The sequence below is a fragment of the Methylophilus flavus genome (assembly GCF_042678905.1).
In the GTDB taxonomy this organism is placed as follows: domain Bacteria; phylum Pseudomonadota; class Gammaproteobacteria; order Burkholderiales; family Methylophilaceae; genus Methylophilus; species Methylophilus flavus.
Genome location: NZ_JBHTLN010000001.1, coordinates 230,360 through 345,702, shown reverse-complemented (window position 1 = coordinate 345,702; position 115,343 = coordinate 230,360). Strand labels below are relative to the sequence as shown.

108 protein-coding genes and 1 other RNA gene (2 of these 109 running past the window's edge) are annotated in these 115,343 nt (G+C 49.9%); 32 read left to right on the top strand and 77 right to left on the bottom strand.

Annotated features, from left to right (window positions below):
- The 3 genes from hxlB to tal form a co-directional block, all read right to left on the bottom strand.
- Positions 1–127: the beginning of a 6-phospho-3-hexuloisomerase gene (gene hxlB / locus ACFQ2T_RS01625; protein ID WP_019882223.1), read on the bottom strand. It extends 410 nt beyond the left edge of the window; 127 of the gene's 537 nt are visible here — the first part of the coding sequence; its start codon is at positions 125–127; the stop codon falls past the left edge of the window.
- 101 nt (positions 128–228) lie between these two features.
- A complete protein-coding gene (hxlA, locus tag ACFQ2T_RS01620) occupies positions 229–861 on the bottom strand; it encodes a 3-hexulose-6-phosphate synthase (RefSeq protein ID WP_379029588.1) in 633 nt (210 codons plus the stop codon).
- A 180-nt stretch (positions 862–1,041) separates the two neighbouring features.
- Entirely contained in the window at positions 1,042–1,995 is a 954-nt protein-coding gene (gene tal, locus ACFQ2T_RS01615) for a transaldolase (protein WP_379029585.1), read from the bottom strand.
- A 261-nt stretch (positions 1,996–2,256) separates the two neighbouring features.
- Between tal and ACFQ2T_RS01610 the strand changes: the two genes are divergently transcribed.
- A complete protein-coding gene (locus ACFQ2T_RS01610; RefSeq protein WP_379029582.1) occupies positions 2,257–3,408 on the top strand; it encodes an aromatic ring-hydroxylating oxygenase subunit alpha in 1,152 nt (383 codons plus the stop codon).
- 19 nt (positions 3,409–3,427) lie between these two features.
- Positions 3,428–4,354: a DMT family transporter gene (locus tag ACFQ2T_RS01605; RefSeq protein WP_379029579.1), complete on the top strand. Its 927-nt coding sequence runs from the start codon at positions 3,428–3,430 to the stop codon at positions 4,352–4,354.
- On the opposite strand, the gene ACFQ2T_RS01600 is transcribed toward ACFQ2T_RS01605, so the two are convergent.
- The 4 genes from ACFQ2T_RS01600 to typA all read right to left on the bottom strand — a co-directional run bounded on the left by ACFQ2T_RS01600 (position 4,351) and on the right by typA (position 9,266).
- Entirely contained in the window at positions 4,351–4,992 is a 642-nt protein-coding gene (locus ACFQ2T_RS01600; RefSeq protein ID WP_379029576.1) for a response regulator, read from the bottom strand. The genes ACFQ2T_RS01605 and ACFQ2T_RS01600 overlap by 4 nt on opposite strands.
- Positions 4,993–5,016: 24 nt before the next feature.
- Positions 5,017–6,318 carry a HAMP domain-containing sensor histidine kinase gene (locus ACFQ2T_RS01595; protein WP_379033865.1) on the bottom strand — a complete coding sequence of 434 codons (1,302 nt, stop codon included), beginning with the start codon at positions 6,316–6,318 and terminating at the stop codon, positions 5,017–5,019.
- 139 nt (positions 6,319–6,457) lie between these two features.
- Positions 6,458–7,276: a polyphosphate kinase 2 family protein gene (locus tag ACFQ2T_RS01590; RefSeq protein WP_379029573.1), complete on the bottom strand. Its 819-nt coding sequence runs from the start codon at positions 7,274–7,276 to the stop codon at positions 6,458–6,460.
- Positions 7,277–7,460: 184 nt separating this feature from the next.
- Positions 7,461–9,266, bottom strand: coding sequence for a translational GTPase TypA (gene typA, locus ACFQ2T_RS01585; RefSeq protein ID WP_379029570.1), 1,806 nt, complete (start codon positions 9,264–9,266; stop codon positions 7,461–7,463).
- 404 nt (positions 9,267–9,670) lie between these two features.
- Between typA and ACFQ2T_RS01580 the strand changes: the two genes are divergently transcribed.
- Both ACFQ2T_RS01580 and ACFQ2T_RS01575 read left to right on the top strand, forming a co-directional pair.
- On the top strand, positions 9,671–11,332 hold the full coding sequence (locus ACFQ2T_RS01580) for a DEAD/DEAH box helicase (protein ID WP_379029568.1): 1,662 nt from the start codon (positions 9,671–9,673) through the stop codon (positions 11,330–11,332).
- A gap of 9 nt (positions 11,333–11,341) precedes the next feature.
- Positions 11,342–12,835 (top strand): DEAD/DEAH box helicase, encoded by a 1,494-nt coding sequence (locus ACFQ2T_RS01575; RefSeq protein WP_379029565.1) that lies wholly within the window; start codon positions 11,342–11,344, stop codon positions 12,833–12,835.
- 82 nt (positions 12,836–12,917) lie between these two features.
- Here the strand turns inward: ACFQ2T_RS01575 and ACFQ2T_RS01570 are convergent, their stop codons facing one another.
- The 7 genes from ACFQ2T_RS01570 to dnaE form a co-directional block, all read right to left on the bottom strand.
- Positions 12,918–13,346 carry a group II truncated hemoglobin gene (locus tag ACFQ2T_RS01570; RefSeq protein WP_379029562.1) on the bottom strand — a complete coding sequence of 143 codons (429 nt, stop codon included), beginning with the start codon at positions 13,344–13,346 and terminating at the stop codon, positions 12,918–12,920.
- Between the two features lie 7 nt (positions 13,347–13,353).
- Positions 13,354–14,550 carry a formate-dependent phosphoribosylglycinamide formyltransferase gene (gene purT, locus ACFQ2T_RS01565; RefSeq protein WP_379029560.1) on the bottom strand — a complete coding sequence of 399 codons (1,197 nt, stop codon included), beginning with the start codon at positions 14,548–14,550 and terminating at the stop codon, positions 13,354–13,356.
- Between the two features lie 213 nt (positions 14,551–14,763).
- Positions 14,764–16,182: a sigma-54-dependent transcriptional regulator gene (locus ACFQ2T_RS01560; RefSeq protein ID WP_379029557.1), complete on the bottom strand. Its 1,419-nt coding sequence runs from the start codon at positions 16,180–16,182 to the stop codon at positions 14,764–14,766.
- 22 nt (positions 16,183–16,204) lie between these two features.
- A complete protein-coding gene (locus ACFQ2T_RS01555) occupies positions 16,205–18,670 on the bottom strand; it encodes a TonB-dependent receptor (protein WP_379029555.1) in 2,466 nt (821 codons plus the stop codon).
- Positions 18,671–18,869: 199 nt separating this feature from the next.
- On the bottom strand, positions 18,870–20,339 hold the full coding sequence (tilS, locus tag ACFQ2T_RS01550) for a tRNA lysidine(34) synthetase TilS (protein ID WP_379029553.1): 1,470 nt from the start codon (positions 20,337–20,339) through the stop codon (positions 18,870–18,872).
- Entirely contained in the window at positions 20,329–21,324 is a 996-nt protein-coding gene (locus ACFQ2T_RS01545) for an acetyl-CoA carboxylase carboxyltransferase subunit alpha (protein WP_379029550.1), read from the bottom strand. Before ACFQ2T_RS01545 ends, tilS begins: the two co-directional genes overlap by 11 nt.
- Positions 21,325–21,347: 23 nt before the next feature.
- The gene (gene dnaE, locus ACFQ2T_RS01540; protein WP_379029547.1) at positions 21,348–24,827 is read right to left on the bottom strand and encodes a DNA polymerase III subunit alpha; all 3,480 of its coding nucleotides are present in this window, start codon (positions 24,825–24,827) and stop codon (positions 21,348–21,350) included.
- A 186-nt stretch (positions 24,828–25,013) separates the two neighbouring features.
- On the opposite strand from dnaE, the gene tpx (ACFQ2T_RS01535) reads away from it, so the two are divergent.
- Positions 25,014–25,523, top strand: a complete 510-nt coding sequence (gene tpx / locus ACFQ2T_RS01535; RefSeq protein WP_379029544.1) for a thiol peroxidase — start codon at positions 25,014–25,016, stop codon at positions 25,521–25,523.
- Positions 25,524–25,628: 105 nt separating this feature from the next.
- The gene (gene tpx / locus ACFQ2T_RS01530; protein WP_379029541.1) at positions 25,629–26,129 is read left to right on the top strand and encodes a thiol peroxidase; all 501 of its coding nucleotides are present in this window, start codon (positions 25,629–25,631) and stop codon (positions 26,127–26,129) included.
- Between the two features lie 111 nt (positions 26,130–26,240).
- Here the strand turns inward: tpx (ACFQ2T_RS01530) and fabF are convergent, their stop codons facing one another.
- The 8 genes from fabF to ACFQ2T_RS01490 all read right to left on the bottom strand — a co-directional run bounded on the left by fabF (position 26,241) and on the right by ACFQ2T_RS01490 (position 32,730).
- A complete protein-coding gene (gene fabF / locus ACFQ2T_RS01525) occupies positions 26,241–27,473 on the bottom strand; it encodes a beta-ketoacyl-ACP synthase II (RefSeq protein ID WP_379029539.1) in 1,233 nt (410 codons plus the stop codon).
- A 51-nt stretch (positions 27,474–27,524) separates the two neighbouring features.
- Positions 27,525–27,761 carry an acyl carrier protein gene (gene acpP, locus ACFQ2T_RS01520; RefSeq protein ID WP_055825178.1) on the bottom strand — a complete coding sequence of 79 codons (237 nt, stop codon included), beginning with the start codon at positions 27,759–27,761 and terminating at the stop codon, positions 27,525–27,527.
- Between the two features lie 118 nt (positions 27,762–27,879).
- On the bottom strand, positions 27,880–28,620 hold the full coding sequence (fabG, locus tag ACFQ2T_RS01515) for a 3-oxoacyl-ACP reductase FabG (protein WP_379029535.1): 741 nt from the start codon (positions 28,618–28,620) through the stop codon (positions 27,880–27,882).
- Between the two features lie 30 nt (positions 28,621–28,650).
- Positions 28,651–29,574 (bottom strand): ACP S-malonyltransferase, encoded by a 924-nt coding sequence (gene fabD, locus ACFQ2T_RS01510; protein ID WP_379029533.1) that lies wholly within the window; start codon positions 29,572–29,574, stop codon positions 28,651–28,653.
- An 88-nt stretch (positions 29,575–29,662) separates the two neighbouring features.
- Positions 29,663–30,604, bottom strand: coding sequence for a beta-ketoacyl-ACP synthase III (locus tag ACFQ2T_RS01505; RefSeq protein ID WP_379029531.1), 942 nt, complete (start codon positions 30,602–30,604; stop codon positions 29,663–29,665).
- Between the two features lie 59 nt (positions 30,605–30,663).
- Positions 30,664–31,716, bottom strand: coding sequence for a phosphate acyltransferase PlsX (gene plsX, locus ACFQ2T_RS01500; protein WP_379029528.1), 1,053 nt, complete (start codon positions 31,714–31,716; stop codon positions 30,664–30,666).
- 115 nt (positions 31,717–31,831) lie between these two features.
- On the bottom strand, positions 31,832–32,011 hold the full coding sequence (gene rpmF / locus ACFQ2T_RS01495; RefSeq protein ID WP_018985326.1) for a 50S ribosomal protein L32: 180 nt from the start codon (positions 32,009–32,011) through the stop codon (positions 31,832–31,834).
- A 206-nt stretch (positions 32,012–32,217) separates the two neighbouring features.
- Positions 32,218–32,730 carry a YceD family protein gene (locus ACFQ2T_RS01490; protein WP_379029525.1) on the bottom strand — a complete coding sequence of 171 codons (513 nt, stop codon included), beginning with the start codon at positions 32,728–32,730 and terminating at the stop codon, positions 32,218–32,220.
- Between the two features lie 325 nt (positions 32,731–33,055).
- On the opposite strand from ACFQ2T_RS01490, the gene ACFQ2T_RS01485 reads away from it, so the two are divergent.
- The 5 genes from ACFQ2T_RS01485 (at position 33,056) to ACFQ2T_RS01465 (ending at position 39,397) form a co-directional block, all read left to right on the top strand.
- Positions 33,056–34,474, top strand: coding sequence for an acetyl-CoA carboxylase biotin carboxylase subunit (locus ACFQ2T_RS01485; RefSeq protein WP_379029522.1), 1,419 nt, complete (start codon positions 33,056–33,058; stop codon positions 34,472–34,474).
- Positions 34,475–34,508: 34 nt separating this feature from the next.
- Positions 34,509–36,359 carry a sodium-extruding oxaloacetate decarboxylase subunit alpha gene (gene oadA / locus ACFQ2T_RS01480; protein WP_379029519.1) on the top strand — a complete coding sequence of 617 codons (1,851 nt, stop codon included), beginning with the start codon at positions 34,509–34,511 and terminating at the stop codon, positions 36,357–36,359.
- Positions 36,360–36,431: 72 nt separating this feature from the next.
- On the top strand, positions 36,432–37,031 hold the full coding sequence (locus tag ACFQ2T_RS01475; RefSeq protein WP_379029517.1) for a Maf family nucleotide pyrophosphatase: 600 nt from the start codon (positions 36,432–36,434) through the stop codon (positions 37,029–37,031).
- A gap of 99 nt (positions 37,032–37,130) precedes the next feature.
- A complete protein-coding gene (locus ACFQ2T_RS01470; protein ID WP_379029515.1) occupies positions 37,131–38,558 on the top strand; it encodes a DUF4139 domain-containing protein in 1,428 nt (475 codons plus the stop codon).
- A 125-nt stretch (positions 38,559–38,683) separates the two neighbouring features.
- A complete protein-coding gene (locus ACFQ2T_RS01465) occupies positions 38,684–39,397 on the top strand; it encodes an SAM-dependent methyltransferase (protein WP_379029513.1) in 714 nt (237 codons plus the stop codon).
- Between the two features lie 21 nt (positions 39,398–39,418).
- On the opposite strand, the gene ACFQ2T_RS01460 is transcribed toward ACFQ2T_RS01465, so the two are convergent.
- Positions 39,419–39,859 carry a winged helix-turn-helix transcriptional regulator gene (locus tag ACFQ2T_RS01460; RefSeq protein WP_379029510.1) on the bottom strand — a complete coding sequence of 147 codons (441 nt, stop codon included), beginning with the start codon at positions 39,857–39,859 and terminating at the stop codon, positions 39,419–39,421.
- A gap of 167 nt (positions 39,860–40,026) precedes the next feature.
- On the opposite strand from ACFQ2T_RS01460, the gene ACFQ2T_RS01455 reads away from it, so the two are divergent.
- Positions 40,027–40,443 (top strand): ester cyclase, encoded by a 417-nt coding sequence (locus ACFQ2T_RS01455; RefSeq protein WP_379029507.1) that lies wholly within the window; start codon positions 40,027–40,029, stop codon positions 40,441–40,443.
- Positions 40,444–40,524: 81 nt separating this feature from the next.
- Here ACFQ2T_RS01455 and ACFQ2T_RS01450 read toward each other — a convergent pair whose 3' ends face one another.
- The 3 genes from ACFQ2T_RS01450 to mutL all read right to left on the bottom strand — a co-directional run bounded on the left by ACFQ2T_RS01450 (position 40,525) and on the right by mutL (position 44,228).
- Positions 40,525–41,289, bottom strand: a complete 765-nt coding sequence (locus tag ACFQ2T_RS01450) for a class I SAM-dependent methyltransferase (protein ID WP_379029504.1) — start codon at positions 41,287–41,289, stop codon at positions 40,525–40,527.
- Positions 41,290–41,364: 75 nt separating this feature from the next.
- The gene (locus ACFQ2T_RS01445; protein ID WP_379029501.1) at positions 41,365–42,300 is read right to left on the bottom strand and encodes a 5'-nucleotidase; all 936 of its coding nucleotides are present in this window, start codon (positions 42,298–42,300) and stop codon (positions 41,365–41,367) included.
- A gap of 41 nt (positions 42,301–42,341) precedes the next feature.
- Positions 42,342–44,228 carry a DNA mismatch repair endonuclease MutL gene (mutL, locus tag ACFQ2T_RS01440; RefSeq protein WP_379029499.1) on the bottom strand — a complete coding sequence of 629 codons (1,887 nt, stop codon included), beginning with the start codon at positions 44,226–44,228 and terminating at the stop codon, positions 42,342–42,344.
- A gap of 184 nt (positions 44,229–44,412) precedes the next feature.
- Here mutL and ACFQ2T_RS01435 point away from each other — a divergent pair, with 184 nt between their 5' ends.
- Positions 44,413–45,936 carry a helicase-related protein gene (locus ACFQ2T_RS01435; RefSeq protein WP_379029496.1) on the top strand — a complete coding sequence of 508 codons (1,524 nt, stop codon included), beginning with the start codon at positions 44,413–44,415 and terminating at the stop codon, positions 45,934–45,936.
- A 937-nt stretch (positions 45,937–46,873) separates the two neighbouring features.
- On the opposite strand, the gene ACFQ2T_RS01430 is transcribed toward ACFQ2T_RS01435, so the two are convergent.
- Both ACFQ2T_RS01430 and tsaE read right to left on the bottom strand, forming a co-directional pair.
- On the bottom strand, positions 46,874–48,211 hold the full coding sequence (locus tag ACFQ2T_RS01430) for an N-acetylmuramoyl-L-alanine amidase (RefSeq protein WP_379029493.1): 1,338 nt from the start codon (positions 48,209–48,211) through the stop codon (positions 46,874–46,876).
- On the bottom strand, positions 48,202–48,660 hold the full coding sequence (gene tsaE, locus ACFQ2T_RS01425; protein ID WP_379029491.1) for a tRNA (adenosine(37)-N6)-threonylcarbamoyltransferase complex ATPase subunit type 1 TsaE: 459 nt from the start codon (positions 48,658–48,660) through the stop codon (positions 48,202–48,204). The genes ACFQ2T_RS01430 and tsaE overlap by 10 nt, the downstream gene beginning before the upstream one ends.
- Between tsaE and queG the strand changes: the two genes are divergently transcribed.
- Positions 48,659–49,750: a tRNA epoxyqueuosine(34) reductase QueG gene (gene queG / locus ACFQ2T_RS01420; RefSeq protein WP_379029488.1), complete on the top strand. Its 1,092-nt coding sequence runs from the start codon at positions 48,659–48,661 to the stop codon at positions 49,748–49,750. The genes tsaE and queG overlap by 2 nt on opposite strands.
- A gap of 69 nt (positions 49,751–49,819) precedes the next feature.
- Here the strand turns inward: queG and ACFQ2T_RS01415 are convergent, their stop codons facing one another.
- From ACFQ2T_RS01415 to glgC, 4 genes are all read right to left on the bottom strand, one after another.
- The gene (locus tag ACFQ2T_RS01415) at positions 49,820–50,758 is read right to left on the bottom strand and encodes an ROK family protein (protein ID WP_379029486.1); all 939 of its coding nucleotides are present in this window, start codon (positions 50,756–50,758) and stop codon (positions 49,820–49,822) included.
- Positions 50,751–52,208 carry a 4-alpha-glucanotransferase gene (gene malQ / locus ACFQ2T_RS01410; protein ID WP_379029485.1) on the bottom strand — a complete coding sequence of 486 codons (1,458 nt, stop codon included), beginning with the start codon at positions 52,206–52,208 and terminating at the stop codon, positions 50,751–50,753. Before malQ ends, ACFQ2T_RS01415 begins: the two co-directional genes overlap by 8 nt.
- 75 nt (positions 52,209–52,283) lie before the next feature.
- Positions 52,284–53,993, bottom strand: a complete 1,710-nt coding sequence (locus ACFQ2T_RS01405) for a glycoside hydrolase (RefSeq protein ID WP_379029483.1) — start codon at positions 53,991–53,993, stop codon at positions 52,284–52,286.
- Positions 53,994–54,034: 41 nt separating this feature from the next.
- The gene (gene glgC, locus ACFQ2T_RS01400) at positions 54,035–55,357 is read right to left on the bottom strand and encodes a glucose-1-phosphate adenylyltransferase (RefSeq protein ID WP_379029480.1); all 1,323 of its coding nucleotides are present in this window, start codon (positions 55,355–55,357) and stop codon (positions 54,035–54,037) included.
- Between the two features lie 214 nt (positions 55,358–55,571).
- Between glgC and glgB the strand changes: the two genes are divergently transcribed.
- Both glgB and pgi read left to right on the top strand, forming a co-directional pair.
- Entirely contained in the window at positions 55,572–57,788 is a 2,217-nt protein-coding gene (glgB, locus tag ACFQ2T_RS01395) for a 1,4-alpha-glucan branching protein GlgB (protein ID WP_379029477.1), read from the top strand.
- 123 nt (positions 57,789–57,911) lie between these two features.
- On the top strand, positions 57,912–59,564 hold the full coding sequence (gene pgi, locus ACFQ2T_RS01390; RefSeq protein WP_379029474.1) for a glucose-6-phosphate isomerase: 1,653 nt from the start codon (positions 57,912–57,914) through the stop codon (positions 59,562–59,564).
- A 59-nt stretch (positions 59,565–59,623) separates the two neighbouring features.
- Here the strand turns inward: pgi and ACFQ2T_RS01385 are convergent, their stop codons facing one another.
- From ACFQ2T_RS01385 to ACFQ2T_RS01375, 3 genes are all read right to left on the bottom strand, one after another.
- Positions 59,624–60,268, bottom strand: coding sequence for a response regulator (locus ACFQ2T_RS01385; RefSeq protein WP_379029471.1), 645 nt, complete (start codon positions 60,266–60,268; stop codon positions 59,624–59,626).
- Positions 60,269–60,286: 18 nt separating this feature from the next.
- Entirely contained in the window at positions 60,287–61,405 is a 1,119-nt protein-coding gene (locus tag ACFQ2T_RS01380; protein ID WP_379029469.1) for a sensor histidine kinase, read from the bottom strand.
- Positions 61,406–61,534: 129 nt separating this feature from the next.
- Positions 61,535–63,337, bottom strand: coding sequence for a GGDEF domain-containing protein (locus tag ACFQ2T_RS01375; protein ID WP_379029466.1), 1,803 nt, complete (start codon positions 63,335–63,337; stop codon positions 61,535–61,537).
- 206 nt (positions 63,338–63,543) lie between these two features.
- Between ACFQ2T_RS01375 and ffs the strand changes: the two genes are divergently transcribed.
- From ffs to ACFQ2T_RS01350, 5 genes are all read left to right on the top strand, one after another.
- Positions 63,544–63,640, top strand: an RNA gene (gene ffs, locus ACFQ2T_RS01370) — signal recognition particle sRNA small type.
- Between the two features lie 132 nt (positions 63,641–63,772).
- Complete coding sequence (gene dnaX / locus ACFQ2T_RS01365; protein ID WP_379029463.1) at positions 63,773–65,563, top strand: DNA polymerase III subunit gamma/tau; 1,791 nt, start codon at positions 63,773–63,775, stop codon at positions 65,561–65,563.
- Positions 65,564–65,587: 24 nt separating this feature from the next.
- A complete protein-coding gene (locus ACFQ2T_RS01360) occupies positions 65,588–65,896 on the top strand; it encodes a YbaB/EbfC family nucleoid-associated protein (protein WP_055825253.1) in 309 nt (102 codons plus the stop codon).
- Between the two features lie 15 nt (positions 65,897–65,911).
- Positions 65,912–66,511, top strand: coding sequence for a recombination mediator RecR (gene recR, locus ACFQ2T_RS01355; RefSeq protein WP_379029460.1), 600 nt, complete (start codon positions 65,912–65,914; stop codon positions 66,509–66,511).
- Between the two features lie 233 nt (positions 66,512–66,744).
- Positions 66,745–67,278, top strand: coding sequence for a hypothetical protein (locus ACFQ2T_RS01350; RefSeq protein ID WP_379029457.1), 534 nt, complete (start codon positions 66,745–66,747; stop codon positions 67,276–67,278).
- A 101-nt stretch (positions 67,279–67,379) separates the two neighbouring features.
- Here ACFQ2T_RS01350 and ACFQ2T_RS01345 read toward each other — a convergent pair whose 3' ends face one another.
- Positions 67,380–67,574 carry a CsbD family protein gene (locus tag ACFQ2T_RS01345; RefSeq protein WP_379029454.1) on the bottom strand — a complete coding sequence of 65 codons (195 nt, stop codon included), beginning with the start codon at positions 67,572–67,574 and terminating at the stop codon, positions 67,380–67,382.
- Between the two features lie 325 nt (positions 67,575–67,899).
- Here ACFQ2T_RS01345 and ACFQ2T_RS01340 point away from each other — a divergent pair, with 325 nt between their 5' ends.
- Positions 67,900–70,281, top strand: a complete 2,382-nt coding sequence (locus tag ACFQ2T_RS01340; protein ID WP_379029452.1) for an EAL domain-containing protein — start codon at positions 67,900–67,902, stop codon at positions 70,279–70,281.
- A 33-nt stretch (positions 70,282–70,314) separates the two neighbouring features.
- Here the strand turns inward: ACFQ2T_RS01340 and ACFQ2T_RS01335 are convergent, their stop codons facing one another.
- The 16 genes from ACFQ2T_RS01335 to gltX form a co-directional block, all read right to left on the bottom strand.
- The gene (locus ACFQ2T_RS01335) at positions 70,315–70,959 is read right to left on the bottom strand and encodes an HAD family hydrolase (protein WP_379029449.1); all 645 of its coding nucleotides are present in this window, start codon (positions 70,957–70,959) and stop codon (positions 70,315–70,317) included.
- The gene (ubiG, locus tag ACFQ2T_RS01330) at positions 70,959–71,657 is read right to left on the bottom strand and encodes a bifunctional 2-polyprenyl-6-hydroxyphenol methylase/3-demethylubiquinol 3-O-methyltransferase UbiG (RefSeq protein ID WP_379029446.1); all 699 of its coding nucleotides are present in this window, start codon (positions 71,655–71,657) and stop codon (positions 70,959–70,961) included. Before ubiG ends, ACFQ2T_RS01335 begins: the two co-directional genes overlap by 1 nt.
- Positions 71,658–71,676: 19 nt before the next feature.
- Entirely contained in the window at positions 71,677–73,014 is a 1,338-nt protein-coding gene (locus tag ACFQ2T_RS01325; RefSeq protein WP_379029443.1) for a TRZ/ATZ family hydrolase, read from the bottom strand.
- A 103-nt stretch (positions 73,015–73,117) separates the two neighbouring features.
- Positions 73,118–74,215: an OmpA family protein gene (locus ACFQ2T_RS01320; RefSeq protein WP_379029440.1), complete on the bottom strand. Its 1,098-nt coding sequence runs from the start codon at positions 74,213–74,215 to the stop codon at positions 73,118–73,120.
- Between the two features lie 138 nt (positions 74,216–74,353).
- Positions 74,354–75,064, bottom strand: a complete 711-nt coding sequence (locus ACFQ2T_RS01315; protein WP_379029437.1) for a (5-formylfuran-3-yl)methyl phosphate synthase — start codon at positions 75,062–75,064, stop codon at positions 74,354–74,356.
- Positions 75,065–75,066: 2 nt separating this feature from the next.
- Positions 75,067–75,639, bottom strand: a complete 573-nt coding sequence (locus tag ACFQ2T_RS01310; protein ID WP_379029434.1) for a DUF447 domain-containing protein — start codon at positions 75,637–75,639, stop codon at positions 75,067–75,069.
- Between the two features lie 5 nt (positions 75,640–75,644).
- Entirely contained in the window at positions 75,645–77,087 is a 1,443-nt protein-coding gene (locus tag ACFQ2T_RS01305) for a DUF6513 domain-containing protein (RefSeq protein WP_379029431.1), read from the bottom strand.
- A 5-nt stretch (positions 77,088–77,092) separates the two neighbouring features.
- Positions 77,093–77,680 carry a flavoprotein gene (locus tag ACFQ2T_RS01300; RefSeq protein WP_379033863.1) on the bottom strand — a complete coding sequence of 196 codons (588 nt, stop codon included), beginning with the start codon at positions 77,678–77,680 and terminating at the stop codon, positions 77,093–77,095.
- Between the two features lie 16 nt (positions 77,681–77,696).
- The gene (locus ACFQ2T_RS01295; RefSeq protein ID WP_379029428.1) at positions 77,697–79,031 is read right to left on the bottom strand and encodes an adenylosuccinate synthase; all 1,335 of its coding nucleotides are present in this window, start codon (positions 79,029–79,031) and stop codon (positions 77,697–77,699) included.
- Positions 79,032–79,084: 53 nt separating this feature from the next.
- Positions 79,085–80,239: an ATP phosphoribosyltransferase regulatory subunit gene (locus tag ACFQ2T_RS01290; RefSeq protein WP_379029425.1), complete on the bottom strand. Its 1,155-nt coding sequence runs from the start codon at positions 80,237–80,239 to the stop codon at positions 79,085–79,087.
- Between the two features lie 129 nt (positions 80,240–80,368).
- Positions 80,369–80,548 (bottom strand): DUF2065 domain-containing protein, encoded by a 180-nt coding sequence (locus tag ACFQ2T_RS01285; RefSeq protein ID WP_379029422.1) that lies wholly within the window; start codon positions 80,546–80,548, stop codon positions 80,369–80,371.
- Positions 80,549–80,573: 25 nt separating this feature from the next.
- A complete protein-coding gene (gene hflC / locus ACFQ2T_RS01280) occupies positions 80,574–81,443 on the bottom strand; it encodes a protease modulator HflC (protein WP_379029419.1) in 870 nt (289 codons plus the stop codon).
- A gap of 23 nt (positions 81,444–81,466) precedes the next feature.
- Positions 81,467–82,657, bottom strand: coding sequence for an FtsH protease activity modulator HflK (gene hflK / locus ACFQ2T_RS01275; RefSeq protein ID WP_379029416.1), 1,191 nt, complete (start codon positions 82,655–82,657; stop codon positions 81,467–81,469).
- Positions 82,658–82,685: 28 nt separating this feature from the next.
- Positions 82,686–83,813, bottom strand: coding sequence for a GTPase HflX (gene hflX / locus ACFQ2T_RS01270; RefSeq protein ID WP_379029413.1), 1,128 nt, complete (start codon positions 83,811–83,813; stop codon positions 82,686–82,688).
- A gap of 3 nt (positions 83,814–83,816) precedes the next feature.
- Entirely contained in the window at positions 83,817–84,059 is a 243-nt protein-coding gene (hfq, locus tag ACFQ2T_RS01265; protein ID WP_306390195.1) for an RNA chaperone Hfq, read from the bottom strand.
- A 113-nt stretch (positions 84,060–84,172) separates the two neighbouring features.
- Positions 84,173–85,579, bottom strand: coding sequence for a glutamate--tRNA ligase (gene gltX / locus ACFQ2T_RS01260; protein WP_379029409.1), 1,407 nt, complete (start codon positions 85,577–85,579; stop codon positions 84,173–84,175).
- Between the two features lie 118 nt (positions 85,580–85,697).
- Between gltX and ACFQ2T_RS01255 the strand changes: the two genes are divergently transcribed.
- Entirely contained in the window at positions 85,698–86,039 is a 342-nt protein-coding gene (locus ACFQ2T_RS01255) for a hypothetical protein (protein WP_379029406.1), read from the top strand.
- 70 nt (positions 86,040–86,109) lie between these two features.
- Here the strand turns inward: ACFQ2T_RS01255 and rimO are convergent, their stop codons facing one another.
- From rimO to rluD, 6 genes are all read right to left on the bottom strand, one after another.
- A complete protein-coding gene (gene rimO, locus ACFQ2T_RS01250) occupies positions 86,110–87,444 on the bottom strand; it encodes a 30S ribosomal protein S12 methylthiotransferase RimO (protein ID WP_379029403.1) in 1,335 nt (444 codons plus the stop codon).
- A 10-nt stretch (positions 87,445–87,454) separates the two neighbouring features.
- The gene (locus ACFQ2T_RS01245) at positions 87,455–88,345 is read right to left on the bottom strand and encodes a ZIP family metal transporter (protein ID WP_379033861.1); all 891 of its coding nucleotides are present in this window, start codon (positions 88,343–88,345) and stop codon (positions 87,455–87,457) included.
- Positions 88,346–88,478: 133 nt separating this feature from the next.
- Positions 88,479–88,898: a hypothetical protein gene (locus ACFQ2T_RS01240; RefSeq protein WP_379029401.1), complete on the bottom strand. Its 420-nt coding sequence runs from the start codon at positions 88,896–88,898 to the stop codon at positions 88,479–88,481.
- Between the two features lie 3 nt (positions 88,899–88,901).
- The gene (locus tag ACFQ2T_RS01235; protein ID WP_379029398.1) at positions 88,902–89,555 is read right to left on the bottom strand and encodes an HAD family hydrolase; all 654 of its coding nucleotides are present in this window, start codon (positions 89,553–89,555) and stop codon (positions 88,902–88,904) included.
- A 75-nt stretch (positions 89,556–89,630) separates the two neighbouring features.
- A complete protein-coding gene (pgeF, locus tag ACFQ2T_RS01230) occupies positions 89,631–90,362 on the bottom strand; it encodes a peptidoglycan editing factor PgeF (protein ID WP_379029395.1) in 732 nt (243 codons plus the stop codon).
- Positions 90,352–91,482: a 23S rRNA pseudouridine(1911/1915/1917) synthase RluD gene (gene rluD / locus ACFQ2T_RS01225; RefSeq protein WP_379029393.1), complete on the bottom strand. Its 1,131-nt coding sequence runs from the start codon at positions 91,480–91,482 to the stop codon at positions 90,352–90,354. Before rluD ends, pgeF begins: the two co-directional genes overlap by 11 nt.
- Before the next feature lie 47 nt (positions 91,483–91,529).
- Here rluD and ACFQ2T_RS01220 point away from each other — a divergent pair, with 47 nt between their 5' ends.
- Complete coding sequence (locus ACFQ2T_RS01220; protein WP_379029390.1) at positions 91,530–92,366, top strand: outer membrane protein assembly factor BamD; 837 nt, start codon at positions 91,530–91,532, stop codon at positions 92,364–92,366.
- Between the two features lie 65 nt (positions 92,367–92,431).
- On the opposite strand, the gene ACFQ2T_RS01215 is transcribed toward ACFQ2T_RS01220, so the two are convergent.
- The 13 genes from ACFQ2T_RS01215 to ACFQ2T_RS01155 all read right to left on the bottom strand — a co-directional run bounded on the left by ACFQ2T_RS01215 (position 92,432) and on the right by ACFQ2T_RS01155 (position 98,873).
- Positions 92,432–92,839, bottom strand: coding sequence for a hypothetical protein (locus ACFQ2T_RS01215; RefSeq protein WP_379029387.1), 408 nt, complete (start codon positions 92,837–92,839; stop codon positions 92,432–92,434).
- A 37-nt stretch (positions 92,840–92,876) separates the two neighbouring features.
- Positions 92,877–93,203 (bottom strand): YnfA family protein, encoded by a 327-nt coding sequence (locus ACFQ2T_RS01210; RefSeq protein ID WP_379029384.1) that lies wholly within the window; start codon positions 93,201–93,203, stop codon positions 92,877–92,879.
- Positions 93,203–93,640 carry a thioesterase family protein gene (locus ACFQ2T_RS01205; protein ID WP_379029382.1) on the bottom strand — a complete coding sequence of 146 codons (438 nt, stop codon included), beginning with the start codon at positions 93,638–93,640 and terminating at the stop codon, positions 93,203–93,205. The genes ACFQ2T_RS01210 and ACFQ2T_RS01205 overlap by 1 nt, the downstream gene beginning before the upstream one ends.
- Positions 93,641–93,697: 57 nt before the next feature.
- The gene (locus ACFQ2T_RS01200) at positions 93,698–94,003 is read right to left on the bottom strand and encodes a hypothetical protein (RefSeq protein WP_379029381.1); all 306 of its coding nucleotides are present in this window, start codon (positions 94,001–94,003) and stop codon (positions 93,698–93,700) included.
- Between the two features lie 100 nt (positions 94,004–94,103).
- Complete coding sequence (locus ACFQ2T_RS01195; protein ID WP_379029379.1) at positions 94,104–95,306, bottom strand: PQQ-dependent sugar dehydrogenase; 1,203 nt, start codon at positions 95,304–95,306, stop codon at positions 94,104–94,106.
- A 192-nt stretch (positions 95,307–95,498) separates the two neighbouring features.
- Entirely contained in the window at positions 95,499–95,723 is a 225-nt protein-coding gene (locus ACFQ2T_RS01190; protein WP_379029376.1) for a hypothetical protein, read from the bottom strand.
- Between the two features lie 27 nt (positions 95,724–95,750).
- On the bottom strand, positions 95,751–96,209 hold the full coding sequence (locus ACFQ2T_RS01185) for an SRPBCC family protein (protein ID WP_379029375.1): 459 nt from the start codon (positions 96,207–96,209) through the stop codon (positions 95,751–95,753).
- 26 nt (positions 96,210–96,235) lie between these two features.
- Positions 96,236–96,667 carry an EamA family transporter gene (locus tag ACFQ2T_RS01180; protein WP_379029372.1) on the bottom strand — a complete coding sequence of 144 codons (432 nt, stop codon included), beginning with the start codon at positions 96,665–96,667 and terminating at the stop codon, positions 96,236–96,238.
- A 15-nt stretch (positions 96,668–96,682) separates the two neighbouring features.
- Positions 96,683–97,051, bottom strand: a complete 369-nt coding sequence (locus ACFQ2T_RS01175) for a VOC family protein (RefSeq protein ID WP_379029370.1) — start codon at positions 97,049–97,051, stop codon at positions 96,683–96,685.
- A gap of 53 nt (positions 97,052–97,104) precedes the next feature.
- Positions 97,105–97,467, bottom strand: a complete 363-nt coding sequence (locus tag ACFQ2T_RS01170) for an iron chaperone (RefSeq protein WP_379029368.1) — start codon at positions 97,465–97,467, stop codon at positions 97,105–97,107.
- A 17-nt stretch (positions 97,468–97,484) separates the two neighbouring features.
- Entirely contained in the window at positions 97,485–97,907 is a 423-nt protein-coding gene (locus ACFQ2T_RS01165; protein WP_379029365.1) for a VOC family protein, read from the bottom strand.
- Positions 97,908–97,915: 8 nt separating this feature from the next.
- Positions 97,916–98,251 carry a hypothetical protein gene (locus ACFQ2T_RS01160; RefSeq protein ID WP_379029362.1) on the bottom strand — a complete coding sequence of 112 codons (336 nt, stop codon included), beginning with the start codon at positions 98,249–98,251 and terminating at the stop codon, positions 97,916–97,918.
- 142 nt (positions 98,252–98,393) lie between these two features.
- The gene (locus tag ACFQ2T_RS01155) at positions 98,394–98,873 is read right to left on the bottom strand and encodes a VOC family protein (protein ID WP_379029359.1); all 480 of its coding nucleotides are present in this window, start codon (positions 98,871–98,873) and stop codon (positions 98,394–98,396) included.
- Between the two features lie 225 nt (positions 98,874–99,098).
- Here ACFQ2T_RS01155 and ACFQ2T_RS01150 point away from each other — a divergent pair, with 225 nt between their 5' ends.
- Entirely contained in the window at positions 99,099–100,082 is a 984-nt protein-coding gene (locus ACFQ2T_RS01150) for an integron integrase (protein ID WP_379029356.1), read from the top strand.
- A 23-nt stretch (positions 100,083–100,105) separates the two neighbouring features.
- On the opposite strand, the gene ACFQ2T_RS01145 is transcribed toward ACFQ2T_RS01150, so the two are convergent.
- The 6 genes from ACFQ2T_RS01145 to ACFQ2T_RS01120 all read right to left on the bottom strand — a co-directional run bounded on the left by ACFQ2T_RS01145 (position 100,106) and on the right by ACFQ2T_RS01120 (position 108,018).
- Positions 100,106–102,289 (bottom strand): putative bifunctional diguanylate cyclase/phosphodiesterase, encoded by a 2,184-nt coding sequence (locus tag ACFQ2T_RS01145; RefSeq protein WP_379029353.1) that lies wholly within the window; start codon positions 102,287–102,289, stop codon positions 100,106–100,108.
- 212 nt (positions 102,290–102,501) lie between these two features.
- On the bottom strand, positions 102,502–103,422 hold the full coding sequence (gene trhO / locus ACFQ2T_RS01140) for an oxygen-dependent tRNA uridine(34) hydroxylase TrhO (RefSeq protein WP_379029351.1): 921 nt from the start codon (positions 103,420–103,422) through the stop codon (positions 102,502–102,504).
- A 126-nt stretch (positions 103,423–103,548) separates the two neighbouring features.
- Positions 103,549–104,217 (bottom strand): GltB/FmdC/FwdC-like GXGXG domain-containing protein, encoded by a 669-nt coding sequence (locus ACFQ2T_RS01135; protein ID WP_379029348.1) that lies wholly within the window; start codon positions 104,215–104,217, stop codon positions 103,549–103,551.
- Positions 104,214–105,137, bottom strand: coding sequence for a formylmethanofuran--tetrahydromethanopterin N-formyltransferase (gene fhcD / locus ACFQ2T_RS01130; protein ID WP_379033859.1), 924 nt, complete (start codon positions 105,135–105,137; stop codon positions 104,214–104,216). The genes ACFQ2T_RS01135 and fhcD overlap by 4 nt, the downstream gene beginning before the upstream one ends.
- Positions 105,137–106,804 (bottom strand): formylmethanofuran dehydrogenase subunit A, encoded by a 1,668-nt coding sequence (locus ACFQ2T_RS01125; protein ID WP_379029345.1) that lies wholly within the window; start codon positions 106,802–106,804, stop codon positions 105,137–105,139. Before ACFQ2T_RS01125 ends, fhcD begins: the two co-directional genes overlap by 1 nt.
- Positions 106,801–108,018: a formylmethanofuran dehydrogenase gene (locus tag ACFQ2T_RS01120; protein ID WP_379029342.1), complete on the bottom strand. Its 1,218-nt coding sequence runs from the start codon at positions 108,016–108,018 to the stop codon at positions 106,801–106,803. The genes ACFQ2T_RS01125 and ACFQ2T_RS01120 overlap by 4 nt, the downstream gene beginning before the upstream one ends.
- 271 nt (positions 108,019–108,289) lie before the next feature.
- Here ACFQ2T_RS01120 and ndk point away from each other — a divergent pair, with 271 nt between their 5' ends.
- From ndk to ACFQ2T_RS01085, 7 genes are all read left to right on the top strand, one after another.
- Positions 108,290–108,694, top strand: a complete 405-nt coding sequence (ndk, locus tag ACFQ2T_RS01115) for a nucleoside-diphosphate kinase (RefSeq protein WP_379029339.1) — start codon at positions 108,290–108,292, stop codon at positions 108,692–108,694.
- Between the two features lie 143 nt (positions 108,695–108,837).
- On the top strand, positions 108,838–109,971 hold the full coding sequence (gene rlmN, locus ACFQ2T_RS01110) for a 23S rRNA (adenine(2503)-C(2))-methyltransferase RlmN (RefSeq protein WP_379033857.1): 1,134 nt from the start codon (positions 108,838–108,840) through the stop codon (positions 109,969–109,971).
- A 3-nt stretch (positions 109,972–109,974) separates the two neighbouring features.
- Positions 109,975–110,769 carry a type IV pilus biogenesis/stability protein PilW gene (gene pilW / locus ACFQ2T_RS01105; protein ID WP_379029336.1) on the top strand — a complete coding sequence of 265 codons (795 nt, stop codon included), beginning with the start codon at positions 109,975–109,977 and terminating at the stop codon, positions 110,767–110,769.
- Positions 110,770–111,984 (top strand): helix-turn-helix domain-containing protein, encoded by a 1,215-nt coding sequence (locus tag ACFQ2T_RS01100; protein ID WP_379029333.1) that lies wholly within the window; start codon positions 110,770–110,772, stop codon positions 111,982–111,984.
- A gap of 2 nt (positions 111,985–111,986) precedes the next feature.
- Complete coding sequence (gene ispG, locus ACFQ2T_RS01095; RefSeq protein ID WP_379029330.1) at positions 111,987–113,273, top strand: flavodoxin-dependent (E)-4-hydroxy-3-methylbut-2-enyl-diphosphate synthase; 1,287 nt, start codon at positions 111,987–111,989, stop codon at positions 113,271–113,273.
- A 22-nt stretch (positions 113,274–113,295) separates the two neighbouring features.
- Positions 113,296–114,555, top strand: coding sequence for a histidine--tRNA ligase (gene hisS, locus ACFQ2T_RS01090; RefSeq protein ID WP_379029328.1), 1,260 nt, complete (start codon positions 113,296–113,298; stop codon positions 114,553–114,555).
- A gap of 109 nt (positions 114,556–114,664) precedes the next feature.
- Positions 114,665–115,343, top strand: the 5' portion of a protein-coding gene (locus ACFQ2T_RS01085; RefSeq protein ID WP_379029325.1) for an ATP-binding cassette domain-containing protein. Its footprint extends 146 nt past the window's final position; the window shows 679 of its 825 coding nt (coding positions 1–679); its start codon is at positions 114,665–114,667; its stop codon lies beyond the right edge, outside the window.

The window sequence follows — 115,343 nt, the reverse complement described above, 5'->3', positions numbered from 1 at the left end:
GACCTGCGCCACCAATAAATGTTGAGCCTGCTTCTTCAACCAATTTCAGTAATTCAGCCGCTTTTGACTTGTCAGTCACGTCCAAAATACGTTTTAAATTGTCCAAAATAAACTGTTGATGATCCATGTTTTTGTCCTGTGTATTCAAAATATCAAATAAAAAACCCGACACATTACTGAGTCGGGTTTTATTATCGCTGATCAATAATTACTTATTGATAGTTAAAATTAACCGTGAGCGATAGCAGTGATTTCAGCAGCAGAAGCAGCTGGATCAGCAGCGCCGTAGATAGCAGCACCAGCAACGATGATAGTCGCGCCAGCGTCACGTACTTGAGCAGCTGTAGCAGCTTTTACGCCACCAGCAACAGAGATGTCAACACCCAGGTTCAAAGCAGCGATAGCAGCCAAGTCAGCGAAAGGAGTGTGACCAGCAGCTTGTTGGTCCAAACCAGTGTGGATACCGATGATGTGAGCACCAGCAGCAACAACTTCTTTAGTTTTAGCAACTTTGTCTTCAACGCTGATCAGGTCAACTTGTGCTTTTTTGCCGTATTTGTTTGCAGCTTTGATTACGCCTTTGATTGTACCGATGTCAGATACGCCCAAAACAACAGCGATGTCAGCACCAGCTTTGTAGAATGGCTCAGACTCGTACTCACCAGCATCCATAGTTTTCAAGTCAACCAGGATTTTGTTGTTTGGGAATTTAGCGCGCAGAGTTTCCAGCAATTTGATACCGTTGTGCTTGATGCATGGTGTACCGATTTCCAGGATGTCTACGTGCGGAGCAACTTTTTCTGCCAAAGCGATAGTTGCGTCAAAATCCAATGAGTCTAATGCCATTTGAGTTAATGCCATGTTTTTCTCCAAATATTAATAAGTTTCTAAATGCTATTTCTAGCGTACTACCAATTCAAGCTGGTCGCTAATAGTAAGCTGGCAGCCAAAATAAGTCAATGTAACAGGCCAAATTATGCCTGAGTGTAAAATCAAAAAACGGGCAGGTCCTGCCCGTTCTCTTATGATGTCACAAAGATATTACAGTTTTGCGGCTAATGCTGTTTCCAGTTTGTTCTGGTCAGCAACGAAACCACGGATACCTTCAGCCAGCTTCTCAGTCGCCATTGGATCCTGGTTCAGTTCAAAGCGGAACTGCTCTTCTGTCAGTTTTGCAGGAGCTTCTTTGGTTTTGCCGCCATCTTTCAGTACTTGTACCAAAGTACCTTCAGTGGCTGCCAGATCTTGCAACAGATTAGGGGAAACAGTCAGGCGGTCACAACCAGCCAGGGCGATCAGCTCGCCAGTGTTACGGAAAGAAGCACCCATCACAACAGTTTTGTAACCGTGTTCTTTGTAGTACTGGTAGATAGCACGTACTGAAACCACACCTGGGTCAGTTTCCTGTGTGTACTCTGTTGTTGGATTTTTAGCTTTGTACCAGTCAAGAATACGGCCTACGAATGGGGAGATCAGGAATACGCCTGCTTCAGCACAAGCACGTGCCTGGCCAAAACCGAACAGCAATGTCAGGTTACACTGGATGCCTTCTTTTTCCAGTTGCTCACCGGCTTTGATGCCTTCCCAGGTAGACGCCAGTTTGATCAGAACGCGCTCTTTGGAAATGCCTGAGTCCTCGTACAATTTGATCAGTTTGCGGCCTTTGGCAATCATCGCATCGATGTTGAAAGACAGACGTGCATCCACTTCTGTAGAAATACGGCCTGGAACCACTTTAGTGATTTCAGCACCAATCAACACAGCCAGTTTGTCAGCTGCATTTTCAATTTGCTGGTCTTTTGAACCGCCCTGTGCTTTTGCATAGGCAATTGCTGTCTCGATCAGAGGTGCGTACTCAGGAATCTGACTCGCTTTTAATACCAGGGATGGGTTGGTAGTTGCGTCTACCGGTTTAACGCTTTTAATCGCTTCAACATCACCTGTGTCAGCCACAATAGTGGTGATTGCTTTCAACTGATCTAATAAATTTGCCATTCGCTTGCTCCTAAAATGCAATTATCGTTACGTATAGTTATACATAGAAACCTCTAATATTATAACTGAATTTAATTGAGTTAGTTAAGGGCTGTTTCAATAAGCGACTGAATGTGTAACGCTCAAACAAAGCCTATTTCTTTGATTCAGGTCATGAAACGCCAGCTGTAACCTACTGGCGTGATTACCATTTCGGCTTTTCATAGAGGCTGTTTTCGGGCACAATTATTCTTTTACGCAAGTGTTCAATCAGTTTGGAATATGGGTTCTGTCACCTCTTTAAATAAAGAACAAAACAAGACTCGCTTCGCACAATTACCTGTTGACTGGTACCTCAATCCGGAAATTTATGCATTAGAGCAAGCACACTTGTTCTCGCTACATCCTCAATACGTTGGTCATGCCTGCATGACACCAAAAGCTGGTGACTACCGCACGCTAGACTGGATGCATCACGCGATAGCACTGGTGAACAACCAGGGCGAGCAGCAATTAGTAAGCAATATCTGCCGTCATCGCCAGGCAGTTATGCTTTCTGGCCAAGGCAACACGCAGCATATCGTATGCCCGCTTCATCGCTGGACCTATGACTTGAATGGCCAGTTATTGGGCGCACCCCACTTTGAGAAAAATCCTTGCCTGCACTTGGATAACCAGCCTCTGAGCGACTGGCAGGGTTTGTTATTTAAAGGCTCTCAACCTTACTCCAAAAACCAACCATTGCAGATTGGCGACACGCTTAAACAATTAGGATGCAAGCAGGACTTTGATTTTTCCGGTTACTATTTTGACCAGGCGATTATTGATCACTACGACTTCAACTGGAAAACGTTTATTGAAGTCTATCTTGAAGACTACCACGTCGGCCCGTTCCACCCCGGTTTGAATCAGTTTGTCGATTGTGGCGAGCTGAACTGGGAATTTGGCGAACACTACAGCGTACAAACCGTTGGCTACAAACCACTGCCTGAGTACAGTTTGTCACCAACATACAAAGCCTGGCAACAAGCCGTCACTGATTACCAGGACGGCAAAGAGCCAAAAAATGGCGCAATCTGGTTTGTGCTTTACCCTTTCCTGATGATCGAGTGGTACCCCAACGTGTTAGTCGTCTCGCATATCATCCCTACCGGGGTTGAATCCTGCAAAAATGTAGTGGAATTTTACTACCCGGAAGATATCGCCCTGTTTGAGCGCGAATATATCAAAGCGCAACAGGCTGCCTATTTTGAGACAGCACTTGAGGACAACGAAATCTGCCAGCGTATGCAAAAAGGCCGTAAAGCACTTTACCTGACCGGCAAAGATGAACGTGGCCCTTATCAGCACCCGATGGAAACCGGCCTGGAGCACTTCCATCGCTGGTATCGCTCACAAATTGAACCCCACATTCCAGCGCATTCAGTGCGCTAGCGCCGACTGACACTCGATTTTGTTTAGCTTCATTCACCCAAAGCGCTGGTCTCACCCCAGACACTGGCAACTAGGCAGCCTGTGGATGCTGGTCGCCGGACTGGGGTTTGCAGTGATGGGCGCCTTTGTAAAAACAGGTGCCGAACGTTTTAGCAGCACAGAACTGGTGTTTTACCGCTCTATATTCGGTTTTATCACCATTGCCGCCATGGTCTACTGGCAGGGTAAACCTCTGAAAAGCCCCATGCTGGGCAAACAAATGGGCCGTGCATTTACCGGCTTTATCGCCCTGCTGCTGTTCTTTTATGCCATTGCACACCTGCCATTGGCAACCGCGATCACGCTTAACTACACCTCACCCATGTTTCTTGCTTTACTGTCACCCTGGCTACTCACAGCTGAAAAACCTTTATCGCGCTGGCAACAAAGCACCTTGAATAAATGCGTGATTGCTGGATTTATTGGCGTGACTTTATTACTGCAACCAAGATGGGAGCCAGACTTGTGGATCACTGCGGGTGTAGGCTTGCTTTCAGGACTGGGTGCCGCGCTGGCATATGTGCATGTAAAACAGCTAGGTGTTAGTGGCGAGCCGGACTGGCGCACTGTCTTTTATTTCACCTTGGTATGTAGTGTCGCCAGCGGCGGCCTGATGCTGAACACCGACATTACGCTATTGCGCTGGCAGGATCTACCGTTTTTGCTGGGACTGGGCATCTCTGCCACCATCAGCCAGCTTGCCATGACACGTGCTTACCGCACCGGCCGCACATTGACCGTGGCCAGCCTGGCTTACAGCACCGTGGTGTTTGCTACCTTGATTGGGGTGTTCTGGTGGGGAGAACACCTCTCATGGATGGAGTACTCAGGCATGCTATTGATCATGCTGAGCGGGATTGTCAGTTCCCGCGCCAGCAGCCCTCGCACTGCCAATCCAGGCAATTAAGGTTCGAGCAGGCCACAGCGCATGGCGATCAGTGCAATTTCTGCCGAGTTTTGCGCGTTGAGTTTCTGCTTGATATTGTATAAATGGGTACCGACTGTGCGAGGGCTTAAAAACAGGGTCTCGGCGATTTCATTAGTTGATTTGCCGCGAGCCAGTGACATAAACACCTCAAACTCGCGCTCACTCAAGACATCAACCGGATTCTGCTCACCCGACAATTGCTGGATGGCCATTTGCTGCGCTACGCTGGCTTCTATATATTTTTTGCCATTTGCCACACTGCGGATTGCCTTGATCAGCTCTTCTGCCGCACTGCGCTTGGTGACATAGCCCATTGCGCCTGCGTTAAGCACGCGTTTGGGGTGTACTGAATCCTCGTGCGCTGACAGTACCAGGATACGCGCGTGATTGTCTTTGGCGAGGATACGTTCTATGGCTTCCATCCCGCCTATACCAGGCATGGTGATATCCATCACCACCACTTGCGGATGATGCTCAACATAAGCACGAATGGCCGCTTCCCCACTTTCAGCTTCCGCAATGACCTTGATATCCTGATCGGACTCAAGCAGCATTTTAAACCCCATTCTGACGACGGCATGGTCATCTACCAGCATCACGCTAATCATACTTTTCATTCCTTTTATTTTAGGCTACTTTGTTTAAGCCGCTTGTACAGGTAATCGAATGTCCAAAGTCGTTCCATGACCGGCTTTTGGCTCTGAAACGACTTTGAATTGACCATGCAAGGCTTGCACGCGTTCGCGCATGCCCAACAAACCAAAATGCCGGGTCTGGTCCACCGCCTCTACCTGCATACCAATCCCGTCATCACTTATAGTTAATTGCAAGCCATTATCTGCTGACACAATATGCACTTGGATAGATTGGGCATGTGCATGCTTGATGGCATTATTGATCGCCTCTTGTACTATACGGTACAAGTTGATATTCACGTTTTCACCCATAGGCTCAAAGTGGCCGGACACTTGTAGCTGGATATTTAAATCGGCATGCTGTGCCTGGTAACCTGCCACCATATCGCGCAAGGTTTCCACCAGGCCCATATTATCCATAGCGGCAGGCCGTAACTGACGGATGATATTATGCATGCCGTCATAGATATGGTTAGCTGCAGCCACAATGGTTTGTGCATTGGCTGCAATATCAGGTGTTTTCCCTTTGGTTTTATTGACGATGGCCACAGCAAACGTCTTAATCGCAGTGACATACTGGCCCAGCTCATCGTGTAACTCGCGTGCCAGGCTGCGACGCTCATCTTCAATGTGCTGCTGTATCAGCTGTGTCAGCTGCCGGTTTTGCTCCAGTTGCCGCTCAGCATCGAGAGAAAGTGCCATCTGGTTAAGGCTGGCGCCGATACGGTCAAATTCCGGCAACGGAAATTTCGGCAAGCGCGTGGTCAGGTCGCCCTGCTCAATCTTATTAATGGCGCGCAAAATATGATGCACCGGACGTAAAGCATGGCTTAAAATCCCATATACCAGCAAATTCAGTAACAGGAAAAAACCGGTTCCCATCACAATCAGTTGCAGGAAACCTGACCATGCCTCCCGCACAGAGCCTTCTGCACTTGAACTGATAATTAAAATGCCATAGCGCACGCGGCGCGTCACTGTTTCTTCTTTAGGGGAAACCAGTTTCACAAACCATTTCGGCGGCTCAATTTCTGATTTAAAAGTCGACTGGGGCGAAATATATAAAGGTGTATTTGAGTAATCGTAAAGCTCAATGCGGCTGCTACGCACATAGCCTAAAGATTTGAGGAAATCCTGCAATACATAGTGTGTTGGTCCTAAGCTGGGGTTCATGGCCGAGCTGACAATCACGGTATCCAGCAATTGCACCGTGACCCGCATGGCGGCCTCCACGCGTTCGCGTATGCTATCCCGCGTATCCCGCACCAGCACGATGCCTGCCGCCAGCAAAAAAGCCAGCGAAAGCATGGTCACCAGAAGGTTTAATCGAAAGCGTAAACTCATATTTTTAACGCAGCCACATTTTCCAACCCAAGCATAAGTGGCGCTATTTAACCGTGATCGCCTGTTTTTTGACAGCGTAAAATCATTAAATTAATTTTTAACATTAATCCTTGATGACCAGCTTGTTCCAGGCTTTCGGTTTCCCGGGGTATGTCAATGGCAAATCTTCCAGTGCCTGCAATAAAATGCGGGAAATCAGCAGGTTACGGTTGGTTTTTGAATCTGCGGGGATCACATACCAGGGTGCATAGTCGGTGGATGTTTCCTGAAAAGCACGCTCGTATGCCTGCATGTATTTGTCCCACAAAGCGCGTTCATCCAGATCCTTGGGGTTAAACTTCCAGTGCTTGGCAGGCTCATCCAGGCGTTCCTGCAAGCGCTCTTGCTGTTCCTCTTTGGAAATATGCAGGAAGCATTTGATGATGGTCGTTCCCGACTCACTCAGCATGCGCTCAAAATCGTTGATCTGCTGGTAACGGCGTTCGGCCTCGGCTTCGTCAATCCAGTCATGCACTTTGACGATCAGCACATCTTCGTAATGGCTGCGGTTGAAAATAACCAGCTCGCCTTTGCGAGGCACCTGCGCATGTACACGCCATAAGTAGTCATGTGCCAGCTCATCTTCACTCGGTGCCTTAAAGCTTGCCAGCCGGATACCTAAGGGATCGCAGGCACTAAACACCTGCTTGACGGTACCGTCCTTGCCGCTGGTATCCATGCCTTGCAGAATCAACAGCACTTTATGCTCAGCCTTTGCATGCAGGACGTCTTGCCGCTCATTGATGGCTTCAGTCAGTTGCGCCAGTATCGCCAAATCTTCCGTTTTATCGCCAGTCCTGGCTGACTTATCATCGGGTTTAATCTGCTTGAGGGAAAACTTCTTGGGGTTGACGCGATAACTGCTTAAACTGAACTTATCCATGCAATACACCAACCTCATTATCAGAAAATATAAATCAGTGTATATCAGTTTATTGAGCCAGGCACTACCCTTTCAGTAAAAGGATATCTTCCCAAATAGAAAGGTAGCCTAAGCACCCAGGGCTCACAGCTAAAAATGACAGATATAAAAAAAACCCTCAATTTATGAGGGCTTCATTTTAGAATTACTTGGAAGACCGTTTACGCTCGTGCTCTAACAAGAAGCGCTTGCGCAGACGGATTGTTTTTGGCGTGATCTCTACCAGCTCGTCGTCATCAATAAACTCTACAGCGCTTTCCAGGCTGATAGAGATTGGTGGCACCAAGCGAACAGCTTCGTCAGTACCGGAAGCGCGTACGTTTGTGAGTTGCTTGCCCTTAATCGGGTTCACTACCAGATCATTTTCACGGCTATGGATACCGATAATCATACCTTCGTACAAACGGTCACCCGGGCTTGAGAACATTTTGCCGCGATCTTGCAGCTTCCATAAGGCATAAGCAACCGCTTCGCCTTGTTCGGCTGAAATCAGCACACCATTACGGCGGCCTGGCATATCTGCTTTCACAGGTGCGTAGTCATCAAAAATATGTGCCATCAAACCAGTACCACGGGTCAATGTTAAAAATTCACCCTGGAAGCCGATCAGGCCACGGGCTGGAATGCGATACTCCAGGCGGGTACGGCCATTGCCGTCAGATTCCATATTTGACATTTCACCACGGCGGCGACCCAACTCTTCCATGACTGCGCCCTGGTTTTCGTCCTCCAGATCCACGGTCAGGATTTCGTATGGCTCACATTTTTCACCATCGATTTCTTTGTAAACCACGCGTGGTTTACCCACTGCGATTTCAAAGCCTTCACGGCGCATGTTTTCCAGCAAAATGGTCAGGTGCAATTCACCACGGCCAGACACGCGGAACACATCGGTATCTTCAGTATCTTCTACACGCAAAGCCACGTTGACCAGCAACTCTTTAGTCAAACGGTCACGGATCTGGCGTGAGGTAATGAATTTACCTTCGGTACCCGCTAATGGTGAGGTATTCACCATAAAGTCCATGGTCAATGTCGGTTCATCCACACCCAGGTGCGGCAAACCAACTGGCTTCTCACGGTCACAGATGGTAAAGCCAATACCGATTTCGTCAATACCTGAAATAATGACAATGTCACCCGCTTCAGCTTCTTCAACCGGCACGCGCTCAAGGCCTTTAAAGCCGAGCACCTGATTGATACGGCCTTGTGCCACTTGTTCGTCTTCGCGCATGACGGCGACTACTTGACCCGGTTTAATGCGGCCATTGGTAACACGGCCTACGCCTAAACGACCAGTATAAGTAGAGTAATCTAACGCTGAAACTTGTAATTGCAATGGCGCGTTGCTGTCGCCTTTTGGCGGCTCAACATGACTTAAAATGGTATCAAACAACGCTTTCATGTTGTCTGAAGGTGCATTCATGTCTAACGTTGCAAAGCCATTTAATGCAGACGCGTATACCACCGGGAAATCCAATTGCTCATCAGTCGCTCCCAGGTTGGCAAATAAATCAAAGGTATGGTTAATCACCCAGTCAGGACGCGCACTCGGACGGTCAACCTTGTTAATGACTACAATTGGTTTCAAGCCAAGCGCCAGGGCTTTCTTGGTCACAAAGCGTGTTTGCGGCATAGGGCCGTCTACGGCATCTACCAGCAACAATACGCCATCCACCATACCTAATACACGCTCGACCTCACCGCCAAAGTCAGCGTGGCCCGGTGTATCGACGATGTTAATGTGTGTGCCTTCATAAGTTAAGGCCGTATTTTTGGCCAGAATGGTAATGCCACGCTCTTTTTCAATATCATTACTATCCATCACACGCTCAGTGACCGCCTGGTGGGTGGCGAAAGTACCTGATTGTTGAAGTAACTTATCAACCATGGTGGTTTTACCGTGGTCAACGTGGGCGATAATTGCGATATTTCTGAGGTTGCGTGCCATGTGAACTGCCATCTGTTTGGAAAGGGCGCGATTTTAGCATAAATCACGTTAAATATTTGACTTTTAAAATAAAATGGCTATACTGCGCTCAACTTAAAACGCACTGGGTTGAAATTAATGCCCGACTGTTTTAAATTCATCGCCCTGACCCATCGATAACTCGTGAACTTTTGAGGCTATCATCTTTAGAAGTTGTTTTTATGACAACCTCTTCTTTTATCGGTTAGTGGCTATGCCTAGCGCCGGTAAAAGCGATTCATCTCCATATTTGCTTTGGCTTACTTTAATGAGTTAGCACACTTATACATTATTCTGTGTGTTGTCATTGGTTAGCCTTGCTTCTTTGCTTTGCTTTAATTTGCTTTACTTGCGCCCTTTTTAATTGTTATACGAAAGGGACATCCTTGTCTTTTGCAGATTTAAATCTAGACCCATCCATTTTGCGTGCATTAACCGATGCAGGCTATGAGAACCCTACCCCTATCCAGGCTCAATCTATTCCTGAAGCCTTGCAAGGCCGTGACATCATGGCCTCAGCCCAAACCGGCACCGGTAAAACAGCAGCTTTTACATTACCAGCATTAAACTTGCTGGCAACACAACATCCGGTACGTAGCCGTGGCCCACGTATCCTGGTATTGACCCCTACACGCGAACTGGCAGCCCAGGTGAACGAAGCTGCCCGTAAATACGGCAAATTCCTGCGCGCACGTTGTGTGAGCATTGTTGGTGGTATGCCTTACCCATTGCAAAACAAACTGTTGTCACAGCCACTGGATATCCTGGTTGCGACGCCTGGCCGTTTCATTGATCACCTTGAGCGTGGTCGTATTGATTTGAGCCGTTTGCAAATGCTGGTACTGGACGAAGCCGACCGCATGCTGGACATGGGCTTTATGCCTGATGTTGAGAAAATTTGTGCCGCACTGCCTGCCGAGCGTCAAACTTTACTGTTCTCTGCGACCTTAGATGGTATCAAGGATATCGGCAAACGCTTCCTGAACAACCCACTGACGATCCAAGTGGCTGGTCAAAAAGAACAACATGCCAATATCGAACAGCGTCTGCATTTTGTCGACGACATGAATCACAAAAACAAACTGCTGGAGCATCTGCTGATTGCACCGGACGTGAACCAGGCCATTATTTTCACCAGCACCAAACGTCACGCCGATTTACTGGCTGAAGACTTGTATGCAGCTGGTCACAGCACTGCTGCCCTGCACGGTGACATGACACAAGGCGCACGTAACCGCACACTGACTAAACTGCGTCATGGCGATGTCAAGGTACTGGTTGCGACCGACGTGGCAGCACGTGGTATTGATGTGCATGGCATTACGCATGTAATCAACTATGACCTGCCAAAATTCGCTGAAGATTATGTACACCGTATTGGTCGTACCGGCCGTGCCAATAACTCAGGCATCGCGATTTCTTTTGCCTCTAACACTGATCGTCACCTGTTGCGCAAAATCGAGCAATACACCGGCCATAAATTCCAGCCAGCAGTGATTGCCGGTTTTGAACCAAAACGCGCCATCCGCATGGATGATGGCGGTGGTGACAAACGCGGCAATGGCGGTAAACGTCCTGGCAGCAGCAATGGCCGTCCACAAAACAAAGGTGGCTTCCGTGGTAACAGTCGCGATGGTCGCAGCGATAACCAGGGTGGTCGTGAGAACCGCGAGTTCCGCGGCAACCGTGAAAACAGTTCTTTTGGTGACCGCGTGATGCGTGATGGCCAGCCGAACAAACCACGTGAGCCACGCGCAGCTACCGGCGTTAGCGAACCACGCAATGCTGAACAAAGAACAGACCGCGAAGTCAACGGCAATAGCAAAAGCTACACCAAAGATACTGACTTCCAGTTTGCACGCGCATTGACGGAAGAGTTTGGTCAACGCCGCCCGCGTTCAACCACCGGCAATCCATCAGCAAAACCGCAGGAGCGCTTCGGTAATCCTAATGGCGGCAATGGCAACCGTGGCGCGAACAAACCGCGCACTGGTGGCAAGTCATTCGGCGAGACCGGTGGTATCAAACGCCCTCGTTCATTTGCATAAGCCAACACTATGTCAGAGCAAATTACTGTAGATTTTCGTTCGCTGGGCCTGGCCGAGCCGTTGTTGAAAGCCATTGAAGAATCCGGCTATACAACGCCAACGCCCATCCAGGCCAAAGCCATCCCGCTAGCGCTGGAGCGCAAAGACTTGATGGCAGGCGCACAAACTGGCACAGGAAAAACGGCAGCATTTTCGCTACCGATTCTGCATACCCTGCTCCCGCACGCAAGTACCAGTACCTCTCCGGCAAAACACCCGATCCGGGCGCTGGTACTGGCACCTACGCGCGAGCTGGCAATACAGGTGTATGACAACATTAAAACTTACGCCAAACACACCTCCTTGCGTAGCCTGGTGGTGTACGGCGGCGTAGATATCAAAACGCAGACGCCGATACTGAAAACCGGTGTCGAAATTCTGGTTGCCACGCCTGGTCGCCTGCTGGACCATGTCGAGCAAAAAACACTGTCTTTGAGTCAAGTGCAATTCCTGGTACTGGATGAGGCCGACCGTATGCTGGATATGGGTTTTATGCCTGATCTCAAGCGTATACTGGCTTTGTTACCCAAGCAGCGCCAGAACCTGATGTTCTCAGCCACGTTTTCGGATGAGATTAAAAAACTGGCCGATGCCTTTTTGAACCAGCCAACATTGATAGAAGTGGCGCGTAGCAATGCCACCAATGACAATGTGGAACAAAAAGCCTACTTGGTGAACACGGATAAAAAAGAACGATTCCTGGTGCAGCTACTGAAACAATATGCCAGCCAGCAAGTGATCATTTTTACCAAAACCAAATTGTCTGCCAGCAAACTGGCACGTGCACTGGAGCGCGCTGAAGTCCCGTGTAGCGCGATTCATGGTGATAAATCACAGAAAGAGCGTATCGAAGCGCTGGATGCCTTCAAAGCCGGTAGCATCCATGCCCTGGTAGCCACCGATGTGGCTGCTCGTGGCCTGGATATCAGCGACTTGCCTTTGGTCATCAATTACGAGATCTCTACAGCGCCTGAAGATTATGTGCACCGGATTGGCCGTACTGGCCGCGCTGGTGCCAAAGGCATTGCGATTTCATTGATTGATGAAGAAGAAACCAAGTATTTTGATGAAATCGAAAAGCTGATCAAAAAACAGATTCCTAAAGAGAAAGCGGCAACTACAAGCGCGCCAAGCCAGCATTCAGATAGCCAACATACCGCTAGCAAGCGCACGCCTGGTCATCGTTCATCCAGATCGAAAAGTTCAGATGATGCCTGGTTCTATCAGCCTTACCAGTCGACCGGTTTCGTTGAACCAGCTCAGTCTGTAGTAGCACCTGTCAGCAAACCATCCGCAGCCAAACGTAAAGTCGTGGCTGCCTTGCTTGGAGGCTTTGGCTTCAAGGCAACGACCAAAGCCAAAGGGCGTCCTGCCGAGAGTAAACGGCAGAATGCAGGCAAAACCCGTCAGAAAGAGGGTTTAGAGCAGCCAGCAGAAACAGAAGTCGAAAGCTCGCAGTCATAAAAAAGCCCCGTGAAAACGGGGCTTTTTATTACCTGTTGCAAACTTTAACGGTTAAAAATAGATCTTTTAAAAATATAAGTTCCTAACCTTCACGGTTTCGCATAAAGTCAGCCACACCATACAATTGATTCGCCATATGCCGTATCAGGCTTTCCTCAAACTGGCACTGGTGCATAGCCTTGATCATGCAGTACATCCATTGGTCGCGCTCTGATTCACCGATCTTGAACGGCATATGACGTGCACGCAAGCGTGGATGACCATAGCGCTCAATATACAGCTGCGGCCCACCTGTCCAGCCCATAAAAAACATAAACAGCTTTTCGCGTGTTTCGGTTAAATCCGGCTGATGTATGGCACGCAATCCTGCCGCTTTCGGGTCGCTATCCATAATGTCATAAAAGGTCTCCACCAGCAGGCGGATATTTTCAGTGCCCTTCTCCGCGCCGCCCAGCCATTCAAACAATGATTGTTTAGGCGAATTCGGCTCTTGGATTTCAGTCAATCCCATGATTCACTCAGCCTGCAATTTTTGGCGTCACCAGCGATGCTGCCTGCTTGGCACGATCACGTGCCAGCTCAGTGTTTTTGGCAGTAGCCAGCGCTACCCCCATACGACGGCGGATGAAAGATTCCGGTTTTCCAAATAGCCTGATTTCACTTTCAGTCACTGACATGGCCGCTTCCAGTCCGTGGTATTCCAGCCCGGTCGCATCGGCACCTCCATAAATCACGGCACTCGCCCCGGCTTCACGTTGCGTAACATCTACCGGCAAGCCAAGAATAGCGCGTGCGTGCAGCTCAAACTCATTCAGCCGCTGGGTACACATGGTCACCATGCCGGTATCATGCGGACGCGGGCTGACTTCAGAGAACCACACGTGCTCGCCCTTTACAAACAATTCAACACCAAACAAACCAAGGCCACCCAAGGCATCTGTCACTTTTCCGGCAACTTCCTGCGCGTTTTCAAGCGCTTTGGGATGCATGGCTTGTGGCTGCCAGCTTTCTACATAATCGCCCTGCTTTTGCACATGCCCGATAGGTGCACAGAAGTAGGTTTCTACCTGCCCGTTTGCATTTTTTGCACGCACGGTCAGCAAAGTAATTTCATAATCGAAATCAATCTGGCCTTCAACAATTACAACGCCCTGATTCACACGTCCGCCAGTGGCGGCATAGTCCCAGGCAGCTTTTACTTCTGACGCTTGTGTGATGCGTGATTGACCTTTACCGGAAGATGACATGGTAGGCTTGATAAAACAGGGATAGCCAATGCCGGCATCAATTGCGGCCTGCAATTCGGCTTCGGAACGCGCGAATGCATAGGGAGATGTCGGCAAACCCAACTCTTCAGCGGCCAGGCGGCGTATGCCTTCGCGGTTCATGGTGAGTTGCACTGCACGCACCGTGGGTACCACGGTCACGCCAGAGGCTTCAATTTCAGCCAGTGCCTCGGTATTTAGTGCTTCGATCTCGGGCACGATAAAATGCGGTTTGACTTGGTTGACCAATGCTTTCAGGGCACTCGCATCCGTCATATCGATCACATGCGCATGATGTGCCACCTGATGGCCTGGCGCGTTTTCATAGCGGTCAACCGCAATCACTTCAACCCCTAAACGCTGCAAGGCAATGATCACCTCTTTACCGAGCTCACCGCTGCCTAACAGCATGACTTTGGTCGCGTTTGCGCTTAATGGGGTCCCTATCATTGCTGCACTCCGATGTAAAAGTGCAATTCTACCATGTGGCATTTATATGACGGTTGGTCGAAATTGATTTAAATCATTCGCAAGGGAATTGATAAGCGTTGGCTCTTGAGGAACAAAAAAACCTCGCAGGTGCGAGGTTTCTTATATCTTTTTTAATCAACTTTTTTAGTTAAGTAAATAAAACGTCTAACTTTAATTGTTGAGATGACTCCATCAAACAGCAATGCCGTGTTTATCCATCCTGTAACGCATGGTCATACGGGTAATGCCCAGAATACGCGCTGCTTTGGACACATTATTACGAGCCTGTTCCAGCGCGCTCAGTAACATGGCCTTTTCAGCTCCGTCCAGTGTCAACTGGGCTTCACTCGTGGCTGAGACTGGGCTGGCGGGTAAATGGCCAACCTGGGGTAAGCCAAGGTCATGCTCTGAAATCACCGGCTGCGTACACATGAGAACCGCACGGCTGATTTGATGACGCATTTCACGAACATTTCCCGGCCAGCGGTATTGCTGTATGGCAATCAGCGCGGTGGGACTGAACTCATGGTGGGGTAAGGCATAGCGTTTTTCAGTCATTTGCCGGAAATAGTTGGCCAGCAACATCACATCCTGGCCACGGTCACGCAGCGGCGGCATCTGCATGGTGATGACATTCAGGCGATAGTACAGATCTGAACGAAAACGGCCTTCGTTGGACATCTGGTATAAATCACGGTTGGTGGCAGCAATAATGCGTGCATGTACCGGCCTTTCCTTGGTAGAGCCGAGGCGGCGAACCATGCGTCTTTCAAGCACATTCAGCAGCTTGGCTTGCAGGCCCAATGGCAACTCGCCAATCTCATCCAGAAACAGCGTGCCATCTTCGGCAGATTCGATCAGGCCCGGACGCGAAGTCACGGCATTGGTGAAGGCGCCCTTTTCATTACCGAACAGCTCGCTTTCTATCAGTTCTGCAGGGAATGAAGCGCAATCTACATGAACAAAAGGTTTATCGTGATTCACACAACTGGCGTGCAAATAACGTGCAACCACATCTTTACCGGTTCCTGTTTCGCCTGTAATCAATACGGTGGGTTGTACCGCATCGCTGAGTGCGCTCAGTTGCGCAATACGTGTGATCTGCTGGCGCACGCTTTGCATGGCCGCACTTTCACCGATCAGCTGTACCGACTCATTCGCCAGCGTATCCCGCTGCCTTGAGTAGTCCAGGCTGGTCTGCAAATCAGTGGTCTTCTCATTCTTCTGAATGATCAACAACAGCTCTTCCAGATCAATCGGCTTTTTCAGGTAGTCGATGGCGCCTAGCTTGATGGCATTCACAGCATCAGTCACGTCGCCGTAAGCAGTCATCACAATAGTATTGATATTTTTGGTGACAAATTCAGGCAATAAATCTATGCCGTTGCCATCTGGCAAACGCATATCGAGCAAGACGATATCCGGCTCAAACTGCTTGACCAGTGATCTGGCATCATGCAGGGATTCTGCGTGCTCACACTCAAAACCGGCTTTTTGCAAGCGCTTGACTACCGCCCTGGCAAAAAGCACCTCATCCTCCACTAGCAAAATCTTCTTTTTGAAGGGGATCAAGATCGATTTATCCGTAGATGTTGAAATGTGTGAAAGCACGCATCCTCCTTATAGTTATAGTTTAGTCTTTGTCGTAGCTAGCTAAAGATTGTTTAGGTTTGAACTCATAGCGCAAGCCAATCCAGCCGGCACGTGGCGCGCCTGGTAACAGGCTCAGCACTTTGCTTTCTTCGCCAAAATTACCACTGGCGTCAAACAAACTTTCAGCTAAACGACCAGCGATGTTATATTCTTTATCAAAAATATTATTCGCTTTTGCAAATAGCTTCCAGCCGTTGCCGAAGTTGTATTGGCTATCCAAGTTGACGATAAAATAACCACCGATTTTGCCGCGTCCGGTTGCGCAATCGTCGCCCCCGTTACAGTCGGCAGCATTGGTCTGGTGGCTGTTATTCTCGTTACCCAGCACATATTGGTTAGAGTAACCAATAATGTTGGTACCGATATTCCAGCTTGGCGTTACAGCATATTGACCGCGCAGTTTCAACTGATGCTGCGGAATCGCAGGGATCCTGTCGCCGGAACGTGCAGTGTAAACGCCATCAGTAGTCACACCGGTAGAATTGGAACCGTTCACGAATTCAACATCGGTATCATAAGTAGCATCCACGAAGCTGTATGAAGCGCTCCATTTAAACTTTTCGATAAAACCATTCACACCCAGATCAACACCCTGGCGCTTGGTTCTGCCTACGTTCTTGAAATAGCCAGCACCAGTTTGCGTGTTAGCTGCCGTGAACTGAATGTCATCATGATTGATGGCATGATAGACACCGGCATTCCAGAACACGTTATCAGTCAATTGACCGCGGCCACCGAATTCATACGTCTTGGCTACCACCTGGTTCAATGGTGGGTCATCTGCCAGTGCGGCTGGCAGCAAGCAAGGAGAAGCCGGGTTTGAACAACCCACTTCAATCGCAGTCGGTGCACGGCTGGATTCACTATAAGAGGTATAAACCGTCAGTGCCTTGGTTGGTGTATAGGTCAGGCCTACGGTTGGATTCAGGCGTGTATAACTGTCTTTCGCTGTCAGGCTGTTGAAGTTATTAGCGGCTGATGCCGGACCACGCAAAGTATCGGTATTGTCGATACGCGTGAAGTTCCAGCTGGCACCGGCATTCAAATGCCAGAATTCATTTAAAGACAAAGTATCCGTTGCAAACAGGCGTGCGGTGTATTGCTTGCCGGTCAAACCTACAGTTTGACGCTGACCCAAAGCACCAGCACCGTCTAATATCGGCGCTCTTGTCGGATCGAAAACGTCACTGCTGCCTGGCGTTCCTGTTATATCCCCATTTACAATCGATTCACTATCATCAGAAACATTGATTTGTTCAGACTGCCTGAAGCGGATCAGGCTGTAATCATAGCCAGCACCTACAACAAACTGGTTTTCCTTGCCCATGAAATCTTGGTTGAATGTTGCCTGCCCTGTTGCGCCATAGGTATTCTGGCTTGTGTGTGTGTTGTTCAACACAGAGCCTATCAACTCACACTCAGCGCCAGGTGCAGCATTACAAGTGATGCCTGGATAACCTTCAAGTGTATCGCCACCTTCAATTTCACCCTCGTAACCATCGCCATTCTTTGTCCTGCGGTTAGATTTCTTGTAATAGACGTTCCCTGACAGCAGGGTGTCATTACTCAGCCAATGGCTGGCATTCAAAGCCAGGAAGTGTGAGTAATTATTGGTCGCATCCGGACGTGTATGAATCTGGTCGCGGTCACCGCTCAACAGGTACTCGGGTGTCAAACCATTACCAATCAGTTTGTTATCCGCGCCAATGTAGGTCAAGTCCAACTTGGTCGTTTCACTTTGCCAGCCTGTTTTGGCGAATAACTGGTTTACATGTGACGGAGAGTATTTTCTCCAGCCATCTTCAGTCGTATGCTGGAAGCCGATCATGTAATCAACTGAACCATCCTGGGAAACACCGCCGTATTCAGCCAGTGCACGTTGACGACCCCATGAGCCTGCTTCATATTCAAGAGCAGCCCCCTGGTTATTGCGTCCGCTCTTGGTCTGGATGGCAATCGCGCCCCCTAAAGTATTCAAACCATATAAAGGGTTAGAGCCTGGAATCAGCTGCATATCACCAATGGCAAAGCTGGGAATCTTGTCCCAGGAAGTCACATCTCCAAACGGCTCGTTGATGCGTACACCATCAATGTAAGTTGAAAGTCCTTGTGGATTTCCCAATAACGAAGAAGCAGAATAACCCCGGAAATTGATTTCCGGTTGCCAGGGGTTACCACCTAGCTCCGTCACAGTCACGCCTTGCATATTATTATTCATATAATCAGCAATCGAGACACCAGTCTGGTTGTTGATAGCAGCAGGATTCGCCATCTGGATATTGGCTGGCACTTTGTGCAAAGGCAAACCAATGCCTTTCAGCGGTGTTGTACTGAACACTTCAACTTTTTGAAGATTCAATGATTCATCCGCTTTCACGATGGCGGTTTGTGCTGCATAAGCAGACACTATGGCAAGCAATAGCGGCTTGACAGTTGTTTTATTCATAAATGTATCCTTTTCCCGAGAATATTGATTTTTAACTTTTTATAAAAGCATATTCATGCAATGCAATTTTTGTTCCGCAATTGCAGCCAAGAAAAAGGTATTTAAAATCAAAGCAGTGAAAATTTAATGGTGTATAACAGCCAAATTATTGGTTGTTATACACCAATTTTATGGTTGTTATTGGTTGTATGCAACCAATTTATAGTGCTGTAGTGAGTGGCTGCAGCGAGATTTCCAGACCGTAAGCATTACGGCCGGGGCGCCAGGCGGCGTCTATCGCGAGAGAAGCAAGGGAAACCAGGGTTTGGCTATGTGAAGGTTGTGAGGAAACAACATTGACCAATGGATAGAAGGCGCGCTGCCACGGCGGGATGGCCAGCATCTGGAAAATGACTTTTAATTCGCGTCGCGGGCGTTTCCCATCCGGCTGCAGGCTTTCACCACCGGAGCGCGCTAATAACAGGAGTTCCAGCCCATCGGATAAAACAACGCCTTGCCCGTAGCGCTTATGCAAGGTAATGGCGGCAGGATTCACGCCCAGGCGAGCCAGGGCAATGCCACGGCCTTTGCTGACTTTAAATTGCACTTGCCAGTCGCCCCAGATCTGGCTTTTACCGCCCTGCCAGACCAATGGTGTTTTTGGCAATGCTGAGGGCTTGCCTACACAGTAAAGCCGCTGCTGGTAATGATGCAGATAAGCCTGGCGCTGCACTGCCTGCCCTTGCAATGGCAGGTGCAGATAGCGGTGCGGCTTCACTGTCGCTAACTGTTGCCAGTAGTTTTGCAATTGCTCGGTATTGGGCATGCGCAGATCAAGCTGCTGAAACCAGTAGCGCAACATATTTTTCGCACGCGCATCACCCAATTGGCGCAAACGCTGGATATCTACCGACTGCCCCAGCCACTCTTCTCGCACATCGCAGGCTAAAACATCCTGACTTGCAAGACTATCAAGCAGGGATTGCGCTTCAGCCATATGACTGGCGCTGCGTGCCAGGGCGTTATCTAATTGCGGGTAGCGCTCGCGTAACACGGGCATCGCCGTCTGCCGCATAAAATTGCGGTCAAAGCTGATATCAGTGTTGCTTTCGTCTTCCACCCACTGGTGTTGCAGATCGTGTGCCTGCTGCAGGATATCCGCTTTGCTGAACTGCAATAACGGCCTGAACAGGCGGCGTTCGGCATCCCATACACTCATGGCAGATAGCCCTTTAACACCTGCGCCGCGCATAAGCTGTAGCAGCAAGGTTTCGCTTTGGTCCTGCATATGATGCGCGGTCACTATCGCCTGCGCACCCAGTTGCTGACGCATGTGTTCCAGCGCCTGATAGCGTGCTTCCCGTGCGGTAGCTTCAACGCCTTGACCACTGCGCAGATTGACATGCACTTTATCCGAATAAAACGGGATACCCTTTTCAATGCACACACGCTCGCACAGAGATAACCAATCATCCGCATGCGGACTCAGCCCATGATGGATATGCATGGCAGATAAAGTGAATGGCAAGCGCGCTGAAAGCTGTGACAATGCATGCAACAGCACAATGGAATCCACACCGCCACTCAGGGCCAGTAGCAGATGTATCGGGGAAGTTTGAGGAGGTTGCGCAGCCAGAAAAGAGGCAATGCTCCCTTCTAACTGCGTCGAAAATACAGAATTATTTGTCACTAGTGGCTTTAAATTTACCGTAACTCATCAGGCGTTGATAACGCGTTTCCAGCAATTGCGGTATTTTTTTGGATTGCAATGTTTTCAGTTGCAGGGCAATGGTCTGGCCAATGCGCTCCATGATATCTTCGTAATTACGATGCGCGCCGCCCAATGGCTCGCTGACAATGGTGTCGATCAGCCCCAGCGACTTCAGGCGGTCTGCCGTGATGCCAAGTGTTTCTGCGGCATCCGACGCCTTGCTGGCACTCTTCCACAAAATAGAAGCACAGCCTTCGGGCGAGATCACTGAGTAGGTTGAATATTGCAGCATATTCAGGTGATCAACCACGCCTAATGCCAGCGCACCACCTGAACCACCCTCGCCAATAACGATACCGATAATCGGGGTTTTCAATTCCGCCATCACATACAGGTTACGGGCAATCGCCTCAGACTGGCCACGCTCTTCAGCACCAATACCCGGGTAAGCGCCTGGGGTATCGATCAGTGTGATGATAGGCATATTAAATTTCTCTGCCAGGCGGAACAGGCGCAAGGCCTTGCGATAGCCTTCCGGGCGTGGCATACCGAAGTTACGGTATTGACGTTCTTTGATATCACGGCCTTTTTGGTGACCCATGACCATCACCGGGATGCCGTTGAAACGGGCAATGCCGCCAACGATGGCCGGGTCATCGGCAAAAGCCCTGTCGCCATGCAGTTCCTGAAAGTCAGTAAACAGGGCGTTAATGTAATCCATGGTGTAAGGCCGCTGTGGATGGCGGGCGACCTGTGAGATTTGCCAGGCAGTTAAATTCTGGTAGGTGTCTTGCAGCAGCTTGTTATTCTTCTTTTGTAATAAATCCAGCTCTTTGGAGATATCCAGTGAATCATGCTCGTCATGAGATGATTGCAGAGCCTCAATACGCTTTTCCAGACCGGCAATAGGTTGCTCGAAATCAAGATAAGTCAGTTTACTAGGCGTTAAACGTTTGGCACTCATTATGAATTCTTTAGTTAAAAAGTTCAGGCATTATAAAGGATTTTGACATTTTCTTTTGATAACCAGCCCTGTAAATTCAGCAGCAGGTCATCGTGCAACACCACTTGCCAGTCTTCGCCCAGCATTAAACTGACTTGCGCAGCCTGGTTGTGATAATCGACCTTGATCGGGCAACGCTTCTGTTCTTCACTGGCATAGCGATAAGGCGTTAACACCGTCATTAACCGCTGCAGGTCAGATTGCCCATTGCAGCTCAGGGTCAGCATTTGTGCAAACCGGTTACGCACTGCGGCAAGGTCATAAAGCTTTCGTGCACTGACACGTATACCGCCGGAAAACTCGTCATTTGAAATGCGTCCTTCCACAATCAACAGCTGGTCTTCCTTGATCCAAGGGGCGTGTTGCAACAATAATTCAGAACCAATCACCACATCAGCCCGCCCTACCGCATCATCCAGCGTGACAATAGCCATTTTGCCACGCTGCGTCATGCGCACGCGCACGCCCATCACTACGCCTGCCAGCAGCTTAGGTTCGTTCTGTGGCGCCAGATCGCTCAGGTTACCTTTAATAAACGGGCCTAACTGTGCCTTGTAACTCAAATAAGGATGGCCGCTCAGGTAAAAACCAAGCGCTGCCTTCTCTTCCTGCAAGGCCTGTTCCGGGCTCCATGCAATCACCGCAGGTAATTGATGCTCAGTCTCTACCACCCCGCCAAACAGGCAATCCTGCCCGGCATGTGCAGCACGCTGCTCAGCGGCGCTGATCGCACCATCCAACCCGGCCAGTAGTGCCGCACGGTTCTGTTCCAGCTTGTCAAATGCACCGGCACGTATCAACGATTCCATCACGCGCCGGTTCACCTTGCGTAGATCCAGGCGCTGGCAAAAATCAAAGATATCCTTGAACGGACCTTCAGCCTCGCGCGAGGCGACAATCAGGTCAATCGCCGCACCGCCTGTACCCTTGATTGCACCCAGGCCATACAAGATTTGCTGCGCACTCATAGGCTTGAACTGGTAAATGCTGGCGTTTACATCCGGTGGTAATACATCTACATGGTTGCCGCTGCAATCATCAAAAAACGTATGCACGTTATCCGTATTGTTCATGTCGGCAGACATGGTGGCTGCCAGGAAAGCGGCCGGATAATGCGCTTTCAGGTAAGCGGTATGGTAAGCCACCAGGGCATAAGCGGCGGCGTGCGACTTGTTAAAGCCGTAGCCGGCAAATTTTTCCAGCAAGTCAAACAGTTCATTCGATTGCTGCAAAGTCAGGCCATTCTTCAGCGCACCCTCGTTAAATATTTCACGCTGTATCACCATCTCTTCGGGCTTTTTCTTACCCATGGCGCGTCGCAGCAAGTCTGCACCACCCAGGCTGAACCCGGCCACCACCTGTGCAATCTGCATCACCTGTTCCTGGTAGACGGCAATCCCGTAAGTTTCTTTCAGGATAGACTCGGTGGAGGCATGCGGATACTCCACGCGCTGGGTCCCGTGTTTGCGTCGGCAGAAATCCGGAATCAAATCCATTGGGCCAGGCCGGTACAGCGCTACGAGGGCGATAATATCTTCAAACAGGTCAGGCTTGGCCTGTTTAAGCATGTCCTTCATGCCGCGCGATTCCAGCTGGAATACCGCGGTGGTATTGGCGGTTTTCAGCAGGTGGTAGCTGCGTTTATCATCCAGCGGGATAGTCTCGAAACTGAGTGGTGGGAGCTCCTCTTGCGCACGTTGCGCATTGGCGTTTTCCAATGCCATATTGAGGATGGTCAGGGTACGCAGGCCCAAAAAGTCAAACTTGACCAGGCCAACGGCTTCCACGTCATCCTTGTCATACTGGCTGACCAGGCTGTCACCATTGGGCTGGCAATAGATAGGTGAAAAATCCGAAATCTTGCCCGGGGCGATCAATACGCCACCGGCGTGCATACCGATGTTACGCACCAGGCCTTCCAGGCGTAATGCCAGGGAAAGTAATTCCGAAACCTCTTCCTCTTTTTCACGGCGCTCCTGCAGTTGCGGTTCTTTCTCCAGCGCAGACTCCAGCGTGATGCCAAGCTCTAAAGGAATCAACTTGGCGATGCCATCCACAAAGTTGAATGGCAGGTCGAGTACGCGGCCAACATCGCGGATCACCGCTTTGGCCGCCATGGTACCGAAGGTGGCGATTTGGGATACCGATGCCAGGCCATATTTGTTCTTCACGTAATCGATGACGCGGTCACGGCCTTCCTGGCAGAAGTCGATATCGAAGTCGGGCATGGATACCCGCTCAGGGTTGAGAAATCGCTCAAACAGCAAGTTGTATTTGAGCGGGTCCAGGTCAGTAATGCCCAGGCTGTAAGCGACCAGTGACCCGGCACCGGAACCCCGGCCCGGCCCTACCGGCACGCCATTATTTTTGGCCCAGTTGATAAAGTCGGCCACGATCAGGAAGTAGCCAGGGAAACCCATCTGGATAATGATGCCGCATTCAAATTGCAGCCGTTCTTCGTATTCAGTGCGCTTTTGCTCTCGTTTAGCCTCATCCGGGTAGAGGTAGGCAAGCCGCTTTTCCAGTCCCTGTTTGGACTGGTCGATCAGGAAAGCGTCCAGGCTTTCTCCGTTCGGCGTAGGGAAATCCGGCAGGTAGTTTTTACCCAGTGTAAGGGCCAGGTTGCAGCGCTTGGCGATTTCTACCGCATTCTGCAAAGCAATCGGCATATCGGCAAACAATACCTGCATTTCTGCCTGTGTTTTCACATACTGTGACGCCAAAAAGCGTTTGGGTCGTCTCTTGTCTGCCAGCACATAGCCTTCAGCGATACAGGTACGCGCTTCATGCGCCATGAAATCATCAGGCGTCTGAAACTGGATAGGATGCGTGGCAACCAGAGGTAAATCCAGTTGCTGCGCAATCAGTACGGTTTGCTGTATGCATTGTTCCTGGGCACGCGACTCCTGGCTGCCGGGCTCATGCACACGCTGCACTTCCAGATAGTAACGTCCCTGAAAAATCTGCGCCCATTGCCTGGCTGATTGCAGCGCCTGGGCCTGGTTACCGGCTTGCAAGGCCTGGCCAATATCACCCGCCAGGAAGCCCGACAGCATCAGCAAGCCTGCATTTTTCTCCTGCAGCCATTCGGTCTTGATTTCTGCCCGTTCACGGTACTGGTTTTCCAGGTAAGCGCGGCTCAGCAACTCGCATAAATGGCGATAGCCTTGCGGGTTTTGCACCAATAACAACATGCGTTGCGGCTGGTCACGCTGCAACGCATTTTCTACCCAAACATCACAACCGAGCAGAGGCTTCAGGCCTTTGCTGCGTGCAGCATTATAGAATTTCACTGCACCAAACAGGTTGGCAAGGTCAGTCAGTGCCAGAGCTGGCATGCCATCTTGCTTGACTGCTTTGACATAATCGCCGATGCGCACAGTGCCATCCACAATGGAATATTCACTGTGGCAACGCAGGTGGACAAATGCGGGCGATAGAGTTGGAGTGAGGGGCGCTTCCATAGGGTTATTTTACCCGCCATCCCCTTTTTTGTGACGGATGCTGATGCAAATAATCTGATTGACAGGGTCAAAATGACCGCCTGATCAAGTAATAAACTACGGTCTTAACAGTTGCAAAAAGCACTTAAGGGCAGTGGCAATATGCACTATGATGTCAGGCTTACTGATAATTGAATGTTACTGATCATGTCTCACGCTATTTCACAGCTTGATGAACCTATTCTTGTGGAAGACAACTTACTGCGCGTGGGCGAAGTACTGCCTTTTTTCCAGCTGGTGAATCATGCTCTGGAAGATATCACGCTTGAATCATTTCAGGGCAAGCGCAAGATACTGCATTTTTTCCCTGGTATCGATACGCCGGCCAGCGCGGATAGCGTACGCAGACTGGATGCACTGGGCAAAACACTTCCTAACACCATTATCCTGAATATCTCCCCGGACCTGCCTTTTACCATGACACGCTTCGCTGAAGCAGAACATCTGGTGAATAGCATTAACCTTTCCTCCTTGCGTGGTCGCGATATGTTCAAGAATTATGGCGTGCTGATCATGTCGAGCAAGCTGGCAGGTTTACCTGCGCGCGCCCTGATGGTGGCCGATGAAAATGATATGGTATTACATGTGGAACTGGTTGATGACCTGACCAGGGAACCTGACTTTGAGGCCGCGCTTAAGTCACTGATGGCTCACTAACAGTTCACCTGCAGCCTGATTACCTTATTTTTTATAAGGTTGATTGCCAACTCGCGAAGCGCTACAGTAGCTACTTTTACCACTTAACCCGTTTTGGAGAACACTATGGCAAGCGTAACGCTTAAAGGTAACCCGGTCGCTGTTGGCGGAAAATTTCTGGCAGTTGGTGATACAGCACCTGATTTTCAGCTGGCAGATGCCAAACGCACATTGGTAGGTCTGGACGCCTACGCTGGCAAACGTAAAGTGCTCAACATTTTCCCTAGCATTGATACACCTACTTGCGCCACTTCTGTGCGCACTTTCAACAAAGAAGCCAGCAAGGCCAGCAACACCGCTGTGCTGTGCATTTCTGCAGATTTGCCATTTGCGCAAAGCCGTTTCTGTGGTGCTGAAGGCCTGGAAAACGTAGTGACTTTGTCTACTTTCCGTGACACTGCAAAATTTGCCAATGACTACGGTGTATTCATCACTGACAGCAGCCTGGCTGGTTTAACTGCCCGCGCAGTGGTTGTACTGGATGAAAACAACAAAGTATTGCATAGCGAGCTGGTAGGCGAGATTGCGAACGAGCCTAACTACGACGCGGCCCTGGCTGTTTTGTAATAGCTCAAGAACGGGCGATTGCTAAAATCGCCTGTACGAGCCAGAATCAACCCCTGATTCACCCAATAAAAAAGCCAGCTTGCGCTGGCTTTTTTATTGGGTGATAGAAACTTAAACGCGCTTGAACAACAAGCTGCCGTTAGTACCACCGAAACCGAAGTTGTTTTTCAAGGCATATTCAATCTTCAAATCACGTGCTGTGTTGGCACAATAGTCCAGGTCACATTCGGGATCCTGATTGAATATGTTGATGGTTGGTGGCGATACCTGATGGTAGATCGACAACACGGTAAACACTGATTCCAGACCACCGGCACCACCTAACAAGTGACCAGTCATTGATTTCGTAGAGTTAACTACCAAATTATAAGCATGATCACCAAAGGTAGCCTTAATGGCATTGGTTTCATTAGCATCACCCAAAGGTGTTGAAGTGCCATGCGCATTCATAAACTGCACCTGGTCAGGGCTGACGCCTGCGTTTTTCAATGCATTGACCATAGAACGGCGTGGACCGTCCATATTGGGTGCAGTCATATGGTAAGCATCTGCACTCAACCCATAACCTGAGACTTCGGCATAGATTCTTGCGCCACGTGCCTTGGCATGCTCGTATTCTTCCAGCACCAATACACCGGCACCTTCACCAATGACGAAACCATCACGGTCTTTATCCCAGGGACGACTTGCCGTGGTCGGATCATCATTGCGGCCAGATAAGGCGCGCGCAGAGGCGAAGCCGCCTACGCTCAATTCTGTAATGGCTGCTTCTGCACCGCCAGCGACCATCACATCGGCATCACCGTATTCAATCATACGCGCCGCTTCACCAATGCTATGCGTGCCGGTAGTACAGGCAGTCACAATAGCAATGTTTGGCCCTTTCAGGCCCAGCATGATAGACAGGTTACCGGAAATCATATTAATGATAGTGCCAGGGATGAAGAATGGCGATATTTTGCGCGGGCCACCGTCATCGTAACTGTCGTTGGTGGATTCAATCAAACCAAGGCCACCAATACCTGAACCAATCGTGACACCGATACGTTCGGCATTGGTTTCTGTCACTTCCAGACCGGAATCCTTGAAGGCTTCCAGGCCAGCTGCCAGGCCATACTGGATAAACGTATCCATTCGGCGGGCATCCTTGGCGGGGATATAGTCTTCGGCATTAAAGCCTTTGACCTCACCAGCAATTTGCGATGCAAATGGCGTCGGATCAAATTTGGTGATGCGGGTAATGCCTGATTGACCAGCGATAAGATTGTTCCAGGCGTTCTGGTAGCCAATCCCTACTGGAGACACCACGCCTAAGCCGGTTACTACTACTCTGCGTTTGGTCATAATAGAAATCAGCCCTCTTGCGAGGGCTGATTAAAAGAATAAGTCAATGAATTACTTGAGATTAGCGCTGACGTAGTCAATCGCTTGCTGAACGGTTGTAATTTTTTCGGCTTCTTCGTCAGGGATTTCGCAATCGAATTCTTCTTCCAAAGCCATTACCAATTCTACCGTGTCCAGAGAATCTGCACCCAGATCATCCACGAAGGATGAAGTGTTTTTTACGTCAGCTTCGTTTGCACCTAATTGTTCACAAACGATTTTCTTTACGCGTTGTTCGATGTCGGACATCTAAAATACCCCTTATTGATAAGTGTCGTGTTCAGTAAACCGGTATTCTAGCAAATCTTGCCCAGAATACCAAAAAACTATTATTAAAATGAGATAGCAAATACTCCTGGCATTTCAACTATGCGCTATACATGCCACCATTCACGTGAATGGTCTCGCCTGTAATGTACGCTGCTGCTGGCGATGCCAGGAAAGCCACCGTCGCTGCAACTTCATATACCTGCCCCAGGCGGCCGGCCGCGATGCGTTCAAGCATTTTGGTTTTAATGTCTTCCGGCAATTCAGCGGTCATATCGGTTTCAATAAAGCCAGGCGCGACACAGTTGACGGTAATGTTACGGCTACCGACCTCTTGTGCCAGTGACTTGGTAAAGCCGGTCATGCCGGCCTTGGCGGCAGCATAATTGGTTTGACCGCCATTGCCCATGTGGCCGACCACGCTGGAAATATTAATGATGCGGCCATTTCGCGCTTTCATCATCGGCCGTAATACGGCCTGGCTCATGCGGAATACGGATTTCAGGTTGGTGTTTAATACGGCATCCCAATCTTCATCTTTCATGCGCATCAGCAAGGTATCTTTGGTAATACCGGCATTATTGACCAGGATAGTCACATCGCCGTACTGGTCGGCAATTTTCTTCAGCACTGCATCAATCTGCTCCGGCTCTGTGACATCCAGCGCCATGCCTACACCATTGACGCCTGCGGCTTTCAGTGAAGTGGTAATCGCATCAGCGCCACTGGCTGAAGTGGCTGTACCGACCACGATGGCGCCCTGCTTGCCCAGTTCCAGAGCAATGGCAGCACCAATGCCGCGACTGGCGCCGGTGACCAGCACTACTTGTTGATTCAGCATAATCTCTCCTTTTTCACAGCGTACTTTTTATTATTGGTTGACAAAAGTTTGGATGGCTTCTTCGTTGACCAGCGCCACACAGCTTACTTCTGCCACGATACGCTTGGCCAAACCAGCCAATACTTTACCCGGCCCGCACTCTGCGCTGATCAGTACCTGCTGGGAAGCTAATAATTGCACCGTTTCAACCCAGCGTACCGGATGATAGAGTTGGCGTATCAAAGCATCCTTGATCTGGGCTGCATCACTGTAAGCGGCGACATCCGCGTTGTGCAACACAGGAACTAGCGGCGTTTGCACAGCTACATTCTTTAAATAATCACGTAACTTTTCGGCGGCAGGCTTCATTAAATCGCAATGCGAAGGCACGCTGACCGGCAACGGCAGTGCACGTTTGGCACCTTTGGCTTTTGCCAGTTCCATGCCGCGCTCAACCGCCGCTTTTTCACCGGCGATCACCACCTGTCCTGGAGAATTAAAGTTAACCGCCTGCACTACCTGGCCTTGTGCCGCTTCGCTGCAGATTGCACGTACAGTGTCATCATCCAACCCTAAAATCGCAGCCATGGCACCCTGACCTTCAGGTACAGCCTGTTGCATGACTTCGGCGCGGAATTTTACCAATGGCAATGCGTCAGCAAAACTCAGCGCGCCAGCAGCCACCAGTGCAGTGTATTCACCCAGGCTATGGCCAGCCATTGCTGCAGGCTGTTTACCGCCAAGGCTTTGATAGACTCGCCAGGTGGCGATGCCAGCAGTCAACATGATCGGCTGTGTATTCTCGGTCAGGTTGATCGCATCATTAGGCTCTGTGGCCATCTTCCAGAAATCCACACCCAACACACTTGAAGCTTCTTCAAATGTTTGTTTAACAATGGCGTGAGACGCCAGGGCCTGCATCATGCCCACAGATTGTGAACCCTGACCAGGAAAGAAAAAAGCAAATGTAGACATAGGCATTTAAAATCAGTAATTAATTAAGTAATAAGCAGGAATCAGGGCTTTTATAAATGCGCATTGCGCAACTCACTCAACGGTGAAATTAAAACCTTACCAGCGCAGAGCCCCAGGTAAACCCGCCACCAAATGCTTCCATCAGTAAAATATGCCCGCGCTGGATGCGGCCATCCCTGATCGCCGTATCCAAGGCTAAAGGAATGGAAGCGGCTGAGGTATTACCGTGCTTATCTACGGTGACAATCACCTTATCCATGGGCATATCCAGTTTTTTGGCGGTTGCCTGCAGAATACGGATATTGGCCTGGTGCGGTACCAGCCAGTCGATATCGGTTTTTTGCATCTGGTTGGCTTCCAGCGTTTCGTCGACAATCTGGTCCAGCGTATTCACGGCAATCTTAAACACCGTATTACCTTCCATCACTACGGTGTCTGGTCCATCCGGGTTACGTGGCACATGCAAATGATTTTCGTAATTGCCGTCAGCATGGATATGGGTAGACAGCACACCAGGCTCATCACTGGTTTGGAGAATGACGGCGCCAGCGCCATCACCCCACAAAATACAGTTACTGCGGTCGGTGTAATCACAAATGCGGGTAAAGGTATCGGCGCCTATGACCAGCACGTTTTTATGCTCGCCTGAGCGCATAAAATGCGTGGCAGTCGCCAAGGCATAGATAAATCCGCTACAGACGGCCTGTACATCAAAGGCAGGACAGCCGGAGATGCCAAGTTTGCGCTGCACCATGGTGGCGACACTAGGGAAGATTTTATCAGGGGTGGTGGTGGCGACGATAATCAGATCAATGTCCTGCGCCTGAATGCCTGCCGCCTCAATCGCATTGAGTGCAGCCTTGGTAGCCAGGTCACTGGTCAGTTCATCGGTGACACGATGGCGCTGTTTGATACCGGTGCGGGAAAATATCCACTCGTCAGTGGTATCGACCAATTTTTCCAAATCAAGATTGGTCAATAAAGTGGGCGGCAGATAGCTGCCAGTCCCTGCAATACGTGTGTGAATCATGGGTGCGATTATGCCTTAAATGGAAAAAAACGCCTAACAGAACAATGGCTGCGAGCGCATCAGGACTCTTCTGCAGTCGCCAGATGTTCGATTTCGAGTTGCGCCTGAATACGCTTTAAAACGCCGCTTTGTGCTTCTTCCATCGCCACGTGAATCGCATGGTAAAAGCCGACGCTATCTGCTCCGCCATGACTTTTTACGACAATGCCACGCAGTCCGAGAAAGCTGGCGCCATTATAAAGACGCGGATCTACCCGCTTTTTGAAAGCTTTTAAGACAGGAAAAGCACCGAGCGCCATCAACTTGGTCAGCCAGTTACGTTTGAACTCCTGGGTGAGGAATTTACCCATCATGTGCGCCAGGCCTTCCGTCGTTTTTAGCGAAACATTGCCGACAAAGCCATCACAGACCACCACATCTGTGGTGCCCTTGAAAATATCGTCACCTTCAACGTTGCCGTAAAAATTGAGATGGCTGCCACGCAGCAATTCAGCCGCCTGCTTGGCCACTTCATTGCCTTTGATATCTTCAGAACCAATATTGAGCAAGCCTATGGTCGGGTTAGGCTTGTTATTGACACAACTCACCACCATGGCACCCATGATGGCAAACTGGTACAGATGTTCAGGCGTACAATCCGCATTCGCACCCAAATCGAGCATAAAGGTACTGCCTTTTTCAGAAGGCAAAGTAGAAGCAATCGCCGGACGATCAATGCCTGGCAATGTTTTAAGAACGAAACGTGCGGTTGCCATCAGTGCGCCGGTATTGCCTGCGCTGACGCAAGCCTGTGCTTCACCGGTTTTCACCATGTTGATCGCCACCCGCATGGAAGAATCTTTTTTGTTCTTCATCGCGCTTTGCGGAGATTCACTCATCAACACCACTTCCGTTGAATGATGCACGCGCAACCGCGGGCTGGGCGAAACATGCAATACTTTCAGTTCTGCCTCTATGGCATCCTGCAAACCGACCAGAACAATATTAAGATTAGGATTCTCGTTCAGGATGCGCACTGCCGCAGGCACGGTCACATGCGGACCGTGATCGCCTCCCATGGCGTCTATCGCAATCACAACTTCCTGTGATTGACCGTGTTGACCAGTAGTCATGTTATTTCCCATGTTCACTGCGCTGCGCCGAAACGCAGGCATACGCCAGATACACAAACGCCGCGCATTTTGTGCGCGGCGCAGTTTGAAACGTTGTTACTTTTTTACCAGCGAATTACTCGCCTTTTGCTGGCATCACTTTACGGCCACGGTAAAAACCGTTTGGGCTCACGTGATGACGCAAATGTACTTCACCAGTTGTTGGCTCGATTGCCAAAGGTGGGTTTGTCAAGAAGTCGTGTGAACGGTGCATACCACGCTTGGACGGTGTCTTTTTGTTTTGCTGAACTGCCATTTTAAATTACTCCAAAATTAACCGCCGCAATTTGTAAATGGGCAGTTTAAAAAACCAGAATTGCTACCTAATCCAGCATTATAAAATATTCCAGAGACAACTGCAAACAAATCCTGCAACTGTCGCTTTTCATTACCTTTATTAGCTGAATGCAGACTCAGATACGCCATTCATTAACTTAATTAACCGGCTTTTTACGGCAAGCTTTATTTATCCAGCTTCAAATTTTTAAGTGCAGCAAAAGGATTGGGCTTTTCACCGGCAGTCTTCTGCAAAGGTGCACATGTCTCTTCGTGCATCACCGCAATTGGCAAGGCCATCAGCAGCTCATCCTCAACCAACGATTCAAATGCAGACTCGGCGCTCGATTCCAGCCAATCCACATCCTCGTCCTCGAGCAAGGCCTCAGGCGGTTCATCACACACTGCAAATTCAAACTGCACATCCAGAAATTGCGGCATGGGCGCAAAACATCGCTGGCAAATAAGCGGCAAATTTGTTTGCACCGCCAAACCAAGCATAGGTAATTGTGCGTCACCAAAATAACGTGGCGGCAAACCCTGCAATTGATAAACAACCGACACCTTGGCCAACGCCTGGTCGTCAGTGACTCCCAGTTCGCTTAAAGCTTCTTGCAGACGCGGCAGCGATGCTATCGTCAGCACCCCTTCGCTCTTCTTTTGCTGCCTGGCCAACTCCTGATAACGTGCGTTCGACAAAAAACTCTCCTTCTATACATTACTCTTTAATATAGCAAACTATGCAGTGATTGACGAATCCTTATATACAGCGCCATAGCCCGTGATTACTTGATACTGGATAAGCTGCAGTTTTTTGTTATAATAACGTCGCTTCACGCAGTGCTCTTTTCGAGAGTACAACCATGGTGCGGTGAGTATTATCGACCATCCTATCCGACGGTCTAGAGAGTACTTAACCACAACCAAACTAGCCAAAACATTGTTGACTGAGACGTTAAAATCCCTTATGAAACAATGTGCTTAACAAAAACTCTGTCCTTTTTTCTTGCTTTAAGGGTAATGTGTGTTTAAGAAAATTTTAGTCGCGAATCGCGGTGAAATTGCGGTGCGCATTGTGCGCGCATGTTCGGAAATGGGCATTAAATCCGTGGCCATCTATTCCGACGCCGATCGCCATGCATTGCATGTCAAAAAAGCTGATGAGGCTTACAACATCGGTTCCGACCCGGTTGCGGGTTACCTGAATGCACATAATATTGTGAATATTGCCGTCGCCGCTGGCTGTGACGCGCTGCACCCTGGTTATGGCTTTCTATCCGAAAATCCGGAACTGGCAGAAGTCTGTGACCGCCGGGGTATCAAGTTTATTGGCCCGGAAGCACATGTGATCCGTCAGATGGGCGACAAGATTCAAGCACGTAATGCCATGATAGATGCAGGCATTCCATGCGTGCCGGGTAGCGATGGCAACCTGGAATCACTCGACGCTGCGATTGCATTAGCAAAAAAAATTGGTTACCCGATCATGCTGAAAGCCACTAACGGTGGCGGTGGCCGCGGTATTCGCCGTTGTGACAGTGAAAAAGACTTACTGAGCAATTATGATCGTGTGATTTCAGAAGCCAGCAAGGCTTTCGGCAAGCCGGAAGTGTTCCTGGAAAAATGCGTAGTGCATCCGCGCCATATTGAAGTACAAATACTGGCTGACTCCCAGGGCAACGTGATTCACCTGTTTGAGCGCGATTGCTCTATTCAGCGCCGTAACCAGAAGCTGATTGAAATCGCACCCTCTCCTCAGTTATCACAAGCTCAACGCGATTATATCGGTGGCCTGGGCGTGAAAGCGGCTAAAGCCGTCGGCTATGAAAATGCCGGTACCGTCGAATTCCTGCTGGATTCAGACAACAATTTCTACTTCATGGAAATGAACACACGCTTGCAGGTGGAACATACCGTGACTGAAACCATCACCGGTGTGGATATCGTTCAGCAACAGATTCGCGTTGCTGCCGGTTTGCCGTTGCAATATAAGCAAAGCGAAATTGCTTTCCGTGGTTTCGCCATGGAATACCGTGTCAATGCGGAGGATCCGCAAAAAGACTTCCTGCCCAGCTTTGGCAAAATCACCCGTTACTATGCACCTGGCGGTCCGGGCGTACGTATGGATGCCGCGATTTACAGTGGCTATGTGATTCCGCCCTACTATGACTCCATGTGCGCCAAGCTGACTGTCTGGGCACTGGACTGGGAAGGCGTGATTGAACGCGGTCGCCGTGCATTGAATGACATGGTGGTCTACGGCGTTAAAACCACGATTCCATACTACCAGCAGATCATGTTGCACCCGGATTTCCGTGCGGCCAATTTCAATACCAGCTTTGTGGAACAACACCCTGAACTGACTGAATATGACGTTGGATTACCGAAAGAATTGATGGCCGCAGCGATTGCAGCTGCAATTGCCGCCCACGAAGGCATTTAATTAACGTATCGCAGATTATTAGATCGACAAGATTATGAGCAAAATACATATCACCGAACTCGTTTTAAGAGATGGTCACCAATCCTTGATCGCGACGCGCATGCGTACCGAAGATATGCTGCCTATCGCCAGCAAGCTGGATGATGTTGGTTTCTGGTCTCTTGAAGCCTGGGGCGGGGCCACTTTTGACGCCTGCGTGCGTTTTCTGAAAGAAGACCCATGGGAGCGCCTGAGCAAGCTGCGCAAGGCTTTGCCTAACACGCCTATCAATATGTTGCTGCGTGGGCAGAACCTGCTGGGCTATCGTCATTACTCAGATGATGTCGTGCATGCCTTCGTCAAACAGGCTGCCGATACCGGTGTTGATGTGTTCCGTATCTTTGATGCGATGAACGATATCCGCAACCTGAAAACAGCGATTGAAGCGGTTAAATCGGTTAAAAAACACGCAATCGGTACATTGTCCTTCACCACCAGCCCGGTGCATGACGTGGCTTACTTCGTCAGCATGGCGAAAGAGCTGGAAGCTTTGGGCTGCGACAGCATAGGCGTGAAAGACATGGCTGGCCTGCTGACACCAACCCTGGCTGGCGAACTGGTCAGGGAACTGAAAGCAGCTGTAAGCCTGCCTATCCATATGCATAGTCATGCCACTTCTGGCCTGGCCAGTATGGTGATGCTGAAGAGCGTTGAAAACGGTGTCGATATTATCGATACCTGTAACTCCTCTTTCTCCGAAGGTGCAAGTCACCCTACCACTGAGAGCCTGGTCGCTGCCTTGCGCGGGACTGAATACGATACCGGCCTCGACCTGGGTAAATTGCAGGAAATCACAGCCTACTTTAAAGATGTTCGTAAGAAATACTGGCAATTCGAAAGCGAATTCACTGGCGTGGATACCCGTGTACTGGTTAACCAGGTGCCGGGCGGTATGATCTCCAACCTGTCCAACCAGCTGAAAGAGCAAGGCGCGCTCAACCGTATGGATGAAGTGCTGGCCGAAATCCCGCGTGTGCGTGAAGATCTGGGCTTTCCTCCATTGGTAACCCCAACCTCACAAATCGTGGGTACCCAGGCAGTATTGAACGTACTTACCGGTGGCCGCTACAAATCCATCACCAACGAAGTAAAGAATTACCTGCTAGGCCAGTATGGTAAATCGCCAGCGCCGGTAAATGCGGAAATACGCCAGAAAGCGGTTGGCAATGCGGAAGTCATCACTTGCCGTCCGGCGGATTTGCTGCAACCGGAAATGACCAAGTTGCAGGGTGAAGCAGAACGCTTTGCTAACAATGAAAAAGACGTGCTGACCTATGCCATGTTCCCGGATATCGGCCAGACTTTCCTGCAAGAGCGTAATGCCGGTTCACTGCAGCCTGAACAGTTACTGAGCAAGGAAGCCGTGACGCAGCAAACCGCTGCTGCACGCTACGCTCCAAATGAATTTAATATCACGCTGCACGGTGAAACCTACCATATCAAACTGACTGGTAGCGGCCATGCCGGTGAAGAGCGCCGTCCTTACTACGTCAAAGTAGATGGTATCTCTGAAGAAGTCTTCGTTGAAACCTTGGACGAAATGGAAATCAGTGATGGTGGCAATTCCAACGGTGGCAAGAAAAAAGCGGCTGCCGTGACTTCCAGTGGCCGTCCTCGCCCTACCCATCCAGGCTGCGTGACTACTGCCATGCCAGGCACTATCGTGACTGTTAAAGTAAACGTTGGTGACAAAGTGAATGCCGGTGATGGCGTACTGGTGATCGAAGCCATGAAAATGGAAAACGAAATCCAGTCCAGCAAAGCAGGTACTGTGGTTGCTATTCACGTAGCCAAAGGCGATAGCGTAACGCCTGACGAAACGTTGATTGAAATTCAACCTGATTAATCACCAGAGTAATCAACCGGTTTGATCAAATGCTAAAATCCCCGAATATCCTTCGGGGATTTTTTTATCCTAATGACTAACCAAACCTTAATTCTTGCCTCTTCCTCCCGCTACCGCCGCGAAGTACTGGAAAAACTGCATCTGCCGTTTAAATGCGTGTCGCCAGACATTGATGAAACACCATTAGCCAGCGAAAGCCCTGAGCGAACTTCTTTAAGGCTGGCCGAAAGCAAAGCACGCAAAGTCGCAGAGAGTCACCCGAATGCTCTGATTATCGGCTGCGACCAGGTAGCCACGATGGATGGCCTGCAGATAGGCAAACCGGGAAATCACGAAAACGCAGTCAAACAACTCACCATGCTCAGTGGCAGAGAAGTGGTTTTTCATAGCGCTTTATCTTTGTATGACAGCGCCAGCCAGCATATGCAAGCCACTATCGTGCCCTATTACGTGAAATTCAAAACACTGACACCGCTGCAAATCGAAACCTATCTGCAACTGGAACAACCCTATGACTGCGCTGGCAGCGCTAAATCAGAAGGCATGGGCATCGCGCTGCTCGACTATATGCGTGGTGATGACCCCAACGCACTCATTGGCCTGCCTGTGATTGCACTGGTCAACATGCTGCGGCAAGCTGGCATTGATGTCTTATCCCTGCCACGTACCTAGCTTATATTAGATATCAAACGGACGCTGTTAACTTTTGAACGGCTGCCGCGTTTACAGAGTCACAAGCATACAAGCACACACAACAACGAGAGGATATTCATGCGACTCAGCTCCCTGCTACTTTTATCACTGGGTAGTTTTTCACTCGCTCACGCGGAAACCGCCATCATCAGCCCACAATCAGATCAAAACGGTGTCGCCGTCACGATCTACAACGAAGATCTGGCCCTGGTCAAAGATAGCCGCAAACTCAAATTGAATAATGGCTTATCCGCTTTGTCATTCCGTGATGTCAGCGCGCAGATCAAGCCGGAAACCGCCCTCTTGCGCAGCCTGTTGCCCAATACCAGCCTGCAAGTGCTGGAGCAAAACTTTGATTTTGACTTGCTCAGCCCGCAAACATTACTAGAGAAATTTGTTGGACAGCAAGTCAGTGTAATCAAAACCAACCCGACTACCGGCGCCGAAACTGAAGAAACCGCCACCGTACTCTCCGCACAAAATGGCATCGTGCTTAAAATCGGCAATCGTATCGAAACAGGGTTTCCAGGCCGCATCGCCTATCCGAATGTGCCAGGCCAACTGCGTGACCGCCCAACGCTGACCACGCAGGTGCAATATAAAGGTGCTGAACAAGCCAGTGTGGAATTAAGCTACCTGACCGGTGGCCTGAACTGGAAAGCCGATTACGTCGCTGAATTGAGCAGCAAGGAAGACACCATAGACCTCTCAGGCTGGGTGACCCTGAACAACACCAGCGGCACGTCTTACCCTAACGCCAAGGTGCAGTTAGTGGCAGGAGATGTAAACCGTGTGCGTGAAGCCATCCGCCCAAAAACCATGATGATGCGCTCAGAAGCTATGGCCGCCGATGCGCCTATACCAACTGAGCAAGGCTTGCTGGAATACCATCTCTATACGTTGCCACGCGCAACCAGTATTGCCGAAAATCAGACCAAGCAGGTGGCACTGCTCACCGCCCATCAGATTCCTGCACGTAAAGAGCTGGTGTTAACCGGCGCTGATTACTACTATCAAGGCCAATACCGTGACGTAGAGAAAAAGCAGAAGGTGCAGGTCTACGTCGAGTTTGAAAACAAGGAGAGCAGCAAACTGGGCATTCCATTACCCAAAGGCACCATGCGCGTTTACAAAAAGGATAGCGATGGCACTGCGCAGTTTGTTGGTGAGGACCAGATCGATCACACTGCTAAAAACGATACTGTCCGCCTGAAGCTGGGCAATGCGTTTGATGTCACCGCAGACCGCGTGCAAACCGATTTTAAAAACCTGAGCAAGAGCAACAACCAGGTGCCGCTGTATGAAAGCGCCTATGCCATCACCTTGCACAATGCCAAAAAAGAAGCGGTGACGGTCAATGTGCAGGAGCCTATTAACGGTGACTGGAAAATCCTCAATGAATCGCAGCCGCACAAAAAAACCAGCGCCCATCAAGCAACCTGGAAAATCAACGTTCCTGCTGAAAGCGATGTGACTTTGAAATACCGTGTACAAGTGAAGTATTAAATCATTCGCCATTTCCATCTAACTGGAAACGGTGATCTATCAAGCTAAAAAGCATCCTTTCACAAGGGTGCTTTTTTTATGTCGGCCGTGGGATAATTCAGCTTATTCAATCAAACAGCAAACCTATGACAACCGGCACGCTTTATTTCATTCCCGTCCCCCTGGCAGAAGATACTTCGCCGCAACAAGTCGTGCCGCCAGAAGTGATCAGCCGCATGCATAGCTTGCAGCACTTTATCGTCGAGAATGAGAAAACCGCCCGCCAGTTTTTAGCCGCCAGCGGACATCCGGTGCCGATCCGTGAACTGACGTTTGCCCTGCTGACCAAAGACACGCAGCCTAAAGACCTGCCAGCACTGCTTCAACCATTACAAAAAGGGATGGATGTTGGCCTGATGAGTGAAGCCGGATGCCCTGGCATTGCTGACCCCGGTGCGGCGCTCGCTGCGGTAGCGCATCAGAAAAACATTCGTGTCGCACCGCTCATCGGCCCCAGCAGTTTGCTATTAGGCTTAATGGCAAGCGGCTTGAATGGTCAGCGCTTCACGTTTCTGGGCTATTTACCTAGCGAGAAATCTGAACGCATCAAAGCTATTAAAGGGATCGAGTTTGATTCTAAAAAACAGCAGGCGACACAGCTTTTTATAGAAACTCCCTACCGCAATCAGCATATGCTGGAAGACCTGGTTGCCAACCTGCAGCCACAAACACGTTTGTGCGTAGCCTGCAATATCACAGCTGAGGATGAATTGATTGTGACCAGGACTGCGGCTGAATGGAAGAAAGCGTCATTGCCGGATGTGCACAAAAAACCCACAGTCTTTTTATTGCTGGCTTAATCGAGCTTTGAGATTCACACATTAAAAGCGAACAGTCCTGACGCCATTTACCGTTTCTGCGTTAAATGTCTGTTCAGTCTTGTCATAATTGCTTTGGGCTTGCTGCACTTCTTCAATATGTGTTTCTGACCATACCCGTAATGCTGCCAACAGACCCACCAGGGTTTTACCCAATGGCGTAATGGTGTATTCGACTTTTGGGGGCACAGTTGGATAAATAGTCCGCGCAATCAAACCATCCCGCTCTAACCCACGCAGCGTTTGCGTGAGCATCTTTTGTGAGATTCCGCCAATCTCGCGCTGCAAAGCACTAAAACGCTTGGTTTCAGATTCGAGCAACCCAAGTACCAGCACGGCCCATTTATCAGCGATCCTGTTTAACACTAGTCGCGTCGGGCACTCAGTTTGATATGCATCCCAGCTGCTGGATATTTGCAAAACGTTATCAGTATCCTTGCTCATCATCCCACCCTTTGTTTGCTTCAGGTTATTAAGTTACTTTTAGGTGCCTACTTACTAATAGTGACTAAGGAAATTATGATCTGCAACACCATAACTCACAAGTGGTATGCAACTGTATTAAGGAATGCATTGATTTGACAACACTGTTAACGAAAGGAATCACCGCCATGGCACAAGATGACACCCAACAAAACAAACAATTACTGGCAGATTTTGCCGCTGCTGTCTTTGTTAAAAAAGACTTCGCTCAATTACCGCAGTTCATGCAGCAGGAATATATTCAACATAACCCGCTGGTGCCACAAGGATTAAGCGGATTTCAAGTATTTTTTGCGGATTGGTTTAAAGCAGCCCCAGACTGGCACTATCAGCTGGAAAAACTGGTCGCAGAAGGTGATATGGTATGGGCGTATGGTACTTATTCAGGAACGCACCAAGGTGACTGGTTAGGCATCCCTGCTACCGGCAAGCATTACAGCATCCATGCAGTGGATATTTTCAGAATCCAGAATGGCAAACTGGCAGAGCACTGGGATGTGCTGGATACTTATGGGCTATTTAAACAACTAGGCGAGATTAAATAATCGCTATTTCACGTTATAAATGCAAAGCCTGCTAACGCAGGCTTCTTTACTTAAATCGGCTATTGAGCTTCATTCCCTCTATTAATCGTTATTACCTTTATTTACCTTGCGGCATACCAGCAGCACCTCATCCACCCCTGTGGTATCTATCATTCCCGTGACAAGGTCGAGCTTCTTCTGGAAACGTACACCAATCGGCATGAATACGTTGTTATACCACCACAATGCGCGTTTACGTCTATGGGTGAGAAACCACATGCCTAGATCAAGCAGGCGTGACGATTTCGGCTGCATACCGTAAACAGCACTTTGCTCGATTTCAAAACCATATTTGGCAAGCTTGGCAATTAGGGATTCTGGTTCATAGCGGCGACAGTGCCCGACAAAGTCGTCAAACGGTGTCCACTGCGATGGATGCAGCGGCACCGAGAGCAGCAATGTCGCACCGGGTGCAGCCACACGCGAGAGTTCGGATAAAGCGCCATCGTCGTCATCGACATGCTCGACAATATCGAAAGCGCATACCAGGCCGAATATACCATCCTCAAACGGCAGCGCCGAAACCAGGCCCTGCATCGCATTTGCACCATGCGCCTGTAACTTAGTAACTGCGGGTGCGCTGATGTCTACGAAATGCGTGCCCTTGATAGGTAATCGCGGTCTTAAGCCCGGAGCGATTTCAAGTCGAGTTTGAGATTGCGAGATTAAAGATGAAACTAGCGGCCAGGTATTGAAGCGATCAGGGCTAACTAGCCGCGCATCCGTCCATAGCGGGTCGTAGAATTGCCGGTTTGCTTCAATGAGTTCGAGGTCTTTACTGACAGTGGATAGCGCTGGATTTTTCATGCAGGCATACTAACAGCAGATTTGAAATAGCAGGAAAAAACATGCATCACCAACAGCTGCCATCCCACCAAGCATTTACTTAGCTCCTTTATTAGCCACTCCAAACGGAATATGCACCATCGGGATATCTCCAGCAGAAGATTTCAAATGGCTTCTTTGATCATCAAAGAACATATGTGGCTTTAACACCGAGAGAATTCTGGCTTTTTCCATGCCACCAAGGAAAAACGACTCATCTGCTGAAACGCCCCATTCTTTTAGGGTTGTGACGACACGTTCGTGAGCTGGCGCACTTCTGGCTGTAACAATGGCGATTTTCAGTATTTTTTTATAATCGGGATTTTCGCTCAGCAGTTTGTCTTCCAGCTTTTGCATTAAAGATAGCTTTTTAAACAAGTCAGCCAAAGGCCCGGCCTGGTGTGGGATAGATTGCTTGGCAACCTCATGCGCTTCAAATTCGGTTAGATCATTATTCGTTTTAAAAACGGCTTCAGCTTCGTCATCGGCAATCACCCCATCAAAGTCAAAGGCAATCCTCAATTCTGTATCAGTTTCATCGTCATAGACTTTGGATGGCAAAACCACGCCTGCGGGATAATCTAAATCTATGGCGCTTTGCACATCCGCTTCATTCGCACTCAGGAATAGCGAGGTATTGAATGCGGGAATATATTCATGCGGAGACCTGCCTGTCATAAAACTGGCGCGTGAGATGTCCAGGCCGTAATGTTGAATTGATCTGAACACTCTCAACCCTGTTTCTGGTGAGTTTCTTGATAACAGCACAACTTCTACCGGTAACTCTTTGGGAAAGGCTTTGTTAATTGCCAGGAACCTGCGAATAAAGGGGAACGCAACGCCTTTAGCAAACGGAACATCAATGTTCTTTTCCTGATGCTGGCGATACTCCTCTACGCCCTGAGTTTTATAAACCTCATGAGATTCAGTTAAATCAAACAAAGCGCTTGAAGCAACACTGATGACTAACTTTTGTTCAATTGGATAAGCCATAACCTATTATTTTTATTTAGTTTTCTTATATAGGCTAAATATTATTGCCCGCGCATAAACATCTTATCCAGGTCATTCAAACTCACCTGGAACCAGGTTGGCCTGCCGTGATTACACTGCCCGCTTCTTTCAGTGATTTCCATATCCCTTAGCAAGGCATTCATTTCAGTGATGGTGAGCTGCCTGTTGGCTCTGACAGCGGCATGGCAAGCCATAGTGCCTAATATCTCATTTTGACGCTCTTGTAACACGCGGCTGGCACCATACTCATTCAAGTCACGCAAAACAGCGCGTGCGAGGGCAACTACGTCAGCCTCTTGCAGCATGGTAGGCACGGCACGGATAGCAATCGTCGTCGGGGATAAGGTCGCCAGGTCGAAACCTAGTTTATGCAAGGTATCGCTGCCATTCAGGCTTTGCAGGGTGGCGACTTCTACCTTTTCGGCATAGAAGCTGATCGGGATTAATAAAGGCTGTGTAGCAATTGCCTGTTCACTCAGGGCATTTTTCAGGCGTTCGTACATGATGCGCTCGTGCGCGGCGTGCATATCGACGACGACCATGCCTTGCGCGTTTTGAGCCAAGATATAAATGCCATGCAGTTGCCCCAGCGCAAAGCCTAATGGATATTGTTGTGGCTCTTGCGCGGCTTCTGGAATCAGCACTGCTTCAGACAGCGAAATGGGATTCAGAAAATCTTCAGCAGAATAACTTTGTTGCCCGCTACCAATCGCGCTGGCTTCTGTTCGTTTTAAATCGCCGTAAAGCTGACCATAAAACTGCTGGGCCAGCGCGGCGCCATTGCTGACATGATTCGATTGATAACCACCATCAAACACCGAACGGTTTTGCAGTGGTATTTCAACTTGCTGGCGTGGCATGGACACGCCAGGCGTAAACGGATTAAATGGCGCTTGCACCGGCTGGCTGGCTTGAATCTCGGCGGATGTTTTGCCCAAGGCTTTGTGCAGGCTGTGGAAAATAAAGCGATGCACGGCTTGTGATTCACGGAAACGCACTTCAGTTTTGGCCGGGTGTACGTTGACATCGACTAATGACGGATCCAGTTCGAGGAATAGCACAAATGCCGGATGCTTATCGCCATGTAGTACGTCCTGATAAGCCTGTTTGATCGCGTGCGCAATCAGCTTGTCGCGTACAAAACGGCCATTCACAAACACATATTGGGTATCGCGACTATGGCGCTGGTAAGTTGGCGAAGCAGTCATGCCCCACAAGCGCAGACCACCATTGCCTTCATCCAACCACACGCTTTGTGAGGCAAACTCGCTACCTAAGACATCAGCAATACGTTGTTGTGGCGTATTTGCAGCAAGCCGCATAATAGCCTTGCCGTTATGTTGCAGCAAAAAGCCAATTTGCGAGCGCGACAAGGCGATGCGGGTAAAAGCATCTTCACAGTGGCCGAACTCGGTATTCTCGGTTTTAAGAAATTTTCGCCGCGCCGGGGTATTGAAGTACAAGTCATGCACCTCAACGATGGTACCCTCATCAAGCGCTGCAGGGCTGATTGGCTGGCCTTGCGTGCCTTCAGCACTGATCTGCCAGGCATGGCTTGAAGCCTGCTGGCGGCTCGTCAGTACGGTGCGTGAAATTGAAGCAATACTTGCCAGCGCTTCACCACGGAAGCCGAGACTGCCAACCTGCTCCAGGTCTTCCAGGCTTTGAATTTTGCTGGTGGCATGCCGCGTTAGGGCTAGCTCCAGTTCATCTTTGGCAATGCCGTAGCCGTTATCAGTGACTTTTAATAATTTTGTACCGCCTTGAATTAATGCCACTTGAATCTGGGTGCTACCGGCATCAACACTGTTTTCGAGCAGCTCTTTCAGCGCTGAGGCCGGGCGCTCAACAACTTCACCGGCGGCAATTTGACTGATGAGTTGATCGGGAAGTAGTTTGATTTGCATCTCGCTATTCTAAAGGAAACTCCGAAATAAATGGCTACACGGGCAAATTTATGCGTTTCGCGGTACTCGAAATCCTCATGTACTGAAATGTACACTCCGGTTTCTGCGTTCCGTGCGCCTTGAACTTTATTCTGCTCGCTCACTTATTTCGAAGCTTCCATCCCGTTTTGCTAGAATGGAGGCCATGTCGCTTTCCGATTTTCAGGCCTACCTCAACCGTTTTGCCCTCGCCCGCCAGTTGAAACGCCAGCATCACTTTTATGTCGGTCCGACCAATTCAGGCAAAACCTACCAGGCTTTGGAAACCTTGCGTAAAGCGCAGTCTGGCGTTTACCTGGCGCCACTACGCTTACTGGCGATGGAAGTGCGTGACCGGCTGATGCAGGCAGACGTGCCATGCAACCTGGTGACGGGTGAAGAGCGTGTAATCGTTCCTGGCGCAAAGCATACTGCGTCCACGATTGAAATGCTGCGCCCTGATATGGCAATTGATGTTGCCGTGATCGATGAAATCCAGATGCTGATGGACCCGGACCGTGGCAGTGCATGGACAGCCGCATTAGTCGGCGTACCAGCCAAACAGGTATTTATCTGCGGCGCCAACAGCGTGACGGAAAGCTGTACACGAGTGCTGGACGCGCTGAATGAGCCTTATACCCTCACCCACTTGCAGCGCATGACGCCATTGGTGATCGAAGACGCCAGTATTTGCGGTGAGCGTTACCATGCGGCCAAATTGCGCAAAGTATTACAGGCCGGGGACGCCATTATCGCGTTCAGCCGCAAAGATGTGCTGACGCTTGCAGCACGTATTCGCCAATGGGGATTTCAGGTTGCCACCATTTACGGCGCGCTGTCGCCGGAAGTGCGTCGAGGCGAATCTGCGCGCTTTGCCTGCGGTGAGGCGCAAATACTGGTTGCCACAGATGCAATTGGCATGGGGCTTAATCTGCCTATCCGCAGGGTGATTTTTGCCAATATCCATAAATTCGATGGTGTGGCGCCCCGCATGCTGAATGCCACCGAAATGCGGCAAATCGCCGGGCGTGCCGGGCGGCATGGCTTGTATGAAACCGGTTTTGTCACCGTGCTGGAAGATGACGAGCAATGGCATCTGAATGAAATGCTGGGCTGCGATGATACCGTAGCACCCTTCGCCCTGCCCATGGCAGTCAGCGGTGGTGACATTGAAGCCTTAAGCCAACAAATAACCACCTGGCGGCTGGCTGAATGTTTGGAGTATTTGCACACGCAATATCAACGACAAGCTGGCGTGCAGGCCATGCAATGGCAAATCACTTCTTTGCAGCATCAGCAGGCGCTATTGATTGATGAAACCGCCCCGCAGATGGCTATGCGTGATAAATACCGCCTGCTGTGCGCCCCACTGGCGATACAAGTGCCGATTGCACGGGATTACTTTGTGCAATGCATACAAGCCATTTATCACCAGCAGCCACGGCCCTTGCCCGTATTGCCGGAGTGGCTAAAAGGCCAGCAGGCGCAATATCTCGAACAAGCGGAACTGATTTGCCAGCATTTGAGTTTGTATAGCTGGTTAAGTTATCAATACCCGCGGGTTTTTCCGGATGGGGAGTTGGTGAGTGAGGCGCGGAAGCAACTGAATGGGTTTATTAGCCGGGCGTTGCGGGTGCAGGCGGGGTATGGGCAGACACAGAGAGAAGCGGAATTGGCGCAACAGCGCTAAAAACCCAATCAGCAAAAGCTGTCATTCCGGCGTCGGCCGGAATCCAGGCAAGGTTAATGTTGAACTCATTCACATGTAGAGCTAGTGCTGCACTTTCTGTGAGGTGTAATTAGGTATTTTTGAGATGGTTTAAACATTCTTTTTCGCCACTAGGCGACCCTCTTTCTTATGCTTGTCCATAAGAAAGAAGGCAAAGAAGAAGACACCTTAGCCTCCGCTTATTTCCTGCGTTGCTCGTCCTAGGACTTTCGTCCGTAACCGGACTCTATGTGGGCGTCCAACGAAACTCGCCCTAATGGCTTGCAAAGAACGCAAGCCACCGCGGAACTCGAACAGATGCTGGCCGACAACCCCCACGCTGATTGCGCTACTCAGCGCGTCAGATAGGGGCCCGGGGAAACCACACGCTTTCAATTTGAGTGTAATTCTTTGCATTGCATCACGCCCGAATCTCGTTGGCAAAGATCAGAAAAATAGTTTTGGGAATTTAGGTTTTAAATCTTGAATTCACTCAGCGCTCATTATTCTATGCATTAAACAAAGGTAGCATCGTGGTGGTGTTAAATGGGTCCCCTATCTGACGCGCCGAGTAGCGGAGGCAAAACAAGATGAAGGGAGCGTTTGTTTGAGTCCCGCAGTAGCTCACGTCTTGTGTGAGCTACCAGGTCGAGTTTCGCGACCGCTGGTTTTGACGAGCAACGCAGGATACAAGCGGATGCTAGGGTGCATTTCTTTTGGTTACTTATTCTTTGGGCAAGCAAAGAAAAGTAACTCGCTGAGAAAGCGAAAAAGAATGCTAAGTATTAAAGAAATATCTATTAAAACCTACCGAAAGGATTATGCCTTATCAATTAAAGTGACCAAGCTGAAAATTAACCTGGCCTGGATTCTGGCCCATGCCAGAATGACAAACACCAAATGTCAGGAGAGCTTACGCTTATTTCTTAGAAAACGAAGGGTTAGTCGCGACATACGACTTCACCCCTGACAAAATCGCATTCACCAACTTATCCTGGTAACCATCATCATTCAACCTGGCCTCTTCATCCGGGTTACTGATAAACGCCGTCTCAACCAGAATCGAAGGAATATCCGGAGATTTCAGCACCGCAAACGCCGCCTGTTCCACATACTTTGAATGCAAAGTATTAATTTTTGCGATTCTGCCAAGTACGCCTTTACCCAGGCGGATACTGTCGTGAATCGTCGCGGTTTGCGATAGATCCAGCAAAGTACGCGCCAGGTCCATATCTCGCGTATCGATTGCCACGCCACCAATCAAATCCACCGCATTTTCTTTCTTCGCCAGGTAACGCGCACCGGCACTGGTAGCGCCGCGCTCGGATAAGGCAAATACGGAAGAACCACGCGCGGTGCTGTTAATAAACGAATCTGCATGGATAGATATAAACAGGTCAGCTTTCGCTGCTCGTGCTTTTTTGACACGGTCACCCAATGGCACAAAATAATCGCCATCACGGATCAGGATCGCCTGCATATTATCTTCAGCATCAATCTGTTGTTTGAGTTTGCGCGCTATTGCCAACGTAATATTCTTTTCGTGGCTACCCTTGGCACCTCTGGCACCGGGATCCTCGCCACCGTGGCCAGCATCAATTGCAATGGTGATGATTTTCTGGCCCGGTTTGGCTTGTTTAACCGGTTTTTCAACGGGCTTGTCTGCTGGTTTTTCTGCTAATGGTTTTTCCACTGGCTTTTCTACAGCAGGATTGGTGCTTGCAGGCTCTGCCACAGGCTCGCTGGTAGTGCCTGGTTTTTCCTCAGTGTTGCCAGCTTCTAATTCCTGCAGTTTTTTTGTATGGGCCAAGGCCGGGGAACCTAAAGGCGGTTCAGAGGTAGCGGTTGCCGGGGCAATGCTGATCGCCAGGCGCTGTTGCGAGTTACCGGCATTCATATCAGTCACTAAAGGCTTTATATCCGATTTGATATCAAATACCAGCCGCGTGGTGGTTTCGCTAAATGGCGCAATACGGATTTTAGAAAGATAAGGATGCTGCGGGTCCAGCTGCGGCGGTAGCGCCTTTAAGGTCGGGCTGATGGCGACGGTATCCATATCGATCACCACACGAAACGGGTTATCCAGCGTGAATATCCGGTATTTGATCTGCTGGTCCAGCAATAGCTCCAAATGCACCTGACTGCCCTGCTGCTGCAGATTGGCGAGTATCACTTCCGCGGCTTGTGCCGACATGCTGAATGCAAATAACAAGGCGATCAACCATCGTTGCAGGGTGTTAAAACGACTCACTGGCATAAACCTTCCAATGATAACGGCTGCTTGCTTGTGATATGCAGCACCCGCCCATGTGGCAAAATATCAAATCGAATCTCAATATCGGCAATTGGTAATAAAGAACCAGCATTCTCCGGCCACTCGACCAGACAAATACTCGTAGCATTGAAGTAATCCCTGAATCCGGCGGCTTCCCACTCTTCAGGGTCTTGAAAGCGGTACAAGTCAAAATGGTAACATGAACCGATGGCGAGATTGTAAGGTTCTACGATGGTATAGGTGGGACTTTTGACTTTGCCGATATGGCCCAGCGAATGCAGCACGCCACGTACCAGGGTGGTCTTGCCGGCACCCAGGTCACCGTGCAGATAAATCACCTGCCCAGGCTGTAACTGCTTTGCCAGCAAACCTGCCGCATGTGTGGTCGCTGCTTCGTCTTTTAAAATCTGTGTAGAATACGTTTCTGTCATGTCACACCATTCACATCCCGCTCCCATTCACTTACCTGATCAGCATGCTGCCCTGAAAATGGCGGCCACGATCAAGGACTGGGCGCGCGAATTGGGCTTTGGCAATATCGGGATTACCGATACTGACCTGTCCGCCGCAGAGCCAGGGTTTATGCGCTGGCTGGAAAAAAAATACCATGGCGACATGGATTATATGGCAAAACACGGCTCCAAGCGCAGCCGGCCGGCAGAATTGGTGCCGGGTACCTTGCGGGTGATCTCGGTGAGCCTCAATTACATGCCGGACGATGTACAGGACGGCTGGAAGATTCTTGAAGACACGAATAAAGCATATGTCGCCCGCTATGCCATGGGGCGTGATTACCACAAAGTCATGCGGCAAAAACTGCAACAACTCTGCACGCGTATTGAAGAAACTTATGGCAGCTTTGAGTACCGCGTATTTGCCGATAGCGCACCGGTGCTGGAAGTCGCGCTGGCGACCAAAGCCGGCGTGGGCTGGCGCGGCAAACACACATTGCTGCTCAACCGCCAGCAAGGCTCCTGGTTTTTCCTGGGCGAAATTTATACCAACCTGGCGTTGCCGATTGACCCGCCTACCAGTTCTCATTGCGGCAGTTGCAGCGCGTGTATCGATATCTGCCCTACCCAGGCCATAGTGGCGCCTTATGAACTGGATGCCCGGCGTTGTATTTCATATTTAACCATCGAGCACAAAGGCAGTATCCCGCCGGAGCTACGGCCTTTAATCGGCAATCGCGTGTATGGTTGTGATGACTGTCAGCTGATTTGTCCCTGGAACAAGTTTTCTGTCTCCAGCGAAGAAAGTGATTTTGCTGTCCGCAATGGCCTGGACAGCACGGACCTGGTGACCTGCTTTACCTGGACAGAAGCGGAGTTTCAGCAGCGCATGGCAGGCAGTGCGATTTACCGCATAGGCTATGTTCAATGGTTGCGGAATGTGGCGGTAGGATTAGGCAACGCACCGACTTCGCCAGAAGTTATCGCTGCATTGGAAGTTAGACTACAGGATGATAACGAGATGCTACGAGAACATGTAGCGTGGGCTTTAGAACAACATAATTTATAAAAATAATAATAAATAACATGCACTTAATTATTAATATTAAAGTTATTTATTCAGTAATTCTGGTGAAATTCAGACAGATATATCTGCAAGTAATGCTGCTCCCAGCATCCCCGCATTGTCTCCTGACGATGATAAACTTACTTTGACTTTATCCCGTAACACACGAATCAAATCAGTCTGCAATCGATAAATAAATGACGCTTCCATTAATGCCCAGGAAGACACTACACCCCCGCCAATTACCACATTTTCCACATCCACAATATTTAGCGTCAACGCTATCGCCTGAGCCAGTTTTTCCCCTGCCAGGGCAAATACTGACTGCGCTTGTTTATCGCCTTGTGAGGCTAACGTTGAAACTTCATGCGCGGACAATTGCTTGCCGGTTTGCCTGGCGTAGTTTTTACCAATGGCTGTGGCTGATGCATATTGTTCTACGCATCCGCGGTTGCCACAGCCACATTCCGGACCGTCATGCTCGACAATCAAATGACCTAATTCCAGTGCGTACCCATGTGCCCCTGCCCAGACTTTACCGTTGGCAACCAATCCACCACCAATCCCGGTACCAAGACCTGCATATAGCAAACCACCTGCTGGCAGTTCGAGCGAGCAGTATTCGCCATAGGCCGCTGCATTGCCATCGTTAAATACGAGTACTTTCCTTCCGAGCAGTTGTGATAAATCCCTGCCTAAATTGACGTTAAGCAACCCGGGAAGATTCGGTGATTGGGCAAGCAAACCAGACTTTGGATTGATAAAGCCCGGGAAACCTATGCCTATGCTCTGTATCTCAGGATGCTTATCCAGCATGGCCTGAATTGCTTTAGCCGTTACCTGCAATATTTGCTGCCAGGCTTCTCCTGGCGGATATTGCTTGCAAATATTTGAGTAGTTGGCCTGGAAGCGGGTTTCTTCTAACAATGTAAGATTTGAGAAGACACCCAATCTTAAATTAGTGCCGCCGACATCCAGACCCAGGCGCAAGGCTGTACTGGATTCAGGCATAGGCACGCCCACTTTCTTTTACCAGTTGTTTGAATACGGATACCTTTTCATCCGTAAGCTGGTCCCAGTGCATACGCCAGGCCCAATTATTGATGCTGGTGCCTGGTGTGTTCATCCGCGCACTGCCATCCAGCCCCAAAATATCCTGCATGGGGACAACAGCAAGGAAAGCAATACTATTTAATGCCAACCGCATTAATGCTAATGGCATTTCAGGTGAGTCTTGTTGCAGGTAGTCCTGTAAATGCAACCGGGCGCCCTCTTCTGCTTCCTGGTACCAGCCAAGCGTTGTATCGTTGTCGTGCGTGCCGGTATACATCACGCTGTTTTCATCGATATTTTCCGGCAGGTAGGGATTATCGTAACCGCTGCCAAAGGCAAATTGCAGGATTTTCATGCCTGGCAGGTCAAAAGCTTGCCGCAAGGCATCCACATCCTCGGTGATAATGCCCAGATCTTCAGCCACTAAGCTGAGCTGGGGGAAGGTTTGTATGATGGTTTGCAATAAGGCATGACCCGGGGCTGGCTGCCAGTACCCATTGATGGCAGTCGGTTCACTGGCTGGAATCTCCCATGCTGCCTGCAATCCGCGAAAATGATCTACCCGCACAATATCAAACAGCTTGGATTGTGTCTGGATACGACCCAGCCACCAGGAAAAACCATCTTCTTGCATGAGGTCCCAGTTGTAGTGCGGGTTACCCCAGCGCTGGCCGGTGATGGAGAAATAATCTGGTGGCACACCTGCCACCACAGTCATATTCGACTCGGCATCCAGCTTGAACCAATGCGGGTGCGCCCATACATCGGCACTGTCATAGGCCACAAAAATAGGGATATCGCCAAATAACTTGATGCCACGCTGGTTGGCGTATATTTTAAGCTGCGCCCATTGCTGGAAAAATATGTATTGCGTGAATTTAATCAGGGTCAGCTTTTCCTGATGCGTTTCGGTAAACGCCTGTAGCGCCTGCAAATCATGTCTGCGGTATGCCTCAGGCCATTCATTCCAGCTTTTGTAGCCATGTTGCTCACGCAGGCTCATGAAGAGAGTAAAGTCTTCCAGCCAGTATTGCTGCGCCTGGCAAAAGCGCGCGAAGCCTGACCAGCTCAGGCCATGTCCATCCACTTTGGAAATGGCACCATTCGACTGCACGCGCAGCATGACTTTTGCGAACAATTCAGGTTGAGACAGGTTCACCTCATCCGGCAGGCACCAGCCTTCGTTCAACAACTGTTTTACGCTGATCATGCCCGTGTGCCCGGCATGCGCCGACACACTTTGGTAGGGTGACTGGTCCTCATGCGGCAAACTGACCGGCAAGGTCTGCCAGATATCCACCTCCATATCCACCAGGTGATTCACAAAACGATAAGCATCAGGACCAACGTTACCTTCTGGTAACGAGGTGATATGCATCAATACACCAACTTGTCTGGCTTGCGTCATATTGTTCTTATTGAATAATGGTGAATGATGAGTGAAGTAAATCGGGATAGTTAATCAGGCTGTTTTCGATGCCGATCAAGACGTTCCTCGACGCATGGTGCCTGCATTTTCTGAATTACCGCCGCCATGGCTGATAGACTGCGACAGGTTGTCAGGCGGCACTAAGCCTAGCAGATGGTAGAGGTTACTCAGGTTGCGGCGGTAAAGTTTGTCAAAACTGGTGACGCTTTGCGCATTGTTGTAATCGCCGAACCACCAGAACCAGTCTGAGCTTTCGCAGACAGAGAGTTGCTGCTGGCATTTTTCCCTGGCTGACACTGAAAGCTTGTGCACGTGCTGGTCATACTGTCGCTTGGCTTCACACAACAGGTCCCAGGCGCGGTTTTTGGCAGGCTCGCCTATCCAGGTACTGAACGTGCCGTGCACCCAGCTACCGGCACAAATATCTTCCAGCAGTTTGGGCTGTGGTAACGCTTGCGATTGTTGCAGAGCAACAATATCGCTAAAAGTCGTCATCTGGATCAGCGGGTGACGTGATAACGCCTGGTACAGCTCGTGCAGGAAGTAATAGCCGTTGTAAGGATAGTATTCCCAGGCATTTTCACCATCCAGAATGACACTGACAACGGGTGTAGTGTCTTCATCACTATTGGCATGAATCGCTTCCAGCGACTGAATAAAATCATGCACTGCTTCGCTGGCGTATTGCTTGGAATATTCAAAACCGATTTTGTCTGATAACTGGTCATCGCGGAAAAAACACACAATATCCTGTTGACCATTCGTCACACGGTAAGGCTGGTATAAATAGTCTTTCGCAAGCTCATGCTCCAGCCCTAACTCTTTCAGGCTATTGGCTAATACGCCCTGCCCGGTGGCTGCCCAGGCGACATCTTGCTCCGCCAGCAATGATAAGGCCGCATGGGAGACCGCACCTTCGGCTGGCCACATGCCGATGGATTTCTGCCCAAACACTTTCTCATGAAACACTTTGGCGGCTTCCACGTGGGCGATTGCACGCGCGTGACCATCCGGGTAATTGGGGGATTTAGGCAATGGTGCATCCGGCATTGCATCTTGCGTACTATTGAGATCAATCAGCAAAGGCAGGATAGGATGATAGTAAGGTGTGGTGGTGAGTTCGATTTGCCCTTTAGCCGCTAACGCCTTATAGCGCGGCAAAATGTTCTGCAGTGTCTCACTCAGCACATCCACAAGTGCTACCCGGTCTTCCAGGGTAAACAGCAAGCCTTTTTTCATCAGGCGCTGGATGACTTTGCTTTTGCGGCGTAAGCCTTCACCAGTCCAGGCAAGGTGATACCAGACCAGCAAGTCAGCTTTGAATTGCGCGGACAAGTAGTGGAACTGCCCGGACTTCATGATAGGTTCGACCAGTTCGTAAAGATGCAACAGACGCTGGTAATGCGGAAACGGACTCAGCATTTTCTCGTGGTGCGCCTTGAAGCAGCTGTCCACGATTAACTGGCAATCTGCATCCGTAATATGGTCAAGATCAGGGCTGGAAAGCAAGCGTAACAAGGGATCACGCCACTGCCCGATACGCGATTGCTCGGCGTAATCCTGTAATTGCTCCACCAGGATAGGCACAAAATTGAAAGTGACTCTGGCGTTGGGATTCTGCTCCAGATGAAAGGCCATATCGCTGTAGTCTTTCAGCGCATGCAAATATGTCCACGGCAACACATATTCACCACTGACCTGATCCCGGTAATCGGGTTGATGCATGTGCCAATACAGATTTAACAATAGCTTTTTATCGGACATACATGCACCTCTTTCACATTCGACCTACATTATTTTTTGAGTTACTTCACACGATACAAATCCTGGCCCAGCATATCGGGCGTCACCAGTACAATGCCTTTTTCCGACACGTAAAAGCGCTTGCTGTCCCGCACAAGATCAGTGCCTATGTGCATGCCAGCCGGGATATCACAACCGCGGTCAATCACCACGTTTTTCAGTATCACGCCTTCATTGATTTTTACTTTAGGCAAAATCACTGCGCCATCCAGGTCACAGTAATCGGCCACATGTACACCTGAAAACAGTACTGAATTTGAGACACTTGAACCGCTGATCAGACAACCGCCAGAAACCAGCGAGTCCGTTGCCTTACCGGTGCGGCCTTCATCCTTGAAGACAAATTTGGCTGGTGGTAATTGTTCCTGGTAAGTCCATATAGGCCACTCGCTGTCATACAAGTTCAATTCAGGAATGACTTTTGTCAGTTCCATATTGGCTTCCCAATAAGCATCTATGGTTCCGACATCGCGCCAGTAAAAACTATTGTCCAGAGCGCCAACGCAGCTATCGGTGAAGCGATGTGCCTGCACCCTGTACTTGTTAATGATGTAAGGGATAATGTCCTGGCCAAAATCGTGGTGGGAATTACGGTCGTAGGCATCGCGTATAAGTTGTTCGTACAGGAATTTGGCATTGAAAATATAAATGCCCATGCTTGCAAATGCCTGGGTAGGGTCATCAACCATCGGTTTGGGATTGGCCGGCTTCTCGTCGAATGCAACCACACGGTCGGTAGCATCGACTTCCAGCACGCCGAAGCCCTTGGCATCTTCCAGCGGCACGTTGATGCAGGCAATCGTCATGTCTGCATTACTGCGCGCATGCGTGGCCAGCATTTTGCCGTAGTCCATTTTATAGATGTGATCGCCCGCCAGCACAAGAATATACTCGCCCCCGTTCTCACGTAACAGGTCGATATTCTGATACACCGCATCCGCTGTGCCCTTGTACCATTCCTCTCCCAGGCGCTGCTGGGCCGGGATAATATTCACATACTCATTAAACTCACCACGCAAGAAGCCCCAGCCACGCTGCACGTGCTGGATCAGGCTTTGCGCCTTGTATTGTGTGGCGACATTAATGCGGCGAATACCGGAGTTAATGCAATTGGAAAGCGGGAAATCAATGATGCGGAATTTACCACCGAACTGTACAGCCGGCTTAGCGCGCCAGTCGGTAAGGTTTTTTAATCGGCTGCCGCGACCACCGGCAAGGATGATGGCGACGGTATTTTTAGTTAGCGTACTGATAAACCGGTCGGATTGACGATCCTGTCGCCGGCTGTATCTTCTGCGTTCAACAAATTCGACTACTTCAGACATGATGCCTTTCCTGTTTTTCTGATCCTGAAAAATCAGCCTGTAGCCATGCATAGCGATACATTGTAAAGACGACAAAAACGCTTGTAAACCGCAGGTCCGACATCCACAGTCTGCATGATAATTCAGGCAATGACAACGATATTTCCGCCGTAAACGGCGTAAAACCTCACTTTTTTTGTTAGGATGGGTGGTTAGTCAAACGGACCCGGCCAGCATGACAGTCAAATTAGCTTCACCGAATCACACGCACACCCTGCACCTGCAACGCATACTTGATGCGACTCACCACGATCCATTCCAGTTCCTTGGCGTACACCAGGATGAAGCGAAAGGGCCCTGGTTTGTGCGTGTATTTCAGCCAAACGCCGAGAAACTCTGGGTCAATATCGAGGGCGAATGGCAAGCGATGGCATTGAATGATAGCCACGGTTTATTCGAATTGGCATCCAGGGTAGCCGTGCCAGCCCCGGTGCAGTTACGCATACAGCCACGCGGGCAGGACACATTTTACGAAACCAATGATACCTACAGCTTTGAGAGCACCATATCGCTGGAAGAACTGTACCTGTTTGGCGAAGGCAGGCTGCTGGAGGCTTATAACACGTTAGGCGCTGTGCCGATGACGGTACAAGGCGTAGAAGGCGTCAGGTTTGCAGTGTGGGCGCCGAGTGCCGAACGAGTCAGTGTGATAGGCAGCTTTAACCAGTGGGATGGCCGCGTGAATGCCATGCGTGTGCTGGGTGGTAGCGGCGTGTGGGAGCTGTTTATCCCGCACCTGACTGAACATGATTTATACAAATTCGAGATCCGTAACCGCGAACATGGCTTTGTTGTAACCAAGGCGGACCCTTACGGAAAAGCATTTGAGGCCAGGCCAGGTTCGGCAAACCGTATCTGCCAAAGCTGTTATATATGGCAGGACGACGATTGGCTACAGGATCGCCAGCGGCATGACTGGCTACATGCCCCGTTTAACTGTTATGAAGTGCATCTGGGTAGCTGGCAACGTGATAAAAACGGTCATTTCATGACCTATCGCCATCTGGCTGATACTTTAATTCCACATGTGAGCAGCATGGGTTATACGCATATTGAGTTGTTGCCTGTTGCAGAGCATCCACTCAATGAGTCCTGGGGATACCAGGTCACTGGATACTTTGCGCCTACCCAGCGCTTTGGCAGCCCGGATGACCTGAAATACTTTATTGATCAATGCCATGCCGCCAACATCGGCGTAATTCTTGATTGGGTACCGGGACATTTCCCCAAAGATGACTGGGCGCTGGCACGTTTTGACGGCACGGCACTCTATGAGCATGCTGACCCCCGACTAGGAGAACATACTGACTGGGGCACCTATATCTTTAATTATGGCCGCAATGAAGTCCGCAACTTTTTGCTAAGCAATGCTTATTACTGGATCAAAGAATTCCATATTGATGGCTTGCGGGTCGATGCTGTGGCTTCAATGTTATATCTGGACTATTCACGAAATGCAGGTGAATGGGTGCCGAATATGTATGGCGGACGTGAAAACCTTGAAGTGATTGAATTCCTCAAGCAGCTGAATACCATGGTTGGCGAGCGTTTCCCTGGCGCACTTGTGATCGCTGAAGAATCAACCTCATGGCCAGCGGTTTCCCGCCCGGTCTACACCGGTGGCCTGGGTTTCAATATGAAATGGAACATGGGCTGGATGAATGATGTGCTCGGTTATATGGAAGTCGATCCACTCTACCGCCAATACCAACATAATCGCCTGACCTTCGGGCAAATGTATGCGTACTCAGAAAACTTCGTGTTGCCTTTTTCGCACGATGAAGTAGTGCATGGCAAAAAATCCCTGCTGGGCAAAATGCCTGGCGATTCATGGCAGAAATTTGCCAATTTAAGATTGCTGCTGACTTTCCAGATGACCATCCCTGGCAAAAAACTGAATTTCATGGGTAATGAATTTGCGCAATGGCGTGAGTGGAATGTCAACCAGAGCCTGGACTGGCACTTGCTGGAAGATAGTTATCCCGAACATCATATGCATAGAGGCGTGCAATCGCTGGCACGTGATCTGAATATGCTTTACAAGCAAAGCCCTGCCCTGCATGTGCATGACTTTGACCAGCAGGGTTTCCAATGGATAGATTGCCAGGATGGCGGCCAATCCCTGTTGAGTTATATTCGCCGCGGCAATGACCATAGTTTTGTTATAATAGTGCTTAACTTTACACCGGTGCCGCGTCATCAATATCGCCTGGGCGTGCCACAATCAGGTGTATACAAAGAAGTATTTAACAGTGATGCAGCTATTTATGGCGGTAGCAACGTAGGCAATAGCAATGACTGTCACACTGACCCCGTTCCGTGGATGGATCATCCTGACTCAATCAGTATAAACTTACCTCCACTAGCGGGTGTCATACTTCGGTTACAATGAATTGATACACTATAACGATTATATGATGGCTCGCAAAAGGCGTTGATGATTGCCATTTGCGGGCCTGATAGATTTATCTGACTTAAAATTTAATTGACTTGAAAACTTAAGCAACAACATAACATGGCTAAATTAACGACGCACCCCAGCTGGCACGCGCTGAACCAGCACCAAAGTGATATCCGTAATGTTCAAATGCGTGATCTGTTCAAACAAGACGCAAAACGATTCGAAGAATTCAGTTTAAATGTAGATGGCATTCTGCTGGACTACTCCAAGCATCGCATCACCAAACAAACCTTATCCCTGCTGTTTCAACTGGCGCGTGACTCTCACATTGAGACCTGGCGTGACCGCATGTTTTCCGGTGAAAAAATTAACATCACCGAAAACCGTGCCGTCTTGCATACCGCCCTGCGTAACCGTAGCAACACGCCGGTAGAAGTAGATGGCAAGGACGTCATGCCTGAAGTCAATGCCGTGCTGTCGCATATGCGTACATTCACTGAGCAGGTACGTAGCGGCAAATGGACCGGTTACACCGGCAAACGCATTACCGATATTGTGAATATCGGTATTGGCGGTTCCGACCTCGGCCCGGTGATGGCCTGCGATGCACTTAAGCCTTATGCCAGCCCTGATTTAAAAGCACACTTTGTTTCAAACATTGATGGCGCCCACCTGGTGCGTGCGCTGGAACAATGCGACCCTGAAACCACGCTGTTTATCGTGGCTTCCAAAACCTTCACTACCCAGGAAACCATGACCAATGCGCACTCTGCACGCCGCTGGTTCCTGGATGCAGCCAAAGATGAGCATCACGTCGCCAAACACTTTGTCGCCTTGTCGACGAATGCCAAAGCCGTGGAAGCTTTCGGTATCAATACCGACAACATGTTTGCCTTCTGGGATTGGGTAGGCGGACGTTATTCGCTGTGGTCTGCGATTGGTTTATCGATTGCCCTGTACGTAGGCATGGACAACTTTGAGCAGTTGCTGGCCGGCGGTCACGCCATGGACCACCACTTCAAGGATGCGCCTCTGGAACAGAACATGCCGGTGATCATGGCATTGCTGGGCATCTGGTATAACAACTTCTTCCATGTCGATACGCATGCGATCCTGCCTTACGACCAGGGCATGTCACGCTTTGCCGCCTACCTGCAACAGGCCGATATGGAAAGTAACGGTAAATTTATCTGCCGTGACGGCAGCCGCGTCAGCTATAAAACCGGCCCGGTCATCTGGGGCGAAGCAGGCACCAATGGCCAGCACGCGTTTTACCAGCTGATTCACCAGGGGACACAAATGGTCCCTGCTGACTTTTTGATGCCGGTGAAAAGCCATTACAAAGTCGGTAGCCCGGATGACCAGCATCATAAAATTCTGCTGGCTAACTTCCTGGCGCAGACCCAAGCATTAATGTTGGGTAAAACCCGTGAAGAAGCCCGTGCAGAACTTGATAAGCAAGGTTTGTCAGGAAAAGCACTGGATGACTTGTTACCGCACAAAGTGTTTGAAGGTAACCGCCCGACGACTTCCATCATGTTTGAGCAATTGACGCCTTTCACACTGGGCAAACTGATTGCCTTGTATGAACACAAGATTTTTGTGCAAGGCATTATCTGGGACATCAACAGCTATGACCAATGGGGTGTGGAATACGGCAAACAGATTGCCAGCCAGATTCTGCCACTATTGACAAGTAATGATGCGGTGACCAGCTTTGACAGCTCGACCAACGGCTTAATCAATTACTCTAAGAAAAACGCTTAATTAACTGATTTAAAAAATAAAAGGCCTTTATAAGGCCTTTTTTTTATTGCTGTAGAACCTTATTCAACAAGCTGGTTTTTAATTGCGTAATGCGTAATATCCGCATTGTGTTTTAAATTCATTTTCTCCAGTAAACGGGTGCGATACATACTCACGGTTTTCACCGACAATGCCAGTTTGTCGGCAATTTCACTGACCGATAAACCGGAAGCAATCATGCGCATCACCTGAAACTCACGATCAGACAAAGACTCATGTAGCGCGGCCGCGTGTTCATTGCCAACCTGTTCGGCCAAGATTTCCGCCACATTGGCCGTGATATATTTCCTGCCTTTGGCCAGGGTATGAATGGCAGTCAGCAACTCTTCAGAAGCCGTATGCTTGCACAAGTAACCAGAAGCCCCTGAGCGGATGGAACGTACCGCATACTGGTCTTCCATGTACATGGATAGCATCAGCACATTCAAGGCTGCATTTTCACGCTTGATCAGCTTGAGCGCCTCAATACCGGTTTTATCCGGCAGCGAAATATCCAGCAACATGACATCAGCCGGTATTTCACGCACACATTTCAGCGCCTGTGCCACATTCTCCGCCTCACCAACCACCTCAATATCACCGCTGGCAACCAGTATCTGTTTAATGCCAGAGCGTAGAATCGCGTGGTCATCAACGATGATGACTCTAATTTTTTTAGTATCCAAGCTGTTGCCTCACATTTTTCATGTTGCTGCTGTCCGCACAGGGGCTTGTACCCGTATCAGCGTCCCGGGACCTTGCGCAGGGGATTCGATATAGCATTCGCCGCCAAATGCCGCCGCCCGCTCCTGCATGCCACGCAGGCCAAAAGAATTCGGTTTTATTTTATCTGCAGGGGCAATGCCTATGCCATTATCGGCAATGATCATGCATAACTCTTCCGCTTCCTGGTTCAACTCTACCCGCACCTCGTCTGCCTGCGCGTATTTGGCGATATTGGACAAGGCTTCCTGGCAAATGCGGAACAAGGCCATGGATTTGTCATGGTCACAGTCCAACTCATCGCAATTGGTGATAAACCTGGCCTTTAAGCCCAATTGTTTCTTGAATTGATTCACCTGCCACTCCAGAGCATCGACCAGGCCTAGATCCAGGATATTCGGCCGTAAGTTACCGGAAATACGGTGCACCGAATCAAACGTCTGGTTCACAATCGATTGCAACATGGTCGCCTGTTCGATATCGACGGGCGCGCCCTGCTGGATTTTCTGGATAATAGTGGAAAGGCCCAGCTTCATCGCCGTCATATTGCCGCCCAGATCATCATGGATCTCGCGTGCGATGCTGACGCGTTCCTGTTCTTTCACCTGGTTCAAATGGGCTGTCAGCGCCTGCAAATCATGCTTAGCCTGCTCGATCTCCTGCTTTTCGTGCTTGCTCTGGCTGATATTGAGCATGATGCCATCCCACTGCACCGCGCCCTGCCCCAGGGCTTGTATGGTGGCGCGGATATTCACCCACTTCATGTCCTGCCAGTCGGCGATCCAGATTTTGCCTTCCCAATCCAGCCGCCTGTGCTGCCGGGCGGATTGTTGCAGCTTGTGCTTGAACTGGCTGGCAGACTTTTCTTCCATCGCATTGAATAAAGCCTGTGCATCTTTAAGCAATGCCGCAGTGGGAATGCCTAACAAGGCTTCACAGCCTTCACTCAGGTAGGTGAATACGACTTGCGCATCGGCAGTCATATGCATTTGAAATACCAGGCCGGGAATGCTGGAAACAATGGCTGAAAATCTGCGCTCGCTTTCATGCAAGGCATCTTTGACGCTATCGACAGGAGAGTCAGTTGCAGGGCTGGTCACAGGGCACCTCTTGTTAGATGCCAATTAGCATACCATGACACCCCGTGCGTTGGGTATGCTTTATCAGCCCATCATGACTGATGGGCATCACCGAGGGATAATGAAGCAGGGACTATGTTAAGTACTTGATCAGGACTGGCTTTCGCGCAAATCAATTTCAGTCATGACGCGGTTTTTACCGCTCTTCTTCGCCAGGTACATGGCCTGGTCGGCGCGCAACAGGATAGAGCTGACATCATCCTCGTTCTGAAACAGCGCCACGCCAGCACTGAATGTAATCAGTAATTTCTGGTTATTACCCAGGAAATACTCTTTGGTCAGTGCACGTTGTAAGCGGCTCATGGTGGTGACCGCTTCATCAAGATTGGTATTGGGCAGAATAACAACGAACTCTTCCCCGCCCATGCGGGTCACGATATCGGTCGGGCGCACGGTGCGTTTGACAACGCCCGCCAGATGCTTCAGGGCAGAATCACCGGCCGCGTGTCCGTGCTGGTCATTCAGAGATTTAAAGTTATCAATATCCAGCAATGCCACACTCAGCAATTCGCCACTACGGCGATAGCGGGCGATTTCGGTACTGAATGCATCATCCATCCCGCGCCGGTTCAATACACCGGTCAGCTGGTCGATGCGCACCACTTCGCTAAGTTGACTCAGTTCATCCTGCAATTTCAGGATGCGCGCCTGGGTATCGCTCGCAACACGCTGCTGATTCAGTAAATCGTCGCGTGAACGCAGGATATCGGTCTGCATCACCGAAGTATCACGCATCAGGTGATTCACCAGTTCATTGATTTTAATCAGGTCATCCGTTTGCGAGAGTTCCTGGGCATAGGTCTCAATCTTGCCGCTGTAAAGCTCGCTGGCCTCGCCCATGTATTTCAGCTTGTCAATAAACGAGCTGATCAGGGTTTTGAATGAACTCCTGGCCTCTATCAGGCTGTGTTTCAGCAAACCCTGTTTGTAGATGACTTCTTTCAGGCTCTTTTCCGCCTGCTTGAGTTTGGCACGATCCAGCGGACCGCTGATAATCGATTGCACGGCATAAACCTGGCCGCTTAGCCAGCTATCATCTGCCACCAGTTCGCCAATGTTGGACAATAGCAGATGCAGCAAATCGATAATGTCGCCACGTACATCGTCCTCTTTGGCGCCTATCACTTCCACGCGCATCAATAACGCCTTCAGTGATTTGGCTAGTGCTTCCCATTCCTTGACCTTTTTGGCCCGCTCGGTGCTCTCTTGTACGGCGACAGCTTCCACTTGCAAGTCAGGGTAACCTTCCAGACGTGGAATCAGACCCAACTGTAGTGTTTGCTTGAGCAGGGTTTGCAAAATAGTGAATGCGCCATGAAATTGCTGCACCTCACCGGGCAACTCTTCTTTAGTCAAAGGCTCTATCGCTGCAGGTACGGCAGCTGCACCGGGCACCTCTTTTAACTCGTCAGGTACGGGGATTCCCTCAACCCTGGCATCTGCCGGTAACCAGTTATTGGCCATGCCCAGCAATTTATCAGACAGCGTATCGTCGTTACCGAAATTAATCAGCACCCGCTCCAGCATCTCACGTTTCCTTGCGAGCTCCATGCCGGTACGTTTGTCATCCCAGCCCTGCATCAGCGTACGTATCGCTTTAGGCCACTTGGTGGAGTGACTGAGCTGTTGCAGCATGGCTTCTTTCAGTAAATCTGCCAACCCCTGCCAGTTATCCTGTTTGAGTACTTTTTCCCAACGGTTCACCCAGTTTGTTTGCTCCATGGAATCATGTGGCAACTGCTTTAACGCTTTGCGCAAGGCGGATGCAGCATCTTCTTTGGCTGGTTTGCCGGAAACTTCCAGATAAATCTGCGTGTAATTTTCCGGCGTAGGTTCCACGCGGCGTACCGTGATCTGTTTGATGGTCTCGCGTGCAATTTCCGATGCAGTCATGGATGTTCCGTGGGTTGCCATAGTATTTTATACCGCATATGGTTGCTGAAAAATAAGGCATATTGTGCAATGAAAAATACCGGTTTAATGTGGCCATAAGAAGGCAGATTGCCTGTTATTTTTTGAATTGTGGCGCGGGTGTTTTTATAAGCTGGTCTGCAAAAAAACAAAGCCCTGCTGGTATTGTTTTGCGTTACAATAGCGCCGGCGGGCCTCCCCGCATTGTAAGATAGCCAACCTGGTCAGATGCGGAAGCAAGCAGCCACAACTGTCAAGCAAGTGCCGGGGGTTGGGCTCGCCCCCTTCTGCCTTGCCATCCAGCCAAATTTCCAACCCTTTCCCTGAATCATTTAGTTGTCCGGACATGCGCATAATCAGGCAATTTAGGCTAAAGTATTGGTTTGGCTTTATGACATTTAATCAATAGAGACCGCAATGTCTTACCAAGTACTGGCGCGTAAATGGCGCCCAAAATCCTTTAGTAGTCTGGTCGGGCAAGACCATGTGGTGCAAGCATTAAGTAATGCGCTGAGCCAGCAACGCTTACACCATGCTTACCTGTTTACCGGCACCCGGGGTGTTGGTAAAACCACGCTGTCACGCATTCTGGCCAAGTCACTTAACTGTGCCACCGGCATTACTGCCACGCCTTGCGGTGAGTGCGATGCCTGCCGCGCGATCGATATTGGCCGCTATGTGGATTACGTAGAAATGGATGCCGCCTCTAACCGCGGTATCGCTGACATGGTCAGTCTGCTGGAGCAGGCGATTTACGCGCCCTCTTCTGGCCGCTTCAAGGTGTATATGATCGATGAAGTGCATATGCTGACCAAAGAAGCCTTCAATGCCATGCTGAAAACGCTGGAAGAGCCGCCAGCACATGTCAAATTCATCCTGGCGACCACTGACCCGCAAAAAGTGCCGGTGACCATACTGTCCCGCTGCCTGCAGTTTAATTTACGCCAAATGGCGAGTAGCACCATTACCGCCCACCTGCAGGATATTCTTGGGCAGGAACAGATCACGTTTGAAGCGCCAGCCCTGCAATTGATTGCGCGCGCAGCCAATGGCAGCATGCGTGACGCCTTATCACTGACCGACCAGGCGATTGCCTATGGCAACCAGTCCGTGCGTGAAACCGATGTGCGCAGCATGCTGGGCGCCATTGATCAAAGTTATCTGTATGAGTTATTACGCGCCCTGATCAACAATGACGCTCTGGCCTTGCTCAATATTGCGCAGCAGATGGATTCACGCAGTATTGGTTTTGAAAGTGCACTGAAAGACCTGGCTGCCTTACTGCACCTGCTGGCGATTGCCCAGCACAGCCCGCAGGCGATTGCGGATGACCATCCAGAACGGCAAACCCTGTTGGACCTGTCATCGCAACTGACTGCCGAGATGCTGCAACTGTATTACCAGATTTCTATTCTGGGTCACCGCGACATCGGCCTGGCACCTGATGCCTATGCCGGTTTCACCATGACTCTATTGCGCATGCTGGCATTTAAAACAGATGCAATGGCGCCTGCTTCATCGGCCCCGGCCGGGAATGCCGGATCAACTGAAAGTAACACGCGTTCAGCTGCCGCCAGTGGTGGTGCTCGCGCCGCCCTGGCACAAAGCCGTCAACCAGCTGCGACTAATGTCCCTCATGTGGCACAAGCACCAGTTATAGAGGCACCGGTTATAGTGGCTCCGGCTATCCCAGTCGAAACCACCATTTCAGTGACTCAGGCTGTGGCGGTCAGCCCGCCGGTCATTGAGAGCGTGCAAGTGACTGAACAGGCATTTGTTCAAGCAGTCGAACAGAATGCTGCATCATCAGAAACCCTGCCTTTTCAATGGGATGGCAACTGGCGAACCCTGGTGGAGAACCACTTAAGCAAGCTGGGCCTGGTGCGTGCATTGGCACAGAACTGTGAGCTGGTTTCTTATGATGCAGACAATATGGTGCTGCGTATTGGTGACGCGCATAAGCATCTCGCCAGCGCGAATTACCTGGATAAATTGAACACTGCCCTGAATACTCACTTTGGCCGCCGCATTAAACTGACGATACAGGTCGGGCAAGAAGCCAATACGCCTGCCAGGCAAATGGCAGTCGAAAGAGCAGAATTACAGGATCAAGCCAAAGACGCCATATTGAGCGACCACTTTGTACAAGGCCTGATGCAGGAAATGGGCGCAACCATTGTGCCCAACTCGATTAAACCTCTACATTAACCACATCAAACTTAGGAGCATACGATGATGAAAGGTGGCATGGGCAATATGATGAAACAGGCCCAGATGATGCAAGCCAATATGCAAAAGGCGCAAGCCGAACTAGCATTGACTGAAGTAGAAGGCATTGCCAGCAATGGGTTGGTCAAAGTGACCATGACCTGTAGCAACGATGTCAAACGCATCCAGATAGATGACTCAGTCATGGATGACAAGGAAACACTGGAAGACCTGATCCTGATTGCCTTAAAAGATGGCAAAGCCAAAGCTGAAGCTACCTCATCTGCCAAGATGAGTGGCATGATGCCTGCCGGTTTTAAACTTCCGTTTTAAGCCGAAAGTCAGCGTTTGAACTCACCCGCAGTCCTAGAACAACTGATCAACGCCCTCCGCTGCCTGCCTGGCGTTGGTCCTAAATCCTCCACCCGCATGGCTTACCACCTGTTGCAGCGTGACCGCGAAGGCGCACAGCGCCTGGCCGCCAGTTTACAACAGGCACTGGATAAACTCGCGCATTGCGACTACTGCAATAATTTCAGCGAGCATGCGGTGTGCAGCTTATGTCTGGATAGCCACAGAGACAAATCTTCGCTATGCGTGGTGGAGATGCCGACCGACCTGATGATGCTGGAAAACACCCGTAGTTACCAGGGCCAGTATTTTGTACTAATGGGCAAGCTCTCGCCCATGGATGGCATAGGCCCTAAAGATATACACCTGGATAAACTGCTGAAACGTGCGCAGGACAACCTGGTGGAGGAAGTCATACTGGCAACAAACTTTACTTCTGAAGGCGAAGCCACCGCGCATTACATCGGTCAGATGCTGAAATCCAGAGGGATTAAAGTCAGCCGCATCGCACGTGGCCTGCCTATGGGCGGCGAGATCGAGTACGTAGATAGTGGGACACTCTCCACGGCACTGCTTGAACGTAAAATCGTCACCTAAACACCCTTATCTGCATTCTCACTACCGAGGACAGGCTTTATGTGTACACGCATGCGGTCGACCAATTCCTACAATGTTTTAAGCAATAGCCGATAACTGCCATGGCTTTAACTCCTTATATTAAACACTATCTTCTTAACTAAATATTTATCTGCTTGTTTTACTTGGATTATACCCAGCGTAAAGCAATTGCCTTTTAGTGAAGATCAATCATAAATAAACAAGGAGCGGTGATGAAACTAACAAAATTATCTTTACCTTTCGTGAGCGTATTGTTGCTGGGGTCATTGCAGCTATCAACGGCTTGGGCCGGTGGCGTGGCGGGTGCTGGTGGTGCGGCTGGAGTAGGTGCAGGTGCTGGCGGTAATTCCGGTGCGGCTGGCGTTGGAGTTAGTGCTGGCGGTAACGCTGGTGCTAATGGTGTAGGCGCTGGCGTTAATGGTGCAGCAGGTGCGGGCATGGGTGGAAACGCAGGCGCTAACGGTGTTGCAGTGCCTAACGGCGCAACGGGCGGCGCAGCAGTTCCGGCAAACAGGCCAACTGTCGATCCTAACCGCCCAGCTGCACCTGCAGGACAAGACCAGAACAGGCCTGCCCCATTGCGCAAAGACATGAAACAGGTGGATCCGGTTAACAGAGATACCAGAGCGGGAACTAACAACACAACAACTGTATCTCCAGCCTCAAATAACACCTGTACTACCATAGATGGTCAAGCGGTATCGGGTAACCAGTGTGCTTCATCTGCAACGCCTAATACCCGCTAGACACTTTAAAAAAAGAACCGCCAGAAATCTATCATCTGGCGGTATTTTTGCATCTCTCAAATGACAAATCAGTCAATCATTAATTTCAAGCGAATGATTTATCAGGGGTAACCAATATCACGTAGGTTTTCTTCGACCTGCTCTCTTGCTAAACCATATCTTTCCTGCAATTTACCCACTAAATATTCATTATTGCCTTCGGACTGTTGGATTTCGTCATCGGTCAGCCTGCCCCACTTGGCCTTGATCCTGCCGGCTAACTGTTTCCACTCACCTTTTACAATATCTTCATTCATGCAATTCTCCTTTTGAGCGCAGTCAAAAATATTATTGTTTTAATTCATCTACGCTTTTATAGGTTTTTACTTATTCACATGTAGGATTTTCTAGCTGAAAGATGAGTTAACTTGAGAGCATTGCGCTCTAAAAGCAATGAGTGTTTTTGATTTAACTCGTACTTAACCATTCACGCACCGGTTAGGCAAACCAATATAGGCAAAGTTTACTTAGACTATACTCTTAATAAAAAGCTGGCAGTGTCGTTATAAAATTAAGACGCCACATTCTAATCAAAAGGCGCCATACAGTCTGCCACACTTATAAAAAGCAAGGTCGTATTAAATGGAATTATTTCTGCATACTTTTGACGCCAACAACCACGCCAATTCAGATAATCCACTTTTTTCAGGAATTAACACCGCATCATTTAGCTACGGTTCAGAAACCGAACTGCTGCATATTTTGGACCAGGTGATTGCGACCGAGTCTGCACGCACACTACGTGATACCTGGGCGCTTGTTACCCCAGATAATAAGGCCATGAATCCAATGGAGGCGCTGCAGGCAACGATGCCCTTCAATACCTTTTATGCGCGTCACAAATATCCATGGCTGCTTTCTGACCTTACGCCCCATATTCAGATGCATTATCAGCCGATTGTGGATTTTGGCCAGGGCGGTAAAGTATTTGGCTTTGAGGCTTTATGCAGGCTGAAAACGCCCGAGGGCAAATGGCTTAACGGTATGGAGGCCTTTGCGCTTGCGGCAGAAGTAAAACGTACCCACGAACTGGATCTCGCTTGCCAGCAACTTGCTTTGATAGGTAAATCACAATCGATTTCAGCCGAGAAACCGATCTTTATCAACGTGTTACCGCAAACTATTATGAGCCCTGGCTGGCTAGACTTTATCCTAAAGATATTGAATCAGCAGGAAATTGATAAACGTGACGTGGTGATTGAAATTGTAGAAAGCGAAAAAACAGATCCCGAAGTACTGGCCCGCTACTGCGACGAAATTCGCATGCATGGTTTGAGAATCGCGTTAGACGACATGGGTTCTGGCTTTAATGGCCTGCGCATTCTGGCTGAAGTACGTGCAGATTTCATCAAAATAGATAGAGCGATTGTGCATGAGGCACAAGGCAGCCGTGTGCGGACAGTGTTACTCGAAGCCATTATTTCTATGGCCCAGCGCCTGGGATGTACCATCATTGCAGAAGGACTGGAGCGCGTAGAAGACATCACCTATTGCCAGGATTTAGGCTTGCATTATGCGCAGGGCTATTATTTTGCCTATCCGCAAAGCACACCTAGTGACCAGGTGACCCCGCTGCCAGCAAGGGATGAATCACATCGCTCGCATGTGCCTGATGACTTCCATATTGGTGAGTACATCAGCCACGGCCTGACGATTGATGTGAGCTGCTCACTGGCCGAGGCAAGACATTTATTCAATGCCCATGCCGATATTGCCAACGCTGTGGTACTTGATGGACAAAAACCTCTGGGAGTATTGAGGCGCGGCAAGGTTTTTTCCAAGAAACAAACTGGTTTGGGGGCATGCTGTGATCCGCTACCCAAGGTCATTAACCATATGTGGCCATCTTCAGTGCTAGCGCGCATCTTTTACCTGGAGCGTGGCAATATAGACATCTGGATTACCGTGAATGATGAAGGCGGCTATATGGGCGTCTTGCAACCGATGGAAATCATGGCCCAATTAATCAGCCGCAAGGCATCAAGCGGCAATCTGCATCCACTCAGTCATTTGACTACGGGTCCTACGCTTAGACAAACGCTGGATAACAGCCTGCGTAATAACACCAATACACAACTGATCTATATTGATCTGGATCACTTTAAGGCATACAACGACCGCTATGGCTTTATTCGTGGCGATGCAATGATCCGCTTGCTATCCGAAATCATCCGCCAGGAATACCAGGATAAATCTGGCGTCATGGTGGGGCATATCGGTGGCGATGACTTCGTGCTGATCTATGATCACAATGCCCCTGCCCTCAATGACACATTGCTACATATTATTAGCCAGTTTCAGGCTTTGGCGGTGCATCTTTACGATGCAAGCGATCTTGAGCGGGGATTCTTTACTACCGAAGATGGTAAAGATCACCCGGTGGCGAGCGTGTCTATTGCTGTCGTCAATGGTAAACAAGGGAGTCTGGAAAACAGCGTGGTAGCGGCGGAACGGGCAGCGCATCTCAAAAAAATAGGTAAAGCTAATATTGGCAGTATTGTGGTGGTCGAAGATACGCCACCTCAAACCATTTTGCCTACAAAAGAGTTTTATTCAGGATGGCAACAGAAAGCACTGTCGGCACTGCAATCACTGTTGAATACGCAACGCTCAACCGGTTCGCATGATCTGGATAGTTGCTTCGCCGAGTTCCCTTACTTTGAAGTGATCTTTGAACTAGAGGCTAACGGCATCCAGCGCTATGCCAACTGGATAAATCCGAACATGTATGGAAAAATCAAGGCAGGCGGTGCAGGCATAGACCGTAGTCAGCAAGCCTATTATCAACGCGTGGCAGAAACAAATGCACCTTATATTTCAAGTATTTACCTGTCTACCGCCACAGAGGATTTCTGCCTGACCGTCTCTTTGCCTATCCTGGGTAACGACGGCCAGCTAGTCAGTATATTAGTGGCAGATATTAATATTGCAGCGATGGCAGTACTTAGCAGTACAAGAAATTAAACCCCAGGCTAGATCACCATGTGCTGATGCTGACTACAAATAGGAAAGCAAGTCTTGCGGTTGCCTGATATAGCCATCAGCGCCCCATTCCTGGGGTTTATCTGTTTCTGACAGGTAGCCAAACAAGGCAACCAGCGTGGTCATTCCTGCCGCATTTCCTGCCTGAACGTCGCGTTCGGCATCTCCCAGGTAAATGGTGTTAGCCGGATTTAACTGCATGCGGTCGCATGCGAGCAATAGCGTTTGCGGTGAAGGCTTGGGTGCTGGCGCATCATCGCCACTGATCACTGCGCCGGCACGGACTGCCAGACCCAATGCTTCAACAATCGGCGTGGTAAACCGTCGTGGTTTATTTGTCACTATCCCCCACTGCAAGCCTTGCTGCTCAATTGCTGCCAGCGTTTCACTCATGCCTGGGAACAATACAGGCTGTCGCGTCAATACCTCGGTATATAAATCCAGATACTCTGTACGCATCTCGTTGAAAGCGGCATCCTCAGGGCTTAATCCAAATCCGATTTCCAGCAGCCCTTTAGAGCCGTGTGACGCATAAGGACGCATGGCGGCATCCGGCAAAAAAGCCAGTCCATGGCGCTGGCGCTGTAGATTCAGCGCATATCCGAGGTCTGCTGCGGTATCTACCAGGGTGCCGTCTAAATCAAACAATACAGCCTGCATCAATTATCCTTAATGGCATGCAGCATGTAATTGACGCTGGTATCTACCGTCAGGCTATATTGCTTGTTGAGCGGATTATAGGTCAAGCCGGTCTGATGTTGCAGCTCCAGACCTGACTGGCGTAACCAGGCTGCCAACTCAGATGGTTTGATAAATTTGCTGTAATCATGTGTGCCTTTAGGCAGCAGGTTCAACACATATTCGGCGCCGACAACAGCCATTAGATAGGCTTTGGCATTGCGATTTAAGGTAGAAAAGAACAGGTGGCCGCCAGGCTTGACCAGCGCAGCACAGGCTCGAACGACGCTGGCCGGATCAGGCACGTGCTCCAGCATTTCCATGCAGGTGACTATGTCAAAAGATTGCGGCTTTTCTTCGGCCAACGCTTCAACCGCCACGCAGCGGTATTCGATCGTCACACCGGCTTCGAGTGCATGTAGCTGCGCTACTTGCAGTGATTTGTCAGCCAGGTCTATGCCAGTCACCTGTGCGCCGCGACGTGCCATGGACTCACTTAAAATCCCCCCGCCGCAGCCTACATCAAGCACCTGCTTGCCATTCAGGCTGGCGCGGCTATCAATATAATCCAGGCGCAATGGGTTAAGCTGATGCAAGGGTTTAAACACACCTTGCGGGTCCCACCACTGGTGCGCCAAATCACCAAACTTATTCACTTCTGCGGCTTCTACATTTGCCATCGTAACTCCTTTTTACTTTTCAAGATTGCGATGACTGTATTTTCAGTTGCCATTGCAATGCGATTGACCTTAATTCTTCTGTTTCCATGCCTTGAAAAACGGTCTGGCCATCTTCGCTGCGATGATAGCGCAGGTTACCTTCAACCCAGGTGTGGGTCACCTGCTCGCGCCCGGCCACATACACCAGGTGCGAAATCGGGTCATAACAAGGCAGGCTGTTGAGATCATCCAGCCGGACCGCGATCAGGTCTGCTTGCTTGCCAACTTCTATACTGCCGATCTGGTCCTGCAATCCAAGTGCGCGAGCCCCATTAATGGTTGCCATTTCCAGTGCAGTATAAGCGGGGATAGATTCTGCATTATCGTCAGAGACTTTTGCCAGCAATGCAGCCGTGCGCATTTCCTGCCACAGGTCCAGCCGGTTATTACTGGCCGCACCATCAGTGCCCAAGCCTACATTCATTCCTGCGCGTAAGGCGGCAGCGACAGGAGAAATACCGCTGGATAATTTTAAATTAGAGCAAGGGCAATGAGCGATATGCGTCCCTTGCGTGGCAAGTACTTCTAACTCACTTTGCTCCAGATGCACGCCATGCGCACAGACCGTACTTGGACCCAGGATGCCGAGTGCAAGCAATCTATCCAGTGGCCTAACCCCGAACTGTTCAAGACTTTGCTGAATCTCGGCACGTGTTTCGTGCAAATGGGTATGAATGCCCAAGTTCAACTGTTCTGCAAGCGTACTGATCTGCTCAAACGTCGCATTGCTGACCGTATAAGGCGCATGGGGCGCAAAAGAGAAACTGATGTCAGTATCAGATTTATACTGATCCCTGACCTCAGTGCCTAAACGGATATATTCATTGGCAGTCGTGGCATAATTGGTCGCAAATTCCATAATCACCAGACCAATATGCGCACGCATGCCACTGCGCTTGACGGCTTCAATGGTCGCCTGGGGGAAGAAATACATATCGTTGAAAGTGGTCACGCCACCACTCAACATTTCAGCGCAGGCCAGTAAACTGCCATCATGCACAAAAGACTTTGATACCCACTGCCGCTCTGCGGGCCAGATATGCTCATTCAACCAGGGCATTAAAGCATGGTCATCTGCATAGCCTCTCAGCAGGTTCATGCTGCTATGCGCATGCAAATTAATCAAACCAGGCATCAATGCATGTCGGGAACAATCAACCACAGGCCAATCACTTGCCCATTCCGGTATCTCGTTTTTAGGAACGACCGCTAATATCTTTCCGGCATCAACCAACACGGCATGCTGTTCAAGAGTGGCCTGTTTTCCATTCATGGGAATTACCCAGCGTGGCTTGATAATAAATTGAGAGTCACTCATGCTTTGAATTATAACCGAGGCTGGTCTGCACTGTACTGACGCCAGACTACAGATGTAAAAAAAGCCACGCATTCGCGTGGCTTTTAGTAAGACTAAGTGCTAATTACTGGCAACCAAGTTGCTTGGTACCTTCAGCACGGATCTCAACGCGACGGTTAGGTTGCAAGCAAGAGATCAGTTTCTTGGATACTTTTTTACCTTCGCACTGTACAACTGGCTCAGATTTACCTTTGCCTTCAGAAGTGATGATACCGCCATCAATGCCTTGTGCAATCAGGTAATCAGATACTTGTTTAGCACGACGCTCAGACAATTTCTGGTTGTAAGCATCTGTACCGATACGGTCAGTGTGACCTGTTACGATAACAGCTGTAATTTCTGGATTAGCCTTGATTTTAGCTGCAGTCTCTTCCAGAACTTTACGACCTTCTTCACGCAGGTTAGCTTTATCGAAGCCGAACAGTTTTTCAGCACTTACAGTAACCACTTCATTTTGTGGTTTGCATAAAGGAGCTGGTGCTGGCGCTGGTGCCGGAGCTGGTGCTGGCTCAGCAGCTGCGACTGGTGCCGGTGCTGGCGCTGGTGTTGGCTCTTCAACTACAGGCTCTGGTGCACCGAAACGGAAGATACCGCCAAGGTTTACCAGTGTGTTACCAATCGTACCATCTGCATCAACTGTACGTGCAGCATTACGTGCATCCGCACGGCTCCATTGATGACGTACATCTGCTTGAATACCAAATTTGTCGCTAAACAAATATTGTGCGCCCAAACCAACGTTTGCCATCCATGAAGTGTTAGCTTTGTCAGACAAACCAGCATTGCTGTAGTCAACATCGTTACGTGCTGCGCCAATACCTGCTAACAGGAATGGACGGAATTTTTCGCGGCTAAATACATACAACGCATCCAGGCCCAAGGCGGTTTGCTTGTATTTACCACCAGCGCCGGCGATGCCGGTATCTTCATCAGAACGTGTGTGACCCAAACGACCCTGGATATCCCAGTGCTCGCTAACCTCTTTACCGATAGACAGGAAACCACCACGGCCATTGTCCGCTTCAAGATCATTGTCTGTGTTGATATATGTCGCACCTGGCACTACATACCAAGCGCCACGGTACATATCTTCAGCTTGCGCAACTTGCGACGCTAATACAAATGCGGAAGCAATTGCCAAGCTTAAAAAATTCTTTTTCATTCATTGACTCCTTTATTATTAGGCTTTGAATAGCCACATCTTTGAAAAGACTTACAAGTTGAACTATACGCAAAGCCCACTCTTGACGCAACCCTCACCAGCACTGGAATCAAGTATTTATTGGCTTTGAGGCAATATTCAACAAAATGCCGACACTTTTGAAGTGACCAAGTGTATTTTTTCTGCCAACAAAGGTTGTTCTCTGCGCTGATTCACGCACAAACCACTTCTGAAACCCAGGTAATCAGGCGATAAATCTGCCAATTGATCAAACTGCTCCAGCTGCAACCCGCCAGCCAGGCCGACGTATAACTTCAGTGACTTTGCAGCTTTGACGAAAAAATCCAGCAAATTCAGACTTATCAAAGCGGTTAAAGGCTTAGCTTTTTGCGTGGTATCGACCATCACCCCCCAATAAGCGGTATTTGCAAGCTCATGCAAGATCCTGTCTATGGTTTCTTTGCCTGAAACATGGTCTGCTGACAACACGGCAATCAGTTTTACTTGCCGGAAAAGAAACTCTTTAATCACCGGTGCATACGCTGCATCCGCCCAAATAGTTTGCGGCAGCTTAATCACATTTACACCTATATCTAGCCTCGACTGTATCAACTCTCTTAGAACCTGGACTGAAGCGCAATCATCACCTATGGTGGCACTGACAATAATGTCAGCATGCGGGTGTTGCTGGCGATAAAGACTGACTTCATGGATGATGGATTTGGACAGGTTAAGGTCTAGCGCTGCCAGTGCACCATGCGACGTTTCTTTCAGGTCAATCAGTCGCACATCTGCTGACAATACCATCTCCGCTTCAGGGACTGAATTCACACTCACCAACACTTGCATATTCAAGCCTGTTCCAAGCCGCTCTGGCGCGCGATATGGTTATTGATGCTATCCACCAGCCATTGCCAGGCTTCAAGTTCACGCTCTCCGGCAGTCTTATCGATAGCGATTTGCAGATATTGCATCTCCTGCGTGATTTTTTCGACTGGGAGCATATGCAAGCGACTCACCAGCACTGCCAGCTCGATCACCGCCGCTTGCGCCCGGTTGAATCCCATGAATGGTCCGTGCAAAGCACTTTCCAGTACAGTCATCGACAATCTGGGACGTATGTCATCTTCTTCGACTTGGTCCAGCTTTAATACGTGATGAGTCAGGCAATCTTGCAGGCGTACACAGCCCGCGGCAACAGACAAGGTGGCGAACTGTGTTTTTTTTGCAATGGCAGCGGCGAATACCCGGACGTCGTCCGTCAGGTTTAACACGGCATGCCCTGTTTCAAGAATGTTCTGCAAGGTGGCGGATGGCTTATAAGGCGAGATGATGACTTTGCCATCAAACCATTGCACGCCGAATGGTGCAATGTGCGGTTCACCTTGCTTAGAACAGGTAGTGACTATGGTTTCGTAAATCATGAAAATTATTCCGTATCCGGTGCTGGGGTTGTATCAGGCGCAGCACGCGTGTTTTCCAGACGCTCTTTGATCGAGGCTTCGCGGTGCGCGATCTTGGCCTGCTTGTTTTGCTGGATGGAAGCCACGCCCCACTCCAGCATTTCATCCTGCACATAGCGTTTTTTTAACTGCCATGCGATTTGTGCACGGGCCAATTCAACGCCCAGGTAAAACGCATGCGAGGCTTCGTTCTGTACATTCAGGCCCGTATAAAAACTGAAAGGGTCCGTGCCATGCTGTATACCATCCCGGTTATAAACATGGACACCCTCTTCACTTACCATAATCCTGAAGCTCGGATCTTTGATCTGGCTGGCCAGGTCCATGATTTCTTCGGTACTGTATGGAAACGGTTTGCGGTCATGCAAGCCCAATAATCCACTGGAATAGCCACGTGGCAATCGTTTATCCTGGCTGGCGCGGTACATGACGCGCCTCGCAATATCAGCCTCAGCGATGGCCTCGGAAGCATGCGGGCTGACCGAGGTAGCCAGCACGGCATTGATATTCAACTCACTGATCACGCCAAATAAAAGCGCATTCACGCCGGTGGTATCAGCATCAGTCAGTTCAGTCAGGTTACCCACGCCCATCATCATCTCAATATCCGGGTAACGCTTGCGCAACTTGTGGTAACGCACAATAGAGTCTGTCAGGCCAAAATGAATCGGGTCCAGGATAGGGTCGGCAATAAAGCGGCGCCCGCGTTGCAGGCAATGCTCAATCGCGCGTGTCAAACTGGCGATATTAGTGGGCTTGGCCGGGATCAGGATAGGTGTAGATTCAACCTCATCGGCTATCCACAAATTATTCTCATGCAGGCTGAGTAAATAGTCAGCTCCGGCTTTACCCGCTGCCAGCAAGTCTTCTTCACGCATGGAATCCACACTCACCTGGAAGCCTTCAGCTTTCAGCGCGTTAATGGCGGCAGGCATATGCGCAAATGATTTACCTGGCAGACAACCGAGGTCAATCACATCGGCGCCCTGCTGTTGAAAGTGACCGGCTTTGGCCACAATCTGTTCCACAGTCAGGTCAGGCGCATCCACAATTTCAGCAAAAATTGTCACGCTGTGGCGCGTCAGGTCTGGCGCCTTGCCTTTTTGTCCAAAATATTGAGGCAGATCTTTCAAGTCTTTGGGTCCACGTTCTACCGGCACTCCCCATTGCGCCACTAAAGGTTCGAGATCTCCCTGGCATAAGCCAGGTAAAATCACTTTGTCGATATTCTCGACTTTAGGCACGCGGCGCGCAATTAAAGATGGGGTCATTAATGCGGCCACCGATACCCCTATGTGTTTCACTTCATATTCAAATGGAGATTGTTTGCTATCTGCCAGGATAGACGTTAACACTTGGTGCAGACTATGTTCTGCCAGTTTTCCGGTGAGGAACAGCAGTTTTGCCATCACGCCTACTCAGCCAGCTGATCAGCTACCTGTACACCTGCGTGCAAATACAACTCATGGTGCGTCGCCAGACGCTGCATAATAGTGGATTGCAAATCAGCCATATTTTCCACCACAGCGGTATCAGCGAATAACTTCAATTTTTCCACATTCTCCAGATCAATCTGGCGCGGATAGACTTTGACCACATTATCGCGCGGTGCTTCAGATTCAAGCTCGGGCGCAGTATCACAGGCAAACACAACACTAGGCACACGGGTTTTGCCTGCCTGGGCAAACAAGTTGGTCACCAGGCTATCTGAAAAGCCGTAAGCCATCTTGGCAATGGTGTTGGAAGTCGCAGGCGAGATCACCAGGGTGTGATACACGCCTTCGTAAAAGCGCTCAACCGGGATGCTGCTGGCGGTTTTGTCCTGGTAGACTTTGTGGCCAGTTGCATCCAACTGCGCCTGAAAACCGTATTGCTTGATAATCTCAGCGGCGGCGCGACTCAGGTAAATATCCACATCCTGCAAAGTCTGCAGGATATCTAGAGACTCCCGCAGGTAATGGCCGGAACCGGTAATCGCCCAAGCCAATCGCTTTGCATGCATCACTTAAATCTCTTAATCAGGCAAACGGGTGTTGCAAGACAATGGTTTCATCGCGCTCTGGGCCAGTCGACACAATGGCAATAGGTACGCCACATAATGCTTCAAGACGCTTCAGGTAGTGCTGGGCATTTTTTGGCAGACCTTCCCAGGTTTTCACACCAAACGTCGTTTCAGTCCAGCCAGGCACGGTCTCGTATATCGGTTCACAACGGGCTACATCATCGGCACCGACAGGTAACATGTCCACGACTTTGCCATCCAGTTTATAGCCGGTACAAATATCCAGGGATTCAATGCCGTCCAGTACATCCAGCTTGGTGATGCACAAACCGGTCAGGCCATTGATACGGGCTGAACGACGCAATGCCGCAGCATCGAACCAGCCGCAACGGCGTTTGCGACGTGTCACGGTGCCGATCTCCTGGCCGACGGTAGACATCTGGTAACCAGGCACACCTTCGGTTTCGATATCCAGTTCGCTTGGAAACGGGCCGCCACCAACGCGGGTGGTGTATGCCTTGGTGATGCCCAATACGTAATGCAACATATTGGCACCAACACCGGTACCGGCTGATGCCTGACCAGCGATACAGTTGCTGGAAGTCACATACGGATAAGTCCCATGATCGATATCCAGCAACGTGCCTTGCGCGCCTTCGAACAACAGGTGCTCGCCACGCGCATTGGCTTCATATAAAGCAGCTGAGATATCTGCAACCATAGGTTTCAACACAGGTGCATGTTGCATGCTGGCGTCATATTGCTGCTGATAATCCACCGCAGTGCCGCCCAGATACTGGGTCAATACAAAGTTATGATAGTCCATCACTTCACGCAATTTTTCAGCAAACCGCTCGGGATGGAACAAGTCATACACGCGCAAGGCACGGCGTGCGACCTTGTCTTCATATGCCGGGCCTATCCCTTTACCTGTAGTGCCGATTTTTTTCTCGGCGCTGCGTTTGGCTTCACGCGCCAAATCTACCGCAACGTGATGGGATAAAATCAAAGGGCAGCCAGGGCTGACTTTCAAGCGGTTTTTCACATCCAGGCCGCCCTGCTCCAGCGTGGCGATCTCATGCAGCAAATGCGTGGTATCGAGTACAACGCCGTTACCGATATAGCAATTGACGCCATCACGTACGATACCGGATGGGACCAGATTCAGCTTGTACACTTTTTGTGCAGCGCCCTGGCCGACAACCAGCGTGTGACCGGCATTATGACCACCTTGAAAACGAACCACGCCCTGCGCGTGATCTGTCAGCCAGTCAACAATTTTACCTTTACCTTCGTCGCCCCACTGGGTACCAATAACAACGACGTTTTTTGCTTGCTTAGATTGTGTCATGTTCAATAATTATCTTGTCTAAAACGAAAATGGGTTGCCAGTTCAAAACGGCTTCAAACAGCAACGACCTGCCAGCGACCATCGACTTTTTCCAGAGTACGGTCACAGGCTAATTCAGAATAATCCAGCAGCGCATCCGGTAATGCTTCCACCACGATCTGGCCTTGCGCACGCAAGGTTTCCACCACGGCTGCCAATTCGCCGTCGCTGGATACAGGCGCAAGAATGCCCTTATTCAAGGTAGCTGGGCCAAGTGCCTGCAAAGCGCCGCGCAGATCCAGGCTAAAACCGGTGGCAGGACGCGCACGGCCAAAAGCGGCGCCAACTTCATCATAACGGCCGCCCAAGGCGATCGGTCCGGCATATTCTTTGGCATAAGCGGCAAACACCATGCCGTTATGGTAGTGGTAGCCGCGCAGCTCACTGAGGTCTATGGTCACCGTGACTTCATCATTACCCAATGCAGTTGCTACCGCGGCCATCTCATGCAACGCCTGTTCAATTTCCGGGGAATCAGGCAGCACATCACGCGCCTGCTCCAGCACTTCGACGCCGCCACTCAACTGGGTCAGTGCGATAAAAGCCTTACGCGATTTCTCAGACAGGTTGGTGATCAGTTCCTGCACGCGCGAAACATCTTTGGCCTGCAAGGCAATTTGCAATTCACGTTCCTGTTGTGTACCTAGCTGCGCCATATGCGACAAGCTGGCAAAAATAGCCACATGACTGAGATCAACAAACAGCGTGCGCATGCCCAATAGTTGCAAAGCCTTGACCATCAGTTTTTGTACTTCTATATCGCTTTCAATCCCGGCATGCCCGTAGATCTCTGCACCCAACTGTAAGGGCTCACGCGTACGTGCCAGGCCATCAGGCTTGGTGCGTAACACGGTACCGGCATAACACAGGCGGGAAACGCCCTGATGATTCAGCATGTGTGCATCAATGCGTGCCGCTTGCGGAGTGGTATCTGCGCGCAAACCCATCAGGCGGCCGGTTAATTGATCTACCACTTTAAAAGTAGCGATGTCCAGATCGTGGCCGGTGCCGGTTAGCAAAGACTCCACATATTCCATCATGGGGGGCATTACATACTGATAACCATGTACGCGAAATAAATCAAGGATTTGACGACGGTAGGATTCGAGACGCGCCGCTTCAGCAGGCAGCACATCTTCAATATATTCGGGAAGTAACCAATTATGCATGCCGTTATTATACCTGCAAACCCCTGCCTTAGACATGGCTTTAGCAATGGGAATGGCTTGTGATGGCCTGAGTAGAACAGAAAAAAGGCACGCCAAATAAGCGTGCCTTTCAAATATCCAGAATGGTAATTAACGGTTAAGCCACAAAATAAACAGTCCAACCGCAGCTGAAAGAAAACCGATAAAACGAATCTGCCCGTCCTTCAGTTGCAGCAATTTTTCAAAAGTTTGCCGCCAGGCCTGGGTAAATATCAACGGCATCAATCCTTCAATCAACAGTACCCCGCCAATCAACCACCACCAGTTCATACCATGACCTTATGACTGGACTGAATTATTTTTTGCCAGAATTACGCATATATTTAAAGAAGTCAGAACTCTGGTCTATGACCATCACGTCAGACTTGCTCTTGAAGCTGTTTTTATAGGCTTCCTGGCTACGATAAAACGCATAAAATTCAGGATTCTTGCCGAACGCTTGCGCATAGACTTCTGATGCTTTGGCGTCGCCTTCACCTTTCACTTTTTGCGCTTCGCGATAAGCTTCGGCAATGATCACCTCACGCTGCTTGTCTGCATCGGCGCGAATCTTCTCGGCAGCCGCTGCACCTTCTGAGCGCAACTCATTGGCGACAGATTTACGCTCTGCTTCCATACGTTGATAAACCGACTCACTGACTTCTTTAGTCAGGTCAACCCGGCGCAGGCGCACATCCAGAATCTGGATACCCATCTGGCGGCTTTCCTTGTCGGCACGCTCACGCAAAATCCTCATGATTGTGGCACGCTCACCGGAAACCACGTCGTGGATATTGCGTTTACCAATTTCGGCCCGCAAACCATCATTGACCATTTGCGAGATACGGCGCTCAGCCTGCACTTCTTCACCGCGCACCGAGACATAATATTTGGCCGGATCGATAATGCGCCATTTGATAAATGAATCCACCAGTACGTTTTTCTTCTCGCTGGTAATAAAGCGATCTGGCTCTTCCCAATTGAGCGTCAGGATACGTTTATCGTAATAACGGATATTTTCTACCATGGGCATCTTGAAGTAGAGGCCAGGCGCTTTTTTGACCGAAACGATTTCGCCCAGGCGGAACACCAGTGCAAACTCGCGCTGATCAACTGTATATGCTGATGAAGTGATCACCACCAGCAAAACAAATACCCCGATTAATATACTTCCAATATTTCTCATATTCTTTATTCCTTCAGGGCAAACTAGCGATATTCGCGATCACGGCTGCGCATGGCATCGCGTGTGCGATCCAGAACACCGGCATCAGATGATTGTGAAGATTCTTGAGCCGGCTTTTCAGCGGCTGGCGCAGCATTAGTACCACCACCCGCGCCACTTGCGCCCATCAATTTATCCAACGGCAAATACAGCAGGCTGTTGCCACCCTTTTGATCCACCAATACCTTGCTGGTATTAGACAGAATGTGTTCCTGTGCATCCAGGTACAAGCGTTGACGCGTGACTTCCGGCGCCTTGTTGTACTGGGTCAGAATCTGCTCAAAGCGGTCTGCATTACCTTTGGCTTCGTTTTCAACGCGCAATTTATAACCGGAAGCCTCTTCACCAAGGCGGGCTGCGGTACCGCGTGCTTTTGGAATCACGTCATTGGCGTAAGCCTGACCTTCATTCTTCTGGCGTTCCAGATCCTGCTTGGCTTTCACTGCATCATCGAATGCGGCCTGCACCTGCTCAGGGGGCTGTGCATTTTGCATGGTGACGTTGACGACATGGACCCCGGACTGATAACGATCCAGCATTTCCTGCATCAGCTTTTTCGCTTTGGCAGCGACTTCATCGCGGCCTTCATACAACACGAAATCCATTTTGCTTCGGCCTGCGACTTCACGAATCGCGGTCTCGGCAATGCCGCGCACGCTTTCTTCTGTAGAGCGGTTGCTGAACTGGTAGTCTTCCACTGACTTGAGGTTGTATTGCACGGCAACTTGCAGATCGATGATATTTTCATCATCGGTCAGCATCAATGACTCCCGTGGCTCTTTACTACGGCCAGATTCGCCTTCAAACGAGCGATAGCCCAGTTCTATGGTGCGTACCTGTTCAAGGTTGACGTTTTCAACTGTTTCGATCGGGAAAGGCAGATGCCAGCGCGGGCCAGGTGTAGTGGTTTCTACATGCTTGCCAAACCGCAATACCACACCGCGTGAACCCTGGTCCACGATATAGAAGCCGGAACCGAGCCAGATCAAGGCCACCAGGCCAAGAATCGGGGCGATAGGCAAAGGTTGTGGTGCAGGTCCGCTCGCACGAGGGCCACCCTGCCCGCCTTTACCACCGAACATACGATTCAGCTTTTGATTCAAATCCTTGAATACCTCGTCCAGATCGGGCGGGCCTTCGTTATTTTTATTCCAAAAGCCTGGAAACTTTCTCATTCATCTACTCCGTGTTTTCTATTTCCGGTTAAACGTAAGCACGCTCTTCCGTACTCAGTTTTTTCAAATGTTGTTGATGCTCTAGCAGTGCCTGACGTAAGTCTTCGATACCAATGCCATCCCTGGCAGACACACGAATGGTTCTGATATTACCATACTCGTCACGGTCGATTCCCGGCGCCATGCCCATGCGATCAATCTGGTTAAGCACCAGGATCTGCGGCACCTGGGCAGCACCGATTTCGTTGAGCACGATATTGACCTGTTCAATCTGGTTGTCACGGTTAGGGCTTGCCACATCCACAATATGCAATAGCAAGTCAGCTTGTGACGCCTCTTCCAGCGTAGCGCCAAAGGCTTCAATGAGGGTAGTTGGCAAATGTTTGATAAACCCGACAGTATCTGAAATGACCACTGGATAGCCTTCAGGCAAATGCATTTTGCGCGAAGTGGTATCCAGCGTGGCAAACAACTGGTCAGCTGCATACACTCCGGAGTGCGTCAGCCGGTTAAACAAGGTGGATTTACCTGCGTTGGTATACCCAACCAGAGATACGGTAAGCAAAGGAGACCGCTTGCGGGCACGTCGCTGCATGCCGCGTTGCTGCTTCAGTTTTGCCAGTTTTTCACGCAATTGCTTGACGCGCACGCGCAGCATGCGCCTGTCCAGCTCCAGCTGCGTTTCACCAGGGCCGCCACGTACACCAATACCGCCCTTTTGACGTTCAAGGTGGGTCCAGCCGCGTACCAGCCGAGTGGATAAATGTTCCAGCTGCGCCAGTTCAACCTGGAGCTTACCTTCATGCGACTGCGCACGCTGGGCAAAAATCTCCAGGATGAGGCCAGTGCGGTCCACAACACGGGCTTCCAGAAATTTTTCCAGGTTACGTTGCTGCGATGGGCTTAAATCGTGATTAAAAGCGGCCACTTTACTTTCGTAAGCCGCCATCATTGCTTTCAGCTCGTCTGCCTTGCCTGAGCCGATGAAGAACTTGGGGTCAGGAGACTGGCGTTTGCCTTCAAGCGTATCAGAAATATTTAATCCGGCAGTACCGGCAAGGTGGCGGAGCTCTTGTAAACTTTCTTCATAATCAGCATCACCAAAGTTGATACTGACCAGAACGACAGCATCTCCGCCGCTAGGTCTATCAAACATGCATTAAGATTCTTGTGCGGGTTCGTGTGGTCCTAAATTAACAGGACGGGCTGGAACGATGGTGGAAATAGCGTGTTTGTATACCATTTGCGTGACAGTGTTTTTCAGCAAAATGACATACTGGTCAAACGAATCTACCTGACCCTGTAACTTAATCCCGTTGACGAGATAGATGGATACTTGAACATGCTCTTTCCTCAAGGCGTTCAGAAAAGGGTCTTGCAGCATTTGGCCTTTATTATTCATCGAATTGCTCCTTCATTGTTTTAATCATATATTGGAGTTTTTATTATGTTGAACACCAATCCCTTACAGTGACTATGATTGTACTAATTTGTTCCAATTTCAATGCCTGTGCATTATTTTTTTGGAAATAATGCTCGAATGCGCTGTAAACAGGCCGCTTTGCCCAGTATAGACATCACCTGATCGATGCTAGGCGACTGCGCAATACCGATCAAAGCCACCCGTAATGGCATGGCCAATTTTGGAAATTTGATCTGTTGCTCAGTGACAACCTGATTCAGGCCATCGTGTAAATTATCGACAGTCCAGTCAGAGTCTTTAATTTTTTCCAGGAAACTTTCAATATAGGCGGCTGTTTCCGGCTGGATATGCTTGGTTACATCGGCTTCATTGATCACCGGGTCGCGGTAGAAAAAGGCGATCTCTTGCGCTAACTGGTTCAGGTTGTTTGTCCGTTCACGGTAAAGGTTGAGCACAGCCAGCAAATCAGGCGATTGCGTGTCGGTAATGCCTAACTTCGCAAGGCGTGGTTTTACTTCTTCGGCAATCTGCTCCAGCGGCAATACCTTGATGTAATGCGCATTCAGCCAGTTGAGTTTTTCAGTGTTGAACTGCGCGGCAGACGGCGTGATATGGTCTAGATCAAACCACCGGCAGAACTGCGCCATATCGAATACTTCGTCATCGCCATGCGACCAGCCCAGGCGTGCCAGGTAATTCAATACCGCTTCGCGCAGATAACCATCTTCATGATACTGCATCACATTGACTGCACCATGGCGTTTGGATAACTTTTGACCATCATCGCCCAATATCATGGACAAATGCGCATATTGAGGAATTTGTGCGCCGAGTGCCTGCAACATATTGATCTGGCGCGGCGTATTGTTGACGTGGTCATCGCCACGTATCACCTGCGTCACGCCCATTTCCCAGTCATCCACCACCACACAGAAGTTGTAGGTCGGTGTGCCGTCACCCCTGGCGATAATCAGGTCATCCAGCTCGGCATTGGCGATTTCGATACGGCCTTTGACCATATCATCCCACGCCACCACGCCATCTTGCGGATTTTTGAAGCGCACGACGGGCGGAATATCCTTAGGTGGCTCCGGCAACACTTTACCAGGCTCAGGACGCCAGCGGCCATCATAACGAGGCTTCAAACCTTGCTGCATCTGACTTTCACGCAAGGCATCCAGTTCTTCCTTGCTGCTATAACAGTAATAAGCCTGGCCTGCGTCCAGCATTTTTTGAATAGAGGCTTTATAGGTATCCATGCGCTGCATCTGGTAGTAAGGGCCTTCATCATGGTCCAGCTCCAGCCAGGACATGCCATCCAGAATCGCCTGTACAGCTTCAGGTGTAGAGCGTGCAACATCCGTGTCTTCGATCCGCAGGATAAACTGGCCGCCATGACGCTTGGCATAGGCCCAGGAAAATAATGCGGTGCGCGCACCACCAATATGGAGGTAGCCAGTGGGACTAGGCGCGAAACGGGTTTTAACAGCTTGTTGCATGATGACTCTCTGAATTCTTAAGCGGACTATTTTAACATGTTGGCGCTGCTCATGCCTCGCCCTGCTTTTTGCTTGCTGCCAGATTGAAGCATCGCTACAAACGCGTTATCATGCGTCCATGATGCAGCCTACTTCTTCCAGCAGCGATATCCATGTCGGCGAGCTTTACGGCAAACCGGCCATGCCTGGGCAAACCAGCGTGATTTACCATGTGGTTGCCATACACAAACTGGGCATCACGCTGCAAAATATGGATAATCCATTAAGCCAGTTTGAGACGACTGCAAAAAAACTTCTACAATCCGGCTATGTCAGGCTTAGCCAGACGCCTTATGTGAACCTTGCTCAAAACAGCAAGCGTAAGAATAGCGAATCAAAACTGAAACGCTGTCCTTATACCCTGGATATCTTTGCAGACCGGGCAGACTGTCAACGGCCTCAGCTGACCCAGGCCGCATAAGTTGTGGGGGCTTTTGCTAACAAAATAAAAAATGCCGCAATTTGCGGCATTTTTTATTTTATCTAGCTGATTAAAACTCAGGCGGCGCACCTATCAGATCATGGCCTTGGGCATCAACAATCTGCACATCCACAAAATCGCCAGGACTAATACCGTCCGCATCCTGCAGGTAAACAATCCCATCAATTTCCGGTGCATCGGCTTTGGTACGTGCAATGGCGATCACATTGCCGTCGTCATCTTCAGTCAGCTCATCCACCAGCACGGTTTGCAGGCTGCCGATCTTGGCTGACACTTTGGCAGCACTGATGCGTTCTTGCACTTCCATAAAGCGGCTCAAGCGTTCCTTCTTGATTTCTTCCGGCACCTGATGATCTAAAGCATTGGCTGTTGCACCATCCACGGCAGAATAGGCAAAGCAGCCGACACGGTCCAGCTGCGCTTCTTCCATAAAATCCAGCAGCATTTTAAAGTCGTCTTCAGTTTCGCCTGGGAAACCGACGATAAAGGTACTGCGGATAGCAATCTCAGGGCAGGTTTCGCGCCAGGCCTTGATACGGGCCAGGTTGTTTTCGCTACTGGCTGGGCGCTTCATTGCTTTAAGAATACGCGGGCTCGCGTGCTGTAACGGCACATCCAGGTAAGGAAGAATCGCACCTTCAGCCATCAATGGAATCACTTCGTCTACATGCGGGTATGGATATACATAATGTAAACGTATCCATACGCCCAATTCGCCAAGCGCCTTGCTCAGCGCAGTCATGTGCGTTTTTACCGGCCTGCCATTCCAGAAACCACTGCGGAATTTCATATCCACGCCATAGGCCGAGGTATCTTGTGAAATCACCAGGATTTCCGACACACCGGCATTGACCAGGTTTTCAGCTTCGTTCATCACATCGCCAATCGGGCGGCTGACCAGGTCACCACGCATGCTTGGGATGATGCAGAAACTGCAACGGTGATTACAGCCTTCCGAGATTTTAAGGTAGGCATAATGTTTGGGCGTCAGGCGCACGCCTTGTGGCGGCACCAGGTCGGTATAGGGATCATGTGGTTTGGGCAAATGCGTATGCACATGACCCATCACTTCTTCCAGCGCATGTGGACCGGTGACTGCCAGCACGCTAGGATGCGCGCCGGTGACCACATCTTTTTTAGCACCCAGGCAACCGGTGACAATGACCTTGCCGTTTTTATTCAGCGCTTCGCCTATCGCATCCAGGGATTCCTGCACGGCAGAATCAATAAACCCGCAGGTGTTTACCACAACCAGGTCGGATTTTTCGTAACTGTTACTGATCTCATATCCCTCAGCGCGCAGCTGAGTAAGAATACGCTCGGAGTCTGAACCGGCTTTAGGGCAACCCAGTGACACAAAACCAACTTTAGGCATAATCTGCATACATTAACCTTTAACCTTCCACCAGGAGCTTGGTTACCGCGACCGAAGCTACGCCTAATGTAATCAATAATAACTGCAACAACGTATCGCGCAACGCGGTTCGTTTATGTAATCCGGGAATCAGATCCGCCACTGCGACATACAACATACTGGAAGCCGCCAGGCTCAAAATATAAGGCACCCAGTGCTGCACCATATTCAGTCCTGCATAAGCGATCAGGCCACCGGCCAGTGTGGCCAGGCTGGAGGCGATGTTGAACAGGAATGCCTTGCGCTTGCTGTAGCCGGAATGTAACAAAATCAGGAAGTCACCGACTTCTTGCGGAATCTCGTGTGCAATGATCGCCAGCGCCGTGACCAGACCTACCTGCATGTCGACCATAAATGCGGCACAGATCAGCACACCATCGACAAAATTATGGAAAGTGTCACCTATCATGATCATCATGCCGCTACGGCCGTCGTCGTGATGATGATGGTGACTCAATACTTGCGGGGATTCAGCTGCCAGGGGCCTGAATTTAATCGCGCCCTGCGGTGCTTTCACTTTTTGTGCCGAAGCCTGTCCCGGATGCAATTCCGGGCAATGTGCCTCATCGTGTATGGCATGCATTTCACAGTGTTCACCATGACAGTGGCGCCATAGCACCAGTTTTTCCAGCGCAAAAAACAGCAGAATCCCGAACAGCATGGTCGCTGTCATGGCCTCTATATTCGGGCTGGTTTCAATCGCGTGTGGCAATATCTCCAGGAATACAGCTGCCAGTAAAGCACCGATCGCATAGCTGACCAGCAAAGGCACCCAATGTTTTCTGGCATTCAGCGCGAACACGGCAGCGACTGACACACTTAACACGCCCCCGGCCAGGCAGGCAATCACCATGCCCGTCAAGGGTGACATGGTCGCCAGAGTGGCAGTCAGAGAGGGTGATAAATTAATCATGCATACTTTGTAGAAATGAGGCGCGCATTATACGTGAGTTCTGGCAAAAATGAACATAAACAATCAGTTATCGTCATTGCAGATCTAAAGGCTAGATAAATTGTGCAATGACATAGCCGATGACGATACCTATCATCAACGCCAGGGTTAAACCGCGATAAGTCAGTACATCTTTTGAATAGCCACGCCGGATAGCAACGAAAGAAATGAGGTAACCCAGCGCATTCAGCAACCAGATAAAACCAAAGCTTAATACTTTGACAATCATCGGGCCGATCACCGGCAGCAGACCAATCAAACCAATGATCCAGACAAACACGCCTGAGACTAAGCCCACCAGAACCGTCACCCCGGCCAGCATTTTGACATCCCAGCCTTGCTGCACACCCCAGTACAGGAAAGCGGCAATGAGTATTGCTACAGGCAACATTATTTTCCAGTCTTGCCAGTGCCATGAAGCTGCACTGCCTACACATTTTGCCGAAGGGCGGCCAAGCCGATTCTTGACCATCGCCTATCCTTTTAAGTCAGCAATTGTTGTGGCCAGCGCATCCACATGCGTGCAGCGGTGCCAGTGCGGTTTTTTTTGTGAAGCATCGGCGGCATAGCCCCAGGTCACCAGCACAAAATCCATGTGGTGCGCATCTGCAGCCAGGCCATCTTCCAGCCGGTCGCCGATATACAGGCATTGCTCAATCGGCAATGACAGGTCCTGCACAATCCGGCCAACCATATCAGCTTTGCGACTGAGTGCAGGCTGAAAATAATCCAGGGCATATACGCCCTGGAAATACTGATCCCACTGCAAATGCCTGACAATTTTTTCGGTTGGGAATAATCGCTTGTTGGTTGCGATGTATAACTTGTAGCCAGCCTGATGTAGTTGCTGCAACATCGCTGTCACACCATCAAACACGACTGATTTCAGGTAACCGCTTGAGTCATAGTGCTCTTTAAACACCTTTGCCAGAGATTGCAATAATGCATCATCGTCCTGGCCGGAAAGCAATTGAAGGCTTTCAATCAGGGGCGGGCCAATCACATCATTGCTTAATGGCATTTTCAAAGGCGTGCCTGTGCTTTTGAATGCATGGTCGTAGCCTTCCAGGATACTGGGGGCAGAATCGATCAAAGTGCCGTCCAGGTCAAAAATGAGGTGTTTTTTCATGGGGTGCTTTATTTTAGAGATGTCGCATTGTTATGACTTGTATTGTAAATATTTGCTTTATTGTAAAGCTGGTGATTATTCCAGCCAGATTAAAGTCGCCATGCGTCCGGTTTCCCCGTCGCGCCTGAAGCTGAAGAAAGATTCAGGTGTGCTGTAGGTACATAAGCCGCCACCATAAGTACGGGTAACTCCCAAAGCCTGCAAGCGTTGCCTGGCGATGATGTACAAATCACCCAGCCATTTGTTGTTATGTGGACGGAATGCAGTTTCTGCTTGTGCGTCCTGCGTTATAAATTGTTCCCGCACTTCACCACCCACTTGAAATGCATCAGGACCAATCGCCGGACCCAACCAGGCCATTAAATAGCCAGGCTCAACTGGCATCGCTTTAACAGTGGCTTCAATCACACCATCACAGAGGCTGCGCCAACCAGCATGGATTGCGGCAACAACGGTGCCCGCTTCATCACAAAGCAATACTGGCAGACAGTCTGCCGTCATAGTCACGCATACGACTTCTTTACGTGCTGCAAAACTGGCATCGGCAGCTTCAAGGCAGCTTGAAGTACTGGCATCGATCACGCGTATGCCATGTACCTGTTTCAACCAGACAGGTTCTGTTGGCAAATACGGGCTTAATGACTGGCGGTTGTGCGCCACGTGTAATGGATTATCTTGCACATGATCGCCCAGGTTCAGGCTGGCGTAGTTACCAGTGCTGATGCCACCTGCCCGCGTCGTTTGCAACGCTTTAACATTCGCAGGCGCAGGCCAATCAGGAATGATAAATTCGGCTTTATGCATCATCCTCGTCCGCTACCAGCGCTTCATCATCCCACTCTTCGCCATCTTCAAGTTCATCATCAAGATCGTCATCGCCCCAGTCTTCATCATCTTCGCCGATAAACAAGCCATTTTCGTCCACATTCAGATCCACTGGCGACAGTGGTTCATCTGGCACTTCAGTGGCACGCATAGCTTCCAGCAACGCACGCATATCATCCGCCAGCTCGATTTGCCACTCCATATGCTCATTGGTGACCGGATGCGTCAGGCCTAGTTTGATGGCATGCAATGCCTGGCGTTTGAAATCTCCGATCACGGCACGCAACTCTGTCGACATCATCTTATGGGGGATGATATTACCGATTCCGTACAAGGGATCGCCGACCATAGGCGCTTTTAAATGCTGCAAATGCACGCGGATCTGGTGCGTGCGGCCGGTTTCAAGATTACAGCGCAGATAGGTATTGGTGCCGAATCGCTCCAGTACCTGATAATGCGTCACTGCTGATTTACCGCGGCGTATCACCGCCATTTTGACGCGCTGGTGCGGATGACGCCCTATCGGTTGGTCTACCTTGCCACTACGCCACAATTGACCCCAGACGATGGCACGGTATTCGCGTTTGACGGAATGCGCTTGCAACTGGCGTACCAGGCTGGTTTGCGCCTCCAGTGTTTTCGCTACCACCAGCAAACCGCTGGTATCTTTATCCAGCCGGTGCACAATACCAGCACGTGGCACTTCCTTGAGTTGCGGCCGGTGGAACAGCAAAGCATTTAATAAAGTGCCGCTCCAGTTTCCTGCAGCAGGATGCACCACCAGCCCGGCAGGCTTGTTGATCACGATCAGGGCATCATCTTCGTAAACAATATCCAGAGGAATGTCTTCGGGTTCAAATGCGTTGTCTTGCGCATTGACTGGTGGCGTGACTGTAATGTCCTCACCACCCCAGACCTTGGTTTTAGCCGTAGGCGCTTTGCCATCCAGCAATACCAGGCCCTCTTTGATCCAGCCCTGTAAACGGCTGCGGGAATGGTCTGGCAACATTTGCTGCAAAACCAGATCCAGCCGTTGCCCACCGAGGTTGGTAGGCACGACCAGATGTAAGGAAGCGCTTTCTTTCATATTTTCAAACGGCATCAGTTATAATGCCCTGAGTTTCCTTATATATAACGATATTGAACAACATGCTTCGCATTTTACCGCTTAACGCCCTGCTCACGCGCGCTTTTATTTTCATTGCCGCGCTTACCTTAAGTGCTTGCGCTATTTTTGGCGACCCGAATCCGCTTGACGAAACCAAGGGCTGGCCAGAGGAACGCCTGTATGCCGCTGGTCAGGAAAAAATGGCGGACAAGAATTACGATAAGGCGATCGACTACTTCCAGAAGCTGGAAGCGCGTTATCCGCACGGTGCTTATGCCACCCAGGCACAACTCGAAGTCGCTTACGCCTACTACAAAAAATCAGAGCCGGTATTGTGCTTGTCAGCTGTTGACCGTTTCATCAAGCTGCACCCAAACCATCCTAACCTTGACTACGCCTACTACCTGAAAGGCCTGGCAACCTTTAACGAACGCGGCATCATCGAGAAATACACCAAGCAGGAAATCAATGACCGCGACCCTAAAACACTGCGCGTCTCATTCAATGCTTTTAAGGAACTGGTCGAACGCTTCCCGAATAGCCGTTACGTCAAAGATGCGACGCAACGCATGATTTTCCTGGTGAACACACTGGCCATGCACGAAATGCATGTAGCGCGTTATTACATGCAACGTAAAGCCTACGTTGCTGCGGTGAACCGAACCAAATATGTGCTGGAGACCTACCCTAACTCCAGCGTGGTTGAAGAAGCATTGGTAACTATGATCAGCGCCTACGATGCCATGCATCTGGATGATCTCAAGGATGACACCTTGCGTGTACTCAAAACGAACTATCCTGAGAATCCCATGATCAGCGGGAAAATCAACGAAGACGAAAAAGTCTGGTGGAAATTCTGGGAAAGCCTGTACCAGTAATTGATTGAAGTCTCGCCGGATACCAAAAAGCGCCAATCTTGTGGCGCTTTTTTTATTTGTAATACTCAAACCTGTTTACGGGTGTTCGTCTCTGCTACCTTTGCATCCATCGCAAAAGCTTCCAGCTCAAAAGGATTGTCATAATACATATGCCGCCCTTGCAGCTTTTGCCAAAGCCCGGCCAGCAAATAAGCTGGAATAAACAGAATCCCCCACCGCTCTGCCTGCCGCACATGCACATGTTCATGTGGTCGTAACTGCTCCAGCCTGCTTGCTGAAAAGCCCATTATCACATGCCCTAATGCAATGGCTGCAAACCCCCGGCGCATAAACCATAGCGCAATCTTTCCACCATGCACCTCAAGTACGCCATGTGCAATCCGCGTTTTTGCGCCCGACAACACCCATGGAATGGCAGCCATCACCCCCACTAGCGTCGTAGGCAATGCCCATAAGAAAATCAGCAAACGCATATGATTAATATCCAGCTAAAACCCAATAGGTGCCGCTTTATATCTGCCTGGGTGAAAACATAATAATCGCCATGCCCAGCATCGCGACTGCTGCACCTAGCAAATCCCAGCCTGTCGGGCGTATGCCTTCCACCAGCCATAGCCATAAAATAGCCACGCCAATATACACGCCGCCGTATGCCGCATATATTCGGCCTGCTGCCGCTGGATGCAAGGTCAGTAACCAGGCAAACACTGCCAAACTAATCGCGGCAGGTATAAGCAGCCAGGCACTTTTACCCTCCCTTAACCAGAGATAAGGCAAGTAGCAACCCAGGATTTCAGCAATGGCAGTAAAGGCGAACAGCACCAACGTTTTAAACACTATATTTCCTTGTGATGGAGATGGCTGGTTTTAGAAGCCACTTTCGTTTCAAACTTTGTGCGGTCTATGACAAAGCGTTCATGGATGCCCTTGGCAATCAAATCAATCCCATCGTGCGCCTCTACCGCAAAAATCAATTTGCGGCCTTCCATGCCGATTAACTCAATGGTCGCTGTGACAGTAAATCCTGGTGGCGTAGGCGCCTGGTGGCTGACATTGATATGCGTGCCTACTGTTTGCTCGTGAGGTCCTTCAAGAAAAGGCTGTACCGCATTGATGCATGCCCACTCCAGAAAACCAACCAAAAAGCCGGTGGCAAACACGTTTGGCATAGCTTGAAACGCTTCGGCTTCAGGGTATAAGGCAGGCACCGTTTTGGAAACCGGCACCAGAAACTGCTGACGGTATTGCAGGCCAGGTTTAAGGGAGTCTTTCACGATGAGGCAATAGCGGGGCTGGTTGGTCCGGGATATTCAGATGTAGTCACTCTAGCCCTATGAAATCTGTACCCAGTGATAGGTTGTGATTTTTCCTGGTGCCAGATCGAATGAGCGTGTACCAGACAGGGTAAAAGAAGTCCCGTAGGCAACTGTTGTCGGTGCATCGAGCACAGCTGTAGGTTTGGCCTTGTCCACTACAATCACTTCTACGTCACTGGGCTCGGATTTGTTACCGGAGTCATCCTCAACCACCAGGCGGAAGCGATGCCTGCCCGGTGTCAGTGGCTTGCTTGCATCATTAGTCACTTCTATGGTGGGTGTGTTGGTTGCAATTTCCTGTCCGGGAATAAACTTTGCCATGGCAGCAGTTCCTCAATGTCTGATGTTTTCTTCAAGCCTTGTTGTAAGCAACAATGTATGCCAGTTTAAGCTGGCAGGCAATCGCAAATCTAAAACCAACCTACTCCTGTTCTGAAATGAGCAACTGGTTCTGGTCAGTTTTCAGATAGAAGGTGCCGTTAGCGTCAATCTGAATGGCGCGGATACGGTATTCACTTAATACCGGCTCTGCATACACCAGCGTCGTGCCTTCACGGCGAACGCGGTACAAAGTGGTATTACCCATGCCGGCGACAAAGAAATCGTTATCCCAGAAATCATTGCGACCGGTTTTAGGGTATTTGGCCAGCGGTCCTATCCCGATCGAAGGGACAAATGTCATCAGCGGTTTCTCGTGCCCTTCATGGCTATTGAATTTGTTGCCGTAATAGCCACTCATGCCATCGCGTTCATAAATAGTGCCGTAGCTCACAATCGGCCAGCCGTAATTTTTACCGCGTTTAATCAGGTTAATTTCATCACCACCGCGTGGTCCATGGTCAGTCAACCACAATTCATTGCTTTCCTTATCGTAAAACAGGCCGCCTGAAGGTGAGCGGAAGCCGGTGGCATAGACCTCAGCATTCAAACGCTGCAAATCTATGCGCATGACTTTACCCAGAGAAGTCGTCTTATCCTGTACCCGGTCCGGTTTTGAAAAATCGCCCAGGCTCAGATACAAGGTACGCTCGTTTTCACCCAGCGCTAGCTTGCCGCCGACCTGGTGGCCTAGAATCGGTTCCTTGATGGCAGGTCGGCTGATGTAAATCTCACGGTCAAAACTAATCTCGCTGTTTTCTACATCGACTGCAAATTCACTTACCGCCAGGCGCACACCATTGGTGACTTCATCCCATGCGGTATAAGCAACATAAAGGGTTTTGCCAATTAACAGGGAATCTTTGACGCCGGAGAGCTCCTTGCAATACACCAGCTGTTTGCTGCTGCTTTCATCTGATGAAGTATCGCCACCGGGGATAAACTTGACCAGCGGCTTGCCAGGTTTAACCAGCTCCATGCTTTCATTCTGGCGGACAAAATAGACATCGCCACACTTGCTGATAAACAAGAACAAATGTTTATCCAGGCGCTCAAAAGGCCCACTTGGATATTGGTCTTCAAACGGCAGCTTATACACTTTAAGATTCTGTGTGCCGAATACCGAACTGATTCTTGGTGGCTCCGGCTCTTTATTGGCATCTTTATCCGCTTGCGCAGCCTGACTGCCGGATAACAATAATCTGGGCACCACATCATCACCAGCCTGCACATCAGGTGCAAGCATATTCCAGCTGAGTATCAGCCAGCAGACGGTGAATAATATGGATTTTAAAAGTGGTCTGATTGACAATCGATGAGGTTGATAAAACAAAACAAGATTCTCCATTCTTATACTTACATACGAGTCGCAAGCACAGAAAAAAGTTTATAAAACGATTATATAAATTTTAAATTAACTATATTAATCAATTGAATATTATTTTTTATTCATGTAATTTATGATTAGTATTTTCAGCAATAAAACCGCAATCATTACAGCCCATGCCACCAAGGTCAATTTAATAAACAAAGCAAAGGTATCTTGCTGACAGATAGCGCCCAACGCGGGATCGAGAGTGTCACAGCCAAATGCCACTACTGCAAACGCTAAACCCGGCCCCAGATGTAAAATGGCCAGTCCATAAATTAACACACGCAACATATCGTAATCCGTTACATTTTGAGCTGGCTAATTCCAGTTATCAATTTTGAAATCATCCGGCGAGGGATGACCCTGGCCAGTTTCAACCAGTGCTTTTAAACTCATGAGGAAGGTTGCCCATTTGGTACTGCAATGTGCCATAAACTCCACCGGCTCAGCCCAATGCCTGTGCGCGAAAAGCACAATGGTGTAATCACCATCCTGGTAAAGATCAAAACTGGCATGCGTACCGACCCACTCATCCGGCCCCGAGATAAAACGCCAAACAACCTGTTTATCCGGGATCATGCTGGTCACTTCAAATTTAATCACGCCGAGAACTTCACCGGTGGGCGTGTTGAAAATAAGCTCTATGACATTACCTGGGCTTGAAACACCGCTGGCCTCCCTGGACCACCAGCCAGCCACACCTTCAACAGTAGCCAGCGCTGCGTAGACTTTTGCAACAGCTGCCTTTATGCCAGCTCTGTGAATAATATCTGCCATTTTTTCTCCTCAAGTATTCGCCTGGCTTAACGCTTGATCGCCAATACCAGTACTCCGATTGCGACCAGCGCAACACCCAGCCACTCACGCGCAGAAAGGCGCTCGCCCAAGAACACGAACGCGAATAACGCGACCAGCACCAGGCTGAATTTATCGACAGGCGCCACTTTGGAGGCTTCGCCCAATTGCAGCGCACGGAAGTAGCATATCCAGGAGGCACCTGTAGCAACGGCGGATAGACCGATAAATAACAATGAGCGTGCCGGCATGGTGAACGGGTTACTCCATTTACCAGCAAACCAGACAAACGGTGCAAGCACGGCGGTGATCACCAACGTGCGGATTAAAGTGGCGAAATCAGAGTCAACACCAGTGATACCGATTTTAGCGAAAATAGCTGTGAGGGCTGCAAAGCAGGCTGAAAGCGCTGCCCAGAAAAACCAGTCATTGATCATCATCCCTCCCCAGTCTTGTTAATCAACATTCTGACCAATACGCCACAGCACACCTGAAGGATCGGTGATGCAAAAATCTCGCATTTTCCAGGGTTGTAGTTCTATCGGCCACAGTTTGACCCCATATTTATTGATCACGCCGCTTTGCTCTACTTTCTGCCACCATGCGTCTACATCTTCAACCAGCAGATGCATCATGAAGTTTTCGGCTAAGCCCTCAGCACAGAAATTTTGCAGTAAAAAACTTGAATTCCCAAAGTGGAAATAGGCAATACCGCCGCCTTCTGACGCCATGGTAAAGCCTATGTCCTGATAAAACTGTTTGGATAATTCAAAGTCTTTGGACGGAACGAATGCCTTGATTTCCGTGACTTTCAGGTTTGTCATGATGAGGGGAGCCGATCTGGTGATTATTTCTATGACTCAAGTATAAATCAAGCTTACCGCTTTCGTGTACCCGCCTCATATTCACGGTAAAAAGCCATGACTACCTGCCCTATCAACTCCAGTGGTAATGGCTGATCGAGCGGAAAGGATAAATTACCTTTTTTGCCACGGTAGGGTTGCAGTACATTGATTAATGCTAAATCCTTGGTGACAGGCGGATAGATACCGATGTGTTTCCTGAATGCTGCAAAATAGAAAAAGACATGTTGATTGGCGCGGAATGCAGGCATTTGATAACTGATACATCGCGTGACTTCAGGTAGCAACGTTTCGACTTTCTGCTGTATAGAAAGCATTAAAGCCTGAATCACAGGACTCAGGCTTTTAAAATACTCTTCATGTGAGCTAAATACCACAGGTGGCTCCCGGGAGTTTAAACTTCAATCTGCCAATCAGGATTCCATACCACTTCCCAGAGATGTCCATCCGGGTCTTGAAAGTAGCCACCATAGCCGCCCCAGAAAGTATCCTGTGCAGGCTTGGTAATGGTTGCCCCGCTTTTCCTCGCTTGTTCCATCACTTCATCAACCTCGGCTTTGGAGCCGACGTTGTGGGCAATGGCAAAACTGGTCGGGCTGGAAGGTGAAACCGGGAGCTTGGTATCATGCGCCAGGCTGTTGCGCGGCCAGATTGCCAGTTTCAAGCCACCTTTCAATTCAAAAAACACCACGGCACCATGTTCAAACTCCGTACCCATAATGCCTTCAGTCACCAAGCCCATGCCATCCCGATAAAAGCTGAGCGAGGCTTCCAGGTTATCTACCCCTAGCGTAATCATGGCAATCGAAGGTTTCATGGCTTGATTTATCTGGTAAGGATATATACGCATGTTGAAATGGCAGCGATTGACAAACCAAACGAGACAAACAGCATGGTTTTATAAGCGGCCACCTGTTTGTTTGCCACTTGTGCAGCCGCTTCAATTTGCTGGATTGCCTGCTGCATCTTTTCTGCCAGCACATGGATAGACTCTGCATTTTGCACGGCGGCAGCCTGAAGCTCTTCAATCTGCTTGACCAGCAGCGGATCTGCCTTGGCAGCAGCTTCAGGTTTGTAAGTGAATGCAGGCACAGCCGAAGTGGCTACCTGCGCGATGTAAGGCGCCAACGCCTTGATAATTGGTAAAAATTGAATAGCCACATTAACCTCGCCAACATTATTTAACTTTTTTCTTCATAGTACGGACTGAATGCTTGTACGTCCACCCCAAAGGTATGTTTAAAGAGATTAAAAACTATGCAACCCTTTACTTCTTCAAGATATACCCAAGGTTAAAGCCATCTCAACCGCGGCGAGCTGCTTCAATAGTGGCGATATCAATTTTCTGCATCTGCATCATCGCTTCGAAAGCGCGCTTCGCCGCAGCGGGGTCCGGGTCGGTGATTGCCGCCACTAATGCACGTGGCGTGATTTGCCAGGAAATTCCCCACCTGTCCTTACACCAGCCACAGTCACTTTCTTGCCCGCCATTTTCCACAATCGCATGCCATAAGCGATCAGTTTCAGCCTGATCATCGGTCGCCACCTGGAACGAGAATGCTTCATTGTGCTTGAAGATGGGACCACCATTCAGGCCCAGACAAGGAATATCCATGACAGTGAATTCAACTGTCAGTGGATCGCCTTGCTTGCCCGAGGGATAATCACCAGGCGCATAATGCACAGCCCCAACGGCACTGTCCGGGAATGTAGCAGCATAAAAGTTTGCCGCTTCGTGCGCATCCCCGTCGAACCAAAGACAAATCGTGTTTTTAGCAGCCATTTTTTCCTCAATCCGTAAAAGTTTATTTTCGTATCATCAAAGTAGCTGAATGCAAGCCACAGGCAACAGCCTTCCCATCTTGACAAATGCTGATGGCGACAAGTTCGGGCGAGAATATCCTGAGTTTTATTTAATCAATCTACTATTATTTAAAAACTTATGATTTAATTCATATAATTCAGACCATAAATAAATTTTAGTGCACCTGATATAGGGAGTTTAAAAATGGATAGCGCGCCTAATCAATCGACTCAGCCCAAACTATTCCCAAGTATTATTGAGCGCCTTAACGCGCTTGAATATAGCCAGCGCACAGAAGAATCTTATATTCAGTGGATAAAGCGCTTTATCACTTTCCATCACAAGCGGCATCCGCGCGATATGGGTAGTGAAGAAATTGAAGCCTATTTAAACCATTTAGCCATTGATAAAAAGGTGTCGGCCAGCACGCAAAGCCAGGCAAAAAGCGCACTGCTATTTTTATATAAAGAAGTTTTGCAGCGTGAGTTGCCTGCCATGGAGAACCTGACAAAAGTCAAAGCGGATAAGCGCTTACCGATGGTATTGACCAAGCATGAGGTGCAAGCCATTCTTTCGCGGCTAAATGGCACGATGTGGCTGATGGCGAGTTTGTTATATGGTAGCGGCTTGCGCGTGACAGAGTGTTTGCGTTTACGGATAGCAGATATTGATTTTGACCGGCTGGAGATTCTGGTGCGCGATACAAATGGCCATAAAAATCGCATTACCTTATTACCTTCCAGCTTGGTCGAATCTTTAAAAGCGCACTTTCAAGAAGTGGAAATATTGCATGCGGAGGATTTAGCCAAAGGGTTTGGTGAGGCAAGAGTGCCGCCAGGCCTGGCAAAAAAATATCCTGAAGCTGGCAAAGAATTTACCTGGCAGTATGTATTCCCATCCACCAAACTCTCAGTGCATCAGCAAACCGGTGTGGTATATCGTCATCATGCGGATGAAAAAACCGTGCAACGTGCGGTAAAAAAGGTAGCGAAACAGGCCGAGATTAAGAAGGAAGTATCGCCGAATACATTGCGTCACAGTTTTGCCACCCATTTACTCCAGGGCGGGCAGGATGTAAAAACGGTGCAAGAGTTACTCGGCCACGCCGATGTGAGTACCACAATGATTTATACGCAAGTGGTCAATACCGGCGGACGCGGTGTAGCCAGTCCGCTGGATGTGATTTAGTAATAGTCTTTCACATGCAACCATCATGCTGCTGATGGGACATTTTTAATGCCGATCAAACTGGCGAATTGCATGGCTGGCATAGGCTTGCCGAACAGGCTGCCCTGCCCCTCTTCGCATTGTTTCTCTTTTAAATAGTGGTACTGGCTTTTAGTCTCGATGCCTTCAGCTATCGTTTGCAGGTCAAAACCATGAGCGATATCCAGCGTGGCACACACAACTGAATCATCCTGTTTATGCTCCAGCATGCCATGCACAAACGAGCGGTCGATCTTGATTCGCGTCAGTGGATAAGTTTTAAGCAGGCTTAACGATGCATAACCGGTACCGAAGTCGTCAAAGGCAATACCTACGCCATAAATTTTGAGCTTGCGCAGTGCGTTCAACACCACTTCATCATTGTCGAGGGCAATATTTTCAGTGATTTCCAGTTCCAATGCTTCAGGTGGCAAGCCATGCCGGGCAAGTATATCCATGACTTCCTGTACCACATTCCCTACATGGAATTGCGCTTCGAAAAGGTTAACCCCTATGCGGAATTCGCTGGCCCCGTTGCGTCGCCAGTAAGCGGCCTGGGCACAGGCTTCATCCAGAATCCACGAGCCGACAATCGCGGCCAGTGGCCCGCCTTCCAGGGCGGGTAAAAATGAAATCGGTGTTAATACACCACGTTTGGGATGATGCCAGCGCAATAAAGCTTCTGCACCTATCACTTTGCCGGTATTTAAATTCACCTGTGGTTGGTAATACAGCAGGAATTCACCCTGATCCACTGCCCTGTGTAACTCCATGGCATACAGGCGGCGTGCCACCGCTTCCATACGCAAGGCTGGCGTAAACAGGAATACCCGGCCGCGGCCGGACATTTTGGCCTTGAACAAGGCAAGATCAGCGTCACTGACCAGTTCCAGTGCTTCCTGCGCATGCAGTGGCGCCATAGCGACGCCACAGCTGGCAGCAACACGTACTTCGTGCCCATCAATCAGGATTGGCATGGCTATTTGCTGAATGATTTTCTCAGCCAGATCCATGGCAGCTTCAGGGTTGAGGATATTGGGCACCACGATGGCAAACTCGTCACCACCGATGCGAGCCACCAGCCCTGGCACATTGACTAGGCGTGCCATTTGTACGGCAACTTGTTTGAGTACCGCATCTCCAAGCGTGTGCCCCAGGGTATCGTTTACATCCTTGAAACCATCTAGGTCTATCATAAACACGGCAGCGGGTTTAGGCACTGTTAAAGTATCTTCGACGACACGGTAAAAACGTGCACGGTTTGCCAGTCCTGTCAGCAAGTCAACATTGGCGCGCAGGCGCAGATCAGCCTCTTCCATTCTTTGTTCGGTAATGTCTTTGAGGATAGCCTCAAAGCGCATCTTGCCGGATTCTTTCCAGGCAAACAGTGAAAACCCGAGCAGGAAGCGCGTACCATCTTTGCGCAAACCTGATATTTCCGAGAAAGTATCCAGGTGGCCCAGCGTATCCGCAGCCACGGCTTTGTCTATGGTTTCGTGCAGAATCGAACGATCTCGTTCCGGCACCAGCATGTCCACTGACTGGCCGACGCCTTCCGACAAGCTATATCCATGCGAAAGGGCTGCTGCTGCGTTCCAGGCAAGGATTTGCAGATGCTCATCGAACCACACCACCGGTGTTGTTGAATTACCGGCATATTTCTCAAAGGTGGGACGGTGGCGATTACTCGAGGTTTCTATACGACGCAACTCGAGGCGGTCTGACACAATATGAGCCAGCTCGCGTAGTCTTCTCTGATCTTCTTCAGAAAAGTTTAAATGAGGTTTGTTGTCAATGACACATAAGGCGCCAAGCGCCAAACCACCTGGGGAACGCAAGGGAACACCTGCATAGAACCGCACATTGGCTTCGCCAGTCACCAGCGGATTATCGTGGAAGCGTTCATCTAGCGTGGTGTCCGGCACCACCATGATCTGTATCTGGTTGATGGCATGCGCGCAAAAAGACACATCACGCCGCATATCAGCCTCACCAATCCCCACAGCGGCGGCGAAAAACACATGGTCGCTGCCTATCATATTCACTGCGGCCACCGGCATATCAAACATACGGGCGGCAATTTGCACTATCGGATCCAGGCTGGGAACCAGGCCTTCATCGTCAAATCCGTGTTCATATAAAGCGGCGAGTCGCTCTTGTTCATTGGCTAATATTGCAGGGCATTTCACTGCAGTCTCCTTAATACGAGCGCTTGGACATTGGTCTATCTGTTTAATAAAAGTATAGACATAATCACATGCATTTACACCAATTTTCTTTCATGCAAATGAAAACGGAGCAAACTAAACAGGCTTGTATTTAAGCATTGTCAGTGGGTTCGCCAGAAAAAAACGCCTATTTTGTAAATGGTGACGGTTACAATATGGCTCTGGCAATACGTTTACTTATGTTTGCCATCGCCGATATGGCTTTGCCCGCGCGCCCTGGCCAGTTTGACCTGTTTTTGTCGTTCGCGCAGGGAGTCCCTTTTTTCAGCAGATAACTTAGCGTAGCAATAAGGACACGAAATACCGGCCTCATATTGTTCGCTTTGCATTTCTTCCTGGGTCAATGGCATGCGGCAGGCATAGCATTGGTGGTGGTCACCTACCTCCAGCCCGTGTTTGACGGCCACACGCTGGTCAAATACAAAACAATCACCTTCCCACAGGCTTTCTTCTTCAGGCACGGTTTCAAGATATTTGAGGATGCCGCCCTGCAAGTGGTACACCTCTTCAAATCCCTGCTGTTTCATGAAGGAAGAGGCTTTTTCACAGCGGATACCGCCGGTGCAAAACATGGCTACTTTTTTGTGCCTGGTGTTATCCAGGTTTTCGGCCACGTACTTGGGAAACTCGCGGAATGTGGTGGTTTTTGGATCTACAGCACCTTTAAAGGTGCCGATATGCACTTCGTAATCGTTGCGGGTGTCCAGCAAAATCACATCCGGGTCAGAGATCAGCGCATTCCAGTCTTCCGGTTTCACGTAAGTCCCCACCACATCATTCGGGTCTACACCCTGCACACCCATGGTGACGATTTCTTTTTTCAGCTTGACCTTCATGCGGTAAAACGGATGGCTGTCCGCCCAGGATTCTTTATGTTCGAGTTCTGCCAGGCGTGGGTCGCTGCGTAAATAAGCCAGAATGGCGCGGATATCTTCCGGCTTGCCGGCGATCGTGCCATTGATGCCTTCATTCGCCAGCAGCAAGGTGCCTTTAATGCCCAGCATCAGGCATTGTTCCAGGATAGGTTGTTGCAGGTCTTTGTAGTTATCCAGGGTGACAAATTTATATAGCGCGGCGGTAAGGTATTGACTCATTTGGGAAATAGCATGATTGCAAAGAATAGGATTTTACCACCCTAAGCCGCTGAATGAAAAAGACAAATATGCAAAAAACAAACGGGCATCACGCCCGTTTGATAAATATTGATCCAAATCAAAAGATTATAGAATCACTAAAATCTCTGCCTTACCCAGGCCGCCCATATCACCCATCCAGCGTTGCACGCGCAGGCTGGAAATGTCGGCAAACCGGCTATCGAGTAATTTAAACGATTTATACAGGATATTCAGGAAAGGCAATTTGTGCGGGCCGCAATCGATCCAGGTTGCTTGTGCAGCTGGCGCGTTTGCCAGCAATAAGGTACCCCGTTTCATGCCATAACCAAGGTAAGCGCCTGTTGTCCCCAGAACTCCGAGCGTACCCGCCATCATATCGGATGCGCAGTAATCACCGGCATTACCTTCAATCAGCAGCATGCCGCGACGCATACGGTCACCGGCACGTGCGCCGGCATTGCCTTTACAGATCAGCACGCCCTGCTGGAGTTGTGCGCCCAGGAAATCACCGGCATCCTGCTCTACAATGACCTGGCCCAGCGTCATACCGAAACCAATATAGGCATGGTGTGAAGTGGTGTTTTTAAAGATCACTTGCAATGCTTCGACACTACTATCTACACTGATATCAAATAGTTCGCCAGCAGTAAGATTTTTCGCCAACTTGATAGCAGCAATCTCGGCAACTGTTTTTGCTTGCAAGGATTGCGGTGACAGGTTGCGGCAATCAATGCTGCGTGTGACTGGCTTGGCTGTTAATGTGATGATACTCATGCGACCTCCCCGCTTAAAATCGGGCGCAGTTTAAAGTGATGTGGCCCCAGTTTTCCACCGTAGTTACCGGCAGAAATACGCAGAATGCCATTCTCCTTACCCAGTCCGCATGCGGCCTCAATGCCAGCCTTCATGGATAACGCGATATCTTCAAAAGCCAGGCCGTTCACGACAATCTCCATCACGCTTTCCACACGCGGATCCAGCTCACTCTTGACTGCGCCTTTTAATGTCGGACAGAAAGCATCATTGGTACTGGCAAACATTTTGGGATATTTGCTACCGACCTTGGAGCCGGAACGCACCACACCACCAGGAAACGGCATGATCACATTCGGAAACTTGCGCATGGCATCAATCGCCGCCTCGCACGCTGTCAGCACTTGTGCCTGGCTGGTACCCAGTACCAAAAAGTTACCGCCACCAATCGCGCGCACCATACCGGTGGTTTCTTCGGTCAGGAACTCACCATCCATCACTGGAATACGCCAGTAGCGTTTCAGTTTGCCCTCGGCATTCGGAATCTGCTTGGATATCTGGTTACCATCACCAAAAAAGCGTAAATGTTTACCGAGACTGATCATGTCTTCAGACTCGATACCGGCAAAGGCGGCGGCAGTCGGACAAGTCAGGATACATTGCCCCATACGGGTTTCCAGCTGTTGCATCAGTACTTTGCTACCCATGGCAAACAGCAGCACGCTGACGCCGGGTCGGCCATCGGGGGTTTCGTCCTCAGTCAGTTCGCGCTCTATGCCTGCTTCCACGCCGCAGCCAATCACACTGGTGGCAAAACCGGTCATGGCATTGGCTGCGTTATAAGCCCAGCGCAGGTTTTGCGCGGTAATCAGTACCCGTGTCGCCCGCATATTGAAGGCTTCAGCAAAGGTGTCATCTATTTCTACGCCGTTAATAATCATCATGCCCCCTGCACATGATTAATGACATGGTTGCGGCCATCTTCCGCAATATGGTCATTACTGATTTTAAAGTGTTGCATTTGCATGGTGTGGTAACGATCAAAATACTGCTTGATGTCTTTTTCCACGCCCAGGTCAAATGCAGGCTTGGCAGTATGGGTAGCACCCCATACCACTTTAATGACTTTCCCTTCTTTCACCACCAGTTCACCATCCTTGAACACCAGGTCTGGCTTGGCGAACATGGCTTCTTTGTCAGGCTGCTCGGAATAAACAGTAATATCAGCCGCAGCACCTACTCCCAAATGACCACGGTCCAGCAGGCCTATCAGTTTGGCAGGGGCCGCGCGTGTCATAGTGGCGATTTCATACAGACTGTACTCCCTGTCCAGCGCCTTGAGGTTACTCATGGCTTGCGCGTCCAGGTTCAGCTTGTCAAAGGCTTCATTGCGGAAAGACCTGTCCATCAGCAAACGGATAAGATGCGGATAACTGGTAAATGGTGCACCATTCGGGTGGTCAGTAGTCAGGAATACACGCCACGGGTCTTCCACGCTTAAGAAAATCTCCAGGCCTATCGCCCATTGCAAGGCATTGACGTAATTCTCGTCCCGGTATTTGAATGGCACTACACCACAACCAGCATCGCATTCAATATCCATAATCACCGATTTTTTCGGGTTGGCGACTTTGGCGTTCAAATGCTGCATCATGTTATCGCCGGAAGCAGTCACGGTCTGGCCAAACAATATCTGGCCGACATCGGCAGTGATATGTTTGTTTTTATTGATCGCTTCCGCAATATTGGCGGCGGCGGAAGAAAACTTCTTGTCGCCTTCTGTGCCGTAGCTGTGAAACTGGATATGTGTCAAATGCATGGGTATACCATCACTGGCACCCATGGTATCCAGGGTCGTCTGGAAGTTGCCAGCCACACCCAGGTTATTACAGTGCACATGCAATGGTTTGGCAATACCAAGGTCATTCACGGCTCGGCTCAGCGCCTGCAAAATACGGCGTGGCGTAATGTGGTAATGGCTATGCTGCTGGTCAAGATCCTGGCGGCGCTCGTTGAATTTGAATGCAGAGATACCACCCGGGTTCACGACTTTAATGCCTATGGTTTGCGTGGCGTGCAAGGTCCAGGCGACATAATCATTGATGGTTTTCTGGTCGGCATTCTGGCTGAGCAGGCGCAACAGGTAGTCGTCGTTGCCCAGCATGGCGTAACCGCCTTTATCGATCATGGGTGTATCGCCCATCTCCATATGCGCCTGGCGGGCATTGACTGCCAGGATCGCCGGTTCAAATGCTGCGGTATAGCCCATTTCGATATAGCGCATGCCGGTATCGGTGGTGTTCGGCGTCGCGTGGTGGCTGCAATTGGCGCCGCAGATATGCGCTTCCGGCTCCTGCAAGCGGCGCATATCCTGGTATTCAGGCAGCAGCATGCGTGCGATATTCACTTTGCCACCGCCGATATGGCTATGCATATCGATGGCACCGGCCATCACGATTTTGCCGTTCAGCTCATGCGCATGGTCGATTTTCTCGGTCTCGGCGGGCTTGGCAATAATGCGGCCATCACGGATATAAATATCTTCCAGTACGCCATCTTTGTTATGGGCAGGATCGATTACCCTGGCATTTTTGAGTAAGGTAATCATGCCGCTTTCCCTTCAATTGCGATGGCTTTTTCTATCAATGCAACGACATGCGCTAAGGTGGGTACTTCAGAAGGTTTTGCCGCAGTGAGAGGCAAAGTGACCGAACCATCAACGCGGAATTGTTGGCCGCCTGTATCCAGCCCTGGGGTAGCGACCGGAATAAAAACGGCAGGCGGGGTGGTAAAAAGGCTGTCAGCCGCACCCAATACAATGACTGGCGAAACTTCAGCAGGCGGCATCGCCTCTGGGCTGAAACTATTGACCCAGACGACCGCATCGTGGTCCTGCCAGTTCGGCGCATCGATAATCACGCCATTGAGCCAGGTATGTGCGTAATTTACACTGGTATCACCATCGCTGCCGCCCAGAGACAAGCCCATGGCGCGTGACTTCTGGTTGAGCGCAACCACGGTTTCCGTAATATTTTCGATGGTTAATTCCGCATGTTCATAATGCAGGTCTTTGGATATCCAGATCAAGGTGGCGTATTTGGCAGCTTTCAGGGTTTCTGCCAGCGCGGCCAGTGTACTGACTGCGACACCAGCCACAGTTTCACCAGCTACCGGCTTATTCATCACCAACGCGCGCAAGGCAGAGACTACTTGCGGCAATTGTTCAGATGGGCAGGCAATGACTTGAGGCGCACGCCCGTCCGGAGAAGTACCTGCCTGCGTTTTCAACTTGTCGCCGCCCAGGTAAATAATCTGGCGGGCTGCCGGTTCGGTAAACATGGCTTCATCTACCCACACCACACGCTCAAAAAAGCGCGCATTGTGCGTCACTACATCGGTACCTATCATCAAAATCACATCGGCGCGGTTACGCACTTCGGTAAGTGTGGTGGTTTGCCAGCCGCGATGCTGTAGCACTTTCATATTGCGTAGCGTGCTTGCGGCATTCAGGTGCGTCATATCCGCACCGCTCTGGTTAGCCAGCCTTACCAATGCACGCGCGCCATGAACATCAGTACTGCTACCGGCGATCAACGGCGATTGTGCTTGCTGCAGCAATGCCGCAGCGGCTTTTACCGCTTCGGCCAAGTTAACAGCTTGCCCATTTACCTGCGGCTGCACATTCAAAGAGGTAGACCGGGCATAGAATTTCGCTGCCTTACCACACGAAAACTGCTGCTTGGCTATTGCATCTGCCGAAATATCGTCACATAGCAAGCCACAGGCCGGGCAAGCATGCATACTCTGTTCTGTATTTATCATGTATGGAAAGATCTCTCGTCCAAGTTGAAAAATCCAACGCCATCGTTGAAAACCATCACATCATACAAACATCTATACGGGATGGATAGAAAAAATAAAGCAGGTTATACGCGTTATTTGAGCTATTAAAAGTATACACACTGCCGGTGAGTGAGCAACGCATCATCAATGAATACACAAACAATCCGCAATCAAGGTTTATCAATCACGTTAAAAATAGTAGAATAGCTGTTTGATTTTTCTTGTTAATTAACTACACATTGGAGTTTTCATGGCTTTAGAGCGCACACTTAGCATTATCAAACCAGACGCTGTTGCAAAAAACGTGATTGGTCAAATCTATACCCGTTTTGAAAACGCCGGTTTGAAAATCGTGGCTGCTAAATTCACGCAACTGACACAAGCTGAAGCTGAAGGCTTTTACGCTGTGCACAAAGAGCGCCCTTTCTTTAACGACCTGGTCAAATTCATGGTCTCCGGTCCTGTCATGATCCAGGCACTTGAGGGTGAAAATGCAGTATTGAAACACCGCGACCTGATGGGTGCTACTAACCCTAAAGATGCAGCGCCAGGCACTATCCGTGCTGACTTCGCTGAAAGCATTGATGCCAACGCTGTGCACGGTTCAGACAGTCTGGAAAATGCAGCGATCGAAATTAAATACTTCTTTGGTTAATCATTGAAGCTTCGTCATGATACGGCGTTGCCTGCTAAAAAAGATTTCCTTACATACTCAAATGTATGCGGCGTCGTCATTTTTTAGCACGCGCCTTGTCTCATTTAGAAGCTTAAATGATTGAGAAGATGAGAAATGGAACTTTGGTTAATTTACTGAACTTAAACCAGCCGCAACTCGCCGATTACTTTACCAGTATCGGCGAGAAGCCTTTCCGCGCCAAACAACTGATGCGCTGGATGCATCACTTCGGGGTGTTAGACCTCGACCAGATGACGGATATCGCCAAAGTCCTGCGTGAAAAATTACGCCAGGAAGCCGAATTCAAATTACCCGATGTGCAGTTGGAACAAGTCTCCGACGACGGCACACGTAAATGGCTGATAGGCACCAACAACCTCAAAGACGGTACTGCCAATAGCGTAGAAACCGTGTTTATCCCCGAAGATGACCGTGGCACCCTGTGTATCTCCAGCCAGGTTGGCTGCGCACTTGAATGCACATTTTGCAGCACCGGCCGCCAGGGCTTTAACCGTAACCTGAGTGTGTCCGAAATCATCGGCCAATTGTGGGTTGCTAACAACTCACTGCGTCAGGCCGAAGGCTATAACATGCTGCCGGCCAGTGACCGTATTATTTCCAATGTGGTCATGATGGGCATGGGTGAACCGCTGGCCAATTATGACAATGTAGTGACCGCCATGCAGATCATGCTGGATGACAGCGCTTATGGCTTAAGCCGCCGTCGCGTGACCTTGTCTACCAGCGGCATGGTGCCTGCCATGGACAGGTTGAAAGAAGATTGCCCGGTCGCACTGGCAGTGTCATTGCATGCACCCAATGATGCTTTGCGCGATGAAATCGTGCCTATCAACAAAAAATATCCGATCAAAGATTTGATGGCAGCGTGCGAGCGCTACCTGGTCAAGGCACCGCGTGACTTTGTCACTTTTGAATATGTAATGCTGGATGGCATCAATGACAGTATTGAACATGCCAGACAATTACTTGACGTGGTGCGTAACGTGCCTTGTAAATTCAACCTGATTCCGTTCAATCCGTTCCCTAACAGCGGCTATGGGACTTCCAAACCGGTGCAGGTACGTGCGTTTCGTGATATGTTAATGCAGGCTGGTTATGTGGTCACCGTACGCAAAACCCGCGGTGAGGATATTGATGCTGCTTGCGGCCAGCTGGCGGGCAAGGTGCTGGATAAAACCCGCCGGACAGAAAGAACAATTGCTATTCAATCTGCTGCTATTCATCCTGGCCAATAAGTCATGAGAACATATTTTCTTGCGCAACTCCTGCTGATCTCCCTGGCTGGTCTGTGGCTAACCGGTTGTGCGCAAAACCCGGCTAATACTGCAAATAACCTGCCTTACGACCAGCAACCCGTAGGCCGTGAAACCGGCGATGTGGAATCAGCCCGTGTGCACACCGAGCTCGGTGCGGAATATTTCCGCCTGAAACGTTATGATGTTGCGCTTGAAGAGTTCAACACCGCCACTGAGCGTAGCTCTAATTACGCCCTCGCCTATAATGGCCTTGGGCTGGTCTATGCTGCACTGGGTGATAAATCGCGTGCCGAGCCCGCTTTCCAGCGTGCGATTCAATTGCAGCCGGAGAATTCGGAATCGCACAATAACTACGGCCGCTTTTTATGCGACCAGGGGCGTTATGAAGACTCGCAGAAAGAATTCATGTTAGCGGTTAAAAATCCGCTGTATAAAACACCGCAAGTGGCTTATTACAATGCAGGCGTATGCGCATTGCGCAGCAAGCAGAAGCCACAAGCAGAAACCTATTTCAGCAAAGCACTGCAAGTGGACCCCTTGGCGCACGCCAGTGCTTACCAGCTCGCCAATTTACAGTTCGCGCGTGGCGATGCAAGTGCGGCATTGAATACACTGCAGAACAATGTGAGTGTCGCGCCAACACCAGAATCATTACTGTTAGCAGTGCGCATTTATCGTGCATTACAAATGCCGGATGAGGCGCATCACTACAGTGTGCAGCTGCACAAACTGTTTCCAAATTCCAACGAAACCAAACAATTGTTGAAAATGGAGTAAATGCAAGTGACGTCAGAAGATAACATCAACGTCAACCCGCTACAGACAGAGGCTGAAAATAAGCCTAAGCGTGGGCGCAAACGTAAAATCGATACAGAAATCGTGTCTGATCAGGTAGATAGTACCGGCGTTGAAGTACAACCCATTGATACCTCAACCCCGGACTACACAGGCGACCCTATCAGCATGCAATCTTCTTTACCAGACAACGACTTACCTCCGATCGAAGAACCTATTGTGCCAGTGATTGCAGGCTCGGGCTGCGGCAACGTATTAAAAGCGGCACGTGAATCGCAAGGACTGAGTATTCATGAGGTTTGCAGCCAGTTACGTCTCGGTCCCAAGCAGATCCAGGCCATTGAACAGGATGATTTCGACAAGCTGCCGCAACCCAGCATCGTGCGCGGATTTATACGCAACTACGCCAAGTTGCTGAATATTGATGTCGCGCCGGTGCTGGAAGCTTATCAACGCATGGTGCCCAGCACCGCGCCTTTGCCACTCAGCGTCAGGTCTAATGCCAGTCCGTCAATCATCGACAAACCGGCGCGCGCGATTCGTCCGCAACGCATACTCACATTTTTTATTTTCCTGATCCTGGCTGCGATCCTGGCTTACTTTTACATCAACCATATCAAACCACAGGCGCTTAAAAATGCCTCGCTGGCGCTGGATGTAGATGAAATCAGTGAAACAACCGGCCAAGAAATCAATGTTCCGGCGCCGGTGACCGACGACGCTGCGACGTCTGCTGCAATAGCGGCAGATCCTGCGGTCACGCCCGAAAATAATGCCACAGCGCCATTATCAACGTCGGCTGAGCCCGCTGCTGGCAATCCGCCAGAGGTATTAGCGGCTCCCGCCCCTGAGCCTGCCAGTGCCCCTGCACCAGTCCCGGACAGCACCATCGTCAGCACACCTACTCCGGCTGCCAACAACGTGGTGGAAAGTACCACGCTTAAATCAGCTGACCCGCAAAAGGCCATTCTGGTGTTTAAAGTCACGGACGATTCCTGGGTGCGTATCGAAGATATGCAAGGCAAAAAAATCCTCAGTGAAGTACTGACTGCAGGTTCTGAACACAATGTAGTGGCTGAGAAACCGGTCAACGTCATTGTTGGTCATGCCCAGGGCACGCAATTGACGATTGATAATCAACCTTACGACCTGACCCAGGCCACACGTGGCCGTGTCGCGCGCATTCAATTGAAATAACCATGATTCAACGTCGAAACACCCGCCAGGTCATGATAGGCCACGTCGCAGTCGGCGGTGGGCTCTATGGCACGACCGCTTCGCCTGTGGTCGTCCAGAGCATGACCAATACCGATACTGCCGATGCCGAAGCAACCATACGCCAGGTCTATGAACTATGGCAAGCCGGCTCTGAAGTGGTGCGTATCACGGTGAATTCCGCCGAAGCTGCCGCTCAGGTCGCTACCATACGCAAAGGCCTGGATGCCCTGGGTTGCAGCGTGCCTTTGGTAGGTGACTTTCACTTTAATGGCCATAAGTTACTGCAGGCTTATCCAGATTGTGCCGAAGCACTGGCTAAATACCGTATCAACCCGGGCAATGTCGGCAAAGGCAGCAAGCGGGACGAACAGTTCGGCGCCATGATTGAAGCCGCCATCCACTACAAAAAAGCAGTGCGTATCGGTGTGAACTGGGGCAGCCTGGACCAAGCCAAAATGGCACAGATGATGGATGATAACGGCAAGCTGGCTGAGCCGTTATCTGCCGATGCTTTAATGCGCGAGGCCCTGATTCAATCAGCGCTGGAAAGTGCACAACAAGCCATAGACCTGGGCCTCAGCCCAGACCAGATCATTATTTCCTGCAAAGTCAGCAATGTACAGGACCTGATCCAGGTCTATAGCGACCTTGGCCAACGTTGCGAGTACCCCTTGCACCTCGGGCTGACCGAAGCTGGCATGGGCTCCAAAGGCATCGTCGCTTCAACTGCCGCGCTGTCGATCCTATTACAGTCTGGCATAGGCGATACCATCCGTGTATCGCTGACACCGGAACCTAACGAATCCCGCACCAAGGAAGTGGTCGTCGCGCAGGAGATCCTGCAAACCATGGGTATACGTTCGTTTACACCATTAGTGACGGCCTGCCCTGGCTGTGGTCGTACAACCAGCACCTATTTCCAGGAACTGGCGATGCAAATCCAGAGCTGGTTACGCCAGCAGATGCCCATCTGGCGCGGTCAATATCCAGGAGTCGAAACGCTAAACGTGGCGGTGATGGGTTGTGTGGTCAATGGTCCCGGCGAATCCAAACTGGCCAATATCGGTATCAGTTTGCCCGGCACCGGCGAAACACCGGTCGCACCGGTATTTGTCGATGGCGAAAAAACCGTGACGCTAAAAGGTGATCATATTGCGCAAGACTTCCAGTTGCTGGTGGATGAATATGTGCGCACCCATTATGCCGAAGGCGGAAAATTACGCGCCATCAAGCCCAGCATCATTCCTATTGTCGCCATCCCGCAATAATTAAAGCAAACGGCTGTAAGCAATGACTCAAAAATTTCAATCCATCAAAGGCTTCTATGACATTTTGCCGGAAGCCACCCCGCTCTGGTTCAAACTGGAAGATACTGCCCGTAAAATTCTGAGCCAGTACGGCTATCACAACATCCGCATGCCTGTGGTTGAGCCAACCGAATTATTCGTCCGCAGCGTCGGTGAACATACAGACATTGTCGAAAAAGAAATGTATGCCTGGGAAGATGCCCTCAATGGTGACAAACTGACCTTGCGTCCTGAAGGCACTGCGGGCTGTGTACGTGCGGTGGTGGAACATAACCTGACCTACAATGGCCCGCAACGCCTGTGGTATATGGGCCCGATGTTCCGCCATGAGAACGTCCAAAAAGGCCGTCAGCGCCAGTTCCACCAGATCGGTGTGGAAGCGTTTGGGTTTGATGGCCCGGATGTAGATGCAGAACAAATCGTCCTACTGGCACGCTTATGGCAGGCCCTGGGCATCCAGGATGTCGAATTACAGATTAACAGTATTGGTGATGCTGCTGAGCGCGCGCAATACCGCGAAACGCTGATTGGCTATTTTGAGCAACATGCTGACTTGCTTGACGAGGATGCCAAACGCCGTTTACATAACAACCCATTACGCATTCTGGATAGCAAAAATCCGCGCATGCAAGCCATGTGTGAAGCTGCCCCAAAACTGATGGATGGCCTGGGCGAAACCTCCAGGCAACACTTTGCCCAGTTATGCGCCCTGCTGACACAATCCGGCATTGCCTATACGATTAACCATCGCCTGGTACGCGGACTGGACTACTACAACCGCACTGTGTTTGAATGGGTGACCACAAAACTGGGCGCGCAAGGCACGATTGCCGGTGGTGGCCGGTACGACACGCTGGTAGAGCGTATTGGCGGCAATGCTACCCCGGCCTGCGGTTTTGGTATTGGCCTGGAACGTGTCTTCCTGCTCATGCAGGAGTACGGCGTCAGCGCACAAAACCAGCCCGATATTTACCTGGTCAATGTAGGCGAACTGGCAGAACAAAAAGCCTTTACCGTGGCGGAAACCCTGCGTAATATGGGACTAAGCGTGGTGCTGCATGCAGGTGGCGGCAGCTTTAAATCGCAAATGAAAAAAGCAGACCGTAGCGGTGCGCGCTATGCGGCCATTTTTGGTGATGATGAAGCGGCCGCCAATGAAATCAGCCTGAAACCGATGCTGGGCCAGGGTGAACAGGCCCGTGTGCCATTCGAACAAATACTCGACATTGTGCAAGCGGGATAAATGCCATCCAAGGAGAGCGGAAGTTGAAACACTCGCATTTGTTGCACACTTCGACTGAATTGAAATGTCTGGCATTCTCTCTTATAGTCACCGTAGCAAACCCTGACCAATGACTGAAATTTTACGCATAGAACAGCTGAGCATTTTTCCGGCGCACACGCCTGAACGCAAGCTGGTGCGTAACGTATCCCTGTCACTGTCGCGTGGCAAAACCACCTGCATCGTTGGCGAATCCGGTAGCGGCAAAAGTCTGACCGCGCTTAGCGTGATGAAATTACTCTCCTCACAGCTGCATATGCAAGGCCAGATTGTGTTTCAGGACCAGAACATCACCTCGCTCGATGAAAAAGCCATGCAGCGCCTGCGTGGTCGGCAAATAGGCATGATTTTCCAGGAGCCCATGACTTCCTTGAATCCGGTACTGACAGTCGGTTTTCAGATCGGTGAGCCACTGCAAACACACCTCGGACTTAAAGGCGCAGTACTGAAACATAAAGTCGCTGCATTATTAGAGCAGGTCGGCATTGATCCCAGCCGCGCCAACAGCTACCCCGACGAACTCTCAGGTGGTCAGCGCCAGCGCGTGATGATCGCCATGAGCATCGCCTGTGAACCCGCGCTGCTGATTGCAGACGAACCAACCACGGCGCTGGATGTAACCGTACAGGCGCAGGTATTACGCTTGCTGAAGGAATTGAAAGATCGCATGCAGATGGCCATGCTGTTTATCACGCATGATTTTGGCGTGGTTGCAGATATTGCGGATGAAGTGATCGTGATGTTCAGGG

Bases quoted from the DNA above. Each gene is read 5' to 3' on its own strand.
- ACFQ2T_RS01345 (WP_379029454.1), bottom strand. From the start codon at position 67,574: ATGAATGAAGATATTGTAAAAGGTGAGTGGAAACAGTTAGCCGGCAGG.
- ACFQ2T_RS01435 (WP_379029496.1), top strand. From the start codon at position 44,413: ATGTCGCTTTCCGATTTTCAGGCCTACCTCAACCGTTTTGCCCTCGCC.
- tsaE (WP_379029491.1), bottom strand. From the start codon at position 48,660: ATGACAGAAACGTATTCTACACAGATTTTAAAAGACGAAGCAGCGACC.
- ACFQ2T_RS01555 (WP_379029555.1), bottom strand. From the start codon at position 18,670: ATGAATAAAACAACTGTCAAGCCGCTATTGCTTGCCATAGTGTCTGCT.
- glgC (WP_379029480.1), bottom strand. From the start codon at position 55,357: ATGTCTGAAGTAGTCGAATTTGTTGAACGCAGAAGATACAGCCGGCGA.
- ACFQ2T_RS01545 (WP_379029550.1), bottom strand. From the start codon at position 21,324: ATGAGTGCCAAACGTTTAACGCCTAGTAAACTGACTTATCTTGATTTC.
- ACFQ2T_RS01190 (WP_379029376.1), bottom strand. From the start codon at position 95,723: ATGTTGCGTGTGTTAATTTATGGACTGGCCATTTTACATCTGGGGCCG.
- ACFQ2T_RS01460 (WP_379029510.1), bottom strand. From the start codon at position 39,859: ATGAGCAAGGATACTGATAACGTTTTGCAAATATCCAGCAGCTGGGAT.
- dnaE (WP_379029547.1), bottom strand. From the start codon at position 24,827: ATGGAAGCGCCCCTCACTCCAACTCTATCGCCCGCATTTGTCCACCTG.
- gltX (WP_379029409.1), bottom strand. From the start codon at position 85,579: ATGCAACAAGCTGTTAAAACCCGTTTCGCGCCTAGTCCCACTGGCTAC.
- ACFQ2T_RS01220 (WP_379029390.1), top strand. From the start codon at position 91,530: ATGCTTCGCATTTTACCGCTTAACGCCCTGCTCACGCGCGCTTTTATT.
- ACFQ2T_RS01185 (WP_379029375.1), bottom strand. From the start codon at position 96,209: ATGGCAGATATTATTCACAGAGCTGGCATAAAGGCAGCTGTTGCAAAA.
- ispG (WP_379029330.1), top strand. From the start codon at position 111,987: ATGATTCAACGTCGAAACACCCGCCAGGTCATGATAGGCCACGTCGCA.
- ubiG (WP_379029446.1), bottom strand. From the start codon at position 71,657: ATGGCAAATGTAGAAGCCGCAGAAGTGAATAAGTTTGGTGATTTGGCG.
- ACFQ2T_RS01245 (WP_379033861.1), bottom strand. From the start codon at position 88,345: ATGTCACCCTTGACGGGCATGGTGATTGCCTGCCTGGCCGGGGGCGTG.
- ACFQ2T_RS01475 (WP_379029517.1), top strand. From the start codon at position 36,432: ATGACTAACCAAACCTTAATTCTTGCCTCTTCCTCCCGCTACCGCCGC.
- purT (WP_379029560.1), bottom strand. From the start codon at position 14,550: ATGATAGGGACCCCATTAAGCGCAAACGCGACCAAAGTCATGCTGTTA.
- hxlA (WP_379029588.1), bottom strand. From the start codon at position 861: ATGGCATTAACTCAAATGGCATTAGACTCATTGGATTTTGACGCAACT.
- ACFQ2T_RS01350 (WP_379029457.1), top strand. From the start codon at position 66,745: ATGAAACTAACAAAATTATCTTTACCTTTCGTGAGCGTATTGTTGCTG.
- ACFQ2T_RS01125 (WP_379029345.1), bottom strand. From the start codon at position 106,804: ATGATTACCTTACTCAAAAATGCCAGGGTAATCGATCCTGCCCATAAC.
- fabF (WP_379029539.1), bottom strand. From the start codon at position 27,473: ATGACCAAACGCAGAGTAGTAGTAACCGGCTTAGGCGTGGTGTCTCCA.
- hisS (WP_379029328.1), top strand. From the start codon at position 113,296: ATGACTCAAAAATTTCAATCCATCAAAGGCTTCTATGACATTTTGCCG.
- ACFQ2T_RS01595 (WP_379033865.1), bottom strand. From the start codon at position 6,318: ATGCTTTCGCTGGCTTTTTTGCTGGCGGCAGGCATCGTGCTGGTGCGG.
- ACFQ2T_RS01570 (WP_379029562.1), bottom strand. From the start codon at position 13,346: ATGGGATTGACTGAAATCCAAGAGCCGAATTCGCCTAAACAATCATTG.
- fabG (WP_379029535.1), bottom strand. From the start codon at position 28,620: ATGCTGAATCAACAAGTAGTGCTGGTCACCGGCGCCAGTCGCGGCATT.
- malQ (WP_379029485.1), bottom strand. From the start codon at position 52,208: ATGACGCAAGCCAGACAAGTTGGTGTATTGATGCATATCACCTCGTTA.
- ACFQ2T_RS01375 (WP_379029466.1), bottom strand. From the start codon at position 63,337: ATGACTGCATCGGAAATTGCACGCGAGACCATCAAACAGATCACGGTA.
- ACFQ2T_RS01315 (WP_379029437.1), bottom strand. From the start codon at position 75,064: ATGCAAGTGTTGGTGAGTGTGAATTCAGTCCCTGAAGCGGAGATGGTA.
- ACFQ2T_RS01120 (WP_379029342.1), bottom strand. From the start codon at position 108,018: ATGATAAATACAGAACAGAGTATGCATGCTTGCCCGGCCTGTGGCTTG.
- ACFQ2T_RS01290 (WP_379029425.1), bottom strand. From the start codon at position 80,239: ATGCATAATTGGTTACTTCCCGAATATATTGAAGATGTGCTGCCTGCT.
- ACFQ2T_RS01175 (WP_379029370.1), bottom strand. From the start codon at position 97,051: ATGACAAACCTGAAAGTCACGGAAATCAAGGCATTCGTTCCGTCCAAA.
- ACFQ2T_RS01590 (WP_379029573.1), bottom strand. From the start codon at position 7,276: ATGGATAAGTTCAGTTTAAGCAGTTATCGCGTCAACCCCAAGAAGTTT.
- ACFQ2T_RS01200 (WP_379029381.1), bottom strand. From the start codon at position 94,003: ATGGCAAAGTTTATTCCCGGACAGGAAATTGCAACCAACACACCCACC.
- ACFQ2T_RS01465 (WP_379029513.1), top strand. From the start codon at position 38,684: ATGACAACCGGCACGCTTTATTTCATTCCCGTCCCCCTGGCAGAAGAT.
- ACFQ2T_RS01300 (WP_379033863.1), bottom strand. From the start codon at position 77,680: ATGCATGCAAAGCGATTGGCTTGGGCGATTACCGGTTCCGGCCATTAC.
- rluD (WP_379029393.1), bottom strand. From the start codon at position 91,482: ATGCCGTTTGAAAATATGAAAGAAAGCGCTTCCTTACATCTGGTCGTG.
- rpmF (WP_018985326.1), bottom strand. From the start codon at position 32,011: ATGGCAGTTCAGCAAAACAAAAAGACACCGTCCAAGCGTGGTATGCAC.
- ACFQ2T_RS01445 (WP_379029501.1), bottom strand. From the start codon at position 42,300: ATGGCTTATCCAATTGAACAAAAGTTAGTCATCAGTGTTGCTTCAAGC.
- hflK (WP_379029416.1), bottom strand. From the start codon at position 82,657: ATGAGAAAGTTTCCAGGCTTTTGGAATAAAAATAACGAAGGCCCGCCC.
- ACFQ2T_RS01180 (WP_379029372.1), bottom strand. From the start codon at position 96,667: ATGATGATCAATGACTGGTTTTTCTGGGCAGCGCTTTCAGCCTGCTTT.
- ACFQ2T_RS01235 (WP_379029398.1), bottom strand. From the start codon at position 89,555: ATGAAAAAACACCTCATTTTTGACCTGGACGGCACTTTGATCGATTCT.
- hflC (WP_379029419.1), bottom strand. From the start codon at position 81,443: ATGAGAAATATTGGAAGTATATTAATCGGGGTATTTGTTTTGCTGGTG.
- ACFQ2T_RS01215 (WP_379029387.1), bottom strand. From the start codon at position 92,839: ATGCGTTTGCTGATTTTCTTATGGGCATTGCCTACGACGCTAGTGGGG.
- ACFQ2T_RS01310 (WP_379029434.1), bottom strand. From the start codon at position 75,639: ATGATTTACGAAACCATAGTCACTACCTGTTCTAAGCAAGGTGAACCG.
- acpP (WP_055825178.1), bottom strand. From the start codon at position 27,761: ATGTCCGACATCGAACAACGCGTAAAGAAAATCGTTTGTGAACAATTA.
- ACFQ2T_RS01340 (WP_379029452.1), top strand. From the start codon at position 67,900: ATGGAATTATTTCTGCATACTTTTGACGCCAACAACCACGCCAATTCA.
- ACFQ2T_RS01600 (WP_379029576.1), bottom strand. From the start codon at position 4,992: ATGAAAAGTATGATTAGCGTGATGCTGGTAGATGACCATGCCGTCGTC.
- ACFQ2T_RS01295 (WP_379029428.1), bottom strand. From the start codon at position 79,031: ATGACACAATCTAAGCAAGCAAAAAACGTCGTTGTTATTGGTACCCAG.
- ACFQ2T_RS01135 (WP_379029348.1), bottom strand. From the start codon at position 104,217: ATGAGTATCATCACATTAACAGCCAAGCCAGTCACACGCAGCATTGAT.
- ACFQ2T_RS01360 (WP_055825253.1), top strand. From the start codon at position 65,588: ATGATGAAAGGTGGCATGGGCAATATGATGAAACAGGCCCAGATGATG.
- ACFQ2T_RS01240 (WP_379029401.1), bottom strand. From the start codon at position 88,898: ATGGTCAAGAATCGGCTTGGCCGCCCTTCGGCAAAATGTGTAGGCAGT.
- fabD (WP_379029533.1), bottom strand. From the start codon at position 29,574: ATGTCTACATTTGCTTTTTTCTTTCCTGGTCAGGGTTCACAATCTGTG.
- ACFQ2T_RS01155 (WP_379029359.1), bottom strand. From the start codon at position 98,873: ATGGCTGCTAAAAACACGATTTGTCTTTGGTTCGACGGGGATGCGCAC.
- ACFQ2T_RS01430 (WP_379029493.1), bottom strand. From the start codon at position 48,211: ATGCCAGTGAGTCGTTTTAACACCCTGCAACGATGGTTGATCGCCTTG.
- hfq (WP_306390195.1), bottom strand. From the start codon at position 84,059: ATGAATAATAAAGGCCAAATGCTGCAAGACCCTTTTCTGAACGCCTTG.
- pilW (WP_379029336.1), top strand. From the start codon at position 109,975: ATGAGAACATATTTTCTTGCGCAACTCCTGCTGATCTCCCTGGCTGGT.
- plsX (WP_379029528.1), bottom strand. From the start codon at position 31,716: ATGACTACTGGTCAACACGGTCAATCACAGGAAGTTGTGATTGCGATA.
- ACFQ2T_RS01305 (WP_379029431.1), bottom strand. From the start codon at position 77,087: ATGGCAAAACTGCTGTTCCTCACCGGAAAACTGGCAGAACATAGTCTG.
- queG (WP_379029488.1), top strand. From the start codon at position 48,659: ATGTCACACCATTCACATCCCGCTCCCATTCACTTACCTGATCAGCAT.
- ACFQ2T_RS01195 (WP_379029379.1), bottom strand. From the start codon at position 95,306: ATGCTTGCACCTGATGTGCAGGCTGGTGATGATGTGGTGCCCAGATTA.
- typA (WP_379029570.1), bottom strand. From the start codon at position 9,266: ATGGCACGCAACCTCAGAAATATCGCAATTATCGCCCACGTTGACCAC.
- ACFQ2T_RS01320 (WP_379029440.1), bottom strand. From the start codon at position 74,215: ATGAAAAAGAATTTTTTAAGCTTGGCAATTGCTTCCGCATTTGTATTA.
- oadA (WP_379029519.1), top strand. From the start codon at position 34,509: ATGAGCAAAATACATATCACCGAACTCGTTTTAAGAGATGGTCACCAA.
- glgB (WP_379029477.1), top strand. From the start codon at position 55,572: ATGACAGTCAAATTAGCTTCACCGAATCACACGCACACCCTGCACCTG.
- ACFQ2T_RS01405 (WP_379029483.1), bottom strand. From the start codon at position 53,993: ATGTCCGATAAAAAGCTATTGTTAAATCTGTATTGGCACATGCATCAA.
- hflX (WP_379029413.1), bottom strand. From the start codon at position 83,813: ATGTTTGATAGACCTAGCGGCGGAGATGCTGTCGTTCTGGTCAGTATC.
- pgi (WP_379029474.1), top strand. From the start codon at position 57,912: ATGGCTAAATTAACGACGCACCCCAGCTGGCACGCGCTGAACCAGCAC.
- ACFQ2T_RS01325 (WP_379029443.1), bottom strand. From the start codon at position 73,014: ATGAGTGACTCTCAATTTATTATCAAGCCACGCTGGGTAATTCCCATG.
- dnaX (WP_379029463.1), top strand. From the start codon at position 63,773: ATGTCTTACCAAGTACTGGCGCGTAAATGGCGCCCAAAATCCTTTAGT.
- ACFQ2T_RS01335 (WP_379029449.1), bottom strand. From the start codon at position 70,959: ATGCAGGCTGTATTGTTTGATTTAGACGGCACCCTGGTAGATACCGCA.
- rimO (WP_379029403.1), bottom strand. From the start codon at position 87,444: ATGCAGATTATGCCTAAAGTTGGTTTTGTGTCACTGGGTTGCCCTAAA.
- fhcD (WP_379033859.1), bottom strand. From the start codon at position 105,137: ATGATTATTAACGGCGTAGAAATAGATGACACCTTTGCTGAAGCCTTC.
- ACFQ2T_RS01575 (WP_379029565.1), top strand. From the start codon at position 11,342: ATGTCAGAGCAAATTACTGTAGATTTTCGTTCGCTGGGCCTGGCCGAG.
- tpx (WP_379029544.1), top strand. From the start codon at position 25,014: ATGTCTCACGCTATTTCACAGCTTGATGAACCTATTCTTGTGGAAGAC.
- mutL (WP_379029499.1), bottom strand. From the start codon at position 44,228: ATGCAAATCAAACTACTTCCCGATCAACTCATCAGTCAAATTGCCGCC.
- ACFQ2T_RS01255 (WP_379029406.1), top strand. From the start codon at position 85,698: ATGATGCAGCCTACTTCTTCCAGCAGCGATATCCATGTCGGCGAGCTT.
- pgeF (WP_379029395.1), bottom strand. From the start codon at position 90,362: ATGATGCATAAAGCCGAATTTATCATTCCTGATTGGCCTGCGCCTGCG.
- tal (WP_379029585.1), bottom strand. From the start codon at position 1,995: ATGGCAAATTTATTAGATCAGTTGAAAGCAATCACCACTATTGTGGCT.
- ACFQ2T_RS01455 (WP_379029507.1), top strand. From the start codon at position 40,027: ATGGCACAAGATGACACCCAACAAAACAAACAATTACTGGCAGATTTT.
- ACFQ2T_RS01150 (WP_379029356.1), top strand. From the start codon at position 99,099: ATGGATAGCGCGCCTAATCAATCGACTCAGCCCAAACTATTCCCAAGT.
- ndk (WP_379029339.1), top strand. From the start codon at position 108,290: ATGGCTTTAGAGCGCACACTTAGCATTATCAAACCAGACGCTGTTGCA.
- trhO (WP_379029351.1), bottom strand. From the start codon at position 103,422: ATGAGTCAATACCTTACCGCCGCGCTATATAAATTTGTCACCCTGGAT.
- ACFQ2T_RS01285 (WP_379029422.1), bottom strand. From the start codon at position 80,548: ATGAACTGGTGGTGGTTGATTGGCGGGGTACTGTTGATTGAAGGATTG.
- ACFQ2T_RS01610 (WP_379029582.1), top strand. From the start codon at position 2,257: ATGGGTTCTGTCACCTCTTTAAATAAAGAACAAAACAAGACTCGCTTC.
- ACFQ2T_RS01470 (WP_379029515.1), top strand. From the start codon at position 37,131: ATGCGACTCAGCTCCCTGCTACTTTTATCACTGGGTAGTTTTTCACTC.
- tpx (WP_379029541.1), top strand. From the start codon at position 25,629: ATGGCAAGCGTAACGCTTAAAGGTAACCCGGTCGCTGTTGGCGGAAAA.
- ACFQ2T_RS01415 (WP_379029486.1), bottom strand. From the start codon at position 50,758: ATGCCTGAATCCAGTACAGCCTTGCGCCTGGGTCTGGATGTCGGCGGC.
- ACFQ2T_RS01165 (WP_379029365.1), bottom strand. From the start codon at position 97,907: ATGAAACCTTCGATTGCCATGATTACGCTAGGGGTAGATAACCTGGAA.
- ACFQ2T_RS01505 (WP_379029531.1), bottom strand. From the start codon at position 30,604: ATGATTCACACACGTATTGCAGGGACTGGCAGCTATCTGCCGCCCACT.
- ACFQ2T_RS01450 (WP_379029504.1), bottom strand. From the start codon at position 41,289: ATGAAAAATCCAGCGCTATCCACTGTCAGTAAAGACCTCGAACTCATT.
- ACFQ2T_RS01100 (WP_379029333.1), top strand. From the start codon at position 110,770: ATGCAAGTGACGTCAGAAGATAACATCAACGTCAACCCGCTACAGACA.